Origin of the sequence: Telmatospirillum sp. J64-1 (assembly GCF_006980715.1) — a bacterium.
GTDB classification, from domain to species: Bacteria; Pseudomonadota; Alphaproteobacteria; order Rhodospirillales; family Magnetospirillaceae; genus Oleiliquidispirillum; species Oleiliquidispirillum nitrogeniifigens.
The window spans coordinates 1-112,426 of record NZ_SBHN01000001.1; the positions used below are offsets into that span (position 1 = coordinate 1).

The following is a 112,426-nucleotide window of genomic DNA, read 5'->3' on the forward strand; positions in this document are numbered from 1 at the left end:
ACCGTCGCCGGCCTGTGGAGCCTCATCGGACGGCTCGTCGATCTGGTCTTGCCCGCCGAATGCGCCAACTACTTCAGATCGTGCGGCTATGAGCCCGATTGATCGAAATCCGCTCTAGGGGCGGTCATTGGCGTTGTTGCCGTCGGTTTCGTCTTCGCCGGCAAGAACCTCGCCATCGCCAATATCACCAATATCACGATCATTCTGATTGCGACGCTGGCAGCCTGGCAAGGTTTTCGCACAGCCCGCCTTGACGATAGCGGATCATGGCTGCGCGCGGCTGCCTTCGGCATTCTTTGGCTGGGACTTTTCGCGACCATCGCCCAAAGAGCCGGACTTGGCTCCTTGCCGAACTGGGTGGCGCATAGCTATGCGCTTAGCTGCATCATACAGACGATCCTGCTGACCGGAGCACTTGCCGTTCGTCTTCGGGCGGCGGAAGCGCTGAACCGGCGTATGCAGAGCGAAGCCCTGTCGGCGGCCCAGGCTGCCGAACAGCGGGCGACAATGCTGGTTCAGGAAAGGACCCGCGAATTGGCATTGGCGAAACAAGTCGCCGAAGACGCCCTTCGTGCCGAACTGGCGTCTAAGGAACAGCAGGTGCGCTTCATGGAAGTCATCAGTCACCAATATCGGACGCCGCTGGCCGCGATCCGCAGTCATGTCGACAATATCCGGTTGAGCCTGCCCAAGGGTGATCTCGCGAATCATCATCGGATCGACCGCATAAGGCGGGGGATCGCACGGCTGGTGGAGGTCCTCGAGGTCAATCTTTCACGCAGCCGTCTTCAAGGTCCGTCCTTCCAGCCAGAGCTTGTCAGCATATCGCCCGCCGCCGTGACGGCGTCTGCATTGGCGCGTGCGCGCGACCTGCTCAAGGACGGGATCAAGATGGAAATCTCGGCGGAGGTCGAGAAAGCCAGGATCATGGCCGATACGGACATGCTGGAGATCGCCATCATCAATCTGCTTGAGAATGCGGTGAAGTTCTCGCGGTCCGGTGTGAAGGCGCCTGTGTATTTACGTTGTCGCCTCCGTGGAGCGGAGGCCGAAATTCATGTCGAGGACAAAGGGATAGGCATCCCTTCCGGTGAAATCGAAACAATCCAGCAGAACGCCGTACGCGGCTCCAATGCCCAATCGATCGAAGGAACTGGAACCGGCCTTTCTCTCGTCCGGCGGATCGTTCTCGCCCATGGCGGATCGATCAGGGTCGAAAGCAAGGAGGGTGAGGGCACCATCATCCGAATGTATTTCCCCCTGCATCCAGATCCCCAGGCATAGCCGGTCGCTAATGAAAGAAAGTTCGTCCGTGCGCGGAGCAGGGTGCGGAAGGGCCCAGTTGCAATCGGCCCCTTCCGCATTTTGAGGCGGTCGTGAAGGTGGAGTATTCATTCCTGCGGCGCAGCTTTTTCGCATCCGGGGCGCATGCAATCCGACTGCGCCTTTCGGAATCATGCCGGTCTCTCGCCATGGAAAGCTGAAAGGACGATTTTCTGGACCGCTTCGTTCGTGACCGGAGCCGGATTCAGGCCGTTGTCCGTCTCCACCGTGACGGACACGATTCGCTCGATGTCGTTGGCTTCAATGCCCACCTCTCGCAGGCATGTCGGCAGGCCGAGATCGGCAAGGAGGTCGAAGATCGCGGCCGCTGCGTTCCGAACGCCCATGGCGGATTCAATGGCCCTGATCTCTTCTCGGGCATAGGGGGCATTGTAGGCGGTCACATGTGGCAGGACCAGGGCGTGCGAGAGGCCGTGCGAAATGCCAAAGGAGCCGCCCAAAGTGTGCGCCAGGCCGTGCTGCAAAGCAAATCCCCCGGTCAGTACCGCGCCCGCCAGATAGGCTCCGTAGAGAAGCTCGCTACGTGCCGCAAGGTCTTCAGGCGTTGCGGCGACATGGCGTATGCTGCGCATGATGGCCCCGGCGCCTTCGGCAGCGGCTAATTTATGGATCGGGCTTATGGACGAAACATAGATGCCATCGACGCAATGCGCCAAGGCGTTGAGGGCGCTCGCCATGCTTTCCTTCACGGGCAGACCGACGGTCAGGGCCGGATCATAGATCACCGTGCTCGCCAGCATCCGCAGGCTCTGATGCATGCGTTTGACACCATCGATCGTGATTCCGCAGAAGCCGGTCATTTCCGAACCGGAATAGGTCGTGGGGATGGCGATGATCGGCAAGGCGAGTTCAAGGGATATCCCCTTGCCAAGACCGATCGACGCGCCGCCGCCGACGCTGATGATGCAATCGGCACCGGCATCGCGGGCAAAGGCGCGGCCACGTCGCGCCAGCTCGATCGGAACCTGGGAAATCGCTTCGGGCAGCACTCCGGCGCAGAGGGGCCCGAGAGCATGGGCGATACGTTCCGCCATCGCGCGGCGACCGGGGGTGCATACGACCAGCGCATGTCTGGCATTGAGGCGCTCGACTTCGCCGGCGATAGCGTCCGCGGTGCCGGTACCGAAGACGACACGGCTGGGCGTCGCATTGTAGACATCGCCGGGAAGGGCGAAGGAGCGTCCGGTATGGCTCTGGTTCTCAACCTGTTCGTGCCGCATTGTCATCACCAATCCACAATGGTTCCGTCAGCAAGGACAGCGCCTTGGCTATGAAAGACTTCGGGTTTGAAGGGGTGCTTGGCCGCCTCGGTCTCGTTGATCTCGACGCCCAGGCCAATCACATCGGGGACTTCCCAGATGGAGCCTGTCCTTTTCATCGGGACCGAAACGACATCGTCGTACCAGGGAACCGCGCCGGACATCTCTTCCTGAATGACGAAATTCGGCGTCGAAACGGCAAAATGCAGGGCGGCGGCGCCGGCGATGGGGCCGTTCGGATTGTGCGGGGCGACCCCCATGAAGGCATGTTCCGCCGCCGCAGCGATCCTTTTGCCTTCCAACAATCCGCCGGTGTGGTTGAGGTCGGGCTGAATGATGTTCACGGCCTTGCTCTGGAAGACCGGTTCGAATTCCTTGTAACCGATCAGTCGTTCTCCTGTCGCGATGGGGCAGGAGGCGCGTTCGGTGATCAGCCGCAAGGCTTCGGTGTCGCCAGGCTGCACGGGTTCTTCGCAGAAGAAGGGGTGATAGGGGGCGAGGGCCTCGATATATTGGAGCGCCGCCGAAATGGAGGCCGGGCGGCCGTGGAAGTCGATCATGATCTCGACCTTCTCTCCAACCGCATCGCGGAGTACTTCCATCAGCCGCGCCACATGACGCTGTGAAGGGATGTCTATTGCGAAATGCGAATAGGGAATGAAGACGACCTTCAGCGCGTCGTAACCTTGTTCGACCACAGCCAGCGCCTTGTCGCGCAATGATCCGCTATCGAAGGTTTCATAGACGGAGCGCATGTCGCCCAGGCCCAGATGGGTATAAAGCCGGACTTCGTTGCGCACTTTTCCGCCGAGGAGACGCCAGACGGGCAAGCCGACGCTTTTTCCAAAGATGTCCCACAGAGCATGCTCGATGCCGCTGATGGCAGTCGCGCCGATAATGCCCAGGCGGTAATAGCTGTGCTTGTGGAGAGTGCGGACGATCTGTTCGATGTCGCGCGGGTCCTTTCCCAGCACCAGCGGTTCGAGGTCCTCGACCGCCCCGGTGACGGCCCGGGTCTTCCAATTCAGACTGGCTTCGCCCCAGCCATAGAGACCATCCTGGTCGGTCTCGACCTTAACGAAGATCCAATTTCGCATTTCGGCATTCACGACCAGCGTCTTGATGCCGGTGATACGGATCGCGCTCTCGAGTGACATCCTACGTGCCTCCTGTCGCGTTGAAGGAAGGAAAGGTCACCGTCCTTGGCGGACGACGTTTTCCAGAGAGGTCCCGGCAATCAGCGCATTCACATTGCGTGCGATAACCGCATAGCGGCGTTCCATCAGCTCTCTGGTCCAAGCCGAGGAGTGAGGGGTGCAGATGGCGTTCGGGAGTTGATGGAACGGGTAGTCCGAAGGGCGGACCTCATCCGTCGCGCCGGAGGGATAGCGGTACCAGACATCGAGGCTGGCTCCTCTGATCTGTTCCGTGCGCAGGGCGTGGTACAGCGCTTCTTCCACGATGATTTCGGCGCGGGAGATATTGATGATGACGCCCGTGGGCTTCATCTGGCGGAATTCCTGTTCACCGATCAGATCCCGAGTGCTTTCCGAAAGCGGACAGGCGATCACGACATAGTCGGCCGTCTCCAGAAGCTGTGACAAGTCGGCAGCCTGTTCGACGCCATCAGCCGGGCCGATTGGATTGGCATCGGTGGCGAGGAGATGCACGCCGAATCCCCGCGCAAGCTCGCCGATCGCCCGTCCTATGCGCCCGAAGCCAATGATCCCGACGGTCTTGCCGCGGAGTTCCCCATGGGGAACGCGATGCCGATAAACCTCGGACCAGTTGTCGGGCGAGAAGCTGCGCCGAAGCTCGTCGAACCGGATCTCCCAGTGGAGGATCGAGGCAAGCACGAATTCGGCAATCGGCCCCTGGTGTTCGAAGACGTTGCACACGGTGGTCGTGGGGGATAACGCCTCGAAGGTGATGCCGTCCAGACCCGCACCGGGAACATGAAGCAGGCGGCATGCCGGAGCTTCTCCCGTGTTCCGCCGAAAGTGTAGGGAGATGACGATGTCTTCCGGGCTGATCTGGGAGTCGAATTCCCCAGAATGTGCTGCTTCGCGAGGCAATGCTATGATTTCGGCCTGTTGCCTCACACGGTCACAGAGTCCTGCTTCGAGTTTCTCTCTGTGATTTGCCGCTTCTCCGACCATGAATATCTTCATCGCGATGCCGCCTTCCGTAAGCAGAGGCAGGAACTTTAGACATGCGCGATAATTAAGGTCTAATTATTCTTTGGGATTTAGTGAGAAGCATCTCTTATTAAAAAGTCTTCCGTGGGATGGAAGGGCGCTCATTCCACCTTGGCGGCGACCTCCAGCGTAATATCGAGGAATTGCCGCACCAGGGGAGACATGCGCGTTCCCGCATGGGCGGCGCCCAAGGTCAGGTAAGGCGCCGGCCCCGAGAGCTTGCGGAATACCGCCAGCGGGCGGTTGTAGTGCTGAACCTTCGAGGCGACGAAGCCTACCCCCATATTGCAGGCCGCCATGGCGACAATGGACTGTGCCGGTGAGGCTTCGAGAATCTGCCGGGGACTGAAGCCCTGCTGATGGCAGAGAGAGATGATGTGGTCATAGAGATGGGGGCCGACATCGCGGGGAAAGAGGATGAATGTCTGCTGGGTAAGGTCTTTCAGCGACAGGCGGGGCTTGCGGGACAAGGGATTTTCCCGCGACAGGACCAGATCGAACGGCAATTCGGCAAGCAGTTCGCATTCCATTGAGCTGTCGGTAAGCGGGGGATGGCAAATTCCGATATGGATCTCGTTGTTCTTCAGCGCCTCTTCCTGCTCCGCCGTCGTCATATGATGAATGTGCAGGTGGACTTGCGGCAGGACTGCGCTGAATCTTGTGATGACGTCCGGAAGGAGGATGAACAAGGCGGAAGCCGTCACCCCTACACTGAGATGCCCGACCACGCCCCGGTCGATTTCCCGGGTCAGGTCGACGGCAACCGTCATGGATTTTAAGATCTTGCGGGCTTCGTCAAGAAAGACGCTTCCGGCGCGGGTCAAGGATACCTGCCGCTTCGAGCGCAAGACGAGTTGCACCTGAAGCTGCTCTTCCAGGCGGCGGAGCTGTTGGCTTAGTCCCGGTTGGCTGATGTGGCATCGCTGGGCGGCGCGATGGAAATGCAGTTCCTCGGCCAAGGCGATGAAACATTCCAGCGCTCTTCTATCCATCTTGGGCCAACCTCAATTGGGGAAGCCTGTTCCCGGGCTTGGACGGGGATGCGGCGAAGATAGGCATGGTTTCATGCCAGTGCCTGTTCTTTGATAAGCATTACCTTTCAGCGCATCAATAAAAATAATTAGACACAATTTTATGCTCTGTCCATAGTTGAGAAATGCGCGAAGCTCCGGTGGCATCCGGATCGCCATGAAGGATGAAAGTACAGGCAGCCTCTCTAGTGAAATTCACTTGGGAATTTCATCCGCCAAATCATCCTCGAGAAACCACCAGACTATAAGGTGGCGACAGCATTTTCATTCCCCAGAAGAAGCCAAAAGGCTCTGCGATGGGAAAAGGGATGGTAACGTCATAAGGGAGAATAAAATGAAGTTGCGGTCACTCTATTCGGCTGGGGCGGCATTCGTCTTGAGTCTGGCCATCGGAATGTCGTCGGGTGTGGCACAGGAAAAACCAAAAGACTTTCCTGTACGCCCGATCAACCTGGTTGTGATGTATCCGGCGGGCGGGGCGGTGGATGTGACAGCCCGGACCTTTGCCGATATCGCCAAACCTCAGTTAGGGCATGATTTTCGGGTGGAAAACCGCGTCGGTGGTGCCGGCATGGTCGGACATACCTATCTGGCCAAGGGAGCCGCAGCCGACGGCTACACGATCGGCGTCATCGCCAACCCTTTCCTCTTCACCGACATCCTGCTGCGTGACGCCAGCTTTACCGTCGACGAATTCGAGCCGATCGCATCGATCAGTTTCGACCCGGTTATCTGGGTCGTGAACGCCAAATCGGACATCGGAAGCATGGATTTCGACGGCATCATCGAATATGCCGGACAAAACACGCTTCAGGTCGGGATGAACCCGAATAGCGTCTTCCTGTTCGTCAGCGAATTCATCGAGCGTTCCCGCAATGTGAAATTCAACTTCATTCCTTTCGACGGCGGACGTGCCGGCGTGACGGCCCTTTTGGCCGGGGATATCGATGCGACGGCGGCCTTTTATTCCGAAATCGAACAATATGTCCGCAATGGTGACTTGAAGCCGGTAGCCGTCACTGGGGAAAATCGTCACCCCATGCTTCCGGATACTCCCACCCTGAACGAAGTTGGGGTGCCGGCAGGTGGGCAGGCCTGGGGGGCCACACGTTTTTTTGCCCTTCCCAAGGGAGTCCCGGAGGACCGCAAGCGCTATCTCGAACAGGCGTTGCTCCAGGTTCTTGAATCCGATGCTGCCAAGGACGCCTTCACCAAGGCAGGTCTGACCTTGACGCCGGCAGATGCCCAGACGTCGCAAGAGAATTACAGGCAGACTTTCGAGGTACTCAAAGAATTCCTGGATACGGCCGGACGCACGAAAAACTGACACAACGGCAATCTTTCAAGGGAGAGGGCCATGCGTTTCGTGCTTTCGGCTGTTCTCGTGGCCGTTCTGGCAGTGGTTGCCGCGCAAACGTTCCGGATTACGGGAAGCGCAGCCATTTATCCTTTTACAGTCAGTATCGCTGCGCTTCTTTGCTCTGTGATCATGCTGCTCTCGCAGTTAAGGCAGGCGACGGCAAGAGGGCAAGTCTCCTGGGGAGGCCAGCGCTCGGCCATCGGGACTGCCCGTCTGGCCGGATTTGCTGCCGTGTGGATAGGATATGTCCTCCTGCTTTCGCAGTGGGGCTTCATTCTGGCAACTTGGCTCGCCTTGTTCCTGTCACTCGTCTTGCTCCGCGGACGACCAACCTTCACGTCTGCTTTCGGTACGATGGCCTTCGTTCTTCTGTTCGCCGTACTCATCAAGGTCGTCCTGTATGTTCCTGTGCCGCAGGGGTGGCTCGACGAACGGTTGGACATGCTCCTTTACGGCATCTTCTAGGAGGCGTTCGTGTTTGACGGAATCCTCGCAGCGCTGACGCCTCTAAGCCTTGCATTTGCAGTCGGCGGGGTGGTTCTTGGCATCATCATCGGCGCCATTCCGGGGCTGACGGCGACTTTCGGGATTGCCCTCCTGATCCCCGTGACTTTCCTGATGTCTCCCGAGCATGGGATGATCATGCTGGCGGGGATCTATGCCGGTGCGATCTATGGCGGAAGTATCTCTGCGATATTGCTCAACATTCCCGGGACCCCAGCGTCGATCGTCAGTGCCTGGGAGGGACATGCGCTGGCGAAACGGGGGCAGGCGCCGCTGGCACTTGGCATTTCCGCAATTGGGTCTGGGGCCGGAGGCGTCTTGGCCGCGATTGCCCTGATGTTTATGACGCCGCTTTTGGCGCGGCTGGCTCTCAGCTTCGGCGCTCCCGAATATGTCATGCTGGTGGTCTTGAGCCTGATCATCGTGATCGTGATGCTCGACACGCCTATTTTCGCGAATATCACCGGCGTTTTCATCGGCCTGATCATCGCCGCCGTGGGAATCGATCCTGTCAGCGGCACGCCGCGTCTCACATTCGGGTTCTATCAGCTCTATTCCGGCTTCAGCATCGTCGCCGTATTGGTGGGCTTCTTTTGCCTGCCGCAGGCCATCCTGCTCGCGGCAGAGGCGATTGCCGGGGTGTCCACGGGTGTTTTGGGACGGGTGGAGGCAACCAAACCGGGACAGGTTCTGCGGCGATTGCTGAAGGATCGCTGGTTGGTGCTGCGTTCCTCGGCTATCGGCACGGGGCTGGGCATCCTTCCGGCGGTAGGACCGGAATCGGCGCCGCTCGTTGCCCATGCGGTCGAACGGCGCCTTTCCGACAAGCCGCAGGACTTCGGCAAAGGCTCGGAAAGCGGTCTGCTGAGTGCGGAAACATCCGTCAGCGCCAATGTCGGTGGCTCTCTCATTCCGCTTCTGGCCCTAGGCATACCCGGCAGTGGGGCCGCGGCCATCTTCATCGGGGCCCTGACATTGCACGGTTTGCGTCCGGGTCCGCTGCTGTTCACGGAACGCCCGGAGGTCATGTATACCTTCTTCGCAGGCTTCCTGGCGGTGAACATCCTGATGATGATCATCGGGCTATTCGGAGCCCGTTACCTAGCCCTGCTTCTCCGTTTGCCCAAGGCCGCGATTGCCACCTACATCACCTTGTTCTCCATTTTCGGCGCCTATGCCGTCAATAACAGTATTTTCGATGTGTGGGTGATGATGGGGGCGGCGGGATTGGTGGTCATGCTGGGAGTGATCGGCATTCCCATCCTGCCGGTGGTCCTGGCTTTCATCCTCGGGGGCGTGCTCGAGAACAACCTGGCGATCATGCAGGCCCGGGCCAGCGACTGGACGTATTTTCTTGGGCGTCCCATTGCTCTGGGGCTGCTGGCAGTGTGCTTGCTGCTTGTCTTCGCCACGATGTGGCGCCGCCTCCGGAATAATGCCAAGGTCTTCGAGAAACAGGCCGCCGAGTGACCTCCCTGGAGGGCGTGATCGCAGCGGGTTCCGCTGTCCAGCGTCACGCCCCGCCCACGATCCTGGGAATGGTGGTGCTGGCGCCGGTCAGGAAGGTAGTGACCGATTCCTTGACCATGGTGTCGATATCGGCCTCGACAGGCATTTCGTATACCCAGCGCCGGACGGAACGGTAGAAGAAGGTGCCGTGAAAGGCCCAGACCAGTTCGATCTCGGGCGGCGTCAGGTCCTCGGCGCCGACTTCGGGAAGGCCCAGTGAGACGCGCAGTTCGACGCAAATGGGAAGGATGAGCTTGGTGCGGATCAGGCTCAGATAGCGCCGGGTCAGTTCTTCCTTCTTCATGCCCGCCAGGATCAGGATCCTGATCCATTCCCGGTTGTCGACCACGCGGGCATATTGCTGATAGAAGGCCAGCAGGCGTTCCTCCAGCGGTATGTCGCGGTCGCGCAGCAATTCTTCCCATTCGGGTTTCCAGCGCCCGACATAGACCTCCTGATAGACCCGTTCGATCAACTGCTCCTTGCTCGCGAAATAGCGGTACAGCAGGGGCTGCGTGATGCCGATCCGGTCGGCCAACTGGCGCGTCTGGCCGTCGAATCCCTGATCCGCAAAGAAGCGGATCGCTTCCGTCAGGATCTGTTTTTCTCTATCCGCCGGGCTCAGCCTTTTGCGACTCGTGCTCATCGACCCGTCTTCGTCTCCTCTGTTCGCTGCCAAAAAACACGTTGACATCGGCTTTTGCAATATGCTGGTATTTATCAAACGATAAATACAGGGTTGGCGCAGCCGCCGCAACAAGCCTGGGAGGAAAGATGAAGGCGTCGGCCTTTGACTATGCCCGTGTGGAATCCCTCGAGGAGGTGTTCGCGCTTTTCGCCGAATACGGCGACGAGGCGCGCATCATCGCCGGCGGCCAGACGCTTGTTCCCGCCATGGCCATGCGGGTGGCGGCGCCGGCGCTGCTGATCGATATCAGCCGGCTGGAGGCGTTGCAGGGCATCGCCCGGAACGGGGACCGCCTGCGCATCGGTGCCTTCACCCGCTATGTCGAGCTTCAGCATTCTCCCTTGGTCGCCGAGGCGGCGCCGTTGCTGCATCGGGCGATTCCGCTGATCGCCCATGAAGCCATCCGCTCGCGGGGGACCTTCGGCGGCAGCCTCGCCAATGCCGATCCGGCCTCGGAAATGCCGGCCTGCGCCCTGGCCTTGGAAGCGGTCATGGTGATCGCCAATGCCGAGGGGGAACGCCGGGTCGCGGCGGCGGATTTCTTCCAGGGGCTGTACCAGACGGCGCTGGAGCCGGGCGATGTGCTGGTGGCCGTCGAAATCCCGGTGGCGCAAGACGGGATGCAGGGTGTCATCGAGGAACTGGTCCGCCGTCAGGGGGATTACGCCATGGTCGGCCTGGCGGCGACGGGCAAGGCCGCGAACGGCATGCTGTCCGGGCCCCGCTTCGTCTTCTTCGGCGTCGGTGATCGTCCCGTCCTTGCCACGAAGGCTGCCGAGGCCCTGGCGGATGGTCCGATCTCGCCCGAGCACATCGCCGAGGCCCAGGCGGCCCTGGCCCAGGATTTCACGCCCCTTGGCGACATCCATTGCAGCCCGGCCACCAAGGCGCATCTGGCGCGGGTGCTGCTGGGCCGCGTCGTTTCCCGTCTGCTGGAACACCGATAGGAGAGACGGGCATGGATCCCACCTTCCCCATTACCCTGACCGTCAACGGCACCGAAATGGTCCGTGAAGTGCCGGTGCGGCAGACCCTGGCCGATTTCCTGCGTCAGACCCTTGGCCTGACCGCCACCCATGTCGGCTGTGAACATGGCGTCTGCGGCGCCTGCACCGTCAGGATCGACGGCCGCATCGCCCGCGCCTGCCTGACCTTCGCCATCCAATGCGACGGCGCTGCCATCGAGACATTGGAGGGCATGGCCGAAAGCGGAAAGATCGCGGATCTCCAGCAGGCCTTCCATCGCCGCAACGCCTTGCAATGCGGCTTCTGTACCTCGGGCATGCTGGTCACGGCGGCGCAGTTGCTGGAAGAGAATCCGCGTCCCAGCCGCGAGGAAATCCGAGAGATCATTTCCGGGAATTACTGCCGTTGCACCGGCTATCATGCCATCGTCGATGCCGTCGAGGAGACCGCCGAGGCGCGGGCGAAGTCCGAGCCGGAGGGCGCACGATGAGCGCCGAGGGAAAAGCCATCCGCCCGGCCGCGACCGGATATATCGGCCAGCCGGTGCCGCGTCCCAACGCCCGGCGTTTGCTGGAAGGCAGGGGGCGCTACACCGACGACATGGTGCTGAACCGGATGCTCCATGTCGCCTTCGTCCGCAGCCCCTATGCCCATGCCCGCATCCTCGCCATCGATACCGAGGCGGCGCGGGCCGTGCCGGGTGTGGCCGCGGTGGTGACGGGGCGAGACATCGCCGAGATTTGCCAGCCCTGGGTGGGTGTTCTCGGCCATTTCCCCGGCTTGAAATCGGCCCCGCAATATCCCCTTGCCGTGGAACGGAGCTGCTGGCAGGGGGAACCGGTCGTGGCGATCGCGGCCGAGACCCGGGCCATCGCCGAGGATGCTTGCGAGAAGGTCCTCGTCGAGTGGGAGGAATTGCCTGCCGTTGTCGATATGCAGACGGCCCTGGCCCCGGAAACGCCGGTCATTCACGAGGAATTGGGCGACAACCTGGCCTTTGGTCTGGAACTCAAGGCCGGTTCCCCCGAGGATGCCTTCGCCAAGACCGCCGTGGTGGTGGAGGAGACTTTCAGCTTCGGCCGCCATACCGGCGTGACGCTGGAGCCGCGCAGCCTGATCGCCGATTTCGAGCCCGGCGAACGCCGCCTGACCGTCCATCATGCGACGCAGACGCCTTATCAGATGCAGGATGTCTATGCGCGGCATTTCGGCCTGGACGAGGAGAAGGTGCGGGTCGTCGCGCCCGATGTCGGCGGCTCCTTCGGTCTGAAGCTCCATGTCTACGGCGAGGAGATGGCGACCTGTGCCTTGAGCATCCTGCTCGGACGCCCGGTCAAGTTCGTTGCCGACCGGCTGGAATCCTTCCTGACCGACATCCATGCCCGCGACCATCAGGTACGGGCGCGGATGGCGGTGTCGGCCGAGGGGGAAATCCTGGCCATGGATGTAGAGGACGTGACCGGCATCGGGCCGTATTCCGTCTATCCCCGCACCAGCGCCGTCGAGGGCAACCAGGCCATCCGCCTGATGGGTGGTCCCTATCGCATGCCCAATTATCACGGCGTGCTGAAGGTGGTGTTCCAGAACAAGACGCCGACCTGCCAGTACCGAGCCGTCGGCCATCCCATCGCCTGCGGGGTGACGGAAGGGCTGGTGGACATGGCGGCACGCCGTCTGAACCTGGATCCGTTGGAAATCCGCCGGCGCAATGTGGTGACGGCGGAGATGTATCCCCACACCTCGCCCACCGGCTATTTCTTCGAGCGCCTGTCCCATGAGGAATGCATCGCCAAGATCGAGGCGATGATGAACTATTCCTCGCTGCGGGAAGAACAGGCAAGGCTGCGCGAGCAGGGCATCTACCGGGGCATCGGCTTCGCCACCTTCATCGAGATCACCAATCCCGGCCCGGCCTTCTATGGCGTCGGCGGCGCCCGTGTCTCGTCGCAGGACGGATGCGTGATGAAGCTCGAACCCTCGGGCCGCGTGCGCTGCTCGGTCAGCGTGACGGAGCAGGGGCAGGGTACCGAGACGGTGATGGCGCAGATCGCCGCTACCCATCTGGGCGTGAAGCTGGACAGCGTGACGGTGCTGACGGGCGATACCCAGGCGACCCCCTATGGCGGCGCCACCTGGGCCTCGCGCGGGGCCGGGATCGGCGGCATGACCGTGCTGCGTGCCGCCCAGGCCCTGCGCGGCAAGCTGCTGGAACTGGCGGGCATCATTCTGCAGCGGGGTCCGGAAACCCTGGACCTGCGGGAAGGCGTGATCGTCGAAGCCGATACCGGCATGGCGCGGATGGATCTGGCCGAGCTGGGGCGGATCGCGTATTTCCGCCCCGACACGCTGCCGCCCGACTTCCATCCCGACCTGACCGTGGCGCGGCATTATGTTCCGCAGGGGCTGCCCTTCGCCTTTACCAACGGCATCCAGGCCTCTCATCTCGAACTCGATCCCGAGACCGGGCTGGTGCGTCTTCTCGACCATTGGGTGGTCGAGGATTGCGGCACGATCCTCAATCCCTTGCTGGTCGATGAACAGGTGCGGGGAGGCGTGGTGCAGGGCCTGGGCGCGGCGCTGTTCGAGGAATGCCTCTATAACGAGGCCGGGCAGATGATCAATGGCAGCCTGGCCGATTACCTGCTGCCGATGGCCAGCGAAATGCCCGACATTCATGTCGATCACGTCTCGACCCCCACCCAGTTCACGCCTTTGGGCGCCAAGGGGGTGGGTGAGGCCGGAACAGCGGGGGCGGCGGCGGCGGTCATGAACGCCGTCAACGATGCCCTGGCCCCGTTCCAGGTCAGCCTTGCCCAGATGCCTTTCACGCCCGAGCGCATCCTGCGGGCACTCGGCAAGATCCCCTCTTCGTAAGGTCCGGGAAAAGGAGCGGCAGCGGCAAAGGGAAAGTTCAGTTAGTGTGCGAATTCTGGTGCGGTTCTGGGAGGCCGCGCTAGACCAGCGCTATTCGGAACAAGTATTCGCGGGACGGGCTGCCACGCGGCAGCCACAAGAAACAATATGGGAGGAATGTTCATGATGCATGTCCGCAATATCGTGGCGTCCTGTGGCCTGGCCGCTCTCGTCAGCACCGGGGCCACGGCTGCCAATGCCACGGAAACCATCCGTCTGACCATCGCGTCCAGTCATCCGACGACCATTCACTGGGTCGGGGTGATGGACAATGTCTTCAAGCCCGAAGTCAACCGGATCCTCGAGGAGAATGGCGGCAATTATCAGATCCAGTGGACCGAGGCCTATGGCGGGTCGCTCTACCGCTACCGCGAGACCCTGAGCGCGGTTCGCGAGGGCATCACCGATATCGGCTGGATCGGCACCCTGTGGGAAGGCTCGGCCCTGCCGCTGCAGAACGTCACCTATTACACGCCCTTCATCACGGACGATCTGTCGCTGGTCCTCAAGGTGATGGACGACATCCAGTCGAACGTGCCGGAGATCCGCAGCACCTGGGAAAACAACGGCGTGGTCTTCCTGGGCGGGGCCGGCACGGACAGCTATCACCTGTGGACCAAGTTCCCGATCAATTCCCTTGAGGACCTACGGGGGCGGCGGATTTCCGCGCCCGGCGTCTCGGCCACCTGGCTGGAGGGAACGGGGGCCGTGCCCGTCGATGGCGGCCTGACGACCTATTACACCGACATCCAGACCGGCGTGTCCGAGGGCACCCTGTCCTTCGCGACCGGTATCCTGCCGACCAAGGTGCACGAGGTGGCGCCCTACATCACCAAGGTCAGCCTCGGCGCCATGTATCTGGGGGCCGTCGGCATCAACAAGGACCGCTGGGACAGCCTGCCGGAAGAAGTGCAGAAGGCCCTGGTCGAAGCCGGGCACAAATACCGCGAGGCCCTGGCCGAGGAAATCGAGTCGGGCAGCGAAGCCGCCTTGCAGCAGATGGAAAAGGAAGGTGCGAAGATTTCCGTCCTGCCCGAGGAAGAGCGCCTGAAATGGGTGAACGCCATGCCCAACATCGCCCAGAAATGGGTGGCGGATAACGAGGCCAAGTCGCTGCCTGCGGGCATGGTCCTGCAGCGTTATCTGGACGGTATCCGCGCCGCCAGCCAGACGCTGGTCCGCGACTGGGACAAGCAGTAACCCAAAGAGGGAGCGTCCGATGAGCTATACCCCTTCGGTCCCCGCGGGCGCCGATGAAAGCGCTCTAATCACCATGAAGATTCTGTCCAGGCCCCTTGGCTGGCTGAATGCTTTGGGGGCGGCTTGGCTTCTGTTGTTGATGGCGCTGATCTGTGCCGATGTCATTGGACGCTCCTTCTTCAATTCACCCATTACCGGCGTTGCCGAGATCGCGGCTTATTCCGTGGTCGCCATCACCTTCCTGCAGCTTCCCGCCGGGGTGCTGGCGAACCGCATCACGCGGACGGACCTGATCATCGAGCCGCTGACGACGCGCTGTCCGCGCGTCGGTTATGCCCTGGAAGCGGTCTTTGCCGTAATCGGGGCGGTGATGTTCGTGATCGTCTTCTACGGTAGCTATCCGTTCTTCATGAATGCCCTGGCCCGGAACGAATTCTACGGGGTGCAGGGCGTCTTCACCGTGCCCACCTGGCCGGTCCGGCTGATCATCCTGATCGGCGCCGCGGCGACCGCCTTGGTCTTCTGCCTGAAGGCGCTGCTGTACCTAGCCGCCGTCTTCCGCCCCCAACTGATGCCGAAAGGTAACGAGGACACGCCATGAGCGGGCTCGAAATCGGACTCATCCTCATCGCCGTGATGGTGCCGCTGATCCTGATCGGCATGCATATCGGCATCGCCCTGATCTTTCTGTCCTTCGTCGGCGTCTGGCTGATCCGCGATAATTTCGACCTGGCGACGCGCCTGGTCTCGCTGACCATGTATGGCGGCATCTCGGATTATTTGTTCGCGACCATTCCGCTTTTCGTGCTGATGGGGCTGCTGGTCAGCATCTCCAATGTCGGCAAGGACACCTTCGACGTGGCCGAATGGGCCTTGCAGAAGGTACGCGGCGGGCTGGGCGTGGCGACCGTGGCCTCGAACACGGTCTTTGCCGCCGTGACCGGCATCTCCATCGCCTCGGCGGCGGTGTTCACCCGGGTTGCCGTGCCGGAGATGATGCGCCATGGCTATCGCCCCGGCTTCGCCGTCGGGACCGTGGCGGGCAGCTCGATCCTGGGTATGCTGATCCCGCCCAGCCTGCTGCTGATCATCTTCGGCGTGCTGGCCGAGGAATCCATCGGCCGCCTGTTCCTGGCGGGCCTTCTGCCCGGCCTGCTGATGGCGGTGGGCTTCTCGGCTATGATCATCCTGACCGCCAAATTCGCGCCCCATCTGGTCAAGGTGCCGGGACACAAGGCGGATGTGGAGGCGCGCCTGCAGGAAACGCTGGGTTCGGCCACGCGCAAGACGGTGCCGATCACCGCCCTGGTGGTGCTGATCGTCGGCGGCCTGTATTCCGGCCTGTTCACGCCCACCGAAGCCGGTGCGGTGGGGGCCGCCGGGGCCCTGGTCATCGCCCTGATCCGCCGCCGCCTCGATCTGCCGAAATTCTGGCGGGCCCTGGTGGAAACCGGCTATGTCTCCGTCGGCATCCTGTTCCTGCTGATCGCGGCAGGGATGTATAGCCGCATGCTGACCATGGCGGGCGTGCCCATGGCGGTCGGCGACCTGATCTCGCATCTGGGGCTGGGGATGTATGGCTTCCTGCTGGTCTACATCCTGCTGGTTCTGCTGTTGGGCATGGTGCTGGACAGCACCTCCATCCTGCTCATCCTGGTGCCGATCGCCGCGCCCATCGCCAGCAGCTTCGGCATCGACCTGATCCACTTCGGCATCATCACGGTGATTGCCGTCGAGATCGGCCTGCTGACCCCGCCCTTCGGGATTTCCGCCTTCACCGTCAAGGCGGCACTCGATGACAAGCGGATACGTGTCGAAACGGTGTTCCTGGGCGCCGCGCCCTATGTCGGCATCATGCTGGCGGTGCTGGCCTTGATCGTCTTCTTCCCTGGGATTTCCACTTTCCTGGCGCGGTGAGTCTCCCCCACAAGCGCTCAGACTGGGCGCCCGCAGCATGACGCTGCGGGCGCCATTTTTTTATCGGAAGGTCAGGTTGATCAGCAGGGCGATGATGATTGCCAGGCCGGCCCCGCCCATCAGCGCGTAGCGGTGCAGCGCGGCATGCAGCCGGGCCAGGTCGTCCGGCCGGGGGGCGCCGGCAATGGCGGCGGCTGCGGGGACGGAGGCGGGAAGAGCTTGCGGGCCGCCGTTGAGATGGGCGACCAGGGCGGAAAAGAAATCGTCGGCATTCTTCTTGGCCACGCCCTGGATCAGGCGGCTGCCCACAGCGGCCAGCTTTCCGCCGATATCGGCAGTGGCTTCATAGCGCAGCAAGGTGCCGCCGCCGGCGATCTCCGTCAGGCTGACCTCCGCCCCGCCCTTGGCGAAGCCCGCCGCGCCGCCTTCGCCACGTCCCGAAAGGCGGAAGGAATGCGGCGGCTTGAGGTCTGACAGCTCGACCCGTCCCGTGAAGCGCGCTTTCACCGGGCCGACGCGGGCCACCACATGGGCCTTGAAGCTCTCCGGCCCCTGGCGCTCGACGCTTTCGCAGCCGGGAATGCATCGCCCCAGGGTCTCGGGATCGATCAGGGCCGCCCAGACGGTTTCCGGCGTGGCCGGGATTTGATATTCGCCGACGAAGTGCATGCATTCCTCCCATTGCTGTTGAGATGGACAAGGGCACGCTGCTCCTTGCCATCGCGCTTCAGACAAGATAATTTATCAAACGATAAATTGCCAAGGAGGTTGTGTCATGTCTGCTCTCGGCCATTTCGTCAACGGTGCTGCCCTGAAGGCGAATGGCGGCCGTTTCGGCGATGTCTTCAATCCGGCTACCGGCGCGGTCTCGGCCCAGGTGGCGCTGGCGGGCGCTGCCGAGGTCGATCAGGCCATCGCCGCCGCCGCTGCGGCGCTGCCCCGCTGGGCGGCCACGCCGTCCGTGCAGCGGGCGCGGGTGTTGTTCAAGTTCAAGGAACTGGTGGAAGCGCGGGCGGACGAGATTGCCGCCGCCATCACGTCCGAGCACGGCAAGGTGCTGTCCGATGCGCGCGGGGAATTGATGCGGGGGCTCGAAGTGGTGGAATTCGCCTGCGGCATTCCGCATCTGCTGAAGGGCGAGTTCTCCGAGAATGTCGGCACCAACGTGGACAGCCATTCGGTGCGCCAGCCGGTCGGCGTCTGCGCCGGCATCACGCCGTTCAACTTCCCGGCCATGGTGCCGATGTGGATGTTCCCCATTGCCATCGCCTGCGGCAATACCTTCGTGCTGAAGCCGTCCGAGCGCGTGCCGACCGTGCCGCTGATCCTGGCGGAATTGCTGACCCAGGCCGGTCTGCCCCCGGGCGTCTTCAACGTGGTCAACGGCGACAAGGAAGCGGTGGACATCCTGCTGACCGATCCGCGCGTGGCGGCCGTCAGCTTCGTCGGCTCGACGCCGATCGCCGAATATGTCTACCAGACCGGCACAGCCCACGGAAAGCGCGTGCAGGCCTTGGGCGGGGCCAAGAATCACATGGTGATCATGCCTGATGCCGACCTCGCCAAGGCCACGGATGCGCTGATGGGGGCCGGTTACGGTTCGGCGGGCGAGCGCTGCATGGCGATCTCGGTGGCGGTGGCCGTGGGCGGCATCGGCGATGCCCTGATCGAGGAACTGGCGCCCAAGGTGCGCGCCCTGAAGGTCGGTCCGGGCACCGATCCGGATTCGGAGATGGGCGCCCTGGTGACCCGCCAGCATCTGGAAAAGGTGCGCAGCTATGTCGATAGCGGCGTCGAGGAAGGGGCGGAACTGGTGGTCGACGGGCGCGGCCTGTCGCTGCAGGGCTATGAGAACGGCTATTTCCTCGGCGGTTGCCTGTTCGACCGCGTGACGCCGGAGATGAAGATCTACCGCGAGGAAATCTTCGGGCCGGTGCTGGCGGTGATGCGCGTGGACAGTTTCGACGAGGCGGTCAAGCTGATCAACGCCCATGAATTCGGCAACGGCACGGCCATCTTCACCCGCGACGGCGACGCCGCCCGCACCTTCGCCAGCACGATCCAGGTGGGCATGGTGGGGGTCAATGTGCCGATCCCGGTGCCCATGGCCTTCCACAGCTTCGGCGGCTGGAAGCGGTCGCTGTTTGGCGATCATGCCGTCCATGGGCCGGAAGGCGTGCATTTCTATACGCGCCTGAAGACCGTGACCTCGCGCTGGCCCACGGGCATCCGCGCCGGCGCGGACTTCTCCATGCCTGTCATGCGCTAGGATCGCGCCGCGTTTCCGAAGGGCAGAACCCGGTCTCTCAGCCCCCTTCATGGGCGGCTGAGAGACCATGGTCTTCCACGGCTCGGGCGCTGGCGGCAAGCCGCCGGGCGATGTCGCGCGTCCGCATTTCAGCCTGGTCTACCGACGCTCTGTGCCGCTCGTCCTTGAACTCTTGGTATTCGATGGCGACGGTTTCGATGTCATCGGCCTTGACGCCGAAATAATGGGCGCAGGCGGCAATGGCCGGGTCCAGCGCATTGAGATGGGCGCGCACGCCCCCGGGCTCGAAGCCGAATTCCCCACGCGATGACAGCACCACGAGTCGCTTGCCGGACAGGATTGGCGCAATCGGCGTATCGCCCCGCGCCAGATCGAAGGAGAAGGTGCGGCCGATCCGGGCGATATGGTCGATCCAGGACTTCAGCGCAGAAGGCATCCCGTAATTGTACATCGGGGCGCCCATGACCAGAATGTCGGCCGCGATCACTTCGTCGATGAGCAGGTCGGACAGGGCCAGCCTCTCCATCATCCAGGGCTCCCGCGCCTCGGGCTGGGTGAAGGCGGCATGGATGAAGCGGTGGTCGAGTGCCGGAATCGGCGATCGGCCCACATCGCGTTCGATGATCCGGACGGCAGGGGCGAGCCGCTGGAATTCCTCGGTGAAGATCCTGGTCAGGCGGCGGGTGAGCGAGCGGTCTTCGAGTTGGGCACTGGAATCGATGCGCAGCAAGGTCGTCATGGCGGATTTCCTGCAATCAGTTCTGCAAGCCGGGTTCTTCGGCCCGGTCAGAGCTACCAGCCCTTGTCGGCCTTGGCGAAAGCGAATACTTCAGACATAAGATGAACGAGATTCATCCTGCCTGACGGCTGCGCTACAGTGAGTTGACGATGCGCCGGTTACCGCCCCTGCACGCCCTGCGCGCCTTTGAAGCCGCCGCCCGGCACCTGAATTTCGCGCGAGCTGCCGAGGAATTGCACCTGACCCCGACGGCGATCAGCCATCAGGTCCGCCAGCTCGAAGCGATTCTGAAGGTTCAGCTTTTCCGCCGTTTCCCAAGGCCGCTCCGCCTCTCGCCGGAAGGCGAGGCGCTCTATCCGGTATTACGCGACGCCCTTGACCGTATCGCGGCGGCGGTCGGGGACATCGCGGCGGCGCAAGGAACCCGGCCTCTTTCGATATCGGTGACGATGGCCTTCGCCAGCCGCTGGCTGACTCCGCGTTTGCCGAGGATTCGCGCGGAAACCGGCCTTGAACTCATCATCGAGGCTGGGGACATGCCGGTGGATCTGCGGGGGGCCGATATCGATATGGCGATCCGCTATGCCGCCGCACCGGAACCCTCCGCCAAATGGTGCCGCCTGTTCGAGGACCGGATCGTGCCGGTTTGTGCCCCCGGCCTTGTGGACCGGCACGAAGCGGAGACAGGGCCGGGCCGGATGATCAGGCTGCCGCTCATCCACTACCGCTGGAAATCGAAATCGGAGGCCGCGCCGAGCTGGGAACGCTGGTTCTCCCGGGCGGCGGAAGACGTGCGGCAAGTTCCCATCGCGCAGACCTTCTCGGAAGAGGTTCATGCCATCGACGCCGCGATCGCAGGACAAGGCGTGGTTCTTGCCTCCGAATTCCTCGTATCCGATTTCCTTGCTCGCGGCGATCTCGTGCGGATGTCGGAGGTCGCCTTGCCCGGTCTGACATTCTGGGCCGTCTTCCTGACCTCCAATCCCCGGTCCGACGACCTTTTGCGTTTCGTCGCCTGGCTGCGCGAGCAGGGCAGGTAGAGTGTAAGCGACGGCGGGTTCACTGTTCTTCGTGCGCATGCTCTGGCCTGCCCACATGCCGGAGCGCCCTTGCGGCGAGGATGGCAAGAAACGCAACGCCGACAGCGCAGAAGAAGGCAGCATTGTTGAAGCCTGCGGTGAAGGCGGATTGTGCCTCTTCGATCACGCCGGGGGGCAAGTCCGACGCTGCCGCCGAGGCTGCCCAAAGGCTATCGCTAAGAGCTTCATGCATGTCCATGGGAAGGTCTTCCGGTACCCGATCCTGTATCATGCGGCGATAGACAGTGGTCGTCAGGCTGCCGAGCACGGCGATGCCAAGCGATGCGCCCAGATCCTGCACGGTTTCGGACATGGCCGAAGCCGATCCTGCCTTCTCGGGCGGTGCCGATCCGACCACGAGGTCCGTGCCAAGCGCGGCGATGGTGCCGAGGCCGAGATAGATCAGGGCGAAGCCGGTGACGATCATGGCGAGGCTGGCGGCATCGCGCCCCACTTGCGTAAGCACCAGATAGCCCACGACTGACAGGACAAGCGCGCCGGCAACCACGAAGCCGGGCCGGATCTGCCGGGCAAGAAGGGGCGATGCGATCCCTGCTGCGACCATGGCCAGGGCAGGGGGGCCCATCCACAGGCCCGCGATGAGCGGGCTGAAACCGGCCACCAGTTGAAGATATTGCGTGACAAGAAGCATAGTGCCGCCCACGGCGACCAAGCTGAAAAGAAGAACGACGAGTGCGACGCGGAAGGCTTTGTTGGCGAAAAGACTCATATCGAGCAGGGGGTCGGCAAGACGCCGCTGCCTTCGCACGAAGATAAGGGAAAATACGATGCCGAGCGCGATTGCGCTCACTGCATCGAGAACGAAGCCGTTCTTTGCGATCTGCTTGATGCCGTAGATCACGGGCAACATGGCGGCCAGCGATAGTGTGACGCTGAGAAGGTCGAGCCTTCTGCTGTGCGGGGCGCGGTATTCCGGTAACAGGACGGGCGCGAGTACAAGCAGCAGGCCGACGATCGGCACGGCGATGAGGAAAGCGGCACCCCACCAGAAATGTTCCAGCAGCAAGCCGCCCACGACGGGCCCCATAGCCATGCCGAGCGCGAACATCGTCGCCCAGATGCCGAATCCCAGGGCGCGTTGGCGCGGATCGGTAAAGAGGTTGCTGATGAGTGCCAGCGTCGAGGGCATCAATGTCGCACCAGCCACCCCCAGCGCGGTTCGTGCCGCAATCAGCATGATGGCGCTTTGCGAGAAGGCGGCAATCACCGAGGCGACGGCAAAGGCGGTTGCGCCGATCATGAGAAGCCTGCGCCGGCCAATGCGGTCGCCGAGCGTTCCCATGGTGATGAGGAAACCGGCGATCATGAAGCCATAGGCATCCATGATCCAAAGCGCCTGGGTGCTCGTCGGCTGCAGATCGGCTGCCAGCGCCGGCAAGGCAAGATGCAGAAGCGTAAGATCGAGCCCGAGCAGGATCGTCGGTAGGGCCAGCAGTGCCAGTCCCAGCCATTCGCGCAACCCTGCTGCCCCGGCAGAGGGCGGTTCGGAGAGTGTATGGGAAAGGGAGGGGATATCGCTGTCGCACTGAGAATTCATGTCGCCTCCTTGTTGGAAGCGGATTTTCAGGGCGCGGTAAAACCATTACAATGTAAGAAATTATCCTATTACTAAGAGTAACGCTGTGCCAGGACGAACTCTCGAACGTACGCGGAGTGAGCTTTCGGACTTCCTGAGGCATCACAGGAAGAAGCTCACGCCCGCCGATGTCGGCCTTCCCACGACGGGCCGTCGTCGTACGTCGGGATTACGGCGCGAGGAGGTGGCCGCACTCGCAGGCGTTGGGCTCACCTGGTACACCTGGTTCGAGCAGGGCCGGGATATCCAGGTTTCCGAATCCTTCCTGCTGAATGTCGCGAAGGCTCTAAGGCTCGACGATGCCGAATGCTGTCATCTTTTCCTGCTGGCGCACAGGCGGCCGCCTCCTGTGGAGGCTTATCATTGGCCCTCCGTCAGTCCCTTGATTCAGCAATTGCTGGACGATCTTGTCGCCCGTCCTGCCTATGTCATCAATCTGCGCTGGGATGTCGTGGCATGGAATGCCGCCGCTGATCGTCTTCTGGACTTGTCAGGATATGCCCAGGCCGATCGCAATCTCATGCGCATGATTTTTACCGATCCCAGGTTTCGGCGCCGCCTGCCTGCCTGGCGTGAAGAGGCGCCCAGGTTGCTGGCACAGTTCCGCTGCGATTTGGCGGCGGCACCGGAAAATCCGGCTCTGCTGTCGCTGATCGACGACCTGAAAAGCCTGTCTCCCGACTTCCGGGTCTGGTTCGACCGGCCGAATGCGGAAAGCTACAGCAGGGGCATCGATGCCATGTTCGATGCGGAGGGGATGAGGCTGGATTTCATCCATGAGACGCTGATCGTCGACGACCATCGTCATCTTACGATGGTCGTTTACTTCAAGAAGCAAGAAGCCGCCCTCTGAGCTTGGGCCGTCGGCAGCGGGGCACAGTTCCCGTTTCATGAGAAACGGGTGTTTTCCCATGTATGCCGCCGTTCAGGGTGGAGAACAGCGGCATGCATGAACGCTGGCCGAAAGGCTCCGTCAGTCAGAGCCTATTCCGGCCGTGCAGGGGCAAGGTCGATCGCCTGGCGCAGGGCTTCAAGCAGGCTGCGTTCGTCGGCGATGGCTTTGCCGGCAATGTCGAAAGCGGTGCCGTGATCGACCGAAGTGCGGATCACGGGAAGCCCGACGGTGATGTTGACGCCTGCTTCCAGCCCTAGAACCTTCACGGGGCCGTGGCCCTGGTCGTGATACATGGCGACGACCAGGTCAAAGTCCCCGCGACCGGCACGGAAGAACAGGGTGTCGGCGGGCAGGGGGCCCTCGACATTCCATCCTTTCGCCCGGCAGGCCGCGATGGCCGGTTCGATTTTCTCGGCTTCTTCCCCCTGTCCGAACAGGCCGTTTTCCCCGGCATGAGGATTAATGCCGCAGACGGCGATGCGCGGATCGGTGATGCCGGCTTTCGCAAGGGTGGCATGGCCGCGAGCAATGGTTCTCTCGACGAGGCCGGGCTCGATTCGCTTGATGGCATCGATCAGGCCGATATGCGTCGTCACATGGATGACCCGCATCTTCGGCGTGGTCAGCATCATCGAGACTTCCGGCGTTCCCGTCAAATGGGCGAGCAGTTCCGTATGGCCGGGATATTTATGGCCGCCGGCATGGAGCGCTTCTTTGTTGAGCGGGGCGGTACATAGAGCATCGACGCGTTGGGCAACGGCCAATTCGGTTGCGCAGCGGATGTACTGGAAGGCGGCGTCTCCGGCCACGGCGGACAATTGTCCCCATTTCAAGTCATCGGGTATCAGATTCAGGTCGATGCAATCGACTATCCCGGCCCGATAGTGCCCATCCTCGGGACAGTCGAGGCGATTGATCGGCAGGTTGACGCCGACAATCTCTCCCGCCTTCTGCAGCCGGCGGGCATCGCCAATCACGAGCGGACGGCACTGCTCATAGAGGGGAGCGTGGGCCAGGCTCTTCATGATGATTTCAGGACCAATGCCAGCGGCATCACCCATGGTGATTGCGATGATGGGTCGAGCCATGTTGCCTACTTCTCCTCGCTCAACATTCGCTGTCTCCGTCATTGCGGGCAGCTTCACTTGGAAGAGTCCCTGTGTGAAAGTTTGCGGTAAATTTGTCAACTATTTTTGCGGAAGAGGATGGGCGCAAGGCGTTGAGGATGATGAGAAACCCATAAAAATCACGGAATTCTTGGTGCGTCCTTAGCTGTCCCTCATGGCGAGGTCGGTTTAAACAAGTTTACTTTTGTGGCGTGGATTGATCATGTATGCTTCCGCTCAAGGGAAGGGATGCGGGCCCTACGCGAGAACGCACGAGAACGAGGAAAGAATGGTGAAGTTGCTGATCGTTGCCGACGATCTGACCGGGGCGCTTGATTCCTCGGTGCCTTTCGCGGAAAGGGGGCTGCGGGTGCTTGTCGCGTTGCGGCCCGACGGGATTGCCGAGGCGATGCGGCAGGAGCCGGATATCCTTGCAGTCAGCACAGGCTCGAGGGAAGCGTCACCCGAAGCGGCAAGAGGAAGTGTCGAGGCGGTCTTGTCCCAACTGCCGGGCATTCAGCCCGGGCTGCTCTTCAAGAAGATCGATTCCCGTCTGAAAGGGCGGCTTCGGGAAGAAATGGAGCCGTTCGTGGCTCTCGGTTTCGAGCAGGCGGTCATTTCTCCCGCTATTCCAGGCCTGGGCCGTTACGTGCAAGACGGCCATCTGGTCGGGGCAGGGGTCGACAGGCCGATTTCCGTGCAGGCCGCCTTCGGGGCGCTTGGATGCCGGATGATCGTGGAGGATGTCGGTTCCGACGAGGATCTGGACGCCCTGGCGGCGCGCGAGGGAAGGAATATATTGTTCGTGGGCGCGCGTGGATTGGCTTCGGCGATGGCCAGGAGAATGCTCCCTTCCGGCGTTGCCCGGCGTCCTGATATTCAAGCGCCGCTTCTGTTTGCTATCGGTTCCCGCGATCCTATTACTCTCAGGCAGGTCGAGAGGTTACGAAGCATAACTGGCCCAGGAATGAAGTTTCATGAAGCGCCGAACGGTAATATCATGGGAATCAATGGGTTGGGGAGAGACAGCCGGGTGATCCAGATCGCCCCGGCAGAGCTTCAGGAAGCGGGCGATATAGTCGGAGCACGGTTCGGAAAGGAAGTGGCGCGTCTTGTCGCGGCCGAGCCGGGGCGGGCGCTTTTCGCTTGCGGGGGGGAAACCGCCCATACGGTTCTTTCCGAACTTGGGGTGGGGATTCTCGAGGTGCAGGGGGAGGTTTTCCCCGGTGTTCCCGTATCCAGCTTCCGCCTGCAGGGGCAGGCCGGACAGGTGATAACAAAATCGGGTGGTTTTGGGAGTGAAATGATATTAGTCGATTTGGTTCAGCTTGCGGGGATGCGGCAGCTGTCATTGCAAGGCGCGATTAAGCAAGGAATGGAATGAGGTGAGCATGTCTCCGGAGGGCGCATCGCCGCAGACAGAGAAAGCCAAGGGGCGCAGTTCTCTGTCGGATAGGATTTATCATCTTCTGTTCAGCCGGATCTCGAGTGGCAGCTATCCCCCCAACCAGAAGCTGCCTACCGAGAATGCCTTGGCGCAGGAATTCGGGGTGTCGCGTCCAGTCTTGCGCCTGGCGATGGACCGCTTGCGGTCGGAGGGGCTCATCTATTCCCGCCAGGGCGCGGGCAGCTTCGTGCGGGCCCAGCCGAATTCCACCCTGGGCTTCGCCAAGGTGGAAACGATTGCCGATATTCAGCGCTGCTATGAATTCCGTCTGACGATCGAGCCGGAAGCCGCTTATTACGCGGCCTTGCGCAGAAGCCCGGCAATATTGAACGAGATGCAGGAGGTCCTCGAACTGCTGAGCGCGGCGACAGGGAACCTTACCCACCGGGAAGACGCGGATTACGCCTTTCACATCGCGATCACCCGGGCCGGCAACAATCACTATTATGAAGCCGCCATGCGCGCCTTGCGGGACCATATCCATGTCGGCATGAAAATGCATGGCCAGTCCCTGATGAGCGAAGCCCAGGTGGGGCTGGAGCGGGTTTTCCGCGAGCATGTGGCGATTTTCGAAGCAATCCGCGACAAGGATGCCGAACGGGCGCGGGAACTAATGCGCAATCATATCATCAGTTCGCGGGATCGCCTTTTCGAGGGGCGGCTGTTGGACTTGTCCCTGTAATCCCCCTCAGGCCGCCGGCTTTATCGACTTACCGGCGGCCCGGAGATGCCGTTTTGCTGACACGGCTATCGCCTGGAACGGCCGAAGGAAAATCCCCTCAGAACGCCGTCTCGTAGATCTCCAGAATGTCATTCCGCGAGATTTCACGCGGATTGTTATCAAGCAAGCGGCGGATGGCGAAAGCTTCATCGGCCATCATGCTCAGATCCTCTTTTGCCACATTGTAGCCGGACAGAGTCATCTGCAAGCCGATGCTTTTGCAGAAGTCATATGCTTGGCGGAAGACCTGTTCTTGATCCTCGGTTTCCTCGAGGCCAAGCGCGGTGCAGACCTGCCTGGTCTTGAGCCCGCATGCAGGGGCGTTGAAGGCGAGGGTATGGGGAAAAATCAAGGCATTCGCGGCGCCATGGGCGATCTTGTAACGGGTGCCCAGAGGATAGGCCACGGCATGTCCCGCCGTTGTGTTCACGGGACCCAGGCAAATGCCGCCGTAGAAAGATCCCAATGCCAGCCCTGACCGGGCCTCGATATCCTCACCATCGGCGATTGCCCGCTTGAGATACCGGCCGATCAGTTTGATCCCTTCCAGGGCGTAGGCGTCGATGATGGGGTGGGCTTTCTTGCTGGTCAGGGCCTCGACGCAATGCGCCAAGGCATCGACCCCGGTTGCCGCGGTGACAATACCGGGAACCGACACCGTAAGCAGCGGATCGATGATGGCGATGTCCGCCAGCATATGGCGGCTTTCGACCGCGATTTTATTGAGGGTGTCGGGATCGGTCACAAGGGCGCGCGTGCCTGCTTCGCTGCCGGTACCCGCAGTTGTCGGAACCTGGATGAGGAGGCAGCGGCGCTTGGGGGCGTTCTCCTTGCCGGCGATATCCCGGATGGCAAGCTGGTTGTCGGCCAGTACCGCTGCAAGTTTGGCGCAGTCCATCGCGCTGCCGCCGCCGAAACCGACAATGGCATCCGGGCGGAAGCGCCGTGCCTCGGAAACGAGTTGCTCCAGATTGGTGACATCGGGTTCCGGCTGAATGGTGCCGAAAACCGCAGGCGCTTCGGCAAGACCCAGCACATCTATCCTGGTCGCGTTGAAGGCGTCACTGACCACCAGGACGCGGCGGCATCCGGCTTCGGTCAGGCAGGCTTGCAGTGTCTCGATTTGACGAAACCCAAAGAGGACCTTGGCCGGGCGCAGCATCTCGATGGCGGCGGAAAGTTGATTCATAAGCATGGCAACCTTTCGTGAGTGCCACCCCTGCCGTAACCGTCACTGCGGGAGCCTCTGTGGGCTCGATCGGCGCAAGAGGTGGAATTTACATATTGTCTTATCCGGATTCCCGCCGAGAAACGGGCCTCCCCTCTCCGTGACAAATTATATTATTGATTTTAAATGATAAATTATCGGTGGGGGAGGGTTGTGCATTTGCTTTCCCTTCAGATTGATAGGCATAACCGAAAATATGTCAACTGAATTGCGGGAGGGTCTCATTTCCTGCTGGAAGGGAGATGTGGAGGGTTGGGGAGGAAGGGGGCATGGGGAAGAAAGGGAGGTAGCCTTTTTTGATTCTCTCTAAACAATTGATATATAAGGGAATAACAGAGGTCTGCGCCTCTGCGTGACAGCTGTTTGGAAGGGGGGAAGTCCGGAGGTCCTTCCATCAGGAGAATGAAAGTGGCCGGAACAACTTTCCAGATGGTAAGTGATAATTTTATTCTTTAATATCAATTGGTTATCTGTGAAGTTGGCTTAAGAAGGCATAAAAATTGTGTCACATAGTTGACAAATGTCAAAGCTGGCGGCAATGTCCTAACCAAGCAAGAACGTTGCGGTCGAAAATCGTGCGCTGTCACGGCTGCCGCAGCTCGATATGAGTGCGCATCCGCATTCGCCGTCCTTGGGAGGGGCATGTATGCGTTTTGAGGCTGTTCAGGCCGTGGCGCAGGGCTGCAAGTCTACGAGACTCGCAGAATCCTTCGGTGCCGAGCTTGCTGATACGCTTTGGCGTATAGGCGAAGGGGAGTGTTCCCTGGATGTGGTCGAGCCTGGTTCATCCCATGAAGCAGCGGCGAAAAATCCACCTTTTCTCCAGCCCATGAAAGAGGCCAGCAATGGTTAAGAAAGGCGCCGATTTCTGGATCTCCATCGGCTTGTTGGCCTTTTGCGCTTTCGCGGCATGGCGGACATCCTTGCTGCCGTCGATGGGTACGGGAACGCAAGCCGGGCCGACATTCTTTCCCTGGCTGATGATCGGCGGCATGGCCCTTCTTTCCGCGGCCATGCTGGTCCGTTCCCTGGTTGCCGGTTCCACCAAGGGCGAGGGGAGCGAGATTGGCGCAAGGACATTACTGCGGATCGGTGCCTTCCTGCTGCTGATGCTCGCTTATGCCTTCAGCTTTGTTTATCTGGGATACATTGTCAGTACTGTCGCGGTTTTTATTCTTGGAATGCTCTTCCTGGGTGAGCGAAGAGTTATTTTCTTCGCTGGTATTCCTGTGGTCATTGTTCTTGTGATCTATTTTCTGTTCACAAAATTCCTGGGCGTATACCTGCCCTGAATGAAGCAATCTTGATCGACTTCCAAGAAGGTCGCTAAAGGGAGGATTGGAAGATGAGCTTTTTGAAGAAGGCCGCCGTTGCTGGCTTCGGTGCTTGCCTGATCGCCACATTCACCGGGGCGGCGAGTGCCCAGCAATTCCCGGTGCGTCCTGTGCAGGTGGTGGTTCCCTACGCCGCGGGGGGTGGCACCGATCTTTCCGCCCGTATCATGGCTGATACCATTGAAAAATATCTGGGCCAGACGATGGTGGTCCGGAATCAGCCGGGCGGTGGCGGTTCGATCGGGACCAGCGTGGTGCTGCATTCGCGGGCGGATGGCTACACGCTGGGGATGGGGGCGCAGGGGCCGCTGGCCATGCTGCCTCATTACGGCGGCATTGATTATTCCCTCGACGAAGTGGAATTCCTCGCCTTGATGGGGCGCAACCTGATGGTCATCGCCTCCTGCCGTGGCGCGCCCTTCGGCAATGCCGAAGAGTTCCTGACCCATGCCAAGGCCAATCCCGGCGCAATTCGCGTCGGCAATTCCGGTGCCGGTGGGGCGAATCACATTGCCATGGAAGGGTTTGCGTCGGCGGCGGACATCAAGGTGCGGAGCATGCCTTTCCAGGGCTCTTCGGCGGCCGTGACGGCTTGTGTCGGCGGGCATATCGATGCCGTGGTGGCCTCGCCTGCCGAAGTGCTGCCCCAGGTACAGGCAGGCAATATCAAGCCCGTGCTGGTGATGGAAGAAAGCCGCATCGAACAATTCCCCGACATGCCGACGGCGATCGAAGCCGGGGTCGATTTCACCTGGTCGTCCTGGAAGGGCATCATCGCGCCCAAGGGCCTGCCCGAAGACGTGCGCCTGAAGCTGGCGGATGCCCTGGAAAAGACTTTCCAGGACGAAACCTTCATCCAGCGCATGAACGAACTCGGTGAATTCATCGATTATCGTCCTGGTCCGGCTTATGAAGAACTCGCCCGCCGCGATTCGGGAATTGCCGAAACCGTCATCCGCGATCTCGGCATGTACGGGATGAACAAGTAAGGCCGTCGCACAAGAGGGGACAGCCGCTTCCGGCTTGTCCTGGACGTCTCGGCCTGGGCTGTCCCCTCGTTATCCTGTCGTCCCGCCTGAACGGATGCTTCCTCGGGCCCGGCCCGTTCCGGGCAGTTCCCACCATCCTGACGATAATCTCGCCAAGGACTTAAGCAGAGAACGCTGATGGATGTCCTTCAATACATAATCCCGGTATTTGCTCCTGAAGTGCTGTGGGTGATTGCCCTCGGCACCCTGGGTGGGATCGTCATCGGCGCTCTGCCAGGCTTGACCGCCACAATGGGGGTTGCCCTTCTTATTCCGCTTACTTTCGGAATGGCGCCGATCCTGGGCCTGAACATGCTCATCGGGATTTATATCGGCGGCATTTACGGCGGATGTATTTCTTCGATTCTTGTGCGGACACCAGGAACCCCATCCTCCGCCGCCACCGTCCTGGATGGTTATCCGCTGGCGCAGAAAGGGATGGCCGGCAAGGCGCTGGGCATGGCGACGATTGCCTCCTTCGTCGGTGGGCTGATCGCCGCGATCGTTCTTGCGACCTTGGCTCCGCAATTGGCGTCTCTCGCCCTTGCTTTCGGGCCTGCCGAATATTTTGCCCTCGCCTTGTTCGGTCTTGCCATCATCGCCAGTCTGTCCGGCGATCTTTTGAAAGGTGCCATTGCCGGCATGCTCGGCGTGCTGCTTTCCTGTGTGGGGGCGGACCCGATCAGTGGAGCCGCGCGTTATACTTTCGGCATTACCGGCTTTGCGTCCGGATTTTCCTTTACACCGGCGTTGATCGGTCTTTTCGCTTTGTCCGAAGTCTTCGTCCAGATCGAGAAGATGCTGAACGAACGGGTGGAGAAGCTGAAGATCTCCGGCATCTGGCCGAGCCGAAAGGACTTGCGCGAATCGACTGGTGCCATGCTGCGCGGCTCGTTTATCGGAACCATCATCGGGATCGTTCCCGGAACGGGGTCCGGCACGGCGTCCTGGATCAGCTACAACGAAGCGCGCCGTGCCTCGAAGACACCGGAAAAGTTCGGCACGGGGCACATGCCCGGCGTCGCCGCCACGGAAAGCGCCAATAACGCCGTTTGTGCCTCGGCTCTCATTCCCCTTCTGGCCTTGGGCATTCCGGGCGATGTGGTGACGGCCGTGCTGATGGGCGGCCTGATGATCCAGGGCTTGGCGCCAGGCCCCATGTTGTTCCAGGAACGTCCGGATATCATCGTCGGCATCTTCGCGGGGACCTTCATCGCGACTGTCTTCATGTTCATCTTCGGGATGCTGGGAATCCGCCTGTTCACGAAGATCCTGTCTGTTCCGAAGAACATCCTGACGATTTCGATCGTCGTCTTCTGCTTCATCGGTTCCTACGCGATCAATCTCAATGTCGCCGACCTTTACACGATGATCGGCTTCGGCGTGCTTGGTTACTTCATGCAGAAGTTCGGCTTTTCCCAGGCGGCGCTGTGCATCGCCCTCATCCTCGGCCCGATGGCGGAATCGAATCTGCGCCTGGGCCTGATGAGCGCCAATGACAATCTGGCCCTGTTCTTCTCGGGTCCGATCACCATTACCTTCATGGTCCTGACGGTTCTGTCGCTGCTGTGGCCGCTCTATCAGAACTGGAAGGCGAGAACTCGGGAACGCTCCGCCTGATACCTGAAACACAAGCGCTGCTGACTGCGGATCAGGGTGCTGATGCTGTCCTTCGCTGCGCTCTGACGCAGATAGAATATGGAGATCAATGTGAGTGACCGTCTTTCCTTCGTCGCGCTCGTAACTTGTTTCAACGACGATGAAACGATCAATTACGGCGCTGTGCGCAAGCAAGTGCGCCGTCAGGTCGAAGCCGGCAACAACATCATGTGCTGCGGCACGAATGGCGACTTCACCAGCCTGACCTTCGACGAAAAGGTTCGTCTTTGCGCCGAGGTCGTCGAGGAAGTCGATGGCGCCGCCCAGGTTCTCGTCAACGCCGGCATGCCTTCGACCTATGAAACCGTTCTGCTGGCGAAAGAATTCGAGAAGCTGGGGGTGGATGCCATTTCGGTCATCACGCCTTTCTTCATCGCCTGCACGCAGCAAGGTCTGATCAGCCATTTCGCGACGGTGGCGGACAAGGTCACGAAGCCGGTCTACATGTATGACATTCCGTCGCGGACGCAGAACCATATCGAGCCCGAAACCGCTGCGCGGCTGGCCGAACATGGCAATATCGCCGGAATCAAGGATAGCGGCGGCGGACAGGACTCGCTGGATGCCTATCTTGAAATTGCCAACAGCCGCGATGACTTCGACGTCTTCTCCGGACCGGATTCCCTGATCTATTACGCCTTGTCCAAGGGGGCGAAAGGCTGCATTTCCGGCCTCGGCAACGTCATGCCCGGCGTGCTGAGCGGTATTTGCCGCGAATACAATGCCGGGAATTTCGAGGAAGCCAAGAAGCGGCAGGACTTGTTCACGGCGCTGCGCATCGATCTTTATGCCCTGGGCTATCCGCCGGCCCTGGTCAAGCGCGCTCTTTATCTGCTGGACAATTCCGTGGGCGCCAGCCGCCAGCCGGCCCTGCTCCCGACACAGGAATTGGACGGCAAGATCATGGCTATCCTCGAAAAGCATGGATTGGTGGCGGCCTGAGCTTCCGGGGGCGCCAGTCGCCCCCGTCATGCTCGCCGCATTCAAGATTACGGAAAGACACGCGCATGGGCATCGTCGTCGTCACGACATCTCCCGGTTTTGGGACCGTTGGCCGGGTACCGGGAAAAATCAGCGAGCGCGGATGGGAATTCATCCGTTGCATCGATACCAGCCGTCCTGATGGCGGTGTCGCGGAATACCGTGAGAGGATGGACTTCCTGGTTGTCGGCCTGATTCCGGCAACCGCGGAGATGATTGCTTCGGCTCCCCGTCTGAAGGGCATCCTCAAGCACGGCGTCGGCGTGGACAATATCGACATCGCCGCAGCGACGGCGCGCAGGATTCCCGTGCTGAACGCGCCGGGAACCAATGCCAATGCCGTCGCCGAACTGGCGATCGGCAGCATGTTCTCCCTTGCCCGTCGCATCCCCATGCTGCACCGGGTGGTGACCGATGGCGGATGGCAGCGCCATGTAGGTTCGGAAATCGAAGGAAAGGTCCTGGGCGTCGTCGGCCTGGGCAATATCGGCAAGACGCTGGCCCGCAAGGGGCGCGCCCTGGGGATGCGGGTTCTGGCTTCCGACCCCTATCCGGATGTGGATTTTGCCAAGGAGCACGGTGTCGAGATCGTGGAATTGCGCGATGTCTTGGCGCAATCGGATTTCGTCTCGCTGCATGTGTTCGGCGGCAAGGACAACGCCCATCTCATCGGTGCCGAGGAAATCGCACTCATGAAGAAGACGGCTTACCTCATGAATTTTGCCCGGGGGGAAGTCGTCGATACCGAGGCCCTTTATGATGCCCTGGCGAATGACCGGCTGATGGGGGCCGCGATCGACGCCTATGTGCAGGAGCCGCCGGATCGGGCGCATCCCATCTTCTCTCATCCCCGCGTCGTTTTCACGCCGCATTCCGGTGCCGACACCACCGAGGCCGTCGAGCGCATGGGTCTGATGAATATCGCCGATATCGAGGCGATTCTCGACGGTCAGAGGCCTGCCCGGGTTCTAAATCCGGAAATTTACCGGTAACCTTTCCAAAATTCCGGAGGGAGCGCGCATGAAGCCGGGTTATGTCAAACTGGTGGAGAACGTGAATTTGCCGCGCATGGCCCTGGTGCGGCAGATGTTCGACGCCGAGGATGCGGGTGACCCGGCTCGGGCGGTGCATGAGGCGATGGCGGGGGCTGCCTGTGTCGATGCCAGCATCAAGCCGGGCATGTCGGTTGCCCTGACCGTTGGCAGTCGGGGCCTAGCCAATCTGCCGGAACTTGTTCGCGCCGTCGTGAGCGAATTGCGTGCGCGCGGCGCCGAACCCTTCATCGTTCCGTCCATGGGCAGCCATGGCGGAGCGACGGCCGAGGGGCAGCGGCAGGTGCTGCATCAATTAGGCGTGACCGAAGATTCTGCCGGCTGCCCGATCCGTTCAAGCATGGAAACGGTCGAGGTCGGCCGGCTCGAGAACGGCATGTCGGTACGCATCGACAAATTGGCCTATGAAGCCGATGGCATCGTCCTGTTCAACCGCATCAAGCCCCATAGTGCGTTTCGCGCTCGGAATGAAAGCGGTCTGGTCAAGATGCTTTCGATCGGTTTGGGCAAACAGTCCGGCGCGGACAATTGTCATGCCTGGGGCTTCAACTATGTCGGTCAGTTCATCGTCGAAATGGCTCGGGTCAAGCTGCAGACCTGCCGGGTTCTGTTCGGTGTCGGCACGCTGGAGAATGCGTATGACAGACTGTCGAAGGTGGTCGTGCTTCCGCCGGAAGGCATGATCGAGCGCGAGCGTGAATATCTTGCCGAGGCGATGCGCAACATGCCGCGTCTGCCGCTGGGGCCGCTTGATCAGCCCTTGGCTTCCGGCCCTCTGGACGTTCTGCTGGTCGATTATGTCGGCAAGGAGTTTTCCGGAAGCGGAATGGATCCGAACATTACCGGCCGCCCGTCCACCACGGCGATCAGCGGCGGCCCGTCGGTTTCCCGGATCGTCGTTCTCGATGTCACGGATAAGAGCCAGGGCAATGCCAATGGTGTGGCCCGGGCGGATGTGATTACCGACCGGTTGTTCAATCGCTTCGACCGTGAAGCCGTTTATACCAATTCCCTGACCTCCGGCGTGCTGATTGCGGCGTCTTTGCCCATGGCGATGCCCGACGACAAGACCGCCATCCAGGCTGCGGTCAAGACCTGTGAATCCCACACGCCCGATGCGATCACGATGATTCGCATCCCGAACACCCTGCATCTCGAATATCTTTATGCGTCGGAGGCATTGCTGCCGCAGCTGGCTTCCAGGCCCGGGATTAAAATCCTGTCCGAGCCTGCCCCGATGCAATTCGGCCCGGACGGGCGGCTTCTGGATCCCTGGCCTTCCGGCCATTGAGATGAAGACCTCCGCGAGAGCCATGCCGGAGCGCTATCACATTCACTTGGATGCCGTGGGCGGTGTTGCCGGGGATATGTTCGTGGCGTCGATGCTGCATGCGATGCCCGGCCTGACCCAGCGAGTCATGGCGGATATCATGGCCGTCCTGCCCCCGGGAAGCGGGCTGCCGGTGCTCAGTGAAACCCTGTCGGGCGGTATTGCCGCTCGTCACTTCCGCCTGATACAGGACAGCCATTCCCCTTCTTCAGGGGACGCGGATCATCACCATTCCCTTTCCCATCATGACGGCCTGGGCACCTATCGCGGCATGTGCGCGCGGATCCGGGACGCCAGATTGAACGAGGGGACTGCGGCCGCAGCTCTTGCCATTTTCGCCATTCTCGCCGAGGCGGAAGCCGCGATCCACCAGGTTCCCGTCGAGGATGTCCATTTCCACGAGATCGGAGACTGGGATTCCTTGATGGATGTGGTTGCCGCCGGGAGTATCGCGGCAGCCCTCCCGAGGGCTGAATGGAGCGTCTCTCCGCTGCCCTTGGGGGGCGGAATGGTGCAGACGGCCCATGGCAAATTGCCTGTTCCGGCACCGGCTACGGCTGCGATCCTGCAAGATTACCTCTGGCGCGATGATCATGTCGGTGGCGAGCGGGTGACGCCGACCGGGGCTGCGATCCTCCGCTTCCTGACCGGAGGCAAGGCGGGCGCGAAACCTACGGAAGCTGTCCTGGCCGCTACAGGATATGGGGCCGGCACTCGCCAGCTTTCCGGCATGCCGAATGTCTTGCGGAGCATGGTCTTCACCATGGCCCAGCCGGAAGATTGCTGCGAGCGGCTGGAAATGATGTCGTTCGACATCGATGACATGACCGCAGAGGAAATGGCCCAGGCCGCGGACCGGCTTCGGGGGCATCCAGGGGTGCTCGAACTGACCATGACCAGCGGTCTGGGAAAGAAAGGGCGCTTGCTGACGACCTTCCAGCTTCTTGTCCGTCCGGAAACCCTGAAAGAGGTCTCGGACGAGGTCTTTCTTCAGACATCCACCCTTGGGCTGCGCTGGCATGCGGTACAGCGCCGCAGCCTGAAAAGGGAAGCTGCAACGCGGGACGGATATCGCCTCAAGCGCGCTTTCCGGCCTGACGGAACGGTCACCGCCAAGATCGAAAGCGACGACCTTGCCAGGCTCGAAACCTTGGCCCGCAGGCGGCAACGCAGGAAAGTCCTGGAAGAATGAAATGGGCTGAGCCGTATCTCAGCAGGCTGCTGGCCTTTCTCGATGCGCAAGGTCCTCTTGCCATCGCGGTCAGCGGCGGAGTCGACAGCATGACGCTTGCATCCGTGGCGCATCGCTATGCCGCTGAAAAGCCGTTGATGATCCATGCGGTCTCTCCCGCCGTGCCGTCCTCGGCCCGTGATCTCTTGCTCGATCATGCGCAGGCGGAGGGATGGGACCTGAGTTTCCTGGATGCGGGCGAACAGGATGATTCCCGGTATAGGGCCAATCCCTATGACAGATGCTATTTCTGCAAATCCAATCTCTATGCCTCGATCCGCAAGGTCACGGCGCGGACCATCGCCTCGGGCACCAATCTCGACGATCTGGGGGATTATCGCCCCGGCTTGCAGGCGGCAAAAGAACATGGAGTCGTCCATCCCTTCGTGATGGCCGGGATCGACAAGGCCGCCATTCGTGAGATCGCGCGCCGGTTTGGCTTCAGCACCTTCTCGGAACTGCCTGCCCAGCCTTGCCTGGCCAGTCGCGTGGAAACAGGAATAAGAATCGATCCCCTGGATCTCCGCTTTGTCGACGAGGCCGAGAAAGCGGTGCGGGATCATCTCGGGGAACGGCATGTGATACGGGTGCGTTTGCGCCGGCAAGGCGTGTTCCTGGAGATTTCCTGCGCGCTTTCCGACCGGAGGAAGGAAGAGGTTGCGCAAACCATGCGGCGTCTGTGTCTTGAATATGGTCGGGTCTTCATGGCGATAGAGGACTATCGCCAAGGTGCGGCTTTCGTGGACAGGAAGGCCTGATGACGCCGGCCAAAATGGATTGGGAGCGCGTGAAGCGCACAGGGCTTCCGGAAGCCGTCTATGGAGAAGGGAAAAGCCTTTCCCAACTCGCGGCCATTCTTGCCGACGCGGCCGAGACGGGAAGACGGCTTCTGGTCACGAGGCTGACGCCCGAGCGCTTCCAGGCTTTGCCGGAGGAATTGAAGGTCCGGCTCGATTACGACGAGGAGTCGAGAACAGCCATTCTCGGAGAGGCCGTGATCGCATCTCACGGTATCGTGACGATCGTGACCGCGGGCCTTGCGGATATGCCGGTCGCCGGAGAGGTGGCCCGTACCCTGGCCTTTTCCGGGGTCGAGGCAAGATGCGTCGCGGATGTCGGCGTTGCCGGCCTGTGGCGTCTTATGGACAGCCTGTCCGAGATACGGGAGGCGGAGGTGGTGATCGCAGTGGCGGGGATGGAGGGGGCCCTCTTCAGCGTGCTCGCAGGGCTTGTCGCGGCGCCGATCATCGCCGTGCCCACCTCCGTCGGACGCGGTGTCACTGAAGGCGGGCATGTGGCCTTGCATTCCGCCTTGGGAAGCTGCGCGCCGGGATTGCTCACGGTGAACATCGACAACGGTTTCGGCGCAGCGCAGGCCGCGCTGCGCATCCTCCAAAGGGGGCGGATGTAGTCTCTCTCCTACCGTTCGACCGCTTCGGCATTCTGCCATTCCGGCAGAGGGAACAGGCGGTCATAGCTCCAGTTGAACACGAAGGCGTAGCACAGGTAGAAGAGGGCGAAGGATGCATCCATCACGAATGCCTCCCACAGGCCGATGTTCAGATACCATGCGAAGAAAGGCAGCAGGACGCCCAACAGGCCGGCTTCGAACAGGATCGCGTGGATGACGCGGATCGGCGTGGTTTTCAGCGTGCTGCCCCGGGCCCGCTGCATCGCGTGGTCGAAAAGCCAATTGTAGATGTAGTTCCAGACCGTCGCGAGCATGGCGCTTACGAGGCCCACGACACCGATATCGTGCATCGGCTTGTCGAAAGCCCATGTCGCGAGCGGGATGATGAGTGCCAGACCAATGATTTCGAAGCTGATCGCGTGACGGATGCGATCCCGTACCGTGCGCATTGCCTACTCCTGGGAAGAGTCCGGGTCGTCCCGGACAATCATCGCCCCGGCAACGGGGGGAGGTCGTCCTCGCTTGTGCCCCTCATGGACCGGCGACAGGGCATCGGGGGACGGCATTGTCCCGGTTTCACCCTGGAGGTCAAGGGTAACAATACCGTCATTGTCCACTTCTCGAGCCTCTGACGCCGGAACGCAGGGCGGCCATGGCCGGGATTGCTTCGCTCAGCGTTCCACGATCATCTTGTTCACCAGTTCGGCGGAGTTGCGGACGCCCAGCTTGCGCATGATCGAGGCGCGATGGACCTCGATGGTGCGGGGCGACAGTCCCATCATCTGGCCGATTTCCTTGCTGGTGTAGCCGTTCACGATATAGCGCGCCACTTCGCGTTCCTTGGGGGTCAGCGCGACCGTGCTGGGCGCGCGGTCCTCGATCTTCTCGAAGGTCCAGACCATCAACTGGAAGGGATCGTTGGGCGTCAGCGTGCGGCCGCGCGCGCGGGTCCAGATGATCTCGCCCGTCTTGCGCTGCATGAAGCGCTCGTCCTGATAGCGCGGGCGGCTTTCCAGCCAGCGATGCCAGCGGGCGCCGGTCTTTTCGTAATCGGCGTTGGAAGGATAGAGCACCCGGATGGACTGGCCCTCGAGGTCGAGACGGTTCCAGCCGAAAAGCAGCTCGATCTCGGTATTCGCCTTCAGGATGCGCCGGTGGGAGAGGATCATGATGCCGATCGGCGCATCCATGAAGCCGGTTAAATTCAGCACCTCGTCCGAAAGCTGCAGGTCCTCCATGGCGCTTTGCCTCCCTCTATGGCCATGCTGCATGTGCGTCTACGTATTTTATACGTAGTATTTTACGTAGAACACCGAATTGTTCGCCTTCCTATAATCAGGAAAACTATGGGGTCCCTGCAATCAGGAAGACCAACGCGAGGAAGGGCGCCCCATGCACAGCACGGCTTTCATCATCGGCAGCGGCCATACTAAGTTCGGCCGCTTGCAGGAGAATCTCGAGGAACTCATCGTCGCCGCCGCGCGCGAGGCGATTGCCGATGCCGGCATCGCGCCGGGCGACATCGACGCCGTCTTCCTGGGCAATTTCAATTCGGGCCTCGTGCCCGACGGCTTCGCCTCCTCGCTGATCCACCAAGCTCATCCCGAGTTGCGTTTCAAGCCGGCGGCGCGCTGCGAGAATGCCTGCGCCTCGGGTTCGGCGGCGGTCCATGCCGCGCTGAACCTGATGGCGGCGGGCAAGGCGCGTCATGTCCTGGTGGTCGGGGCCGAGAAGATGACCCACCGCACCACCGCCGATGTCACCACGGCCCTGGCCGGGGCGGGCTATCAGAACGATCCGGCCGAGGCGGGACTGAGCTTCCCGCAGGTCTTCGGCATCGCCGCCGAGACCTATGGCGCGCGCTATGCCTCGCCGCTGGATGCCATGGCGCGCATCGCCGCCAAGAATCATGCCAATGCGATGAAGAATCCGCTGGCGCAGATGCACAAGGAATTGCCCTACGAATTCTGCCGCGAGGCCAGCGAGAGGAATCCGCTGATCGCGCCGCCGCTGCGGCTGAGCGATTGCTCGCTGGTGACCGACGGTGCCGCCGCCATCCTGCTCAGCACCGAGGACGGCCTGGCCGCCTCGGCCGCAAAGCGTGTCCGGGTCGCCGCGGCCGAGCATGTCTCGGATTTCCTGCCCATGAGCCGACGGGATTTCATCGCCTTCGAAGGCCCCGACCGCGCCATCGCCGCCGCCTATGCCAAGGCGGGCATCACGGTGGCGGACCTCGATTTCGCCGAGGTGCATGACTGCTTCACCATCGCCGAATTGCTGATCTACGAATCCATGGGGCTGGCCGCCAAGGGCCAGGGCGCACGGGCGATTGAGGAAGGCATTGTCCTGCCCGGGGGCAAGCTGCCGGTCAACCTGTCGGGCGGGCTGAAGGCCAAGGGCCATCCGGTCGGCGCCAGCGGCGTCTCCATGCATGCGCTGGGCTTCCGCCAACTGACCGGTCAGGCGGGGGAGATGCAGCGCGCCGGGGCGGAATGGGGCCTGTGCTTCAACATGGGCGGCGCGGCCGTCGCCAATTACGCCACCCTGCTGAACGCGGATCGCGCCTGACCTGCCATGAATATCGCGATCTGGCTTCACCAAACTGCGCTCAGTTGGCCGGACAGCCCCGCCGTCTATGACGGGGACCGGCTTTACCAGACCTATGGCGCGCTGCATCAGGCCGTGTGCAACCGTGCGCGCCATCTGGCCGAGCATCACGGCATCCGGCGCGGCGACCGCGTGGCCTTCTTCTCGCAGAACCTGCCCGCCTATATCGAGGCGATGCATGCCTGCTGGTGGATCGGCGCCATCGTGGTGCCGGTGAACTACAAGCTCCATCCGCGCGAGGCGCAGTGGATCATTGAGAATGCCGAGGCGAAGCTGGTGCTGACGCAGACGGGGGATGTCTTCGCCGATATCCCCGCGATCCGCGAGGCGCGGCTCGATGATGTGCCGTTCCAGGACACACCGCTTTCGGCCCCGCTCGGGGTGGATGACCAGGACCTGGCCTGGCTGTTTTACACCTCGGGCACGACGGGACGGCCCAAGGGCGTGATGCTCAGCCACGACAACCTGCGTCACATGACGCTTTGTTATGCGCTGGATGTCGATGCCTCTTATCGCGAGGACCACGTGCTTTACGCCGCGCCGATGTCGCATGGTGCGGGGCTCTACATGTTCGCGCCGATCCGGGCGGGAGCGGCGCATGTGGTGCCCGCGTCGCGCGGCTTTAACTGCGAGGAGATCATCTCGCTGGCTGGGACCCGCGGCAATCTGGTCTTCTTTGCCGCCCCCACCATGGTGAAGCGCCTCATCGCGGCGGCGCGGGAGAGAGGCTATCGCGGCGAGGGCATCCGCACGGTGATCTATGGCGGCGGGCCGATGTATGCCTCCGACATCGACGAGGCCTTGGAAACCTTCGGGCCGCGTTTCGTGCAGATCTACGGCCAGGGCGAATCGCCGATGACCATTTCGGCCTTGTCACGCGATCTGGTCGCCGACGAGACCCATCCGCGCTGGCGGCTGCGGCGGGCTTCGGTCGGCGTGGCGCAAAGCTGCGTCACGCTGTGCATCCTGGGCCCCGAGGGAGAGGAATTGCCCCCGGGCCAGACCGGCGAGATCTGCCTGCGGGGGCCGACCGTCATGCAGGGCTATTGGCGGAACGCCGAGGCCAGCGCCGAGACCTTGCGCGGCGGCTGGTTGCATACCGGCGATCTGGGCCATCTCGACGAGGACGGTTTCCTCTACCTGACCGACCGCTCGAAGGACGTGATCATCTCGGGCGGCACGAACATCTATCCGCGCGAGGTGGAAGAGGTGCTGCTGCGCCATCCGGCGGTCTTCGAGGTGGCGGTGATCGGCGAGCCGGAACCCGAATGGGGCGAGCAGGTCGTGGCCTATGTCGTCCGCGCGGAGGGAGCCCAGGTGAAGGAGGCCGAACTCGACAGTTTCTGCCGCCAGAATATCGCCTCGTTCAAGAAGCCGAAGCGCTATGTCTTCGTCTCCAGCCTGCCGAAGAACAGTTACGGAAAGATCCTGAAGACGGAATTGCGGAACACTGTCCTGACCTGATCAATGAAATGCGCCGAGTGAACAAACTCGGGCTCAATAAATGGGAGGAATTCACATGAATAGACGGGATTTCCTGAAAACGACGGGCATGCTGGCCGGTGCTGGCCTGATCTCCGGCTTCCCGGGCTTGGCCCGCGCCGCCACCTCCTTGAAATTCGACAGCTACGTGACCGAAAGCGCCGGTCCGTCCTGGATCGACCGCTGGTTCCTGGAAGAGCTGCAGAAGCGCACCAATGGCGAGATCGCGATCCGCTATTTCTGGGCAGGCAGCCTGAACAAGGTGGGCGAGCATTTGGGGGCGGTGCGCGACGGCACCTCCGAGATCACGTTGATCTCGCCCGGCTATTACCAGGCCGAGGTCCCGGTGACGCGCGGGCTGGAATGGTATTATCGCGTCGACCGGGCGGATACGCTGCAACTGGTCTGCCGTGATGTCTACGAGCAGTTCGAGCCGCTGCGCCAGGAATGGGAACAGCGTCACCGTTCCAAGATCCTGTATTGGACCAACTGGAACTATGCCCCGCTGGTGATGCGCAATCCGATCAACTCGATCGAGGACATCAGGGGCAAGAAGATCCGCGGCTATGGCGTCGCGACCGATGTGATCGAACGGCTGGGCGGCGTGGCCGTGCCGATGGCGGCCGGCGAGGTCTATCAGGCACTCGAACGCGGCGTGCTCGACGGGGTCTACGGCTTCGACTTCGTGACGGCGGTCGCCTACAAGCTGCACGAGATCGCGCCGAACTTCTACGACATCGGCGATGGTGCCCATGCGCCGGCGGTGACCGTGATGAACATGCGGGTCTGGGACCGGCTGTCCGACGATCACAAGCAGATCTGCCAGGATCTGGCCGAGGAGCTCTATAACGGCAAGTTCACCGAGATCTATGACCAGGTGCTTGCCGATTACGTCAAGAAGGTCCTGGACGAGGGCGGCAAGCTGAGTTCGCTGCCCGAGGAAGAGAAGGCCAAGGCCCGCGCCCTGGTCCAGCCCGCCCAGGTCGAGGCCTGGGTCGAACGGGTCGCCAAGCCTGCGGGCGTCGACGGCGCGGAGATGCAGCGCCTCATCGAGGAGGCCATCGCCAAGCATGCGCCTTCCGGCAAGATGAAGCGCCCGGACGAGATCGCCGTGGCGATGTGAGGGTAGCATGGAAACCCTGAACCGCATCCTCGATGGCATCGCGCGGGTGACAGGTTGGATCGCCCTGGGCTTCCTGGCCTTCATGATGTTCGCGATCACGGTCGATGTGGTGGCGCGCGCCCTTATGGGCCGCGCCGTCCCCGGCCTCTTCGAAATGTCGGAGATGTCCATGGTGATGGTGGTCTTCATGGGCCTTGGCTTCGCCTTGGTCGATGATGCCCATATCCGCGTGACGATGCTGACCGACATGCTGTCCGAGCGCGGCGCGCGCCTTTGCACGGCGCTGTCCTGGGTCTTCGCAGCCCTGATCTTCGTGATGCTCGCCTGGCCCGCCACCAACGAGGCGGCCTATTCCTTCGAGATCCGCGAGTTCCGCTGGGGCTATTTCCAGATTCCGATCTGGTGGGCGAAGATCGCCGTTGCCGTCGGGTTGTGGTTCGCGGCCCTTCAGGCCCTTGTGCATGCCGCAAGGATCGCCACGGGCCGCCAAGCCCATCAATCCGCCGTCAAGGCAGCCGTGCATTAAGCGCGTGCCGGGATCCGGGGGCGGCGTGGGCGTTTTTCCGCGTCAAAGCTGCCGCCGGGGCCCGAGCCACCGTCTTGGCCCGCTCGCAGTCAGGAATTCCGATGGATATCACCCTCATCACCATCGTCGCCGTGGGACTGATCTTCGTCTTCATGGCATTGGGCACGCCGGTCTTCGCCGCGCTGGCCCTTTCCGGCGCCTTCGGCATCATCATGGTGGAAGATTTCTCCTTCCTCATGAACCGGCTGAAGACCTTCTCTTTCTCCAACACGGCCAATTATTCCCTGACCGTGATCCCGCTATTCGTCTTGATGGGGGCCTTCGCGCATCATGCGAATGTCGGCAAGCGCCTGTTCCATGTCGCCAATAAATGGGTGGGGCATTGGCCGGGCGGCCTCGCCATGGCGGGGATCCTGACCTCGGCGGGTTTTGCCGCGACCTCGGGCTCGTCGGTCGCCACCGCCGCGACGGTGGGCTCGGTCGCCATTCCCGAAATGAAGAAGGCCGGTTACGACCCCCGGCTCGCTGCCGGGTCGGTCGCGGCGGGCGGCGTGCTGGGCGTGCTGATTCCTCCTTCGGTCCTGCTGATCTTCTATGCGGCGATCACCGAGGTTTCGGCCGGGAAGATGCTGATCGCGGGCATCGTGCCGGGGATCCTGTCCACCCTCGTCTTCATGGCGGGCGTGGCGATCATCGGCCGCTCCGAACGCAATTCCGCCTCCCGCAGGGTAAAGGCGCCGATCGGCGAACGGCTGCGTTCGGCCGGTCAGGCCTGGCAGGTCGTGGTCCTTTTCGTCATCGTGCTGGGCGGGATCTATCTGGGGCTCGTCACGCCGACCGAGGCAGGGGCCATCGGGGCGGTGGCCGCGCTTTTGATGCTGCTTCTGGGGCGGGAAGGGCGCGCCAAGCTCAAGGAGAACCTGCTCGATAGCTTCCGCTCGACCACCACCACCACGGTGATGATCCTCTTCACCATGATCGGGGCGGGTATCTTCAGCTACTTCCTGACGCTGGTGCAGGTTCCACATATCGTCGCGGCTGCGATCACCGAAAGCGGCATCTCGCCCTATTTGATCGTGGGCGTCCTGCTGCTGCTCTACATCCCCCTCGGCATGTTCCTCGATGCCTTCTCGATGATGGTCATCACCTTGCCGATCATGTTCCCGACCGTGGTGGGGCTGGGTTTCGATCCGATCTGGTTCGGCATCCTTTGCGTCAAGATGTGCGAGATCGGCCTGATCACGCCGCCGGTCGGCCTGAACTGCTTCGTGATCGCCGGGATCGACAGGGACACCCCGCTGTCGGATGTGTTCCAGGGATCGTTCTGGTTCGTGCTGATGGAGCTTGTCACCGCCGTGCTGATCTTCGCCTTCCCGGCGATCGTGACCTGGCTTCCCGACAACATGATGGGACGATGACCATGGACAGAAGCGGATATGGCGCCGCTCTCGTCACGGGCGGCGGTTCCGGGATCGGTCGGCAATGCGCCCTGACGCTTGCCCACCGTGGCGCGAAGATACTGGTGACGGACCTGAACGCCGAGGCGGCGGATCGGGTTGCCGAGGAAATCCGTGGCCTGGGCGGGGCAGCCGAAGCCATGGCGATGGATGTGACCGATCCGTCCCAGGTCGAGGCCGCTTTTTCCCGGGCCGAGGCGCTGTGGGATGGCGTCGATATCCTGGTGAACAGTGCTGGCCTGATCATCGTCGAGCCGCTGCTGGATTTCCGCCTGGAGACCTTCGAGAAGGTCATGTCGGTGAACGTCGCCGGCAGCTTCCTGACGGGACAGCGCGCGGCGCGGACCATGGCGCGGCGCGGCTATGGCCGTATCGTCAACCTGTCCTCGGTCTCGGGCCAGCGCGCGGGGGTAGGGCGTGCCGCCTATGGCACCTCGAAGGCCGCGATCATCGGCCTGACGCGGCAATTCGCGCTGGAACTCGGCCCTTTGGGCATCACCGCCAATGCCGTCGCCCCCGGCGTCATCGAAACCCCCATGACGCTGAATGCCTATTCGCAAGAGACATGGGAAAAGGTGCTGGGCATGGTTCCAACCGGTCGCCGGGGACGGCCTGAGGACATCGCCGAGGCCGTGGCCTATCTCGCCAGCCCGCACGCCTCCTATGTCAACGGCGAGGTGCTGACCGTGGATGGCGGTTACATGGCTACCGGCATGACGCAGACGGGCTCGATCGCGCTGCGGCGCTGATCCTGCCGTCCAGCCGATAGGGGGAGAGAAGAAAGAGGAAAATTTTCGAAGAGGATGTCACACTCGCCGGAGCTATCTCGTCTTGAAGGGGTCAACTCTCTTCAAGAAGGACCTCCGAGCGATGCAGACACGCCTCGACTATTTCAAAGCCGCCCCGCAGATGATGCAGGCCATGCTCTCCTTCGAACAGGCGGTGCGCAACAGCGGGCTGGAAATGAGCCTGATCGAACTGGTCAAGACCAGGGCCTCGCAGATCAATGGCTGCGCCTATTGCCTGCATATGCATACGCGGGAGGCGCGCGCCGCTGGCGAAACCGAGGAACGGCTGTATCTTTTGTCGGCCTGGCGGGAATCCTCGCTCTATTCCGCACGCGAACGGGCCGCGCTGGAATGGACCGAGGCGCTGACGCTGATCGCCACCACGCCGGTGTCCGACGAGATGTATGCGCGTTTGCGGGCGCAATTCGCCGAAGATGAGATCGTGAAACTGACCCTGCTGATCGGCGCGATCAATGTCTGGAACCGGCTGGCCATCGGTTTCGGCAGCCAGCACCCGGTGGCGGCGGATGCGGCCTGAGGCCCAGGCGGATGAGCGCATGATGCGGTTCGAGGCCGAGCGCGGACGGCTGCTCGGCCTCGCCTATCGCATGCTCGGTTCCTACGGCGATGCCGAGGACGCGGTACAGGATGCCTGGCTGCGCTGGCAGGGCGTTGCCGAGATGCCGCGCAACATATCGGCCTATCTGTCCATGATCGTGACGCGGCTGTGCCTCGACCGGCTCAAGCAGGCCCAGCGGCATCGCGAGGTTTATGTCGGTCCCTGGCTGCCCGAACCGATCCTGGAAGATCCCGTCTTCACCGAACCCGGTGCGGCGGTCGCGCGTGACGTGTCCTTCGCCCTGATGCTGGCGCTCGAGCGGCTTTCGCCGCTCGAGCGGGCGGCCTTCGTCCTGCACGATGTCTTCGATGTCCCCTTCGCCGAGGTCGCCGTAGCGCTGGGCCGTTCCGAAGCATCCTGCCGCCAACTCGCCAGCCGTGCCCGCGAGCATGTGCGTGCCGGACGCCCGCGCTTCACGGTCCAGCCGGACGAAGCCGACGCGATTGCCGATGCGTTCTTTGCCGCCTCCAAATCGGGGGACACGGAAATGCTGGCGAGCCTGCTCGTCGAGACGGCCAGCCTGCATACCGACGGCGGCGGCAAGAAGCGGGCGGCGCGGAACGTGATCCAGGGGGCGGACCGGATCGCCAGATTCTATACCGGCCTCGCCGGAAAGCCGCATTTCGCACCGCCGGTCTGGAGGCGCAGGCTTGTCCTCGACGGCCTGCCCGCCTGCCTGACGGTGGAGGCGGACGGCACGCGGGAAGCCACGCTGCTTGATCTTCGCGCGGGCCGCGTCGCGGCAGTCTATGTCGTCCGCAATCCAGACAAGCTCGAGCGGCTGTGGCAGGCGATGGGCTCCTGTTCTTGACGGGCTCTCACTCACCAAGCGTCGGGTTCACGCACCATATGGACGATATTGGCGGGGTTCATGAACCATCCGCCCCGGAAGCCTTCGGGCAATTCCTCGACCCTATCGCAGCGGACCACGCCCGAGGCAGACAGAAGCCCGGCCGTATCGTCAAAATCGGGTGTGAAGAGTTCCAGCCAAACCTCTGCCTGGCTCATCTGCGGTGCCCTGTCGATCCATAATCGGTTCGGCCCGAGTTCGAACCCGATTGCGGGCCCCTTGCCGGACAATTCCTTCAGGCCGATCGTGTCCCGATAGAAGGCCACTGTCTGTTCATACTGATGCTCCGGGACCTTCATGGCGATGTTGATGCCGCCGGTGATCTTCTCAGCCATTCCGGGTCTCCTTCCCTGTCCATGCGATCTCGCGGGCCGGCTGTCCCTTCATTTCGCTGGGATAATAGCCTTCCCTCAGATTGATCCCGTATTCGAGCCAGCCCTTCATCGAGCACAGCATCTGCGTCCAGCCTTCGCAGTTGGTGAAGGCAGAGCGCTGTCCCGCAGCCGTTTCTTCCCATCCGCTTTCGGCGATGGTGACGAGCGTTCCCCCATCTTCAAGGCTCGTGAAGGTGATCTCCACGCGCGTCGAATATGGCTGGCCCTGTTCCGAAGTGCCGCCATTCCAGGACAGGACGATCCTCTCGTTGACGACGACGTCCTGGACGGAGACGACGGTTTCGCCCCACCAGAGCACATCGGTGCCTTTGACCAGGGGGGCGCTCGCACCGCCGACAGTGGTGAAATAGCTGCTCAGCTTCTTGGGCTCGGCAATGGCCGCGAATACCTCGTCCACCGGTCGTCCGATACGCCCCGACACCCTGAAATCCAAAGCCATTGGATGCTCCTGCCCTTGCATTGGGCTTCAGTATGTTATAAAAATATAACATGTCAACCAATGATGATTTCGACCCGATTTTCAAGGCGCTGGCGCATGCGCGCCGCCGCGCGATCCTTGATTGTCTGAAGAAGGAGCCGATGACCACGGGCGGGCTGTGCCAGCATTTCCACGATATGGACAGGTGCACCGTCATGCAGCACCTGAAGGTGCTGCATGACGCCGGGCTGGTCGTGGTGACCCGCGAAGGGCGCGAACGCTGGAACCACCTGAATGCCCTGCCGATCAAGGAAATAGCGGACAGGTGGATCGGCGATTATGCCCAGCATGCCGTCAGGATGCTGAGCAGCCTTGAGCGTGACCTGGGGCTACGAAACAAGAAGGAAACTACGTGACCTTGCCGCTCATACGGGCTCAGTCCTCCGGCACGTAGATCATGCGTCCGTCATCGAGGCGGTAGGTGACGCCTGCGCGTGAGCCCTGGCCCTGGCCGACTTCCCCGCTGGATTCATAGCGCGTCAATTCCTGTCCATCCTTGATGGTGATGCGCATGTCGGCCTCGCCCGGCTTCTCGATCACCACGACCTTGTCCTGCGAGAACGGATTCAGCGGGTTCTGGGCGATGACCACCATCAGCATGCCGATGATGACCAGGAACAGGTCGATCAGGTTGACGACCGAGAGCATGGGATCGTTGTCCTCGTCATCGAGGAAGCGCATCACGCTTGTCCCTCCCTCTCGCGCTGCCGTTCCAGCTCGCGCAGGTCCTGCAGCAGCCAGCGGCGGCGAATGGTCAGGATGAAAAAGCAGATGCTGGCGGCCAGCAGCGCCAGGATCACCGCCGAGAAGGCGGCAACCATGTTCCGGCCGACCGCCGCGCCGTCATTGTTGCCCAGTGCCAGCAATGCCGGTCCCATCGGGATCATGGTGGCGATCAGGCCGAGCATGGGCGTGGTGCGCGAGACGATGCGCAGCCATTCCAGCCGCTTCATGATCCACAATTCCAGATCGTCGCTGGCCATGAAGGGCTGGCCGCCCGCCGCGCCTTGCCGCGCATAGGCGAACAGCGCGCGGGGGTGCGAACCTTTCCGGCGCTGCCATGTCTCGACGGCGAAGATGCCCAGCATCACCAGGGAATAAGCCAAGGCGGCGGCGATCAGCAGCATCACCGGCGCCAGGAAAATGCGCGAGATGGCGTAGAGCAGGGTTTCGATTTCAGTGAAGACGGTCATGGGAAACTCGGACTAGAGAGGTCATTCGGTCATCCTCGGCATGCGGCGGCTGCTCATGGCCTGCCACAGGGCACCGCCGCCGATCAAAAGCAGCATCAGCGCCAGCACCCATTTCTGATGGATGTCTTCAGGTGAAGGCGGGGGCTCGACCGGCTCCAGCACCTGCCCCTGTACGGATTCCAGGGGGGTATCGGCGGTCTGCGGGGCTTCCGGCATGTCGGCAGAGGCGGGTGCGGCCTCCGTAGCGGGGGCGGGGGCCACGTCGAGTCCGAAACCCTGCGCCATCTCGGCGATGAAGCGGCGGGTCATCTCGGCGCCGGTCTTCACGCCGAATTGCTGCTCCAACTCCTGCCATCTTTGTGCCAGTTCCCGCCGGGTCTGTTCGGAGGCGTCCCAATAGCCCTTGCGGATAGCTTCGGCCATGCGTTCCAGCATTTGCGCCTGGGCCGTGGGGTTATGCTGCTCGAACCACTCGCGCGTGCCCAATTCGCGGCTATCCGTCACATAGGTGTCGAACAGCGATTGCCATTGATCGTCACGGACGGTAGAGGCATCCACCACCTGCCAGCCGAACAGGTTGTTGGTGGCGTTGAGGATCTGCAACGTGCCGGCATAGCCCTCCTGCTGCATTGCTTCGATCCATTGCGGATTGAGGTAACGCACGCGCAGTTCGTCGGCGAGGAAGCGGGCCAGCCCGGTGGTCTTGACGTCGCTGCGGCGCAGGTCGGAGATCAGCAATTGCGGCGCCTGGCCGTCCAGATGCCGGATGGCCGCCGACAAGCCGCCCAGGAATTCGAACGGATGGTCGGTGGACAGCACCCCATGCAGGTTCGACGAACGCGACATGACGGCCGCCTGCGTACCGCGCAATTGCTCGGCCAGCAGGTTGACCTGCTCGGGGCTTTCGCCCCAGTTCTGGCCGCCATAGGCGTGGCGGCTGCTGGCGAGGAATTGCTGCGCCAGTGCCGCATCGTCTTCCCATTCGGTCGAACGCAGCGCCAGCTCGGGCACGCCCGTACCGTATTCGCCCGGGGCATTGCTGAAGATGCGGTAGCGGGAAGCCGCAATGGCATCCTCGGCCGATAATCCCTTCTCTTGCAGCAAGGCGGCGATTCGCTGGTTGTTGGCGGCGATCGGGTTGCCGGGTTCGTCCAGTTCGGCCAGACGCGCCAGGGCATCGTCGAGCAGCCGCATGAAGCTGTCGAACTGGTCGCGGTACACACCCGTCACCTGCACCACCACGTCGTTGCGCGGACGGCCCAGTTCGGCGGAGGGAATGATCTCCAACGCGGTGACACGCCCGCCGGCGTCCCAGACCGGACGCAGGCCCAGGGCGTGCAGGATCTGCGCCTCGGTCACGCCCAGATGCCGGATCGCCTCCGACGCCCATAGGCTGAAAGCCAGTTTCTGCGGCCAGGCGCCGTCATGTTCAGCGCGGAAGGCCTCGACCAGCTGCGCATAGGCGGTGGCGGCCGAATCATAGGCGGCCCGTGCCGGGATCTTGTCGGCCTCGAAGGCATAGAGATTGCGGCCGCTCTCTACCTCGGGATTGCGGATCGGATCGCCGCCGGAACCGGGCCGCACGAACCGGCCCGCCAGCCCGGCCAGCAAGGCTTCGTTCTCCTGCGTGTCGCGCAGGCGCTGATCCAGCTCGCGGGCCCGTTCGGTGAAGGCCGCCAAAGCGGGGGGCAATGTCTGCGCGGCATCGGGGGCGAGCATCTGGCGCACCGCCCGAAAGGCTGGGTTGTCCTGCAAGGCGGCATAATCGGCCACGAACAGTTCTTCCGGATCGACGCCCAGCGCGGCATAGAAGGGCTCGCCCAGCTGCTGCATGATGGTGCTGACACGGTGTTCGGCACTGGCCGGCTGGCCGAAGGTATGCAGGCCCAGCGGCATGGCGCTGCGCGCCAGTTCGTGCAATTGGTCATGCAATGCTTGCAGGAAGCCGGGGAAATCCTCTTCGGCCTGCTCTGCCATCCAGCCCAGATCCTCGTGCAGATGGGCGGCGATGGCCGCCTCGCGGATCCGCGCGCTGACCCGCTCGCGCACCATGCCCTCGTCCAGTTGCTCGTACTCGTGAATCAATTCGTGCAGGTCGCGCAACTGATCGTACAGCCCGGCCGGGGCGAAGGGCGGGGTCTGGTGGCTGACGGTCACGGCCCGGCCGCGCCGCTTGGCCTGGATGGCTTCGCCGACATTGTCCTGGATATAAGGGTAGAAGACCGGAAGGTTGCCCACGGCCAGCCACGGATAATCGGTGGCGGCCAGTCCGCGGTCCTTGCCGGGCAGCCATTCCTGCGTGCCATGGGTGCCCAGGTGGATCAGGGCTTGGGCGGCGTAATGGTGTTGCAGGTACAGATAGGCCGCCATGTAGAGGTGGTCGGGGGCGCTGACGGTGTCGTGGTAATGGCCGTGCGGCTCGGCATGACGCGGCATCTGCGGCATCACTAGCAATTGCCCGAGCTTCCAGCGCGGAATGACGAAATAACGCTGGCCGTCGATCTCGCGCACCGCCCGATGCCATGCCGGTGGACCGTCGTGGCGCAGTTCGGCCCGGCGGTAACGCGGCAGGCTGAGCAGCCAGCGTTCATACTCGGCCAGCGGATAGAGTGCGGCCATGTCCTCTTCCAGCAGCGTCTCCAACGGTACGCTGCCATACAGGGCACCCAGCATGCGCTGGCCCGCCGCGATGACCTGCGCCTCGCTGACCGGCTCGCCGACCGCATAGCCTTGGGCCGCCAGCGCCGCCTGGATCGAGACGAGGCTGCGCGGGATGTTCAGGTTCGAGGCGCCGAGATTCTTCTCGCCGGCCGGATAGTTCCAGAACATCAGCGCCAGCTTCTTGTCGGCCGGAGGGGTATGGCGCAGCGCCACCAGGCTTTGCAGCTTGGCGATCAAGGCGTCGGCCTGCGCGGGCAGCAGGTCGTCCACGCCCGCCGTCGCCGCCGACAGCACCAGCGGGTCGCTGATGCCCCAGCCTTCCGGTCCGGCCAGGAAGACGGCGGCGGTGCGCGCCGACACGCCGCTGGGCGCGCGGGGCCAGTCGGCGGCCTCGCCCTCTCGGAAGCGCAGGGTCTGGATGACGGGAATGTCGAGCGCCAGGAAGTCCCGGCTGCGTGCCGCGCCGTCCTGCATGTGGGAGAGGTTGACCAGCACATCCACCTGCCCGGGGGCAAGGATGCCGGCCAGTCCCCCCGGCTCGGCCGCATCGGCCCAGAAGACGATGGGGTGCAGGCCCGCCGCCTCACTGCGCGCGATCAGTTCGTCCACCTCGCGGGTGAGCATGTTGGCCACCACGCCTTGATGGATCAGGAAGGCCACCCGCCCGCCGGGAGGCTGATCGGGCGTCGGATACCAGTCCAGATAGGCCGTCAGGCTCTCGAAGACCCGAGGCGCCTGCGGATGGTAGAAGCCGGTGGCGGGCAGGCGTTCAGGCGCGGCGAGCAGATGGGGCGGGGGCGCTTCCCCCTCATGCACCGCCCTGGCCAGCGCGAAGAAGCGGCGGAAATTGTCCTCGCCCCCGGCGGCGTAGAGCGCGGTCAGTGCCCCGCCATATTGCGGCGGCAGGTTCTCCCAGGCGGGGCGGCCTCCGCCGACCGTCAGGTGGGGGTGTTCGGCATGGCCGGGCACCTGTTCCAGATACCGGGTCACCATCGCGCGGTCATTCGGCCTCGGCACATCCAGCAGGATGAGCGTGGCGGAGGAGACGGCGTTTCTCAGCGCCTCCGCCGATTCCTTCTCGACGTTCAGATGCCGCAGCTCCACCCCTTCCTGCGTGGCGAAGTTCCGCAGGTGCTGGAACTTCTCGGCCGAGACGAAATCATTGTGCAGCACCTGCACCACCGGCATCTCTGCCGGATTCGCCCAGGCCGGTGCCAAGCCGATCAGCAGGCAGCAGAGCGCCAATCCCACGAGACGGAAGCCCGGCATCAGAACCTCCCTGTCAGCCCGGCGAAGTAGCGCCGCCCTTCATCCGCGCGGCCATAGACGCTGGCGTCGTCATTGGCGAGGCGTTCGTCGGTCAGGTTCTCGATCCCGAAATGCAGGCTGAAGCTGCGGTTCAGCGCGTAGTCCCCATACCAGTGCAACAAGGTGTAGTCGGGCCGTTCACGTTCGGTGGCCGAACGATATTGCGAGCCGCTGTATTCGACCCGCATGCGGGTGGTCAGTTGTTCGAGGGGAGCCCAGGCCAGCGTGGCATTGGCGCTGTGGCGGGAACGGTCGGGCAGACGCTCGTCCGTTGTCTGGTTGCGGGCTTCCAGATAGGTGTAGTTGGCATCCAGGCGCCACTGTTCGGTCAGGTCCAGTCCGGCGGTCAGTTCCAGCCCCTGCAGGCGGGCCTTGGCGACGTTTTCGTATTCCAGGCAGACACGGCCGGGCTCGAAACAGGTCGGCTGCCGCACGGTCTCGATCAGGTTCCGCACATCATTGTGGAAGAAGGTGGCGCCGCCCGACCAGGGGCCTCGGGCATAGGCCACCCCCAGCTCGAAGGACTGGTTCGTCTCGGGTTGCAGGTCGGGATTGCCGCGGATGATGCCCCGTCCCCCCATGGCCGCCCGGGATTCGAATTCCGGAGACAATTGCTTCAGCGTGGGGGCCTTGAAGCCTCGGCCCATGCCCGCCTTGAAGGTCAGTTCATCGGTGGGGTGGAACAGCAGATAGGCGCGGGGGCTGGTTTCCCAGCCGAAATCCTCGTGATGGTCGAAGCGGCTGCCCAGAACCAGCTCCCACTTTTCCCCCAGCACTATCTCATCCTGGGCGAAGAGGGCGTAGTGGGTCTGTTCCTTCTTGCCGGAGCGGTTGACGTTCGGGTCTTCCAGGCTTTCCCGCCGGGTCTCCGCGCCCAGAGTCAGCTTATGGGAATTCCCTGCGGCAAATCCCACCCGGCCGTCGAGCACGGTATCGGTGAAGCGGTTCGGTCCGCTCAGATCGGCGCCATCGCTGCGGCTGACTTTCCGCTCCAGCGTGGTCTGGTACAGCCTGACCTGGGTGTCGCCCCAGCCCCATTCGCCGGCATGGGAAACCGAATAACGGCGGCGCTGGACATCATTCTCGGCCTTGTAGATGGGGCCCGATGTACCGCCCCGGAAACCTTCCTGGTCTTCCTCGCCCGCAGTCACGGACAGGTCGATGCGCTGATAATCATCCGGCGTCCAGGTCAGCCCGAGATGCCCCGTCTTGACACGCTGCTCGTCAATGGCGGTCAGGGCGGTGTTGCCTGCGTCGCGCAAGGCGTCGCGGTGCCGGTATTCGCCCCAGACATTCAGGCCCAGCCGGCCCGGCACCAGCGGCCCGCCCAGATAGAAGCCGCCTTTGTACTGGTTGCCATCGAGGTCGTGTTCGTTGAGCAGCGCATAGCTGCTGACGGAGCCGTGCCAGCGATCGGTAGACGAGCGGGTGATGATGTTGACCACGCCGCCCAGGGCTTCCGAGCCATAGAGCGAGGACATCGGTCCCCGCACCACTTCCACCCGTTCGATGGCTTCGGTCGGCACCCAGCCCTGCTCGAAATCCGAATGGGCGATGGAAGACGCGGACGAGGTGATGCGCTGCCCATCGACCAGGATCAGCGTATGTTCGGAACTCATGCCGCGGATCGAAATTCCGCGCCGCCCCAGGCCGGTATTCTCCAGGCTGATGCCGACCGATCCCCTGACGGCGTCGGCCAAGTCGTTCACCGGCTGGCGCCGCAGGCTTTCCCCGTCGATGACGGAAATGCTGGCAGGCGCGGCGGCGGCATCTCGCTCGGAGGCCGTGGCCGTTACGACGATGCTCGGCAGCGTGATCGGGGAAGTGGGCGACGCATGGCGCTCCGGCACCGGTTCTTCAGCCCAGGCAGTGCCGCCCAATGCCGTCAATGCGACCAGACAGGTTGCGGCGACATCGCGTCTCGCATTCATCTTTCAGATCCTTGGTTCCGTTCCGACTTGTCGATTGCCCCGTCTTCAGACAGGTGGGGGAGGGGAAGGGACGAGCCTTCCTCCTCGCCTCCGGACCGCGTGAGGACCGGGCTCGACCGGGGAGATGCAAAGGGAAAAGGGAGTACACCGCTCCCTCGCCTCGATGAGGGTTATGCTATAACATAACGCTAATTGGGTACAAAAGACTTTCTCACGGCTGAGCGGCGGCCGGATATCGGCCATGAAAAAAGCCCGGCCTCTCGGGGAGGCCGGGCTTTGCTTGCCCTGCTTGGCAGAAGGGCCGGGTTCTACTGGATCTTGCGCTTGTTGAGCTTGACGGCCAGCCAGTCGCCGGTGGTTTGGACCGCCTGCACCAGGATGATCAGGATGACGATCACCGCCGCCATCACCTCGGGCTGGAAGCGCTGATAGCCGTAGCGGATGCCCAGGTCGCCCAGGCCGCCGCCGCCCACGGCACCGGCCATGGCGGAATAGTTGATCAGGCTGACCACGGTGATGGTCAGGCCGGCGATGATGCTGGGCATCGCCTCGGGCAGCAGGACCTTGACCACGATCTGGAAGGGCGTGGCGCCCATCGCCTGGGCCGCCTCGATCAGCCCGGCATCAACCTCGCGGATCGAGGATTCGACCAGGCGGCCGACGAAGGGAATGGCGATCAGCGACAGCGGCACGATGGCCGCCGGGGTGCCGATCGAGGTGCCAACCACGAAGCGGGTGAAGGGGATGATCGCCACCAGCAGAATGATGAACGGGGTCGAGCGGATGATGTTGGCCACCGTCCCGACGATCTTGTTCACCGCCTTGTTCGGCAGGATATGCTTCGGGCCGGTCGCTACCAGAAGAACGCCCAGCGGGATACCCAGCCCAGCCCCGATGACACCCGAGACGCCGACCATGATCAACGTCTCGATGAAGGCGTCAAGCAGCAGCTCGATCATCATCGGCGACATGGCCGAGAACCTCCACTTTCAGAAGTTTTGCACGGATATGGGCCAGGGCCTGTTCGATGGCGTCGGCGGGCCCGTCCAGTTCGGCGGCCAGGGTGCCGTAGGGCTGGCCCTGGATGTAGTCGATATGGCCGTGCAGGATGTTCACGCCCACGCCGACATCGCGGATCAACTCGGCGATGACCGGCGTGTTGGCCGAGGGGCCGGTGAAGGTGATGCGGATCACGGGATTGCCGGGCGCCGTGGGACGCAGGCGGCGCATCACTTCGCTGGGCAGGTCGTGATTGAGCACGTCGCGCACGAAGCTCTGGCTGACCTCCGCCTTGGGATCGGAGAAGACGTCGAAGACGCTGCCCAGTTCGACGAGATTGCCGTGATCGAGCACCGCGACGCGGTCGCAAATCTCCTTGATGACGTTCATCTCGTGCGTGATCAGCACGATGGTCAGGCCCAGCTTGGCATTGATGTCCTTGAGCAGGGCGAGGATCGACGTCGTGGTCTCGGGGTCGAGGGCGCTGGTGGCTTCGTCGCACAGCAGGACATTGGGCTTCAGCGACAGCGCGCGGGCGATGCCGACACGCTGCTTCTGGCCGCCGGAAAGCTGCGAGGGATATTGGTCACGCTTGCCCGACAGCCCGACCAGGTCGAGCAGGGGAAGGACGGTCTGCTCGATCTCGGCCTTGGGCTTGCCCGCCAGTTCGAGCGGCAGCGCCACATTATCGAAGACGGTGCGCGAGGACAGCAGGTTGAAGTGCTGGAAGATCATGCCGATGTCGCGGCGCGCGGCGCGCAGATCGGCGCCGGTCAGCTCGGACACGGTGACGCCATTGACCACCACGCGGCCGGAGGTCGGACGTTCAAGCGCATTGATGCAGCGGACCAGCGTGCTCTTCCCCGCCCCCGAACGACCGATGATGCCGAAGATCTCGCCGCGGCCGATGGAGAGGGAGATGCCCTTGAGAACGGTTGCTGGCCCTTTCGGGCCATCAAAGACTTTCGTGATGGACTGGATTTCGATCATACCCGTATCGCCAAGAGGGTTGCGGCGGCTCTGTGTGGGGAGCCGCCGCGCATGCTATTACCACGAAGTGACGATGGTACCCTCGAATTTCTCCATAATGAACTCTTTGACTTCCGGCGAGCGGTAGATCTCGATGTAGCGGCGGATCGCCGGGTCGTCCTTGTTGTCGCCGCGCGTGACGAACCACAGGCCCCATTCGCTGTCAGCGCCTTCGGACAGCAGCGAGGTATTGGGGTTCAGGCCGGACGACATGGCGTAGTTCAGCGTGCAGACGGCGATATCCACGTCGTCGAGCGAACGCGGCAGCTGGGCGGCGTCGACTTCCCTGATCCGCAGCTTCTTCGGGTTCTCGACGATATCCATGACGGTCGCGTTGGTGCCCGCCTTCGGATCCAGCTTGATCAGGCCAGCCTTTTCCAGTAGCTGCAAGCCGCGCGCACCGTTCGACGGATCGTTGGGGATGGTGACCTGCGCACCGTCCCGCAATTCGTCGAAGGAGGAAATCTTCTTGGAGTAGATGGCCATCGGCACGATGATCGACGGCGCCACCGGCACCAGATCCCAGCCGCGCTGCGCCACCTGGTTCTCGAGATAGGGCTTGTGCTGGAAATTGTTGAAGTCGATGTCTTTCTGCGCCAGGGCGGTGTTCGGCAGCGTGTAGTCCGAGAACTCGATCACCTGAACGTTGATGCCTTCCTTCGCGGCAAGGTCGCCAGCGAATTTCATGATATCACCGTAGGGACCGGCCGAGACACCGACCTTCAGGTCGGCGGCATGGGCGAACGGCGCCGAGACTAGCGCGGCGAAGCCGACCAGAGTAATGGCAGCCAGCTTGTTGCGAATCATTTCTTCCCCTCCAAATCCGTCAGCGCCTGGTTTCTTACCATCGCCATGGTCCTACATCTACTAATACACTAAACTTAACGTCAATAGGAAAATTAACACACTATCAAAGCGTGAAATATGCGGCTTGCGCTTGACATCTGTTTCGTGAACCGGGAAACCTCACCCGGAGTCCAGTAAAAGGGGATATCATGGTTCGTGCAATTTCGTCCGTCGCCGTCATCGGCGGCGGTACCATGGGTAACGGCATCGCCGCGGCTTCCGCTGCCGCCGGCTGCGAGGTTCTGCTGCTCGACATCGATCAGGCGCGCGTGGAGAAGGCTTTGGAAAAGGCCCTTTCGACCGCCCAGGACGACGCCGAGCGCGCCGCGCTGGCCGGAAAGATCCAGATCGGCACGATCGACGCCGACCTTTCCAAGATCGCCGATTATGACTGGGTCTGCGAAGCGATCATCGAGGACCTCGCGGCCAAGCGCGATCTCTTCGCCAAGATCGAGAAGCTGCGCCGCGACGGTTCGGTGGTGTCGACCAACACTTCGGGCATCCCGCTGCGCGCCATCACCGAAGGCTTCCCCGAGCGCCTGAAGCGCGACATGGTGGTGACGCACTTCTTCAACCCGGTGCGCGTCATGCGCCTGCTGGAAATCGTCCCGGGTGTCGAGACGACGCCGGACGTGCTCGAAGCCATGGCCGCCTTCGGCCGTGATAAGCTGGGCAAGGGCGTCGTTTATGCCAAGGACACGGTCAACTTCATCGGCAACCGTATCGGCTGCTTCTGGATGCTGTCGGGCCTGCACAAGGCCAAGCCCTATCTGAAGGACGGCCTGTCGATGGAAAGCATCGACGCGCTGATGGGCAAGCCGGTCGGGCTGCCCTCTACCGGCCTCTATGGCCTGATCGACCTGATCGGCCTGGACGTGATGGATTTCGTCGGCAAGAACCTGTCGGTCAATCTGCCCGAGGGAGATGTCGGCCATGCCTTCACCAGCTTCCCCGCCGACGAACAGGCGATGCTCGAGCGTAAGCAGCTGGGCCGCAAGACGGGCGGCGGCTTCTATCGCGTCACCAAGACGGAAGATGGCGGCAAGCTGAAGGAGACCTTCGACCTGACCACCGGCACCTGGCGTGAAGCCCAGGCCGTGACGCTGGCCGAGGGCCATACCGATGCCGCCTCGCTGTTCTTCGGCTCGGACGCCGAAAGCCGCTTCACCTGGGATCTGATGGGCGGCACGCTGCTTTATGCCGCCGATCTCGTGCCCGAGATCTCGGACGATGTGGTGAATGTCGACCGCGCCATGCGCTGGGGCTTCGCCTGGAAGAAGGGGCCGTTCGAACTGCTGGACGCCGTCGGCCCGGCCAAGGTGATCGCCAAGCTCAAGGCCGAGGGCAAGGCCCTGCCGAAGATGCTGGCGGTGCTGGAGAAGGCCGGAGCGGGCAGCTTCTACCGGAACGGCGGTGCCGAATATCTGGGAACCGACGGCCAGTGGCACGCCACGCCGGCCGAATGAGGTGAAGGGTTTCGCAGGGCTCTGCCCTGCACCCGGCAGGAGGCTCGGCCTCCTGCATCTCATTTCTTTCAATCGTCCTGCCCGCTCGTGCGAAAAGGGCGAATAAAATTAATGGGATCAAAGGGGCCGAGCCCCTTTGCGGGTCTGGGCAGAGCCCAGGAAATCCAGTGATATGAAAAGGGCTCGCGCCGTTTCCGGCGCGAGCCCTTCTTCATTGAGAAAGTGCTTAAGCGGTCTCGACCAGATCCGCTAAGCCGCTCAGGGCGTCGAGCACGGCATCGGGCTCTTCGGCCATCAGCATGTGCCCTGCGCCGTTCAGCACGGTGACCTTGGCCTTGGGCAGCGTCTCGGCCAGCGCACGGCCGGCTTTCAAGGGGGTCATCTTGTCGCGTTCGCCCAGGACCAGCACGGCGGGACATTCGACCTTGGCGGCGGAGGCAAGGCCGATCTTGTAAGTGTCGCAGGCCTTGAGATCGACCGCCAGGACGCCCGGGCGGTTGCGCTCCAGCACCCTCTGGGCGGTCCCGACCATCCACACGCCGGGGGCGCGGCTGCCGCCCAGTTCGGCATGGGCGCCATGGCCCCACAGATTGATCATGGCGAAGGCCGCCGGATCGTTGCGCTCGGCCGAGGCGATCAGATCGGGATGCACCGGAATGGCGGCCGCCGCGCCGACGAGGCCGAGGCCGCGCACCGGGGCGGGATGGCGGGCGGCGGTTTCGAGCGCCACCAGCGCGCCCATCGAATGGCCGACGATCACGACTTCCTTGGCCCCGGCCGCAGAGATGGCCGCGGCCACCCAATCGGCCATGGCCTCGATGGAGGGCAGGGGCTCGCCCGCCGACTTGCCGTGGCCCGGGAGGTCGAGGGCCAGGACGGAAAAGCCGTGGCTGACGAACCAGCGGGTGTGCAGGCCCCAGACCGAGGAATCGAGGCCCGAGCCATGCACGAAGACGATGGCGGGCTTGGCGGGGTCGAAGGGCTTGCCGCCGGTGGCGGCGAAGGCGGGAATGCCGTTGACGATCAGTTCCATGTTGCGGCTTCCCTCACTTCTGGCTGGCGCGCAGCGCCTGGTTGAGGTCGGCGATGATGTCGTCTGCGCTTTCCAGCCCGACCGACAGGCGGATCATGTCTTCGCCGATTCCGGCCTTGGCGAGCTGTTCGGCATCCATCTGCTGATGGGTGGTGCTGGCCGGATGGATGACCAGGGTCTTGGCGTCGCCGACATTCGCCAGATGCGAGGCAAGCTTGACGGCCTCGATGAACTTGCGGCCCGCGGGGCGGCCGCCCTTGATGCCGAAGCTGACGATCGACCCGGCGCCCTTGGGCAGCAGTTTCTGCGCCAAAGCGTGGTCGGGATGGTCGGGCAGGGTCGGATGGCTGACCCAGGCAACCGCCGGATTTTCCTGCAGGAAGGCCAGCACGCGGGCGGTGTTGGCGACATGGCGTTCCATGCGCAGGGGCAGCGTCTCGATGCCTTGCAGCAGGTAGAAGGCGTTCTGCGGCGACAGGCAGGCGCCGAAATCGCGCAGGCCTTCGGCGCGGGCGCGCTGGCTGAAGGCGCCGGGGCCGAATTGCTCGGTAAAGACGATGCCGTGATAACCGGCATAGGGCTCGGTCAGGGTGGGGAACTTGCCCGAGGCTTCCCAATCGAAGCCGCCGCCGTCGATCAGCGCGCCGCCGATGGCGATGCCGTGGCCACCCAGCCATTTGGTGACCGAATGCATGACGATGTCGGCGCCCTGCTTGATCGGGTTGGACAGATAGGGCGTGCCGAAGGTGTTGTCGATCATCAGCGGCAGGCCGGCATCATGGGCGATCTTCGCCAGGGCCGGGATGTCCAGCACCTCGAGACCCGGATTGCCCAACGTCTCGCCCAGGATCAGCCGCGTCTCGGGGCGGATGGCCGCCTTGAAGCCGTCGAGGTCGCGCGGCTTGACGAAGGTCGTGGTGATGCCGAAGCGCGGCAGCGTATGGGCCAGCATGTTGACCGTGCCGCCATAGATCGAGGCCGAGGCGACGATATGGCTGCCGGCGCCCATCAGCGTGGCGATGGCGAGATGCAGGGCGGCTTGGCCGCTGGCCGTGGCGATGGCGCCGACGCCGCCTTCCAGCGCGGCCAGGCGCTCTTCCAGCACCGCCACGGTGGGGTTCGAGATGCGGCTGTAGATGTGGCCGGCGCGTTCGAGATTGAACAGCGCCGCCGCATGGTCGGCATCGTCGAAGACATAGGAAGTCGTCTGGTAGATCGGCACCGCCCGCGAGCCATAGACCGGATCGGGATGCTGGCCCGCATGCAGGGCCATGGTGTCGAAGGCGAAGGTTTTCGGACCGGACATCAGTATCTCTCGTTGGGGCCGTTTATACTTCATCGTTTCCGCAGGGCTCTGCCCTGCACCCGCCAGGAGGCTCGGCCTCCTGGACCTCATGAATTCAATGGGAACAAAGGGCCCGAGGCCCTTTGCGGGTTTGGGCGGAGCCCAAGAAAACAGTTCTCCTCATAGCCTCTATGACCACACGCCCTGGCGGCGGTCTTCGACGCGCTTGGCCTTGTGGGTCGCGCGCGGCAGGGTATCGGCGGGATGGACGACGACCTTGGCCGAGACGCCGGTGACCGATTTCAGATGCTTGCCGAAACGGGCGGCCACTTCCTCGGTCGGGCCGTTATGGCCGTGCGCCACTTCGACCTCGACGGTCAGCTGGTCGAGATGGTTGATGCGCTCGACCACCAGCTTGTATTCCCCGGTCAGTGCGGGGTCCTGGCGGGCGATGGCTTCGACATCGGAGGGAAAGATGTTCACGCCCTTGATGATCAGCATGTCGTCGACGCGGCCGTTGACGCCCATCAGGCGCTGGCTGGTGCGGCCGCAGCTGCAGGGCTCGGAGGTGAAGGTGACGATGTCGCCGGTGCGGAAGCGGATCATCGGGCGGGCCGACTTCTTCAGCGTCGTCAGCACCATCTCGCCGCGCTCGCCCTCCTTGACCGGCTCGCCGGTTTCGAGATCGAGCACCTCGACCAGGATATGGTCCTCGGCCCAGTGCAGGCCGTTCTTGTGCTCGCACATCCCGGCGCAGGCGCCGAAGATGTCCGACAGGCCGTAATAATCATAGACCGAGGCCCCCCACAGCTTTTCGATGCGGTTGCGCGTCTCGGGGATCGAGCCGCCCGGCTCGCCGGCGACGAAGATGCGCTTGATCGCAAGGTCGCTCTTGAGGTCCAGCCCCTCCTTGATCGCCGTCTCGCCGAGATACCAGGCGTAAGAGGGCGTGGTCCACATGGCGGTGGCCTGGAACTGCTTGAGGATCGTCAACAGACGCTCGGAGGGCAGGGTACCGGCATGGATGGTCAGCGCGCCGAGCTTCTGCGCGCCCAGCACGCAGGGGCCGCCGACGAAGAGGGAGAAATTGAGGCTGTGGGCGTAGCGGTCCTCGGGGCGCATCCCCGACGCCCAGAACAGCCGAGCCTCGAAATCCATCCATTCGTCGAAATCGCGCTGGGTGAAGGGCGAGGCCGTCGGCACGCCGGTCGACCCCGAACTGGCCGAGATGTAGACGATGTCCCGCTCGGGCACGGCGACCAGATCGCCAAAGGGCGGCACCGCCATCTGACGGTCGCGCAGCACCTTCTTGTCGATGAAGGGGAAGCGGCGGATGTCGTCGAGGCTCTTGATCTGATCGGGATGGACCCCGGCCTCGTCGAAGCTCTTGCGGTAATAGGGCGAGCCCTCATAGGCGTGGCGCACATGCTCCTTGAGCAGCGCCAGCTTCATGGCATCCCACTCCGCGCGGGACTGAGTTTCCAGGTCAGCGTCCCAATAGGGGGCGTTGCTATCGATCTGCTTGGCCGCGGCCGTCATTGTGACTCACCTCTTTGACAAATGACCACCCTTCATAATGTCGATTCGAACGGATATCCATCGCTAATGGGTTATTAGCAGGGCTGAAGCCGATAGGGAGGCCTGATTTCGGCGGGACAGGTGCCATGTGCAAAGAGCGGCAGGAAGGAAGGGCCCGGTTACTTCCCCCTTTCGGCCTGCAACGTGCGCGGAATGTGGCTATTCCTCTCTCGCGAGTACATTGTCCTTGATTCGGGGGCGGGCACGGTCCAGATCGTCTTGTTGTCGACCAAGCGAGACGGACGTGCCTGAATAACACCCGCTGTCGAGACGTTTCCGGCGTCGAGACCATGAAGGACAAAGGGGAAGGCGCTGCCATGCACGGTATCCACCATGTCACGGCGATAGCTGGCAACCCGAATGCCAATCTCAGGTTCTATGTCCGTGGGCTTGGCCTTCGTTTGGTCAAGAATACCGTCAATTTCGACGACCCGGAAACCTACCATTTCTATTTCGGTGACCAGCGGGGCAGTCCCGGCACGATCCTGACCTTTTTTCCCTGGGAACATGCCGCGCCCGGCCGTAATGGCATCGGGCTGGCCGAGACCACGGCTTTCCGCATTCCGCTTCGCTCGATCGGATACTGGATCCAGCGATTGGTGGAATTGGGCGTCACGCATGAGGCGCTTGGCGAACGTTTCGGCGAGAAGGTCCTGGCCTTCCGCGATCCCGACGGCACCAGCCTGGCGCTTGTCGGTGTCGCGGAGGCCGAGGAAGAGGAGGGCTGGAGCGGCGGCGGCGTTCCGGCGGAACATGCCATCCGTGGGCTTCATGGCGTCACCCTGATGCTCGACGATGCCGGGCCCACGGGCGCCATCCTTGCCGATATCCTTGGTTTCCGCGAGATCGGGCGCGATGCGCGGCATGTCCGCTTCAAGGCGGAAAGTCCGGTCGGCGGCATCGTCGACATCCGCGTGGCGAAGGGCTTCCTGCCGGGCCGCCTGGGCCGGGGTTCGGTCCATCATGTGGCGTTCCGTGCGGCGGACGAGGACGAGCAGGCGCGGATGGTGCGGAAGCTGGTGGAAAACGACCACCTCCTGACGACCGAGCAGAAGGACCGCAAATACTTCCGCTCGGTCTATTTCCACGAGCCGGGCGGCGTCCTCTTCGAGATCGCCACCGAGGCGCCGGGCTTCACGGTGGACGAGCCGCTGGACCGGCTGGGGTCCTCCCTGAAGCTCCCGGATTTCCTCGACTCACGCCGCCAGGAACTGGAGTCCGTCCTGCCGCCACTGGAGATGCCGGGATGAGCTCCGCCGCCCGGATGCCGATGGCCGGCGCGCCGCTGACCCGCGCCAAGGCCGCGATGATCCTTCTTCACGGCCGGGGGGCGTCGGCCGAAAGCATGTTCCCCCTGGCCGAGGTCTTCGCGCAGCCCGACATCGCCTATGTCGCCCCGCAGGCACCGGGCGGCACCTGGTATCCCCATTCTTTCCTGGCACCGCTCGAACAGAACGAACCCTTCCTGTCGCGTTCGCTCACTTTGGTCGGGGAACTGGTCGAGGACCTGGTAGGCCAGGGCTTCGGGCCGGAGCGCGTGGCTCTTCTCGGCTTCTCGCAAGGCGGATGCCTGGGGCTGGAATTCGCGGCGCGCAATGCGAAACGCTACGGCGCGGTGATTGGATTGAGCGCCGCCCTCATCGGCCCGGAAGGCAGGCCGCGCGAGGATGAAGACGGATTGGCCGGCACACCCGTCTTTCTGGGCTGCAGCGACATCGACCCTCATATCCCGCTCGCCCGCGTCCAGGACTCCGCGCGGGTGCTGGAGGAGCTTGGGGGCAAGGTGACGATGCGCCTCTATCCCGGCATGGGTCACAGCATCAACGAAGATGAAATCCGCCATGTGCGTATCGCACTGGCCGGCTTGCTTCATGAACAATGAGGAGACGAGCATGCCCAACTATCTCGAGGTGCTGACGCCGGATAATTGTCAGCTCATCTTCATCGACCACCAGCCGCAGATGGCTTTCGGCGTCCAGTCGGTCGACCGCCAGACGCTGAAGAACAACGTCGTCGGGCTCGCCAAGGCGGCCAAGGTGTTCAACATCCCCACGACGATCACCACGGTCGAGACCGAAAGCTTTTCCGGCCATACCTATCCCGAGCTGCTGGCGGTGTTCCCCGAGCACAAGATCCTCGAACGCACCTCGATGAATTCCTGGGACGACCAGAATGTCCGCGATGCGCTGGCCGCCGCCAATCGCAAGAAGGTCGTCGTCTCCGGCCTGTGGACCGAGGTCTGCAACACCACCTTCGCCCTCTGCGCGATGCTCGAAGGCGGGTACGAGATCTACATGGTCGCCGACGCCTCGGGCGCGACCTCGGCCGATGCGCAGAAATACGCCATGGATCGGATGGTGCAGGCCGGATGCGTGCCGATGACGTGGCAGCAGGTGATGCTCGAATGGCAGCGCGACTGGGCGCGCAAGGATACCTATGACGCGGTGATCAAGATCGTGCAGGAGCATTCCGGCGCCTACGGCATGGGCGTTGATTATGCCTATACCCTCGTCCACAAGGCGCCGGAACGCGTGCAGCACGGCGAACGCATCGGTCCCAATCCGGCCGGATGAGGACAGGCGACGATCGGAGGCGACGCATGAAGATCTATCTCCTGTCACTCGGCGCCGGCATCCTGGTTGGCATCATCTACAGCCTGCTCAACGTCCGCTCGCCGGCCCCTCCGATCGTCGCGCTGGTGGGCCTGTTCGGTATCCTTGTCGGGGAACAGGTGATCCCGGTGGGGCGGCAATTGCTGTCGGGGACGGCCTTCTCCTCCGCCTGCAGCAAGGCGCATGCGATCAGCCATATCTTCGGCCAGCTGCCCGGGCGGCAGGTGGCGGCGCAGGATGAGTCCGAGAAGGAGAAGCGCTCATGACCGAAGCCGCCGATACCGTCCTGCATCACGGGCTCGTCACCACGCTCGACCCGGCGAATCCGGCGGCGACGGCCATCGCCATCAAGGACGGCAGGTTTCTGGCGGTCGGCCAGGACCGCGAGGTCATGGCGCTGGCCGATGCCGCGACGAAGGTCGTCGATCTGAAGGGACGGCGGGTGCTGCCCGGGCTGATCGACAATCACACCCACGTCGTGCGGGGCGGACTCAACTTCAACATGGAACTGCGCTGGGACGGCCTGCGGTCGCTGGCCGACGCCATGGACATGCTGAAGCGGCAGGTCGCTATCACGCCGCCGCCGCAATGGGTGCGCGTCGTCGGCGGCTTCACCGAGCATCAATTCGAGGAAAAGCGCCTGCCGACCCTGGAGGAGATCAACCGCATCGCCCCCGATACGCCGGTCTTCCTGCTCCATCTCTATGACCGGGCGCTGCTGAACGGGGCGGCCCTGCGCGCCGTCGGCTATACCCGGGACACGCCCGAGCCGCCGGGCGGCGAGATCACGCGTGACGCGAACGGCGATCCGACGGGGCTGCTGCTGGCCAAGCCCAATGCGGCCATTCTCTATTCCACCCTTGCCCAGGGACCGAAGCTGCCTTTCGAATATCAGGTCAATTCCACCCGCCATTTCATGCGCGAGCTGAACCGGCTGGGCATCACCGGCGTCATCGATGCCGGTGGCGGCTTCCAGAATTATCCCGAGGATTACGCCGTCATCCAGAAACTGGCCGACGAGGGGCTGATGACCGTGCGGCTGGCCTATAACCTGTTCACGCAGAAGCCCAAGCAGGAGAAGGAGGACTTTCTCGCCTGGACCGCCTCGGTCAAGTACAAGCAGGGCAACGATTATTTCCGCCATAACGGCGCGGGCGAGATGCTCGTCTTCTCGGCGGCCGATTTCGAGGATTTCCGCCAGCCGCGGTCCGACATGGCGCCGGAAATGGAAGGCGAGCTGGAAGAGGTGGTGCGCATCCTGGCGCAGAACCGCTGGCCCTGGCGGCTGCACGCCACCTATGACGAGACGATCAGCCGGGCGCTCGATGTCTTCGAGAAGGTCGACCAGGACATCCCGCTCGCCGGGCTGAACTGGTTCTTCGATCATGCCGAGACGATCTCGGAGCAGTCCATCGACCGGATCGCCGCGTTGGGGGGCGGGGTGGCGGTGCAGCATCGCATGGCCTATCAGGGAGAATATTTCGTCGAACGCTACGGGCCGGGCGCCGCCGAGGCCACGCCGCCGATCGCGCGGATGCTCGAAAAAGGGATCAATCTTTCCGCCGGCACGGATGCCACGCGCGTCGCCTCCTATAATCCCTGGGTGTCCCTGTCCTGGATGATCACCGGCAAGACGGTCGGCGGCCTGCGGCTCTATCCGCAGCGCAACTGCCTGGACCGGGAAACGGCGCTGCGGATGTGGACCGAGAAGGTCGCCTGGTTTTCCAACGAAGAGGGAAAGCGCGGCCGCATCGAGAAAGGCCATTTCGCCGATCTGTTCATTCCGGACAAGGATTTCTTCTCCTGCGCCGAGGACGAGATTTCCTTCCTGACCTCGGACCTGACGATGGTCGGCGGGAAAGTCGTCTACGGCGCGGGCGACTTCTCGGATCTGGACGAGACGGAGCTGCCGCCCGCCATGCCCGATTGGTCGCCGGTCCGCCGCTACAAGGGCTATGCCGCCTGGGGCGAGCCGAAGGGGGCGGGGCGGAATTCGCTGCGCCGCGTGGCGGCGTCGGCCTGCGGCTGCGGCCATGCCTGCGGCGTCCATGGCCATGACCATGCGGGCGCCTGGTCGTCGAACCTGCCGGTTTCGGACCTGAAGGGCTTCTGGGGGGCGCTCGGCTGCTCCTGCTGGGCGGTCTGACGGCAATGCCGGTCATGGAGACGAAGCCGGAGATGAGCACGACGGAGACAGCGAAAGGGCCCCTGGCCTATCCGATATTCCGGGCGCTGTGGATCGCCACCATCGTCTCGAATATCGGCACCTGGATGCATGACGTCGGGGCGGGCTGGCTGATGACCTCGCTTTCGCCCAGCCCGTTCATGGTGGCCCTGGTGCAGACCGCCACCACGCTGCCGATGTTCCTGCTGGCTCTTCCGGCCGGGGCGATGGCCGATATCATCGACCGCCGCAAGATGCTGCTGACCGCCCAGATGCTGGGAATCGTCGCGGCGGTCCTGCTTGCCGTGCTGACTGCGCTCGGCCTGACGACGCCCATGGTGCTGCTGGGCCTGACTTTCGTGCTCGGCGTCTCCGCCGCCCTCAGCGCGCCGGTCTTCCAGGCCATCGTGCCGGAACTCGTCGCCAAGCCGGCGCTGCCCGATGCCGTGGCGCTCAACGGCATGGGCATCAACATCGCCCGCGCCATCGGTCCGGCCCTGGGCGGCGCGATCATCGCCCTTGCCGGCACGCCCGCCGTCTTCGCCCTCAACGCCCTGTCGGTCCTGGGCGTCCTGGTGGTGCTGTTCCGCTGGAAGCGCGACAAGGCCGAACAGACCCTGCCGCCCGAGCATTTCATCGGCGCGCTCAAGGCCGGTTATCGTTATGCCCGCCATTCCCCGGCGCTGCGCGTGGTGCTGATCCGCGCCGTCGGCTTCTTCATCTTCGGCAGCGTGCTTTGGGCCATGCTGCCGCTGGTCGCGCGGCAGGGGCTGGGCCTCGATGCCTCGGGCTATGGCATCCTGCTCGGCTGCATGGGGGCCGGGGCGATCAGCGGTGCCTTTATCCTGAAGCGGCTGCGCAAGCAGGTCGCCGCCAACACCATCTCGGTCGGCGCGACCTTGCTCTTTGCCTTCAGCAGCCTCTGCCTGGCCCTGGTCTCGAATGCCTGGATCGCTGGTATGGTGATGGTCGCCGCCGGGCTGGCCTGGATCGGCATGCTGACCTCGCTCAATGTCGCCGCCCAGATGGCCTCGCCCGGCTGGGTGAAGGCGCGGGCGCTGGCCGTCTATCTGCTGGTCTTCCAGGGGGCGATGACCGGCGGCAGCATCCTGTGGGGCGCCCTGGCCGCGCGGACCGATGTCGCCACCGCGCTGCTGGTGGCGGGGGGCGCGCAGGTCGTGGCGGTGCTGCTGGCGGTGAGATGGCGGCTGCCGCAGGACGAGGGCATCGACCTGACGCCGTCGCATCACTGGGCCGAGCCGGTGGTCTTCGTCCAGCCATCGGATGATCGCGGCCCCGTCCTGGTGCAGATCGAATACCGGGTCGCGCCCGCCGATCAGGCCAGATTCCTCGAAACCCTGCGCCGCTTCAAGACGGTCCGCCAGCGGGACGGGGCGATAATCTGGGACGTCTGGGAAGACATGGCCGAGCCGGGCAGGGTGATCGAAAGCTTCGTGGTGGAAAGCTGGCTCGAACATCAGCGCCAGCATGCCCGGGTGACGGAAGCGGACCGCGCGGACCAGGCCCTGCTGAACGCCTTCCATATCGGCGACAAGCCGCCCCTGGTGCGGCACCTGCTGCGGCCGCTGTGACATGATGCCTGCCGTTCAGGCGTAGCGTTTGGCACCGGCGACGCAGAGGACGACAAGGCCGGTGGCCGCGACCATCGTCCAGGCGATTGGTTCGCGCAGCAGCAGGCCGGCCAGCGTCAGCCCGAAGAAGGGCTGCAACAGTTGCAACTGCCCGACGCCCGCGATGCCGCCGAGGGCGAGGCCGCGATACCAGAAGACGAAGCCGATCAACATGCTGAAGATCGAGACATAGGCGAGGCCGAGCCAGGCCGGGACGCCGATCCGGCCCCAGGATTCCGGCAGCGTGGCCAGCGCGACCACGGCCATTATCGGCAGCGCCAGAAGCAGCGCCCATGAGATGACCTGCCATCCGCCCAGCCGGCGCGACAGCGTGGCGCCTTCGGCATAGCCGAGGCCGCAAAGCAGGATCGCGGCCACCATCAGCAGGTCGCCCGTCGGTGCGGCGGGAGCGCCGCCGGACAGGGCGTAGCCTGCGACCGCCATGGCGCCGAGGAGCGCGAACGGCCAGAAGGCCGGTTTCGGCCGCTCGCCCCCGCGCAGGACGGCGAAAAGGGCCGTCGCCAGCGGCAGGAGGCCGATGAAGACGAGGGCACGGGCCGAGGTGATGTGCTGCAGCGCCAGCGCCGTCAGCAACGGGAAGCCGATCACGACACCGAGGGCGACCATGACCAGCGCGCCGAGATCCTTGCGGGCGGGTTTCGCCTGCCGGAGAAGGGCGAGGAAGGCGGCGCCGAGGAGCGCGGCGATCGCTGCCCGGGCCGAAGTCAGGAAGAGGGGCGAGAAGTCGCCGACGGCGACCCGCGTGGCGGGCAGCGAACCGCTGAAGATGATGACGCCTAAAAGGCCGCTGCCCCATCCATCCAGTTTCCGATCCATGTAACCTCTCTTTCGGAGAGGCATCCTAGGACTCCGCCCCTGTACCGCACAGAGACAGTCCGATACAATTCCGCAAAACTGTATGGAAACATTTTCCCATACACCGGCGGGACAAGGCCGTTCATGTTCTGGTACGGCTATTTGAAGAGGCGGGCGTCCCAGTAGATGGGCGTTTCCAGGTCGGGCTTGATCCGGGGGAATTCCGGATGATTGGCGTTGAAGAGGAAGTTCCGTTCCATGCGCGCCACGACGGATGGCACGATCAGGATGGCGCTGCGCTGCTCGGTGTACCACTGGTGCCCGAACTGACGCGCCTCGTCGCCCGCAAGGCTGTGCCAGCCGGGCAGGAGATCAGGGTTGACGACCTCGTAGGAGATTCCGGCGGGTATGGCGATCTGGAGAAAGTGCTGGTTCGGCGGCATGAGGCCGTTGTAATGGACCAGCTTTTCCAGCATCGCCGTCGAATAGCGCTCGGATGCATAAATGACGGCGGCGCCGGTCTTGTGCCAGCGTCCCTGCATGCGCTTGGCGCCCTCGGGCGACCAGATCGGATAGGCGCCTTCCGGGTCGCCGATGCGGTAGGCCGTCAGGGGCTCGTTCAGCACCCGTATCGTCACACGGCCACTCCGGCTTCCGCGCGGGCCAGCAGGTTCAGGACGGCGTCCGCACCGGCCGCGCCGGTCACGGCCAAGTCGAGGGGCTTTTCCCCTTCGAGCAGTGGATGCGGGCGCAGCAGGAAGGCTTTGACACGGTCTTGATCGTCTCCATACACCCGCCCCACCGCGTCGATGACTTTCGTCAAATCATAGAGGCGTTCGGAATATTGGGGGGACAGGCGTTTCTGGTTTTTCCTGGCGCGGCGAAGCGTCGCTTCGGGCACGATCCGCTCGACAACCTGACGGCTTCCAAAGAATTCCACCAGCATGTCCGTCGCCTGGACAGGCAATCCACTCGCCACGCTGCGGGCGAGAGAGACCTCGGTGAAAGGCGGGTCCGGGGTCAGTGAGAGCCATTTGGCGATGCGCGCCGGCTCACTGATTTGTCGGTTGGTTTCCACGGCAGCCATCGGTCAATCCTTTCAGCATGGGCAGAAAACCGTCAACTGACGGAAATATAGGCGTCAAGTGACGGATCTGCAAGGCTTGGTCGTGTGCTTGCAATGGAAAGGGTGGCTTTGCCGCTGGCCCGGACGGAGACGGACCGATACAATCCTGCAGAATTGTATGGATGTATTTGGCATCTATTCGGGGAAGAGCGGATGACGGACGGCAAGGGAACACGCACGGGCGCGGTGATGGCGGCGATCCGCGCGAAGATGGCGGGGCGGGCGCTTGTCGCGGGCGACCGGCTGCCCTCGATCCGGCGTTTCGCCGCGACCATGGGTGTGTCGCCTTCCACGGTCGTCGAGGCCTATGACCGTCTCGCCGCCGAGGGGCTGATCCGCGCCCGACGCGGGTCCGGCTTCTATGTCGCGGGCAATGCCCTGCCGCCGCTGGCCCTGGCGGAGGCCGAGCCGCGACGCGACCGGGCGGTCGATCCCTTCTGGGTGTCGCGGCAATCGCTCGATGCCGATTCCTCGGTGATGAAGCCCGGCTGCGGTTGGCTGCCGGCGGAGTGGATGCCCAACGACGCGGTGCGCCGCGCCCTGCGCAATCTCGCCCGGGCCGAGGAGAGCGTGCTGTCCGATTATGGCGGCACGCGGGGATCGCCGCGCCTGCGGCGGCTGTTGCTGGGCCGCTTCGCCGAGGAGGGCCTTTCGGTCTCGCCCGATCAGGTCATGCTCACCGGTTCGGGAACCCAGGCCATCGACCTGATTTGCCGCTTCCTGCTGCGGCCCGGCGATGCGGTGCTGGTGGACGATCCCTGCTATTTCAATTTCCAGGCGCTGCTGCGCGCGCATCAGGTCCGTATCCAGGGCGTGCCCTACACGCCGTCAGGGCCAGATCTCGCGGCCTTCGAGTCGCTGCTGGCCTCGGAGCGGCCCCGGCTCTACATCACCAATTCCGCGCTCCACAACCCGACCGGGGCCAGCCTGTCGCCGCAGACCGCCCATAGGCTGCTGAAGGCGGCCTCGGCGCAGGACCTGACGATCGTCGAGGACGACATCTTTGCCGATTTCGAGCCGGAGCCGTCGCCGCGTCTTGCCGTGTTCGACGGGCTCGACCGTGTCATCCGGATCGGCAGTTTCTCGAAGACCCTGTCCGCCTCGATCCGCTGCGGCTATATCGCCGCCCGGGCGGATTGGATCGAGGCCCTGATCGACCTTCAGGTCGCCACCTGCTTCGGCGGCCCCAGCCCGATGGCGACCGAACTGATTGCCGCCGTCCTCGCCGGAGGTGGTTATCGCAAGCATATGGAGGAATTGCGCCAGCGCCTTTCGCGGGCCAGGCGCGATCTGGCGGCCCGGCTGGCACCCTTGGGCATCCGGCCCTGGCTGATGCCGCGCGGCGGCTTCTATCTCTGGTGCCAGTTGCCCGAAGGCCAGGATTCCGCCGTGCTGGCGCGTATGGCCTTGGCGGAAGACATCGTCCTGGCCCCCGGCAATGTGTTCAGCGTCTCGCAGACGGCCACGCGCTTTCTACGTTTCAACGTCGCCCAATCGGGCGACCCGCGTCTCGTGGCGGTCCTTGAGCGGGCGATGAATCTTCATCCTGCCGGATGAGGATTGCGTCGCCTCAGCGCGTGGAGGCCAGCGCCTTTTCGATCTTCTTGTCCGTCTTGTACTGGGACAGCGCATAGACCGACCAGATCGCCGCGGGCAGCCAGCCGATCAGCGTGATCTGCAGGAGCAGGCAGATGATGCCGGCGAAGGGGCGGCCGATCGTGAAGAACTGGAGCCACGGAAGCAGCAGGGCGAGGATCAGGCGCATGATAGTCTCCTGGTGATGCGAAGGCGAAAGCTCGTATCACGACCCGGCTTTACGGGCAATGACGAGGGGCGTCATCCGGGGCAGCCGTCCTTCGCTTCCTCCTTCAAGGGGATCGAGCGGCACATAGAGATCGGCTTGCTCCAGATCGTCGGCCGCCGAGAAAAGCATCATGACGCCCAAGAGAAACAGGCACAGAAGGGAAGCCAACCCGATGGTGCATGTGATCGACCCCATGATTTTTCCCTACCCCGCTACCCATCTCTCTTTACATACATTCACGAATGTATAGTGGCAACAGAAAGCGTGAAGCCGAGGCGAACGAAGAAAAAGCCCTTTCTTTTCCACCCGATGCCTAGTCCGCCCTGACCAGAGGCAGGAAGATCGAATCGACCCAGGCGACCCGCAATTCCGGCGGTGGTGGCGCGAAAGTCATGATGGCGTGGTGGCGGAAAAGGTCGCTGAGAAGCGTACTGACAGGGGGAACGAGTTTTTCTGGAGCGATCTCGCCGCGTTTCACGCCTCTTTCCAGGATGGCGGCAAGCGGCTGGGGGTTACCCGCCAACAAGGCGGTGCGCAAACTCTGCGGCGTTGACGACGTCTCGTGAAAGTATTCACTGAAGAACAGGGTGAAGACGGCGGCGATTCCTCTTACACGGTTGGAGGCGTGTTCCAGAAGTTCCAGCAATTCGGTGCGCAGGTCCCCGCGATCCGGCACCTCGAGGGGATGCTTCGCTATCTGCCGCCGGATTGCCGCGATCGCAAGATCGGCCTTCCCATCCCATCGGCGGGCAAGAACCGGTCGGCTGGTGCCGGCCCGTGTGGCGACGGCCTCCATCGTCAACCCCGCATAGCCACGCTCCGTCAGCTCCAGCCAGGCAGCGTCTAGGAGGGCCTCCTCGAGATCCGCGCCGCGTCGACGCCCCTTCATGTGATGACCTCCTCAATAAGATGCAAGAATGTATCTTGACGAGCGCGAATTTTGGCCGCACAAGATACGTCAATGCATCTTGTTAAGGGGGCGAAAGAATGACAAGGATTTTTGCGCGGCCGCAGACCATCGGCATGGGGGCTATTCTGGCGACGATGGTGCTCGGGACAGCGACCGCCGCCCAGGCGGAGCCGAACCGCTGGACGCTGGGCGCGGGTGTCGGCGTGGTTCCCCGTTTCCAGGGGGCGGACAAGTACAAGGCGCAGCCGCTGCCGCTGGTCGATATACAGGTCGGGCGCTTCTTCGCACGGGGTGTCGATGAAATTGGGGTCAATGTCGTCGATACCCCGCGATTCAAGGCCGGGGCCAGCGTCAGCTGGATGCATGGCTACGACAGTGACGATGTGCCCGAAGGTATCGACGGCGTCGATGATGCCTTGGGTGCACGTCTCTTTGTCTCGACCCAGTTCCGGGGGGCGGTGGCGAGGCTTACGGCGACCCAGGCCGTCACCGAAACCGATCGGGGGCTGCTCGTCAATGCCAGCTTGGCTTACCCGATCCGCACGAACGAGCGGCTGACGATCACGCCCAGCCTCGGGACCACCTGGGCGAATGCGAAATACATGGACAGCTATTTCGGCGTTGATGCGCCCGAAGCCGCAGCCTCGGGCTTGCGCCGCCACAACCCTTCATCGGGGTTCAAGGACATTTTCTTCCGTATCAGTGCCAGCTATCGCATCACGGACAGCATAAGCGCCCTCGGTTCCATCGGCGTGACCCATTTGCTTGGTGACGCAGCGGACAGTCCCTTCGTCGAGCAGAAGACACAGCCTTTGGCGCTGATGGGGCTGACCTATACGTTCTAGCCCTCAGAGAATGGGCGGTGCCGCCGGAGCCAGAGTTCGAGTTCGGCCGGCGGCAGCGGCTTGGTGTAGAGGTAGCCCTGTGCCACCTGGCATCCGAGGTCGATCAGGAACTGGCGCTGATCCTCGGTTTCCACCCCTTCGGCGATGACGGTCATGTCCAGGCTCTGGCCGATGCGGATCACGGCCATGGCGATTGCCCGCGCATTGGGATTGCGGTCGATGTCGCGCATGAAGCTGCGGTCGATCTTCAATTCCGTCACCGGCAGTTTGGCCAGGCGCGACAGGCTGGAAAATCCCGTGCCGAAATCGTCCATCGACAGGCCGACGCCGAGGGCACGGATGCGGTGCAGAGTCTCCAGGGTTTCGGCCTCGCCGTCCATCATGGCGTTCTCGGTGATTTCCACCTTCAGGCAATGTCCCGGCAAGCGGTATTCGCACAGCAACTCGGTGAGGAACAGGGGAAGCTGCTTGTTGCGGAAATGCAGGGGCGAAAGGTTGACGGCGACGGTGGGCAGGTCGATGCCCCTGGCGCGCCACTCCGCCATCTGGCGGCAGACCTCGCGCAGGGCCCAGTTGCCCAGGGCCTCGATCTGTCCCGTTTCCTCGGCCAGGGGGATGAAGCGGTCGGGCGGAATGATGCCCAGTTCGGGGTGGGTCCAGCGGGCCAGGGCTTCGACGCCGTGGATCTCGCCGGTGAGGGGACGGACCAGGGGATGGTATTCGAATCTGAGCTGTTCCTGTCGGATCGCCTCGCGCAGCGCCGCGCTGAGCCTCATCCGGTCCTGGGCGAAACGGGCCATGGCCGGGCTGTAGAAGCAGGGCCGCCCCCGCCCTTCGGTCCTTGCCCGCTGCATGGCGACATTGGCGTGGCAGAGAAGGTCTTCCCCATTGCCGCCATTCGCGGGGGAGAAGGCGATGCCGATGCTGGCCGAGCAGGTCACCGGCTGTCCGCCGATATCCAGCGGCGCAGCCAGTTCCGCGAGAATGCGTTCGGCAAGGCTGGAGGTTCTGGCGAGGCTGGTATTGTTCAATATCATCAGGAAGGCATCGCCGCCGAACCGTCCCAGGTAATTCTTCGGCTCCAACCGGGCGTGCATAAGATTACTGACCGCGATCAGCAGCGTGTCGCCTGCGGCATGGCCGAGCGTCTCGTTGATGTCCTGGAGATTGTCGACCCCGATGGACAGGAAGGCGATGTCCCCTGCGCCTTCGGGGCGAGTGGTGAGGGCGCGTGCCTTTTCCAGGAGCGCGGCGCGGTTGGGCAGGCCGGTCAGGCTATCGAAACGGGCCAATGCCATCAGGCGTTCCCGGCTCTCATGCCGCTCGATCGCCAGCAGGCAGAGATGGCGGCTGACCAACGCGATCTCTTCGTGCCAACGGCAGGAAGGCCGGCAGGCGGGGAAATAGAAGGTCAGGCTGCCCATGACTCTGCCATCGGCGCGCTTGATCGGCGAAGCCCAACAGGCCTGGATCCCGAAATGCCGGAGGCTTTCGCCGAGCTTCTGCCAGCGGGGATCGGACGGGACATCCTCGGACAGAAGCGGTCTGCCGAGGAAGGCCGCCAGGCCCGAGGTGGTGGCTTCCGGTCCGATGGGAACCCGGCGGATCGCCGCGCGATAATCTTCCGGCAGGCTGGGCCCCGCCGCCAGGGCCAGGGATTCTTCTGCGTCGCGCAGGAAGACGGCGGCGACGAGGCCCGGCGCGATGACTTCGATCCGCCGGCACAGGAAATCCAGCAGGCCGTCCAGCGACAGGTCGCTGGTCAGGGCGGCGAGCATCTCTTGCTGCAAGCTGCGTAACTGGCGGCTTTCCGTGATGTCGGAAAGGACAGCGACGACGTTGCGCATCTCGCCCTCGGGCCCGGCGATGGGATTGATCGAGGCCGACACCCACAGCTCGCGTCCGTCCTTGGCGGCGGCAAGGATTTCTTCCTGAAAGCCGGTATTGCCCCAGGCTCCTTGCTGGAGACGCTGCAGGTCGGCCGGGTCTGTGGCAGGGGAAGCCAGGAAGGAGCTCGGACGCCGCCCCATCACCTCCGTCGCCGTATAGCCGAACAGGTCGGTGAAGGCCTGGTTCACGTAAACGATGTCGCGGTTGTGGTCGAGGATCAGCACGGCCTTGCCGGTCTCGTCCACCGCCAGCGACAGCAGGCGCCGTTCCTCGCGCAGCAAGACCTCGCGGGTGATGTCCCGCAGGAAGCCGAGATAGTAGATCCCGTCATCCGTGGCCACCTTGGAAAGCGAGAACGAGACCCAGATCCGGCTCCCGTCCTTGCGTTCCACTTCCAGTTCGCGGCTGGTGCCGACGATCTTGTTCTGGCCGGTGCGCCGGTTGTCCTCGATGGATTGCCGGTGCGCCTGCCGCAATGGGGCGGGAACGAGCACGTCCACGCTGCGGCCGAGGACTTCCTGCCTGTCATAGCCCCACAGCCGTTCCGCGGCGGCGTTGAAGAAGATGACGGTGTTCCGGCTGTCGATCAGCACCGCGGCATGGATGGCCTGCTCCAGGGCCGGCCAGAGGAGATCGTGGCGACGCACCAGGTCAAGGCCGTTCGAAGTGTGATGGATGGTCATTGCCTGCCCCCATGCTGCCCGTTGAGGAAACGTGTCACCTGATCGCCGATCCCTTCGGCCCGGGCGGCAAGGGCGCCCGCGGCCTTCTGCACGACCTCGGCGGCCTGGCCGGTTTGGCGCGAGGCCTCGAGAACGCTGTCGATATGCCGGCTGATTTCGGAGGTCGCCGCGCTTTGCTGCTGGATGGCGGCGGCCACGTCGTTCTCGATCTCGTGCAGGGAGGTCATGGACTCGCCGATGCGGCGGATCGCCTCGACGGTGGCCGATGTCTGTTCCTGGATGCGTTCGATCAGCGTCTTGATCTCGCCGGTGGATTCTCCCGTCCGGCGGGCCAGCGCCTTGACCTCCGCCGCCACGACCGCGAATCCCGCTCCGGCCTGACCGGCGCGCGAGGCCTCGATGGTGGCGTTCAGCGCCAGCAGGTTGGTCTGGCTGGCGATAGCCTGGATGACCTCGGTGATGCGTCCGATATTCCGGGCGGTCTCCGCCAGTTCGGCGACCAAGGCGTTGGCCTGCCGGGTTTCCTGCGCGGTCTCCGCCGATGTCCGGGAGGTGACGTCGACCCGGGCGGCGATGTCGCGGATGGAGGCGGTCAGTTCCTCGGTGGCCGCCGCGACCGAAGAGGAGCGGTCGATGGCATCGCTCGACAGGTCGAGAAGAGAGCGTGCCGATTGCTCCATTTCCTCGGCGCTATGGCTGATGACTTCGGTGATCTCCGACACGATGCCGACGGTCTCGGTGGTTACCGACCAGGTCAGCATCGGCCCGAGATATTCGCCGTCGTCGCCGATGACGGCGGAAACGTGCAGGTTCAGGGTCTCCGGTCCCACCTTGATCGTCGCGCTGTGGGGCAGATTGGCCGGGTTGCTGAGGATGCGGTGCTGATGCGTCGGGGCCTTGTGGAAGACGTCGATGCTCGACCCCAGCAGTTCATCGGCCTTGATCGGCAGATATTTCTCGATGGATTTCAGGGTCTGGATGCTGGTCTGGTTGATGTAGTCGACCTTCCAGTTCTGCGGGTCGCAGGTCATGACGTTGATCGGCATCTTGTCGATCATCTGCAGCAGGCGCTTCGTCTCGCGTTCGGCCCGCACAACCGCGGTGACCACGTTCCAGGTCAGCGAGGCCCATTGTCCGCCATCCGGGCTGTCCAAGGCCGCGACATGCAGGTCCAGGACCTCGTCGCCGAACTGGATGCGGGCGCGGTGGGGCAGGTTCGCGGGGTCCGCCAGCAGACGGCGCTGGTGAAGCGGGTGCTTGTGGAAGACGTCGATGGACGTGCCGACGATGTCGTCCGGGTCCACCGGCAGCAGGGAGCGCAGGGAAGCCAGGAGTTCCCGCGACTTCCGATTGACGTATTCGATCCTGAAGGTCGTCAGGTCGCACAGCATCACCGCTTCGGGCAGGCTTTCCAGCGCCGCCAGGAACAGGTCGTTCCGTATCGCCTTCCGGCGCGGCCCGGGGGTCTGGGAGCGGGAATTGTCGACGGCAACGGAAAGAAATCTGTTGAACATTTGATCCTCTGACATCTGCTTGCCGCGCCGGGGCTCCCGCAGGAAATGGGAGCCGGTCTGCCGTCGCGGCAAAACCTGACTGGAATAGTGTGGATAACGGGCATGCTTGGCCCTCACCCGGACCGGGCGGCGAAGACGCCCGGTTCAGGAAGAAAGGGCGGAAAGGGAATGGACGATGTCGGCGGCGGCGACCGCGCAGCGTTCCATCTCGGTTACCGCCGGGCATTCATCGGCGGCGGCAGGCGGGAAGGCCGGGTCGAGCCCCCGTGGTTCCGGCGATGAATCCTGGGTGAAGAGCAGCAGGGCGACCCCAGGGCTGTCCCCGCGCAACGGCAGGGCGAGGCGGTCGAGGATGACACAGGGGCCGTCCGGCAGCATGACCCGGCGGCGGCTGAAGATGATCCGTTCGTGAAAGGTACTTTCCATGAAGGCGGCGCGGTCCAGCGGGCCGAAGGGCGAGGGATCGTCCTCGCTGCCGACCAGCCTTCCGGCCAGATCCTGGGGCGGCAGGCCCGGCATCTCCGCTCCGATGCGGTGGTAGCGGAACTCCCCGGTCTCGCGCAGGACGCTGACCCATCCGAGGCGTGCCTGGACCCGCGTGCCTTCCAGCACCGCAAGGTCGGTGCTGTGGGGAATGCGCGCCCATGTCGTCTTGGCCGCCCAATGCCGGTAGACCGTGCACAAGGTTCCGCCAGGTGTCATGCGCTGGCACAGAAGCGATGGATCGATCCGCAGAGAAGAGATGGGCTGGGACATGGGCTTGCAAGGGAAAGAAATGGAAGAACCGATGAGGGGAGATTAGCGGCCTCATGTCCCAGAGGTGTTCCAGCCTTGTCCTAGCCGTGAGATATTTTCCCTTTACTTGGACTGGGATAAACAGATGATGTGGGCTGACCCTGGCGGAGACCGGGGACGAGAGGGAACGGACGAGGACGCTAGGGGGCGAAGGACCAGGGGAGCAGACGGGCGGTGACAGGGGAAACGCGTTCAAAAGGCCGCATCCTGCTGGTGGAGGATGAAGAGACGGTGCGCGACCTGCACGGCGCCGTGCTGCTGAGTGCCGGGTTCGAGACGGAAAGCGCCGCAACCCTGGCCGAATTGCGGCGGCGGATCGGCAGCCGCCGCTTCGACCTCGTCCTGCTCGACCTGCGGCTGCCCGACGGGAATGCGCTCGATGCCGTCGCCGAAATCCGGCAGACCACCTCGGCGGGCATCATCATCGCGACCTCCAGCCAGGACCAGAAAGACCGGCTCGAGGGGTTGGAAAGCGGGGCCGACGAATATCTGGAAAAGCCGGTTCATCCTCGCGAATTGCTGGCCCGCGTGAACAATTTGCTGGGACGGCTGCGCGATGCCGGTGCCGTGCAGGGGCAGAGCATGGTCTACCGCTTCGAAGGCTGGACGGTGGACCTGCTGGCCCGCAAGGTCCAGTTCCATGCCGGTGGCGACGTCTCGTTAACCGAAAACGAGTTCCGTCTGCTCGAAGCGCTGATCCGAAATAACGGAAAGCCGGTTCACCGCGACCGCCTGCTCTCCTTGTGGGACGATAACGAAGACATCACGGCACGCGCGATCGACAAGGCCGTGTACCGGATGCGCCTCAAGCTTCATGCCGGTCTCGGTCAGGCGGCGCCCTTGATCGAGACGGTGCACGGCTATGGCTATTCATTCATCGCCCGTCCGCTTTGACGGGAGCCCCCGACGGCGCGGGTAAGGCTTCGCCGCCTGGACGAAGGAAGACATCGCGTGTTGGAATCGTCGTCACATCACGAACCCTTCGGCGTCCTGGGAGCGGATGGGTGCTTGCTCTATTGCAGCCCCGGCTTCGCGCGCCTGATCGGGGAGGGGGCCGCCCCGGCGGCGGGAACGGCGATCGGGACCTCGCTGGTCCTCGATCCGGACGGAAAAGGTGAGGACATCTCATTCCTCCATGGCGGCCCGCATGAAGGAAGCGCCTGGACCAGGGACGGGACCAGGCGGCTCCGCTACCGCCTCGAACCGATGGCGGAGCGGGAGAGTGCTTCCTCCGGTGCGGTCCTTTTTCTCTGGGAAGACGACCCCGCATCCGCTCTGGATCAGATCTATCACCGTGCCTTTCACCTGAATCCCGGCCTGTCCGCGATCTCGGTCATCGAGACCGGCCAGCATCTGGATGTGAATGACGCCTGGCTCAACGCCCTGGAATACCGGCGCGAAGAAGTCATCGGCCGGACGGCGGCGGAGCTGAACATCTGGGACAAGGGGGAAAGCGGCCGCGCCGAGATCGTCCGGCGCCTGCGCGAGTGCGGCCGGGTCGAGAACATGCTGGCCCGGATGCGGACCAAGAACGGCCATGCCCGCGATATCATCGTCAGCGCCGAAGTGGTCGAGCATCGCGGGCGCAAGCTGGCCTTCTTCGCCTCCCACGACATCACCGAACTTCGCCGCTTCCAGTCCGAACTCACCCGGCTCAACCGGGACCTGGAAGAACGGGTGGCGGCCCGGACCGCCGACATCGTGGCGAAGAACGCGGAACTCGCCGGCGCCATCTCGCGGGCGGAGGCGGCGAATGAGGCGAAGAGCCGCTTCCTGTCGATGATGAGCCATGAAATCCGCACGCCGCTGAACGCGGTGATCAACATGGTCGACCTGCTGCTGGAGACCGAGCGGAGCCAGTCCGACCGCAGCTATCTCGGCGCGATCGCGACGGCGTCGAAGGCGCTGCTGGCGATCGTCAACGACATTCTGGACGTGTCCCGCATCGAGGCCGGCCGGGTGGAATTGGCGCCGGTCCCGACCGATATCGAGGAAATCATGGAGGAGGTGGTGCAAAGCGTGGCGCCGCTTGCCCATCGCAAGGGCCTCGATATCGCCGCGACGCTCGGCCGCAATCTTCCCGCTACCGCGGTGGTCGATCCGGCGCGTCTGCGTCAGATTCTGCTCAATCTCGCCGGAAACGCGGTGAAGTTTACTCCTTCCGGCTGGGTCCATATCGAAGCCGACCGCATCCGCCGGAATGGCGGTGACGTGCTGGTCTTCGAGGTAGTGGATACCGGCATCGGCATCGATGCCGCCGATCACGACCAGATCTTCGAGCGCTTCACCCAGCTCGGGACCGTGGATGTCCAGAGCGGTACCGGGCTGGGCTTGAGCATTTCCCATGGCCTCGCCCAGGCAATGGGCGGAACGATCACCGTCAACAGCCAGCCCGGCCAGGGCAGTTCCTTCCGTCTTATCCTGCCGGTTTCCGGCTGCGGCGGGCCGAAGGATTCGCCTCCTCTTCCCCGGGTCGCCCTGCTGGGGCCGCCGACCAGGACCCAGCGCGCCGTCGCCGCGACGCTGGTCAGTCTCGGGGCCGAACTGCGCGTCATCGACCGGCTGGAAGCGCCGCCACCCCTGTCCCGGACCGGAGAGGAAGTCGCGCTCATTGTCCTGCCGGTCGGGCCGGAAGGCGCGGCGGAGGCCGGGGAATGGTGCCGTCTGGGCTGCAGGCTCGGTCTCCGCATGGTGCTGCTCGCCCCCGTCGGCCAAGCCTTGCCGGATGTGGAAGCCTATGCGGCGCAGGGAATCACGGTCGCCACCTATCCGCTCGGCCGGGCCTCCCTCATCGCCTGCCTTCAGGCGCGGCCTTCCGGAGTGGAGCGGGAAGAGGGGGAGGCTTCCCTCGCCGGTATCCGCATCCTGGTGGTCGACGATACCGAGGTGAACCGCCTCGTCGCCGAGAGGGGGCTGGCGGCCGTCGGCGCGGTGGTGACCGCCGTCGATTCCGGCGAGGCCGCCCTGGACCTGCTGGCCAAGGATAGCTTCGATCTGGTGCTCATGGACCTTCTCATGCCGGGGCTGGACGGCTATGCCACGGCGGCCCGCATCCGCACCTTGGGCGGGGCCTCCGCGACGGTACCGATCCTCGCCGTTTCCGCGACCGTCACGCCGGAGGTCATGGAGAAGATCCGCCAGGCCGGAATGAACGGACATCTCGCCAAGCCCTTCCGGCCGCGCGACTTGCGCGCAGCGGTCCAACGCATCCTCGCCGAAACCGGCCCCGTCGTCTGCGACGAGGATATCCTTGGCGAATACCGGGACCTCATCGGCCCGGATGCCCTGATCGACACCGCCACCCGTTTCCTGCAAAGGCTCGGCGACTATCGCGATGCCATCCGCGAGGCCGGGGACGCCGAAACCCGCGCCAATGCCTGCCATCGCTTCGCCGGTGCGGCAGGGGCGCTCGGCTTGGCCGAACTGGTCGATTTCTGCCGAACCGAGGAAGCCCGAGCACGCGCGCCGGGGGGCTTCCGCCGTGACGACGACCTGCTTCCCCTAGCCGCGGCGGTACAGCGGGCCGAACGCGCCCTCAGGGATGCGCTTTCCCGCTTGCCGTCATGAGGCCGACACCGGCCCATGTGAGGGATTGGAGGCGCTCACTTCTTCCCGCACCCAGCGGACGAAATTGCGGACCCGCGCATTGGCATAGCGGTTCCACATGATGAAATGCGCGAGATTGCGTTGTACCGGCGTGAAGATGGGGACGAGTGTGCCGGAGGCGATTTCGTCCTCCATGAGGAAGGGCTGGCCGATGGCGGCTCCCAATCCTTCGGCAGCAGCCTTGTAGGTGAGAAGAGAGCTTGGGAACTCGTTGCTTTCGAGCCTGCGGTCGCCTAATCCCACGCCGGCCATCCAGTCCTGCCAGTCAGAACGACGATAGTATGAGGCGAGCAATGGAACGGAGAAAAGATCGTCCGGTCTCTCCAGACGATGGCGATCGAGAAAAGCAGGACTGCAATAGGGCTGGATGACATCCCAAAACAGCAGGGCGGAAAATTCGGGGTCCATTTCCTCCACCGGACGGAGTTGGATGGCGACATCGAAGGGACTGATGTCGAAATTGACCGGCAGGATTGACGTCTTGAGCTTGACCTGAATGTTCTGGTGCGTCGCGTTGAAGCGCGCGAGGCGCGGAATAAGCCATTTTGCGGAAAAGGTGGGATAGGCGGCGACACGAATCGCATTGGTTTTGCGACGTGCGATCAGTGAGTCCGTGGCGCTGGCGATGCGGGCAAAAGCTGGGCTGATCTCTCTGAAATAGGCTTGGCCGTCTACGGTAAGAGCAATGCCTTTGTGCTCTCGCTTGAACAGCTTCATCCCCAGACTTTCTTCAAGCGTTGCGATCTGGCGGCTCACGGCGGATTGGGTCACGCCGAGTTCTTCGGCGGCCTTGGTGAAATTGCCGAGCCGCGCTGAGGTTTCGAAGACATGCAGCGGGTTTAGCGGCGGTATCGTTCGCATGACGAGGCTTCCTCAATAGACCGCAGATGCCCTTCCGAGTGAGAAAGAAGGCAATCTCCATCTAAGCCGAGAGCGGGTTCGATTGGCATGAGGAAAAGTCATGCCGGTCTGAGGACAGTGAAGTTGCCCGCATTCGCCTGCATGCCAAGACTAGGCCAACTCAAAGCCTAACGGATTGTCCATGCAAACTGTCCTTACCCAAGATCAAGTCGAACTTGCCCATGCCGTGCGCCGCTTTGCCAAGGACAAGCTGGCCGACGGTGCGCTCAAGCGCGCGCATTCGCGCGAATATCCCTTCGAGGTAGCCCAACTGCTCGCGGAAATGGGCATGCTCGGAATCACCATCAAGAAGGAAGACGGGGGTGTCGGCGGATCGCTGATGGATGCGGTGATCACGATCCAGGAACTGGCGATGGTCTGCCCCAAAAGCGCCGATGTGGTGCAGGCGGGTAATTTCGGCCCGATCCGCACCTTTGCCGAATATGCGACGCCGGAACAGAAGGAACGCTTCCTGCCCGACCTTCTTGCCGGTCGTGCCGTGATTTCGCTGGGCATGAGTGAACCCGATGCCGGTTCGGCGGTGACCGAGCTCAAGACCAGCGCGCGCGAGGATGGGGATCATTACATCATCAATGGCTCGAAAGTCTTTTCGACCCATAGCCCGGACGCCAACCTGTTCCTGATCTATGTCCGTTTCGGACCCGGCACGGGCGGAATCGGCTCGGTGCTCGTCGAGCGTGGAACGCCGGGCTTTACCATCGGCAACCGGTCGAGCTTCATGAGCGGCGAAGAATGGTGCCCGCTCTATTTCGAGGATTGCCGCATCCCGAAAGCCAATGTCCTGCTTGGGCCGGGCGGCTTCAAGAAGCAGATTTCGGGCTTCAATGTCGAACGGATCGGCAATGCGTCGCGTGCGCTGGCGCTTGGGCGCCATGCATTCGAGGTCGCGCGGCAGCATGCGGTCGACCGCAAGCAGTTCGGCAAGGCGCTGTGCGAATTCCAGGGCCTGCAATGGAAGTTTGCCGAGATGGCGGTCAAGCTCGAAGCCGCGCAGATGCTCCTCTACCGCGCCGCCAGTGGAGCCGATGACACATTGCCGTCCCCCTTCGATACCGCCATTGCCAAGCTTGCCTGCAACCAGGCCGGCTTCGAGGTCGCCAATGAAGCGCTGCAGGTGATGGGCGGCTATGGCTATAGCACTGAAAGCCTCGTCGAATACTGCGTCAAGCGCACGCGCGGCTGGATGATCGCCGGGGGCTCGATCGAGATGCTCAAGAACCGCATCGCGGAGCATGTTTTCGAGCGGCGTTTCGACCAGCGCGCGACGTGAGGGAGGCCTGGCCGCATGACATCCATGGATTGGGCGCGGGCGCTTCTCAAACCCGAACGTATCGCATTGATCGGCGTCTCGGATGATCCGAGGAAGACCTCGGGCCGGCCGCTGCAATTTCTGCGGCGGGCCGGTTATGAAGGAGAAATCCTCATCGTCAATCCTGCGCGCGAAACCGTGCAGGGCGAGAAGGCCTATCCTTCGCTGGAGGCCTTGCCGCGACGCCCCGAGCAGGCATTCATCCTGACGGGTCCCGACAAGGCGCTTGACAGCCTCGAAGAATGCGATCGCCTCGGCATTCCCGTTGTGACGATCCTTTCCGCCGGCTTTTCCGAGGCCGGCGAGAAGGGCATGGCCAATCAGGCGCGGTTGCTGGAGATCGTCTCGCGGGGGCGGGTGCGGGTACTGGGGCCGTCGAGCATCGGCGTCGTCAACCTCCATCACGGTCTAACGCTCACGGCAAACGCGGCCTTCGCCGAACCGGACCTGCCGCGTGGCGGTATCTTCGTTGGCTCCCATAGCGGCAGCCTCATCGGCGCGCTGGTCTCACGTGGAAAGCGCAAGGGGATCGGTTTCGCCGGGCTGGTCTCGGTGGGCGGCGAAAGCGATCTGTCGATCGGCCAGATCTGTGCCGCGACGCTCGATGACCCCCAGGTCACCAGCTACATGCTGTTCCTCGAAACCATGCGGCATGCTGATGACCTGCGCGCCTTTGCGCTGGAGGCGGCAAGGCGTGGGAAACCTGTCGCCGCTTACAAGCTGGGCCGTTCCGATGAGGCTGCCGAGCTTGCCGTATCTCATACCGGCTCGCTGGCCGGGGCGGACGAGGTCGCCGAGATTTTCCTGCGCGAATGCGGGATCGCGCGCGTGGAATCCTTCGAGGGCTTGCTGGAGGTGATGCCGCTGCTGCCCCGTATCGCGCCGTCCAGGACGGCAAGGCGCGGCAGGGTTGGTGTGGTCACGACGACAGGCGGCGGTGCCGCCATGGCTGTCGACCAGATGGCGCTGCGCGATGTCGACATCGTGCCGCCATCCGATGAGACCCGGGCAAGGTTGGAAGCCGCCGGCATCAATGCCGGTCATGGCCGGATCATCGATCTGACGCTGGCCGGCGTGAACTACAATGTGATGAAGACGGCGCTCGATATCCTGCGCACAGCGCCGGAATTCGATCTTGTCCTTGCCACGGTGGGATCGTCGTCCCGGTTCAATCCGGAACTGGCGGTAAAGCCTGCCATCGATGCACAGGGGGAACAGGGCAGTCCGCTTGCGGTCTTCCTGGTGCCCGATGCTCCTGACGCGACGCGGCTTCTGGCCGCGGCGGGTGTTCCGGCCTTTCAGGATCCCGAGACATGCGCCGATGCCATCGCCGCAGCCCTGCATCGCCGTGCGCCGGTGGAGCCTGCGGTTTCGCTGCCCATCGCCCGCGAAGGCGGGCAGGATAGGATGCTGGATGAGGCGCAGGCCTACGATCTTCTGGCAAAATCAGGGATCTCTTCGGCATCCGTCGTCATCCTCGATCCCGAGCGCCCCGTACCGGAGCTGCCCTTCGATTATCCGGTGGTCGCCAAGGTGCTCGATGCGGAAATCGCGCATAAAAGCGATGCGGGGGGTGTCGTCGTTGGTATCGGGAATGCCGAGGAACTGGCGCAGGCCATGCGGGAGATTTGCGCCTCGGTTGCCGCAAAACGTCCCGGCACGATGGTGTCACGCATTCTCGTCCAGAAAATGGTCAAGGGCGTCGGCGAGGTTCTGGTGGGGTTCCGCCGCGACCCGCAGATAGGGCCGATCGTGGTTTTGGCGGCGGGTGGCATTTTCACCGAGCTTTATCGCGACAGTGCCATGCGCATGGCGCCGACGGATATCTCCACGGCGCATGAAATGATCTCCGAAATCAAGGCGAGCCGCATCCTGTCCGGTTATCGCGGGCGCACCAAGGGTGATCTGGATACCCTGGCCAGGACGATCGTCGCGGTTTCCCGGCTGGCGCTCTCCGAAACGCCGTTCGTCCAGGAGGCCGAAATCAATCCGCTGCTGGTGCTGCCCGCAGGCGACGGCGTCGTAGCGATCGATGGACTTATCAGGGTGAGGGAACAATGAGCGGGACGGTCCACCTCGAACGCGACGGGGACGTCGCTTTCCTCGTCATCGACAATCCCCCGGTCAATGCCGGGTCGCGCCATATCCGCAAGGCCTTGCTGGAGGCCATCGAAGCGGTGGAGGCCGATGCCTCCATCCGTGCCGCCGTGCTGATCGGTGCAGGCCGGTCCTTCATCGCGGGATCGGACATCAAGGAGTTCGATCTTCCTCTCGATCCGCCGCAACTGCCAGCGGTCATCGCCGCCATCGAGACCTCCGCCAAGCCGTTTGTCGCGGCTTTGCATGGGGCTGCATTGGGAGGCGGGTATGAGCTTGCGCTCGGTTGCGATGCGCGCATCGCCGTGCCGGGCACAGTGGTGGGCCTGCCGGAAACCACGCTCGGGATCATTCCCGGCGCAGGCGGCACGCAGAAGCTTCCCCGGCTCGTCGGAACCGCGAAGGCCATCGCGCTGATCTGCCCCGGCCAGCGTGTGGCGGCCGAGCAGGCGCTTGAACTGGGCATGATCGATGCCCTTGCCGAAGGGGACTTGCGCGAAGACAGCAAGGCGCTTGCCGTGAGTCTCGTCGGCGGCAAGAAACGCATCATCGACCTGCCCGTGCCGCAGGATAGCCAGGAGGCCATCGCATCCGCCGAAAAGAAGGCGCTGACTTCCGGCCGCAATCGCCCGCATATCGCAGCGGCGATCAGTCATGTGAAGGCGGCAGGGCAGAAAGACGCCGCCGAGGGCTTGGCCGCAGAACGTGCGACATTCGAGAAACTGCGCGTCGGCGCGGAAGCGAAGGCTTTGCGCCATATCTTCTTCGCCGAACGCGAGGCGGCGCGCGGACGTCCCGAGCGCAGCGCCAAGCCGCTGCCCTTCAGAATCTTCGGGGTGGTCGGTGCTGGAACGATGGGGGCGGGCATCGCGACGGCCGTGCTTCAGGCCGGCTATCCGACGGTGCTGGTCGATTCCGACGAGGCGGCATTGTCGCGCGCCAAGGGACGCATCGATGCCGCGCTCGAGAAAGGCGTCTCGAGCGGCAAGCTGTCTGCGGCGGCAATGAAGGCGGCCCAGCATAATCTCACCCTTGGCTTCGATCTCTCGGCGCTTGCCGATTGCGATGTGATCGTTGAAGCGATCATCGAGGAGTTGGGGGCGAAGCAGAAAGTATTTGCCGAACTCGACAGGCTGGCCAAGCCGGGGGCAGTGCTTGCCACCAATACCTCTTATCTCGATATCGACCGGATTGCTGAGGCCACCGGCCGTCCGGAAAGCGTTATCGGACTGCATTTCTTCAGCCCGGCCCATATCATGAAGCTGCTGGAAGTGGTTGGAGGACGAAAGAGTTCGGAGGCCGCGATGGCGACCGGGCTTGCGGTCGCCAAGACGCTTGGCAAGCAGCCCGTCGAAGCCGGAAACGGCTTTGGCTTTATCGGCAACCGCATCTATGCCGCCTATCGGGCGAGTTGCGAATTCATGCTCGAAGACGGTGCGCTGCCTCATGAAGTCGATGCCGCGCTCGAAGCCTTCGGCTTCGCTATGGGGCCTTTTGCCGTGGCCGACATGTCCGGTCTCGATATCGCCTGGCGCATGCGGCAGCAGCAGGCGGCGACCCGCGATCCGGCCAGCCGTTATGTTCATATTCCCGACCTGCTCTGCCAAGCGGGCCGCTATGGTCGCAAGACCGGCGCCGGATATTACCGCTATGACGAAAAAGGGCGCGCCGAGCGCTCCGTCGAGGTCGAGGATCTCATCATTGCCGAATCCCGCGCCAAGGGGATCGAACGCAAGACGCTCTCGCGAGAAGAGATCCAGAGCAGGGCCCTGGCCACCATCGTCAATGAGGCGGGGCTGGTTCTGGAAGATGGAATCGCCCTGCGCCCGGGTGACATCGATGTCGTGCTGGTCAACGGCTACGGTTTTCCGCGCTGGACAGGTGGGCCGCTGCATTGGGCGGGGCAGCAGGATCCCGATCGATTGATGGCGGCTTGCGCAGCTTTTGCCGAGACTGCGGGCCTGGGCAAGCGGCGGGCGGACCTCCGGGCCTTGGGGATTCTGGGTCCAGCCGGCCAGCCGGCCTGACAAAGGGACGCTGGGGAAGAGGGGGGATCCGCGTCCTTGCCCAACCTGATATCGGGCAAGGGCGCGGCAAATGTCAGTTGTCGCCCAGGGAATGGGCCATCACAGTGCCGCGCAAAAGGAGGAACCGTCGCCAGTCGGCACTGGCGACCCGGATTTCTTCGAGAAATGTCGGCCAATAAGAGGAGAGCGTCATGACCATTCACGTCGTCGATCAGACTGCGGCGCTTAAGGCCCTGTTCGATCCGCAGAGCGTGGCAATCGTGGGGGCGTCGGCCGATCCCACCAAGACGGGTGGGCGGCCGGTCAACTATCTGGTCAAGCACGGCTATGCCGGACGGATCTATCCGATCAATCCCAAGGCCAAGGAAATTGCGGGGCTCGCCTGCTATGCCGGTATCGGCGACCTGCCCGACGCGCCCGATGCCGCCATCGTTCTGCTCGGTGCCGAACGTGCCCATCTCGCGGTGCGTGAGCTTGCGGAACGTGGCACCAAGCTCGCCATCGTGCTGGCCAGCGGATATGGCGAAACCGGCGCGGCCGGACAGGAGCGGCAGAGGCAATTGATCGAGGCCGCCGGGCAAATGCGCATCCTCGGCCCAAATACCATCGGTGCGATGGATCTCGACAAGGGCATCGTATTGTCGGCAAGCGGGGCGCTGGAAGCCGAGGATTTGCCGGTTGGCGGAATTTCCCTCGCCTCCCAGAGCGGTGGGATCCTCGGTGCGCTTCTGTCGCGCGGTGCCGCGCGCGGGATCGGTTTTTCCAAGCTCGCCTCGACGGGCAACGAGATCGATATCGATATCGCGGATCTCATCGAGCACTATGCCGGCGACAGCCAGACGCGCGTCATTGCGGCCTATATCGAGGGCATCCGCTCGGTGGAGAAATTCCGCCGTGCCGCAGAATGTGCGCGCGAGGCAGGCAAGCCGCTGGTGATCTACAAGGTCGGACGTTCGGAATCCGGTGCACGGGCGGCAGTGTCCCATACCGGGGCGATGGCGGGCGAGGACCGGGTATACGACGCCCTGTTCCGCCAGACCGGCGCCATCCGGGCCGAAACCTTCAGTGACCTGCTCGACTTGCCGGCGATGTTGGTGACGGGGCGTAAAATGCAGGGGCGGCGCGTGGCCGTCCTGACTTCCACGGGCGGTGCGGGGAGCCTCGTGGCCGATAGCTGCGGCGTGGAAGGCCTCGACGTGCCGGTGCTGGACGATAGGACGGCCAATGCGCTGGCGACCATTCTCAAGGCGGAAGAGGCGATGAGCGCCAACCCGGTCGACGTTACGCTGGCAGGTGTCAAACCGGAGATCATGACGGCTTCGACCGAAGCGTTGCTGGATTCGGAGAGCGTTGACGGTGTGGTTGTCATTGTCGGCTCGTCGGCCCTGGCCCAGCCCGAAATCGCTGTCGGCGCGATCAAGAACGGTGCCGCCAAAAGCGACAAGCCGTTGATCGCCTATGTCAGTCCCAACGCACCCGACATCGTGCGCGACCTCAATCTCAAGGGCATTCCCGCCTATACCGCGCCGGAAACCTGCGCCATTGCCTTCAAGGCGGCGATGCCGTCGGTGAAGGGCAGGGAAGCCGTTCAGGCCGTGCCCGACGAAGCGAAAGTCGATCTGGGGGATCTGCCGGCCGGCACGCTGAACGAGGCGGAATCGCGGGCCCTGTTCGAAAACTTCGGCCTTGCGGGCGCGGATCAGCATGTCGTTACCGATGCCGCGGGGGCAAGCGCGGCCGCCGCGCGGTTGGGCGGCCCTGTCGTGCTCAAGGTGCTTTCGCGCGAGATCGCGCACAAATCCGATGTCGGGGGCGTCCGGGTCTCGCTCGATGAAACCACTATCGGCCCCGCGCTTGACGAGATGGCTGCCAGGCTTGCCGCCCAGGGATTGCCTGCGCCTGAGGGTTATCTTGTCCAAAAGATGCTCAAAGGCGGGATCGAGGTCATTCTCGGCCTGCGGCATGATCCCCAACTCGGGCCCTTGATCCTGCTCGGGGCGGGCGGAACGCTTGCGGAATTGTCCGACGACTCGGCGATCCGCCTGCTGCCCATTACCCGACAGGACGCGGAAGAGATGGTCTCCGAACTGCGCATCTCGCGTTTGCTCAAGGGATATCGGGGCGATAAGCCCTATGACGTCGCGCAACTGGTGGAAGCGATCCTGGCGATGGCCGGTATGGGGGCAACCCTGGCCGATCGCCTCGAGGAGGCCGAGATCAATCCGCTTTTCGTGCTGCCGGAAGGGCAGGGCGTCGCCGCGGCGGACGGTCTCGTCGTCCTGCGATAGGGAAAGACATTCCAACACATGAAAGAGCCGCCAGGTCGGCGGCTCTTATTTTTCGCTTCGGCCGAAGAAGTCAGTCCGTAGTGGAACTGGCCAATCGCCAAACCCCTTGGGCGGAGGTCAGCACATCGTCCCCACAGATGACCGTTCCTTCCATGAAGGCCAGGCGTTTGGTGAGCTTGACGACCTTTGGGCGAAGCGTCGCGAAGCTGCCGATGCGCATGGGCATCATGAAACTGGTGTTCAGGTTGATGGTTGCGGCGCGCGGGGCTCCGCTGGCCAAGCGGGCCGTCTGGCCGAAGGCCCTGTCGATGAACGTCATCAGCATGCCGCCATGCACGACACCATTGCGGTTGGCATGCATCTCCTCGGCAAGAAAGCCGAATTCCGCCTGTCCATCGACGTTTCGTTCCCAGAGCCCGCCGACATGCGCCAGAAAGCCCTCCGAGGGTGTGTGGGTCCAGCCCTGTGTCATTAATTCCGTCTTCATGAGGACGTTATTGGAGGTTTGGCCCGCCTTGGCAAGCAAGGCGGAAGGGAGTGTGACCCTGACTTTTCGTTATGCTCGTTTACGGTATCGCAAGTTGAACCTCGCCGCGCTTGGCTGGAGAATCCTGCGGCACCGTAGACCATTCGTCGGTGCAAATCGGGAGGAAACCAAGATGATGAACCGCGACTACCGTGACATGGTAGCAGGCGGGCTGCTTATGGCACTCGGTGCCGGTGCGGCACTTTATGCATCAGCCAGCTATAACCTTGGCACGATCACCCGCATGGGCGCCGGCATGATGCCGACGGCGCTTGGTTGGATCCTGGCGGCGTTTGGCGCAGCCATCATGATCGGCGCGTATTTCCGGCCCGGGCCGAGGCCCGAGGTCCGGGTGGTGACGCCCATCTTCATCCTGGGCGGCGTGGCGGCCTTTGCGCTCGTCATCAAGCCGTTCGGTCTTCTGCCGGCCGTCGTTGCCTGCGTCGTGGTGTCATCGATGGCTGAACGGGCCTTCAAGCCTGTGCGCTGGATCCTGTTGAGTTCAGCATTGTGCGTGCTGGCCTATCTGATCTTCAGCGTTTCGCTCAGGCTTCCCATCCCTGTCGTGGCGTGGCCTTTCTGATGGATATGTTCGCAAACCTGGCGCTGGGATTGGAAACAGCGCTGTCGCCGACCAATCTTTTATATTGCTTCGTCGGCGTGACGCTGGGAACCATCATCGGTGTGATCCCCGGGATCGGAACGCTGGCTGCCATTTCGATGCTGTTTCCGATCACGTTCCACCTCGATCCGATCGCCGCGATCATCATGCTGGCGGGGATTTGGTATGGAACGACCTATGGCGGCAGCACGGCGGCCATCCTGCTCAATATTCCAGGGGCGCCGGCCAATGCCGTCACCGCGCTTGACGGCTATCCCATGGCACGGCAGGGCAGGGGCGGTTTGGCGCTTCTGATGACGACCGTTGCCTCCTTCATCGGCGGTTCTTTCGGCATCATCATCCTGACCCTCTTTTCGCCGGTCATCGCGGGCTATGCGTTGCAAGTCTCATCGGCGGAATATTTCGCCCTCATGCTACTCGGGCTGGTTGCCGCGTCTACGATCTCGGACAGTTCGGCCCTTAAAGGCCTTGCCATGGTGGTTCTCGGCTTGCTGCTTTCTACCGTGGGAATGGATGCCCAAAGCGGCGCGGCGCGTTTTACTTTCGGTAATCTTGCGCTCCTCGACGGCTTGAGCATCGTTGCCCTGGCCATGGGCATCTTCGGTGTCGCCGAAATCATTGCTTCGGTCCGCAAGATCAATGTCGGCGATATCGATCGCAAGACGATTTCCTGGAGTGCCATGTTGCCCTCGCGCGACGACGTGCGGCGGTCCTGGATGCCACTCGTGCGCGGATCGTCCGTCGGCTCCTTTTTCGGTGCATTGCCTGGGACCGGGCCGTCGGTTGCCGCATTCATGGCTTACGCTTTGGAGAAACGTTCTGCCAAGGAGCCCGAGCGCTTTGGCAACGGTGCCATCGAAGGCATCATGGCTCCAGAGTCCGCGAACAACGCAGCAGACCAGACTGCTTTCATCCCGACGCTTTCGCTTGGTATCCCGGGCAGTGCCACCATGGCCCTGATGCTGGGAGCGTTGATGATCCACGGGATCAATCCAGGTCCGAACCTCATCATTGAACAGCCTGCCTTGTTCTGGGGGCTGATCATGAGCTTCTGGATCGGCAACGTGCTGCTGGTCATCATGAACCTGCCGCTGATCGGCCTTTGGGTACGGCTGCTGACGGTGCCTTACCACCTCATGTACCCCTCCATCCTGATGTTCATCTGCATCGGCGCGTACAGCGTGCGTTACAACGCTTTCGACGTGTTCGTCGTGCTGGGATTCGGGTTGCTGGGATATCTCATGCGCGTTTTTGCGCTGCCCGCTGCGCCATTGCTGCTTGGTTTCGTGCTCGGTCCGCTGCTCGAACAGCATTTCCGCCGGGCAATGGTGCTGGCACGCGGCGACTTCACCGCAATGCTCGAGCGGCCGGTGACGGCAACCGTATTGTCGCTGACGGGCCTGCTGCTCGTTTGGAGTGTCTGGTCCGGTTGGAGGAAGTACCGCGCGAGAGTGCGGGCTCAGCAGGCCATAGAAGCCTGATATTTCACCAAAAATGGGGCTCACGGGAGGAAATCCATGAAGACTTTCGCATTCGCCGCTTTGGCCTTGGGGATGCTTGCCGGCGTGGCGCATGGGCAGGAGAATTTCCCTAATCGTCCGGTGACGCTGGTTATTCCCTATGGACCGGGCGGCTCCACCGACCTTCTCGGTCGCCAATTGGCTGCGGAGTTGCAAAAGATCTGGGGGCAGCCGGTTGTGGTGGAGAACCGCACCGGAGCGGGTTCGATGATCGGGACGGCATATTTGGCGCAGTCTCAGCCCGATGGATACACGCTTCTGTTCAATACCGCAGCGCATGTAACGGCGCCGGCGATCTATACCGATCTGCCTTTCGATCCCGAGACGGATATCACGCCCGTCGCGATGCTGTCCTACAGCCCGTTCCTGATGGTCGCCGGCAGCGGTGTCAAATCCGAAAGGCTGGAGGACCTACTCGTCGAGGCCGAAGACCGGCCGATGTTCGTGGCGACCGCCGGCCTGGGCAGCTCCAGCCATTTCGCAGCAGAACTTTTCGTCGGTCAGAGCGGGCTCGACATGGATATCGTCCACTATAGCGGCGGTGGGGAAGCGCTGACCGATCTGATGGGCGGTCATTCCGATCTTTATATCAGCTCGACCGCAAGCTCCATGGCTGCCGTCGCCGGCCAGCAGGTCAAACCGATCGGGATTCTTGGTATCGGGCGCTATGACAGCCTGCCCGAGACACAATCGACGGCGGAAGTGGGAATCGAAACGCCCGATATCCGCATCTGGCAGGGCATTTTCGGGCCGGGCGGGATGCCGCGGGAACTCGTCGAGAAGATCAATGCGGACATCACCAAGGTCCTCGAAAACGAGGAGTTTCTCGGGATGTTGAGCGCAAATTACACGATGGCTGCGACAGCCACACTGGATGAGTTTCAGGCGATGGTCGCAGAAGAGATGGACTTCTGGCGGAAACTCGCGAAAGAGCGCGAGATCACTAAGGACTGAGGGAAGCACCGCTCGTAATCCGGCAGTAAACCGGCAATCAAAATCCTAATGACATTCCAAGGAGGAAGCATATGAAAATCCTGGCAGCTACCGCACTGGCGGTCCTTGCGATGACCGGCACGGTGTCGGCACAGGACTTTCCCAGCAGGGGGGTGACCCTGATCATTCCCTACAGCCCCGGTGGATCGACCGATCTGCTCGGCCGACAGCTGGCCAATGAATTGCAGGCCAAATGGGGCCAGCCGGTTGTGGTGGAGAACCGCCCTGGCGCGGGTTCGATGATCGGGACGGCGCATCTCGCTCAGTCTGCCCCGGATGGTCATACATTGCTGCTCAATACTGCCGCACATTCGACCGCACCGGCCGTGCAGCTTAATCTGCCCTTCGATGCCGAAGCCGACCTCACGCCGATCACGATGGTGGCCACCAGCCCCTATGTGATGGTGGCCGGAGCAGGCGTCGAGGCTGAGAAGTTTTCCGACTTCCTTGCCGAAGCCAAAAATCGGCCGATGTTCTTCGCAACGGCAGGTGTCGGCAGTTCGAGCCACTTCGCTGCGGAACTTCTGATGCAACAGGGCGATCTGCCGGCAGATGTGGTGCATTATGCCGGTGGCGGCGAAGCCAATGTCGCCCTGATGGGTGGACATGCAGACATCTATATCAGCACCACGGCCAGCGTGATGCCCTATGTGAACAACGGTCAGGTGAAGGCCGTCGGAATCCTTGGGGGCGAGCGCTATGATCTATTGCCCGATGTCGAATCCAGCGCAGAAAACGGCATCGAAGGAATCGAGATCGACGGCTGGGTTGGCTTGATCGGACCGGGCGGGATGGATCCCGAACTCGTTGCGCGGATCAATGCGGATGTCAACGAAGCGATCCAGAGCGAGTCTTTCCAGGCTGTTCTCGAAGCCAACTTCGTACGTGCCGGCGACACGACGCCGGAGCAATTCCAGGAACTGGTCACAAGGGAAATGGCGCTGTGGCGCCAACTTGCCCAGGAACGCAATATCGTCGCCCAGTGATTTCCAGGAACGCTCTAGGGAACTGACGTCATGCAATCCGGAGCGGTCACGAGGCCGCTCCGGTTTTTTTGTCTTTCATCAGGGAAGGAATAAAGCCGTCACCGATGATCCGGCGACGGCAGTCGGCATGTTATGCTGAGGAATCAGGCGAGCTCGGCCTGTTCCCCATCCGGCAATTCCACGCCGAAGGCATTGATGGTCATGGAAATCAGGGTGTAGTAGCCGGCCAGCCCCACCAGGTCGACAAGGCGGTCCTTTCCCAGGATCCTCAATGCTTCGTCATAAAGCGTCGCGCCGAGTGTCCGGTCGTTGTTCAGTGTCGTGATGACGCGGTAGACGATTTCGGCTTCGGAATCGTCGAAGGACGGGACAGCGCCAATCCTCAGGGCCTCCACGATGGAAGGATCAAGCCCGGCTCTGAGGGCAATCGGCTTATGCGCCCACCATTCAAATTCCGACGACCACAGCCTCGCCATTGTCAGGATCGCCAGTTCAGACAGGCGCGGTTCGAGCGAGGAACCGTATCGGCAATAGGCCCCCAGCGCCTGGGCCGTCTCGGCCAGTTCGGGACGGTTCAGCCAGACGGCCAACGGCCCGCGCACGCGCCCGCGCGGTCCGGAGGCAATGATATCGTAGACGCGCTTCTGTTCGTCATTCATGTGGTCACGATCGAGCGGGGGAAGGCGCATTGCGGTCATCCCTCCCCGGTGGTCAGCAGGCGGCGCGGCTCGCCATTGAGCCAGCCATCGAGATTTTCGACGATTTCCGTATAGAAGCGCTCGAAGGTCTCGCGCACCGAATATCCCAGATGCGGCGTGATCAGCGCATTGGGCAGGCTTCGAATCGGATGGTCTTTTGCCAGCGGCTCGTGATCATAGACATCGATGCCGGCGGCCCGGATGGTCCGGTTCGCCAGCGCATCGAGAAGAGCCTTCTCGTCGACCAGCGGGCCCCGTGCGGTATTGATCAGAATGGCATCGGGTTGCATCAGGGCAAGATCGTCTTTTCCGATGATGCCGCGCGTCGTTTCTCCGAGAACGAGATGGAGGGAAACTACATCCGCAGTGCGGAGCAGAGTCGTTTTATCCACGAATACCGCCCCTTCCGCTTCGGCGCGTTCGCGCGTGAGATTGGGGCTCCAGGCGATGACGTTCATGCCGAAGGCCTTGGCGACGAAAGCCATGCGCGCTCCAAGGCGGCCGAGTCCGACAAGACCCAGCGTTTTGCCATAAAGGGCCGAGCCAAGGCGGCTTTGCCAGGCGCCTTCTCGCATTGCCGCACTCTCTTCCGGAATGTAACGGAGCAGGGAAATGATCAGCCCCCACGCCAATTCGACGGTTGCATAGACACCGTTGCCGCTGCCCGTGGTGGTCATGACGGCGATGCCCAGCTCAGACGCGGTCCGATGATCGAGCGTCCTGTTTTGCCGTCCGGTTGCGGCGATGGCCTTGAGATTGGGCAATTGCCGGAGAAAGTCTCCGGGCATGGCGGTGCGCTCGCGGAGAAGGCAGATCGCATCGAAGTCCTGGAGTTCGGCAGCCCCCGCTTGTCCGACCGCGATCGCCTTCTGGAGGAAGGTCACATCGGCCCGATCAGACAGAAGCGACCAATCGGCGAGCGATTCCGCGACGCCCATATAATCGTCGAGAACGGCAATCCTTGCTCGTCTGTCCGCAGGCAGAGGGCGAAAAGGGGTCATGATTTTCCTCCTTGCATCCGGGACCGCTTCTCATGGCGGCTGATGAGGGCGACGATCCAGGGAATGTTAGGCATGAAGATGAATATGCGGGTCAGGTGAAAGGCCGTGATCAACGCCACGTTCTGGCCGAGAAACTTGGCCGTGAGCGCCATTTCGACCACGCCGCCCGGTGCCGAGCCGAGAATGAGGATTCGCCAGTCGAGACCGGCCACGAAGGCGATCAGGATTGCTCCGGCGGAACAGGAAACGAGAACCAGCATGATCGAGATCGTGCAGGTCAGCGTCAGGCGGCCGGCCGAGGTGAGGATTTCGCGGCGGAAGGTCGAGCCGAGCCATGTGCCGAGTATGATCTGCGCCAGAGCCAGGATCATGGGCGGGAATGGTTCGAGGCCATATCCCGTCGCGGCCAGCGCGGCGGTGATGGTCAGGGGGCCGAGAAAGTTCGGATTGGGAATCCGTGCCAGCCGAAAAGCAAAGATGCTCAAGAAGCCGATCGCGGCAAGGAGCAGAAAGCCGGGAATGTCGATCGGCGTGAATGTGACGGGAACGCGGCCCGCTTCCGGCCAGCCGTCGATCGCATACATGGCAAAGGGCACGAGGATGACGACAGCCGACAGGCGCAATGTGTGCGAAAAGACGACGGGCATGGGATCGACACCCGCCTTGACTGCCATGCTGGCCGCTTCGACAGGGCTGGTCGGCACGCTGGCCAGGAAGGCCTGTGCCAAACTCATGGCACTGAAGCGGGAAAGGAGTGTCGCGATGCCGAAGATGCAAAGGCCGCTCATGAGCGCGCTGCCAACGATCACCGGCGCCAGTTCCAGCAATAGCGCAAGGGCGGCGGGTGAGAAGGTGAGCCCGACCTGACAAGCCACGACCATCTGCCCGAAAGGACGTATCCTGATTGGAACCGTGACCGGGAATCCGCCCCAGATGAAGATGAGCGCGGTGACGACCAGCGGGCCGATCATCCAGGGCAGAGGAGAGCCCAGACGCTCGAAAATCCACCCGGCTATGCCCGATATCGTGAAGAGCAGGAGCAGTCGCAGGAAATCCTGTAGGTTCGATGTCCGGCGTGTATGACGGTCCTGCCCCGCTGTGCCGGTTTCTTTAGTCACAACGAACCGACATGCCGCCATCGACGATCAGTTCGGTGCCGGTCACGAACCGTGCCTCGTCGGAGGCGAGAAACAATGCGGCGTTGGCGGTATCACGACCATCTCCCATGAAAGGCATGGGTATCCGGCTTTGGCGTTTTTCGAGAAGGGCGCGGACGTCGCCGCCTTCGCGCTGGTGGGCCAGCCTTGCTTCGACCATCGGCGTATGCATCTGGCCCGGTACAATAGTGTTTACCCTGACATTGAAAGAGGCATATTCCACTGCTGTGACACGGGAAAATTGGATCACGCCAGCCTTGGCGGCTGCATAGGCCACCTGTGCGGCTCCGGTCCAGCGGATGCCCGAGGTGGAGGCGGTATTGACGATCGATCCGGTACGCTGGGCCTTCATGATCGGCAGAACATGCTTGCAGGTCAGGAAGACGCTGGTGAGATTGTAATTGATCTGCTTGAGCCAGTCCTCCTCGCTCAATTCGACGGCTCCCCCCTTGGCGGAGCCTCCAACATTGTTGACGAGGATATCGATGCGACCGAAGCGTTCGAACGTTGAATTGACCATGGCCTTGATGGACGCGCTATCGGTCACGTCGCAGCGTTCCAGTGCGTAAGTCCCTCCAGACTCTGCCAAATGTTTCTCTGTTTCTTCCATGGCAGCGGGATTGATGTCGGTGGCGATGACAGTCGCACCTTCACGCGCGAACAGTACGGCGGCAGCGCGTCCGTTCCCCCATCCAGGTCCTACGCTTCCCGCACCCGTAACGATTGCGACCTTGCCTGCCAGACGGCCTCGCATATGCCTTATCCTCCCGGTAGGGCCGCACCAATTCCATTCGCGTTTCCCTGCCGGACGGGGCAATGAAAAGCGGGCGGCCAGTTTCAATTTTGTTGGCTTCTGGCAGAAGCTTAGCCTAACCTATGAGGAGTTTGACTGGTTTTTTGTTGTCCAAGGGAAACCTAAGGTTATGCAAGAGCGGCGTCTGAACCTTCCGCTGAATCCTTTGCGCGCCTTTGCCGTTGCGTCACGCCACAAAACATTCACGGCGGCTGCGAAGGAATTGGGAGTGAGCCAAGTTGCCATCAGCCGCCAGATCACGATTCTGGAAAACTATCTCGATGTCAGTCTCTTCGAGCGAGGAACCCGTTCGGCCAAATTGACGGATGTCGGACGGGCCTTCGGGCTCGAGATCGCAGGTCTGTTCGATGAACTTGAACGGGCGACGCATCGTATGATCAGCAGAGAAACCGAAAGCACCGTCAATCTGCGTGTGCATCCCACCATGGCGCATCATTGGCTGATGCCGAAACTCTCGGATTTCTCGCGGCGTTATCCCGATATCCGGGTTCGGTTCGATACGAGGGTCGAGCCCTTGGACTTTCGCGGCACTCATCTTGATGTTGCGGTGCAACTGGGATCGGGAAGCTGGCGTGACACGCGTAGCCGCAAGCTGTTCGATGAAGAAGTCGATGTCGTGTGCAGCGCGGGCTATTTGAGCAGCCTGAAGAAGCTGACCCAGCCTGAGGATGTCGCATCTGGGGAGCTTTTGCATGCCCGCTACCGTCGGCGCGCATGGGAGTTCTGGGCGAATGCGGTCGGAGTGCCGGTGGACTACAACAAAGGCATGGAGTTCGACACGTCGTTGCTGACCTTTTCGGCTGCGGAGCAGGGCTTCGGTCTGGCTATCGGGCAGCTTGGCATTCTCGACGACGTGATCGCCGCGGGCAGGCTCGTGCGTCCGCTCGACATGCGAATTCCCACCGGGGCCGCCTTCTATGTCGTCTGGCCGACGACGGTTTCGGTCAACGTCAAGACCAAACGCTTCATTGATTGGTTGCTTGAGCAGGTCAATGAGCCGCCGGAGTTCTTCACCAGTGCGGCCGCTACCAAAGGCTAATTACTGATCGTTTAGACTGCAGCTTGGTCAAACCTGATTTTCGCTCAGGCCAAAGCCGGGACCGACGATGGTAACGTTTCCTCCCATAAGAAACTGGAGGAGGAACGGCCATGCCAGGAAGACTGCAGGGCAAGATCGCGATCATCACGGGCGCCGGACAGCAGCCAGGCATGACGGCGGGGAACGGCCGGGCGACGGCGATACGGTTTGCCCAGGAAGGCGCGACATGTCTGCTTGTCGATAGGAATGTTTCCTGGGCCCAGGAGACCCTGGACATAATCGGAGACGATAGCGGCGCATCGGTTTTCGAAGCCGATGTGACGAGGGAGGCGGATTGCCGGGCTATCGTGGATGCGGCGCTGACCCGCTATGGCCGGATCGACATCCTTCACAACAATGTCGGCATGTCCAAGGGAGACAAGCCGACACCGGAGCTTGATGCCGAGGTCTGGGACGGCATCATGGCGCTCAATCTCAAAAGCATGTTCCTGCTTTGCAAGCACAGCTTGCCGCCGATGCGCGAAAAACGTTCGGGCTGCATCATCAACATCTCCTCGACCTCCTCGCTCTCCAAACGTCCGACCGTCGCCTACAAGACCTCGAAAGGTGCGATCAATACGCTGACGCAGCATGTGGCGGCTGAAAACGCGGCTTTCGGCATTCGTGCCAATGCGATCGTGCCCGGTCTGATTGATACGCCGATGGCGATCGAACGTCGCGCGCAGGAGACGGGGCGGTCCCGCGCGGAGATCCGTGCAGAGCGCGATGCGCTCGTTCCCATGGGCTATATGGGCGAAGCCTGGGATGTGGCCAATGCCGCCGTTTTCCTCGCATCAGACGAGGCCAAATACATCACCGGCGTTCTCTTGCCTGTCGATGGCGGCTTGCTGCTCAAGCGCGGCTGATGGGGATTTATCCTGAGCGCAGGTTCGGTATGGCTGCTTTGGCTTACTGTTCGGCAGCCTCACCACAACTAAACCTCAGTTGAAAGATAACGCCCAGGACCAACGATTGAAGGACAGGGCGCGGCTATGCGTGCCGTGCCTGCCCGATTGGGAAACGAGAGAAAAAATATGGATAACCCACTGATTGTATTGTCGGAGGCGGCGGCGGGCTGGCGCAGTTGCGCGTTATCCCCTGATGTGGAATGGGATGCGCGGCGTGCGGTGCTGGACTGGTTTGCTGCCATGTTGCCCGGCTGCGTGGACGGGCCAGCCCTCCCGCTCGCCAGGGCATTGACCGCCGCACGAGGCAGTGGGGCGGCGGTCAGCTATGTCGATGGCGCTTCCTGTGCCGCACGCCACGCGGCTCTTCTCAACGGGACGGCCAGCCACACGGCGGAATTCGACGATATCTTCCGCGATGGCGGCTACCATCCCGGAAGCCCGACCATTTCGGCGGCGCTTGCCGTCGCGCAGGATCAGGGGGCTTCTTTCGAGGACTTTCTCCGCGCTGTCATCGGGGGATATGAAGTAGGCTGCCGGATCGCCATGGCGCTTCAGCCCAGCCATTACCGGAACTGGCACATTACGGCGACCGTGGGCACCTTCGGTGCAGCGGTGTCGACGGCCATACTGATGCGTTGCGATGCCGAACAGATCGCATATGCCGTGGCGATCGCCACCAGTTTTGCAGGCGGCCATCAGGAGAATCTGCAGGGCAAGGGACTGACCAAAGCCCTTCATTGCGGCCATGCGGCCGATGCGGGGGTGCTGGCCGGAATGGCGGCGGCAGCCGGCGTCACCGGCTCGTTGGACAGTCTTCATGCACCGCATGGCTATGCCGCTGCGACCAGCGATTCCACGGGCAATTGGGCGGCCGGTCTCGACGGGCTGGGGGAATGGACCCCCATTTCGCGCATGACCTTCAAGAACCATGGCTGTTGCGGGCATATCTTCCCCACCCTCGACGGCCTCCGGGCCGTAAGGACCCAAACGCCCTTTGAGAAGGAAGACGTCCAGTTCATCGCAATCGCCGGTTATGGGCCGACCGTTGCCATCTGCGACCGCATGAATGTCGAGAGCGCCCGCGATGCGCGCTTCAGCGTGCAATATTGCGTTTCGGCGCTCATGCATCTTGGCAATGTGCGCATGGCGGCCTTCACGCCCGAGGCGCTGGAACGCGAGGACATCCGGGCCTTTATGCCAAAGATTACCGTTCGCGAGGATGCGGAACTGGTTGCCGCTTATCCGCGCAAGCGCATGGCGCGCCTGACCATCACCCTCAAGGATGGCCGCGTCATCGAGCATTTCCAGCGTACGCGGAAAGGCGATCCCGACGATCCGCTGACGGACGCCGAATTGTTCGAGAAGTTCCATGAACTGGCCTCCTCCGCCCTTGAGGCGGATATGTGCAACGCGCTCAAGGACCAGGTCATGCATGGAAACACTCTTCCAGGGGCAGTGCCGCTCGCGCTGCGCGGAAAGGACGCTGCCTGACGACCAGGCACATTTAAGAAAAAAGGAAATGCTGACAATGATCTATGCCTCGCCCGGCAGCGCAGTGCCGAATGCTGAGTTCATCCGGGTCTCGCTCACCAATGGCATCGCCACGATTGCGCTCAACAGGCCCGAACTGCGCAACGCAATCAACGACCAGATGCGTACGGAACTCATCGCCGCCTTCGAATGGGCCGATTCGGCGCAGGAGGTGCGGGCCGTCATCCTGACAGGGGAAGGGAAGGGCTTCTGCTCAGGCGGTGACATCGGCGGTATGAAGGAACGTCTCAAGGCGCCGTCCGGGGAAGTGGCGTTCAACGGCTGGCGCCGCCAGAAGCGCACCCATCGCGGGGTTGCTGCGATTCACGGCTTGTCGAAGCCGGTGATCGCAGCGGTCAATGGCGCCGCCTTCGGCCTGGGCCTCGACATGGCCCTGGCATGTGACTTCATCATCGCTGTTAAAGGCGCGAAGCTGTCGATGAGTTTCGTCAAGCGCGGGCTGGTCTCCGATGGCGGAGGCATGTATTTCCTGCCGCGCCGTGTCGGCCTTGCCAAGGCGAAGGAGTTGATCTTGTCCGGCCGGGTCGTCCTTGCGGAGGAGGGCGTGACCTTTGGCCTCGTCGATCGCGTGACGACGGCGGAAAATCTTCTCTCCGAGGCCCAGGCATGGGCGGAGGAACTGACCCAAGGATCGGCCGTGGCGATCGCGCTGACCAAAGCCATCATGGATCAGACTTTCGAATCCTCTGCCGATCAGGTTTTTGCCCTGGGCCGCGAAGCGCAAGCGATCTGCTATACGACTGAAGAACACCGCGCTTCGATCGAGGCTTTCCTGAACAAGACGGCCTCGTAGACGCAGGACGCGCGGACTCGGAGGGACATGCCGCATCACGGCATGTCCCTTTCCTATTGCGAAGGTTCTGCCGCTTTATCTGCGGGTGGTTCGCAGCGGAGAGGGAGGGTATGCTCCTGCCCCGAGTTGCTCCGGCGCAACTTTTCGCCGGTTGCCGATAAAGCCATAGGGAGAATCCGATGCATCCGCCATATCTTGCCGACGCGACACGTTACGAGCGCATGACCTACCGCCGTTGCGGCCGGAGCGGCCTCGACCTGCCGGCCATCTCTCTGGGGTTGTGGCAGAATTTCGGCGGTGTCGATGCGTTCGAGGCCGGGCGGGCGGTCCTGCGCCGCGCTTTCGACCGGGGTGTCACGCATTTCGACCTGGCCAACAATTACGGCCCGCCGACCGGTTCGGCCGAGGAGAATTTCGGCCGCATCCTGGCGACCGATTTCCGCCCCTATCGCGACCAGATCGTCGTCTCGACCAAGGCCGGCTACGAGATGTGGCCCGGCCCCTATGGCAATTGGGGATCGCGCAAATACTTGATCGCCAGCCTCGACCAGAGTCTCCGCCGCATGGGGCTGGACTATGTCGATATCTTCTATTCCCATCGCGTCGATCCGCGTACGCCTCTGGAAGAGACGATGGGGGCGCTTGACCAGGTCGTACGCCAGGGCAAGGCGCTTTATGTCGGTATCTCCTCCTACTCGCCCGAGATGACGCGCCGTGCCGCCGCCATCCTGAAGGATCTCGGCACGCCCTGCCTCATCCACCAGCCGTCCTATTCCATGCTGAACCGCTGGGTGGAGGGCGGATTGCTCGACACGTTGGAGGAATTGGGACTGGGCTGCATCGCCTTCTCGCCCCTGGCCCAGGGCATGCTGACTTCGAAATACCTGAACGGGAAGCCGGCCGATGCGCGCGCCGCCAAGGGCGGTTCCTTCAAGGCGGATTTCCTGACGCCCGAGACGCTGGAGCGTGTCCGCGCCCTCGATGCCATCGCCCAGCGGCGCGGGCAGACCCTGGCGCAGATGGCCATCGCCTGGGTACTCCGCGATCCCCGTGTGACCTCGGCCCTGATCGGCGCGCGGACGGTCGAACAGCTCGATAATTCCCTCGACGCCCTGGACAACCTTTCCTTCACGGCGGACGAACTAGCCGAGATCGACCGCCATGCCGTCGACAGCGGCATCAATCTGTGGCGGCTCTCCTCCACTTCGGAAGCCCCGTAAAAGCACCTCGGGCGGCGCTTCGGCGCCGCCCTTCGTTCTCTCGGTCAGGGCGTTTTCTGAAGCTTCTTCTGGCGCGCGAAATAGGGAGCCTGGCTCGCAATGGCATGGACCCTCTCGACATGCTCGCTCAGCAGGGCGCAGGCCTTGTCCGCATCCCGTTCCAAGGTCGCTTCCATGAGCCGCGTATGGTCGTCATGGACGCTGTCGGGCACGAAGGTGTCCTGCAGATAGAGATGACGATAGCGGTCGGCTTGGTCATAGAGCATCCGCTGCAGGCGCATCAGGACCGGTGAATTGGCGCCTTCGATCAGGGTCTGGTGGAACAGGCGGTGCAGCCTTTCCCATTCCTGCAAGGCGGCATGGTCGTCGGCCGAGCATTTGGCGGTGGCGCGGGAAAGCCGGAAATGCGCGGCGACCACTTCGGCGTCATAGGCATCCGTCGCATTGGCGATGGCCGCGCGCATGGCGGCGCATTCCACCATTTTCCGCTGGTCGGTGATATCGCGCAATTCGGCCAGGGACACGTCGGGAATGCTGAAGCCGCGATGCTCCTCGCAGGAAACGATGCCGTCTGACAGAAGACGGAACAGCGCCTCGCGCAGCGGCGTCGGGCCGATGCCGTAGCGCTTCTTCAACACTTCGATCCTAAGCCGGCTGCCGGGCGCCAGGGCACCGCTCAGGATGTCGTGGCGCAGCAGATCATAGGCGCGGTGGGCCAGCGTCAGCGTGCCCGAATCCGCATTCCTTGCTTCGGCGGCAGCGAGAGCGGTCATGCAAAAATCCTGAGTTCGACAAGGGTTTTCGGGCAGATCCCGGTTCCGTCTCAATCTTGTTTTTTTTGGGAGAAAATGCAACCCCTCAAAAATCTTTCATTTTATCGATAAAAACTCTTTCCCTCGAAATGGGGCGGCGCTACCGTTATGCGCGAAAAGGGAGAGCCGGTCGAACGGCCGGTCTGCATAACGCTGTCCGAGAGGAAGGGTGCAGAGGAAATGAACAAGACAGTGGGAATAGAGAAAGGGCGCCTGGACTCGGCCCGCCGTGATGCGCTGCATTTCATCGACGGCGCGTTCACGACGGGGAGCACGGGGCGGAGCTGGCAGAACCGCAGCCCGATCGACAACAGCGTGATCGGGCTGGTGCACGAGGCGGGCGAGGCCGAGGTCGATGCCGCCGTGACGGCGGCGCGGCGGGCGCTGACGGGCGAGTGGGGGCGGATGAGCGTGGAGGCGCGCTGCACCCTGCTGGGCGCGGTGGCCGATGAGATCAACCGCCGCTTCGACGAGTTCCTCGCCGCCGAATGCCTCGATACCGGCAAGCCGGTCAGCCTGGCCAGCCATATCGACATCCCGCGCGGCGCGGCGAACTTCAAGATGTTCACCGACGTCATCAAGACCGTCTCGACCGAATTCTTCCCCACCCCCACCCCCGACGGCACCGGCGCGATCAACTACGCCTTGCGCAAGCCCAAGGGCGTGATCGGCGTGATCAGCCCGTGGAACCTGCCGCTTCTGCTGATGACCTGGAAGGTCGGCCCGGCCCTGGCCTGCGGCAATACCGTGGTGGTCAAGCCGTCGGAGGAGACGCCGCTGACCACTACCCTGCTGGGCGAGGTGATGAACGCGGTGGGGATGCCCAAGGGCGTGTTCAACGTCGTCCACGGCTTCGGCCCCAATTCGGCCGGCGAGTTCCTGACCCGCCACAAGGGCGTGGACGCCATCACCTTCACCGGCGAGACCCGCACCGGCGAGGCGATCATGAAGGCCGCTGCCGACGGCGTGCGCCCGGTCTCCTTCGAGCTGGGCGGCAAGAACGCCGCCATCGTCTTTGCCGATGCCGATCTCGACAAGGCCATCGAGGGCACCATGCGCTCGGCCTTCGCCAATTGCGGCCAGGTCTGCTTAGGGACTGAGCGGGTCTATGTCCAGCGCCCGGTCTTCGAGGACTTCGTCGCCCGCCTCAAGGCCGGGGCGGAGGGCTTGAAGCTCGGCCATCCCGAGGACAAGGGCGTCACTCTCGGCCCGCTGGTCAGCCAGGAGCATCGCGACAAGGTGCTGTCCTATTACCGCAAGGCGGTCGAGGAAGGCGCCATTGTGGTGACCGGCGGCGGCATCCCCGAGATGCCCGCCCATTTGGCCGAGGGCGCCTGGGTGCAGCCGACCATCTGGACCGGCCTGCCCGAAACGGCTGCGGTGGTGCGCGAGGAGATCTTCGGCCCCTGCTGCCATATCCAGCCCTTCGACACCGAGGAAGAGGCGATTCATCTCGCCAACGACACCCCTTACGGCCTGGCCTGCGCGGTCTGGACCGAGAATTTGTCGCGCGCCCATCGCGTCGCTGCGCGCATGGAGGTGGGGCTGTGCTGGGTCAATTCCTGGTTCCTGCGCGACCTGCGCACGCCCTTCGGCGGCTCGAAGGCTTCCGGTATCGGCCGCGAGGGCGGGCTCCACTCGCTGGAGTTCTACACCGAGCTGTCCAACGTCTGCATCAAGCTGTGAGGCCGTCCCATGTCTGAAGCGAATATCCAAGAAGCCGCCGACCGGCTGTGGCAGGCCGCGCAAAGCGGCCAGCCTTGCGCCCCGGTGCGCGACCTGATCGAGGGCGGCGACATCCAGGCCGCCTATGCGATCCAGGAGATCAACACCAGGCGAGGCCTGGAGGCCGGGCGGCGGCTGGTCGGGCGCAAGATCGGCCTGACCAGCAAGGCGGTGCAGGCCCAGCTCGGCGTCGACCAGCCCGATTACGGCATGCTGTTCGCCGACATGGCGGTGGCCGAGGGCGAGGACATTGCCTTGTCCTCGGTCAGCCAGCCCAAGGTCGAGGCGGAAATCGCCTTCATCCTGGGGAGCGATCTGGATGACGAGCGCGTCACGCCCACCGATGTGATGAATGCCGTGGATTATGCCGTCGCCGCCATCGAGGTGGTGGGCTCGCGCGTGGCCAATTGGGACATCCGCATCTTTGACACCATCGCCGACAACGCCTCCTCGGGTCTTTACGTGCTGGGCAGCGAGCCGAAGCGCCTGGGCGAATTCGACCCGCGCCTGTGCGGCATGGTGATGGAGCGCAAGGGCGAGCCGGTCTCGGTCGGTGCCGGGGCGGCCTGCCTGGGCAATCCCCTGACGGCGGCGTGGTGGCTGGCCCGGGTGATGGCCAAGGCCGGACGCCCGCTCAGGAAGGGCGACACCATCTTGAGCGGCGCCTTGGGGCCGATGGTCGCGGCGCAGCCGGGGGATGTCTTCGAGGCCCGCATCAACGGCCTGGGCGCGGTGCGCGCCTCGTTCGCAAAGGAGTGATGCATGAGCAGCAAGATCAAATGCGCGATCATCGGTTCGGGCAATATCGGCACCGATCTGATGATCAAGATCATGCGCACCTCGAAGAACCTGGAGATGGGCGCGATGGTCGGCATCGACCCCGCCTCCGACGGACTGGCGCGCGCCGCCCGGCTGGGCGTGGCGACCACCCATGAGGGCATCGAGGGCCTGACCCGCCTGCCGGATTACAAGGACATCCAGGTCGTCTTCGACGCCACCTCGGCCAAGGCCCACCTGACCAACGACGCCATCCTGCGCCGCGACGGCAAGAAGGTGATCGACCTGACGCCTGCGGCCGTCGGACCCTTCATCATCCCGGTGGTGAACCTCAAGGACAACCTGGACCAGCCCAACGTCAACATGGTCACCTGCGGCGGCCAGGCGACGATCCCCATCGTCCATGCCGTCCGGCGCGTCGCCAAAAGGCTGGTCTATGGCGAGATCGTCGCTTCGATCAGCTCGAAATCGGCCGGTCCCGGCACGCGCGCCAATATCGACGAATTCACCGAGACCACGTCCAAGGCCATCGAGACTGTCGGCGGGGCGGAAAAGGGCAAGGCGATCATCATCCTCAACCCCGCCGAGCCGCCGCTGATCATGCGCGACACCGTCTTCACCCTCTCGCAAGGTGCAAGCCCCGAAGAGATCGAGGCCTCGATCACCGAGATGGTTGCCGAGGTGCAGAAATACGTGCCCGGCTACCGCCTCAAGCAGAAGGTGCAGTTCGAGCATATCGGCGACAACGCCCCGGTCAACATCCCCGGCATCGGCGAGGTCTCGGGCTTAAAGACCTCGGTCTTCCTCGAGGTCGAGGGCGCGGCCCATTACCTGCCGGCCTATGCCGGCAATCTCGACATCATGACCTCGGCCGCCCTGGTCACCGCCGACCGCTGGGCCGAAAGCAAGCTCAAGATGGAGGCCGCATAACATGGCCCGCAAGACCAAGGACAAGCTCTACATCCAGGACGTCACGCTGCGTGACGGGATGCATGCCATCCGCCATCAATACACCATCCCCCAGGTGCGCGAGATCGCCCGCGCCCTGCAAAAGGCCCGCGTGGATTCCATCGAGGTCGCCCATGGCGACGGGCTGCAGGGCTCGTCCTTCAATTACGGCTTCGGCAAGACCACCGATCTCGCCTGGATCGAGGCCGTGGCCGGCGAGCTGACCGAGGCGGAAGTGGCGGTGCTGCTGCTGCCGGGCATCGGCACCGTCCATGATCTCAAGGAAGCCTATTCCGCCGGGGCGCGTTCCGTGCGCGTGGCCACCCATTGCACCGAGGCCGATGTCTCGCGCCAGCATATCGAGGCGGCGCGCGAGATGGGCATGGACACCATCGGCTTTTTGATGATGAGCCACATGATCCCGGCCAAGGAACTGGTCGCCCAGGCCAAGCTGATGGAAAGCTATGGTGCCGAATGCGTCTATGTCGTCGATTCCGCCGGCGCCCTGCTGCCCGACCAGGTGGCCGAGCGGGTGCGGGCCTTCCGCCAGGAGCTGAAGCCCGAAACCGAGATCGGCATCCATGCCCATCACAACCTTTCCATGGGGGGCGCCAATTCGGTGGCCGCCGTCCAGGAAGGGGCGGTGCGGGTCGATGCCTCGCTGGCGGGCATGGGGGCGGGGGCGGGCAATGCGCCGCTGGAAGTCTGCATCGCTGTCTTCGAGCGCATGGGGATCGAGACCGGCTGTGATCTGCACACGCTGATGGATGCCGCCGACGATCTGGTGCGCCCGCTTCAGGACCGCCCGGTGCGCGTCGACCGCGAAAGCCTGTCGCTGGGCTTCGCCGGGGTCTATTCCAGCTTCCTGCGCCATGCCGAGAATGCGTCGAAGACCTACGGCATCGATACCCGCCAGATCCTGGTGGAACTGGGCCGGCGCCGCATGGTCGGCGGCCAGGAGGACATGATCGTCGACGTGGCCCTGGATCTGGTGGCCCGGCAGAAGGAAGGAGCGGCACAATGAGCACGATGGAGATCAAGCGCGACATGGCGAGCCTGGCCGCCGTCGTCGACGAGGCGGCGCGCACCGCCACCGCGATCCCGCAATTGACCGAGCGGGTGCCCGACCTCACCGTCGAGGACGGCTATGCCATCCAGGCGCTGTCCCTGGCCCGGCGCCTGGGCCGGGGCGAGCGGCGGATCGGCGTCAAGATGGGCCTGACCAGCCGCGCCAAGATGGCCCAGGTGGGTGTGGACGAGGTGATCTGGGGCCGCCTGACCGATGCCATGCGCCTGGAAGAGGGCGGGGCGATGAGCCGGGCCAACTATGTCCATCCGCGCATCGAGCCCGAGATCGTCTTCCTGATGAAGAAGCCCCTCTCGGGCGAGGTCAGCCCGCTGGAGGCGCTGGCCGCCGTCGAGGCGATCGCGCCGGCGATGGAGGTGATCGACTCGCGCTACCAGAACTTCAAGTTCGCGCTGCCCGACGTGGTCGCCGACAATTCCTCCTCCTCGGGCTTCGTGCTGGGCAACTGGCACAAGCCCGACACCGCCATCGACAATCTCGGCATCATCCTCGAAGCCGACGGGCGGGCGGTGCAGGTGGGCT

Annotated in this window: 103 protein-coding genes (1 of these 103 cut by a window edge); 63 read left to right on the forward strand and 40 right to left on the reverse strand. The window is 63.0% G+C overall.

Going from position 1 to position 112,426, the window contains the following annotated elements; all coding sequences use genetic code 11:
• The first annotated feature begins 345 nt into the window (after positions 1-345).
• Complete coding sequence (locus tag EPD66_RS00010; RefSeq protein WP_142846035.1) at positions 346-1,284, forward strand: ATP-binding protein; 939 nt, start codon at positions 346-348, stop codon at positions 1,282-1,284.
• Positions 1,285-1,454: 170 nt separating this feature from the next.
• On the opposite strand, the gene EPD66_RS00015 is transcribed toward EPD66_RS00010, so the two are convergent.
• The 4 genes from EPD66_RS00015 to EPD66_RS00030 all read right to left on the reverse strand — a co-directional run bounded on the left by EPD66_RS00015 (position 1,455) and on the right by EPD66_RS00030 (position 5,793).
• On the reverse strand, positions 1,455-2,570 hold the full coding sequence (locus EPD66_RS00015) for a maleylacetate reductase (protein ID WP_142846037.1): 1,116 nt from the start codon (positions 2,568-2,570) through the stop codon (positions 1,455-1,457).
• Entirely contained in the window at positions 2,570-3,760 is a 1,191-nt protein-coding gene (locus EPD66_RS00020) for an enolase C-terminal domain-like protein (protein WP_221930808.1), read from the reverse strand. The genes EPD66_RS00015 and EPD66_RS00020 overlap by 1 nt, the downstream gene beginning before the upstream one ends.
• A 36-nt stretch (positions 3,761-3,796) precedes the next feature.
• Positions 3,797-4,774, reverse strand: a complete 978-nt coding sequence (locus tag EPD66_RS00025) for a 2-hydroxyacid dehydrogenase (RefSeq protein WP_142846039.1) — start codon at positions 4,772-4,774, stop codon at positions 3,797-3,799.
• A gap of 128 nt (positions 4,775-4,902) precedes the next feature.
• Positions 4,903-5,793 carry a LysR family transcriptional regulator gene (locus EPD66_RS00030; RefSeq protein ID WP_142846041.1) on the reverse strand — a complete coding sequence of 297 codons (891 nt, stop codon included), beginning with the start codon at positions 5,791-5,793 and terminating at the stop codon, positions 4,903-4,905.
• Positions 5,794-6,166: 373 nt separating this feature from the next.
• Between EPD66_RS00030 and EPD66_RS00035 the strand changes: the two genes are divergently transcribed.
• Genes EPD66_RS00035 through EPD66_RS00045 form a run of 3 tightly spaced genes read left to right on the forward strand, consistent with a single transcriptional unit; the run spans position 6,167 to position 9,166 of the window.
• Positions 6,167-7,159, forward strand: coding sequence for a tripartite tricarboxylate transporter substrate binding protein (locus EPD66_RS00035; RefSeq protein WP_185961176.1), 993 nt, complete (start codon positions 6,167-6,169; stop codon positions 7,157-7,159).
• Between the two features lie 30 nt (positions 7,160-7,189).
• On the forward strand, positions 7,190-7,657 hold the full coding sequence (locus EPD66_RS00040) for a tripartite tricarboxylate transporter TctB family protein (protein ID WP_142846044.1): 468 nt from the start codon (positions 7,190-7,192) through the stop codon (positions 7,655-7,657).
• Positions 7,658-7,666: 9 nt separating this feature from the next.
• Positions 7,667-9,166 carry a tripartite tricarboxylate transporter permease gene (locus EPD66_RS00045; RefSeq protein ID WP_142846046.1) on the forward strand — a complete coding sequence of 500 codons (1,500 nt, stop codon included), beginning with the start codon at positions 7,667-7,669 and terminating at the stop codon, positions 9,164-9,166.
• 43 nt (positions 9,167-9,209) lie between these two features.
• Here EPD66_RS00045 and EPD66_RS00050 read toward each other — a convergent pair whose 3' ends face one another.
• On the reverse strand, positions 9,210-9,851 hold the full coding sequence (locus tag EPD66_RS00050; protein WP_142846048.1) for a TetR/AcrR family transcriptional regulator: 642 nt from the start codon (positions 9,849-9,851) through the stop codon (positions 9,210-9,212).
• 128 nt (positions 9,852-9,979) lie between these two features.
• On the opposite strand from EPD66_RS00050, the gene EPD66_RS00055 reads away from it, so the two are divergent.
• The 6 genes from EPD66_RS00055 (at position 9,980) to EPD66_RS00080 (ending at position 16,889) form a co-directional block, all read left to right on the forward strand.
• Positions 9,980-10,840: a xanthine dehydrogenase family protein subunit M gene (locus tag EPD66_RS00055; protein ID WP_142846050.1), complete on the forward strand. Its 861-nt coding sequence runs from the start codon at positions 9,980-9,982 to the stop codon at positions 10,838-10,840.
• Positions 10,841-10,851: 11 nt separating this feature from the next.
• Positions 10,852-11,349, forward strand: a complete 498-nt coding sequence (locus EPD66_RS00060; protein WP_142846052.1) for a (2Fe-2S)-binding protein — start codon at positions 10,852-10,854, stop codon at positions 11,347-11,349.
• Positions 11,346-13,733, forward strand: a complete 2,388-nt coding sequence (locus tag EPD66_RS00065) for a xanthine dehydrogenase family protein molybdopterin-binding subunit (RefSeq protein ID WP_142846054.1) — start codon at positions 11,346-11,348, stop codon at positions 13,731-13,733. The genes EPD66_RS00060 and EPD66_RS00065 overlap by 4 nt, the downstream gene beginning before the upstream one ends.
• Positions 13,734-13,895: 162 nt before the next feature.
• A complete protein-coding gene (locus EPD66_RS00070; protein ID WP_221930809.1) occupies positions 13,896-14,972 on the forward strand; it encodes a C4-dicarboxylate TRAP transporter substrate-binding protein in 1,077 nt (358 codons plus the stop codon).
• Between the two features lie 19 nt (positions 14,973-14,991).
• On the forward strand, positions 14,992-15,573 hold the full coding sequence (locus EPD66_RS00075) for a TRAP transporter small permease subunit (protein WP_142846056.1): 582 nt from the start codon (positions 14,992-14,994) through the stop codon (positions 15,571-15,573).
• A complete protein-coding gene (locus tag EPD66_RS00080; protein WP_142846058.1) occupies positions 15,570-16,889 on the forward strand; it encodes a TRAP transporter large permease in 1,320 nt (439 codons plus the stop codon). The genes EPD66_RS00075 and EPD66_RS00080 overlap by 4 nt, the downstream gene beginning before the upstream one ends.
• A 60-nt stretch (positions 16,890-16,949) precedes the next feature.
• On the opposite strand, the gene EPD66_RS00085 is transcribed toward EPD66_RS00080, so the two are convergent.
• Entirely contained in the window at positions 16,950-17,558 is a 609-nt protein-coding gene (locus EPD66_RS00085; RefSeq protein ID WP_142846060.1) for a CoxG family protein, read from the reverse strand.
• 106 nt (positions 17,559-17,664) lie between these two features.
• Here EPD66_RS00085 and EPD66_RS00090 point away from each other — a divergent pair, with 106 nt between their 5' ends.
• A complete protein-coding gene (locus EPD66_RS00090) occupies positions 17,665-19,158 on the forward strand; it encodes a CoA-acylating methylmalonate-semialdehyde dehydrogenase (RefSeq protein ID WP_142846062.1) in 1,494 nt (497 codons plus the stop codon).
• A gap of 37 nt (positions 19,159-19,195) precedes the next feature.
• Here the strand turns inward: EPD66_RS00090 and EPD66_RS00095 are convergent, their stop codons facing one another.
• Complete coding sequence (locus EPD66_RS00095) at positions 19,196-19,897, reverse strand: FMN-dependent NADH-azoreductase (protein WP_142846064.1); 702 nt, start codon at positions 19,895-19,897, stop codon at positions 19,196-19,198.
• A 149-nt stretch (positions 19,898-20,046) separates the two neighbouring features.
• Between EPD66_RS00095 and EPD66_RS00100 the strand changes: the two genes are divergently transcribed.
• On the forward strand, positions 20,047-20,937 hold the full coding sequence (locus EPD66_RS00100; protein ID WP_142846066.1) for a LysR substrate-binding domain-containing protein: 891 nt from the start codon (positions 20,047-20,049) through the stop codon (positions 20,935-20,937).
• A 19-nt stretch (positions 20,938-20,956) separates the two neighbouring features.
• On the opposite strand, the gene EPD66_RS00105 is transcribed toward EPD66_RS00100, so the two are convergent.
• Entirely contained in the window at positions 20,957-22,534 is a 1,578-nt protein-coding gene (locus EPD66_RS00105; RefSeq protein WP_142846068.1) for an MFS transporter, read from the reverse strand.
• Positions 22,535-22,619: 85 nt separating this feature from the next.
• Between EPD66_RS00105 and EPD66_RS00110 the strand changes: the two genes are divergently transcribed.
• A complete protein-coding gene (locus tag EPD66_RS00110; protein ID WP_142846071.1) occupies positions 22,620-23,426 on the forward strand; it encodes a helix-turn-helix transcriptional regulator in 807 nt (268 codons plus the stop codon).
• Positions 23,427-23,557: 131 nt separating this feature from the next.
• On the opposite strand, the gene pdxA is transcribed toward EPD66_RS00110, so the two are convergent.
• Positions 23,558-24,556, reverse strand: coding sequence for a 4-hydroxythreonine-4-phosphate dehydrogenase PdxA (gene pdxA, locus EPD66_RS00115; RefSeq protein WP_142846073.1), 999 nt, complete (start codon positions 24,554-24,556; stop codon positions 23,558-23,560).
• Between the two features lie 307 nt (positions 24,557-24,863).
• Here pdxA and EPD66_RS00120 point away from each other — a divergent pair, with 307 nt between their 5' ends.
• The gene (locus tag EPD66_RS00120; RefSeq protein ID WP_185961177.1) at positions 24,864-25,958 is read left to right on the forward strand and encodes a four-carbon acid sugar kinase family protein; all 1,095 of its coding nucleotides are present in this window, start codon (positions 24,864-24,866) and stop codon (positions 25,956-25,958) included.
• A gap of 7 nt (positions 25,959-25,965) precedes the next feature.
• A complete protein-coding gene (locus tag EPD66_RS00125) occupies positions 25,966-26,703 on the forward strand; it encodes a FadR/GntR family transcriptional regulator (RefSeq protein ID WP_142846817.1) in 738 nt (245 codons plus the stop codon).
• A 97-nt stretch (positions 26,704-26,800) separates the two neighbouring features.
• On the opposite strand, the gene EPD66_RS00130 is transcribed toward EPD66_RS00125, so the two are convergent.
• Entirely contained in the window at positions 26,801-27,931 is a 1,131-nt protein-coding gene (locus EPD66_RS00130) for an iron-containing alcohol dehydrogenase (RefSeq protein WP_142846077.1), read from the reverse strand.
• A 685-nt stretch (positions 27,932-28,616) separates the two neighbouring features.
• On the opposite strand from EPD66_RS00130, the gene EPD66_RS00135 reads away from it, so the two are divergent.
• From EPD66_RS00135 to larB, 10 genes are all read left to right on the forward strand, one after another.
• A complete protein-coding gene (locus EPD66_RS00135) occupies positions 28,617-28,823 on the forward strand; it encodes a hypothetical protein (protein WP_142846079.1) in 207 nt (68 codons plus the stop codon).
• The gene (locus EPD66_RS00140; protein ID WP_142846081.1) at positions 28,816-29,262 is read left to right on the forward strand and encodes a tripartite tricarboxylate transporter TctB family protein; all 447 of its coding nucleotides are present in this window, start codon (positions 28,816-28,818) and stop codon (positions 29,260-29,262) included. The genes EPD66_RS00135 and EPD66_RS00140 overlap by 8 nt, the downstream gene beginning before the upstream one ends.
• Positions 29,263-29,315: 53 nt before the next feature.
• On the forward strand, positions 29,316-30,293 hold the full coding sequence (locus EPD66_RS00145) for a tripartite tricarboxylate transporter substrate binding protein (protein WP_142846083.1): 978 nt from the start codon (positions 29,316-29,318) through the stop codon (positions 30,291-30,293).
• A gap of 177 nt (positions 30,294-30,470) precedes the next feature.
• Positions 30,471-31,952, forward strand: a complete 1,482-nt coding sequence (locus tag EPD66_RS00150; RefSeq protein WP_142846085.1) for a tripartite tricarboxylate transporter permease — start codon at positions 30,471-30,473, stop codon at positions 31,950-31,952.
• Positions 31,953-32,042: 90 nt separating this feature from the next.
• On the forward strand, positions 32,043-32,933 hold the full coding sequence (locus tag EPD66_RS00155; RefSeq protein ID WP_255448308.1) for a dihydrodipicolinate synthase family protein: 891 nt from the start codon (positions 32,043-32,045) through the stop codon (positions 32,931-32,933).
• Positions 32,934-32,998: 65 nt separating this feature from the next.
• On the forward strand, positions 32,999-33,964 hold the full coding sequence (locus EPD66_RS00160; RefSeq protein ID WP_142846093.1) for a phosphoglycerate dehydrogenase: 966 nt from the start codon (positions 32,999-33,001) through the stop codon (positions 33,962-33,964).
• Positions 33,965-33,992: 28 nt separating this feature from the next.
• Positions 33,993-35,315 carry a DUF362 domain-containing protein gene (locus tag EPD66_RS00165; protein ID WP_185961178.1) on the forward strand — a complete coding sequence of 441 codons (1,323 nt, stop codon included), beginning with the start codon at positions 33,993-33,995 and terminating at the stop codon, positions 35,313-35,315.
• Positions 35,316-35,337: 22 nt separating this feature from the next.
• Complete coding sequence (locus tag EPD66_RS00170; RefSeq protein ID WP_142846097.1) at positions 35,338-36,546, forward strand: LarC family nickel insertion protein; 1,209 nt, start codon at positions 35,338-35,340, stop codon at positions 36,544-36,546.
• Positions 36,543-37,343 carry an adenine nucleotide alpha hydrolase gene (locus EPD66_RS00175; RefSeq protein WP_142846099.1) on the forward strand — a complete coding sequence of 267 codons (801 nt, stop codon included), beginning with the start codon at positions 36,543-36,545 and terminating at the stop codon, positions 37,341-37,343. The genes EPD66_RS00170 and EPD66_RS00175 overlap by 4 nt, the downstream gene beginning before the upstream one ends.
• Positions 37,343-37,996: a nickel pincer cofactor biosynthesis protein LarB gene (larB, locus tag EPD66_RS00180; protein WP_142846101.1), complete on the forward strand. Its 654-nt coding sequence runs from the start codon at positions 37,343-37,345 to the stop codon at positions 37,994-37,996. Before EPD66_RS00175 ends, larB begins: the two co-directional genes overlap by 1 nt.
• An 8-nt stretch (positions 37,997-38,004) precedes the next feature.
• Here larB and EPD66_RS00185 read toward each other — a convergent pair whose 3' ends face one another.
• Both EPD66_RS00185 and EPD66_RS00190 read right to left on the reverse strand, forming a co-directional pair.
• Positions 38,005-38,445: a PACE efflux transporter gene (locus EPD66_RS00185; RefSeq protein ID WP_142846103.1), complete on the reverse strand. Its 441-nt coding sequence runs from the start codon at positions 38,443-38,445 to the stop codon at positions 38,005-38,007.
• Between the two features lie 222 nt (positions 38,446-38,667).
• Positions 38,668-39,234 carry a LuxR C-terminal-related transcriptional regulator gene (locus tag EPD66_RS00190; protein ID WP_142846105.1) on the reverse strand — a complete coding sequence of 189 codons (567 nt, stop codon included), beginning with the start codon at positions 39,232-39,234 and terminating at the stop codon, positions 38,668-38,670.
• Positions 39,235-39,388: 154 nt separating this feature from the next.
• Here EPD66_RS00190 and EPD66_RS00195 point away from each other — a divergent pair, with 154 nt between their 5' ends.
• The 8 genes from EPD66_RS00195 to sigJ all read left to right on the forward strand — a co-directional run bounded on the left by EPD66_RS00195 (position 39,389) and on the right by sigJ (position 47,409).
• The gene (locus EPD66_RS00195) at positions 39,389-40,564 is read left to right on the forward strand and encodes a thiolase domain-containing protein (protein WP_142846107.1); all 1,176 of its coding nucleotides are present in this window, start codon (positions 39,389-39,391) and stop codon (positions 40,562-40,564) included.
• A gap of 6 nt (positions 40,565-40,570) precedes the next feature.
• The gene (locus EPD66_RS00200; RefSeq protein WP_142846109.1) at positions 40,571-42,067 is read left to right on the forward strand and encodes a class I adenylate-forming enzyme family protein; all 1,497 of its coding nucleotides are present in this window, start codon (positions 40,571-40,573) and stop codon (positions 42,065-42,067) included.
• Positions 42,068-42,107: 40 nt separating this feature from the next.
• A complete protein-coding gene (dctP, locus tag EPD66_RS00205) occupies positions 42,108-43,208 on the forward strand; it encodes a TRAP transporter substrate-binding protein DctP (RefSeq protein WP_370511845.1) in 1,101 nt (366 codons plus the stop codon).
• A gap of 7 nt (positions 43,209-43,215) precedes the next feature.
• Complete coding sequence (locus EPD66_RS00210; RefSeq protein ID WP_142846113.1) at positions 43,216-43,734, forward strand: TRAP transporter small permease subunit; 519 nt, start codon at positions 43,216-43,218, stop codon at positions 43,732-43,734.
• 101 nt (positions 43,735-43,835) lie between these two features.
• Positions 43,836-45,152 (forward strand): TRAP transporter large permease, encoded by a 1,317-nt coding sequence (locus EPD66_RS00215; protein WP_142846115.1) that lies wholly within the window; start codon positions 43,836-43,838, stop codon positions 45,150-45,152.
• Between the two features lie 2 nt (positions 45,153-45,154).
• Positions 45,155-45,940 (forward strand): SDR family NAD(P)-dependent oxidoreductase, encoded by a 786-nt coding sequence (locus tag EPD66_RS00220; protein ID WP_142846117.1) that lies wholly within the window; start codon positions 45,155-45,157, stop codon positions 45,938-45,940.
• A 121-nt stretch (positions 45,941-46,061) separates the two neighbouring features.
• Positions 46,062-46,517: a carboxymuconolactone decarboxylase family protein gene (locus tag EPD66_RS00225; RefSeq protein ID WP_142846119.1), complete on the forward strand. Its 456-nt coding sequence runs from the start codon at positions 46,062-46,064 to the stop codon at positions 46,515-46,517.
• Between the two features lie 19 nt (positions 46,518-46,536).
• Positions 46,537-47,409, forward strand: a complete 873-nt coding sequence (gene sigJ / locus EPD66_RS00230; RefSeq protein ID WP_221930812.1) for an RNA polymerase sigma factor SigJ — start codon at positions 46,537-46,539, stop codon at positions 47,407-47,409.
• A gap of 11 nt (positions 47,410-47,420) precedes the next feature.
• On the opposite strand, the gene EPD66_RS00235 is transcribed toward sigJ, so the two are convergent.
• Both EPD66_RS00235 and EPD66_RS00240 read right to left on the reverse strand, forming a co-directional pair.
• Positions 47,421-47,783, reverse strand: coding sequence for a hypothetical protein (locus EPD66_RS00235; protein WP_142846123.1), 363 nt, complete (start codon positions 47,781-47,783; stop codon positions 47,421-47,423).
• Positions 47,776-48,282, reverse strand: a complete 507-nt coding sequence (locus tag EPD66_RS00240) for an SRPBCC domain-containing protein (RefSeq protein ID WP_142846125.1) — start codon at positions 48,280-48,282, stop codon at positions 47,776-47,778. The genes EPD66_RS00235 and EPD66_RS00240 overlap by 8 nt, the downstream gene beginning before the upstream one ends.
• Before the next feature lie 50 nt (positions 48,283-48,332).
• On the opposite strand from EPD66_RS00240, the gene EPD66_RS00245 reads away from it, so the two are divergent.
• Positions 48,333-48,677 (forward strand): helix-turn-helix transcriptional regulator, encoded by a 345-nt coding sequence (locus EPD66_RS00245; protein ID WP_142846128.1) that lies wholly within the window; start codon positions 48,333-48,335, stop codon positions 48,675-48,677.
• Between the two features lie 19 nt (positions 48,678-48,696).
• On the opposite strand, the gene EPD66_RS00250 is transcribed toward EPD66_RS00245, so the two are convergent.
• The 7 genes from EPD66_RS00250 to EPD66_RS00280 all read right to left on the reverse strand — a co-directional run bounded on the left by EPD66_RS00250 (position 48,697) and on the right by EPD66_RS00280 (position 58,249).
• Complete coding sequence (locus tag EPD66_RS00250; RefSeq protein ID WP_142846818.1) at positions 48,697-49,002, reverse strand: DUF2149 domain-containing protein; 306 nt, start codon at positions 49,000-49,002, stop codon at positions 48,697-48,699.
• The gene (locus EPD66_RS00255; RefSeq protein WP_142846130.1) at positions 49,002-49,514 is read right to left on the reverse strand and encodes a MotA/TolQ/ExbB proton channel family protein; all 513 of its coding nucleotides are present in this window, start codon (positions 49,512-49,514) and stop codon (positions 49,002-49,004) included. Before EPD66_RS00255 ends, EPD66_RS00250 begins: the two co-directional genes overlap by 1 nt.
• A 21-nt stretch (positions 49,515-49,535) precedes the next feature.
• Positions 49,536-53,444 (reverse strand): cobaltochelatase subunit CobN, encoded by a 3,909-nt coding sequence (gene cobN / locus EPD66_RS00260; RefSeq protein ID WP_142846132.1) that lies wholly within the window; start codon positions 53,442-53,444, stop codon positions 49,536-49,538.
• Entirely contained in the window at positions 53,444-55,414 is a 1,971-nt protein-coding gene (locus EPD66_RS00265; protein ID WP_142846134.1) for a TonB-dependent receptor domain-containing protein, read from the reverse strand. Before EPD66_RS00265 ends, cobN begins: the two co-directional genes overlap by 1 nt.
• Positions 55,415-55,722: 308 nt before the next feature.
• Entirely contained in the window at positions 55,723-56,385 is a 663-nt protein-coding gene (locus EPD66_RS00270) for a methionine ABC transporter permease (RefSeq protein WP_142846137.1), read from the reverse strand.
• On the reverse strand, positions 56,354-57,403 hold the full coding sequence (locus EPD66_RS00275; RefSeq protein WP_142846139.1) for a methionine ABC transporter ATP-binding protein: 1,050 nt from the start codon (positions 57,401-57,403) through the stop codon (positions 56,354-56,356). Before EPD66_RS00275 ends, EPD66_RS00270 begins: the two co-directional genes overlap by 32 nt.
• A 57-nt stretch (positions 57,404-57,460) precedes the next feature.
• Positions 57,461-58,249: a MetQ/NlpA family ABC transporter substrate-binding protein gene (locus EPD66_RS00280; protein ID WP_142846141.1), complete on the reverse strand. Its 789-nt coding sequence runs from the start codon at positions 58,247-58,249 to the stop codon at positions 57,461-57,463.
• A gap of 188 nt (positions 58,250-58,437) precedes the next feature.
• Between EPD66_RS00280 and EPD66_RS00285 the strand changes: the two genes are divergently transcribed.
• Positions 58,438-59,754: a 3-hydroxyacyl-CoA dehydrogenase family protein gene (locus EPD66_RS00285; protein ID WP_142846143.1), complete on the forward strand. Its 1,317-nt coding sequence runs from the start codon at positions 58,438-58,440 to the stop codon at positions 59,752-59,754.
• Between the two features lie 226 nt (positions 59,755-59,980).
• Here EPD66_RS00285 and EPD66_RS00290 read toward each other — a convergent pair whose 3' ends face one another.
• From EPD66_RS00290 to EPD66_RS00300, 3 genes are all read right to left on the reverse strand, one after another.
• Entirely contained in the window at positions 59,981-60,787 is an 807-nt protein-coding gene (locus EPD66_RS00290) for an alpha/beta fold hydrolase (RefSeq protein ID WP_142846145.1), read from the reverse strand.
• Positions 60,788-60,800: 13 nt separating this feature from the next.
• The gene (locus EPD66_RS00295; RefSeq protein ID WP_142846147.1) at positions 60,801-62,093 is read right to left on the reverse strand and encodes an O-acetylhomoserine aminocarboxypropyltransferase; all 1,293 of its coding nucleotides are present in this window, start codon (positions 62,091-62,093) and stop codon (positions 60,801-60,803) included.
• A gap of 168 nt (positions 62,094-62,261) precedes the next feature.
• Complete coding sequence (locus EPD66_RS00300; protein ID WP_142846149.1) at positions 62,262-63,611, reverse strand: phenylacetate--CoA ligase family protein; 1,350 nt, start codon at positions 63,609-63,611, stop codon at positions 62,262-62,264.
• A 356-nt stretch (positions 63,612-63,967) separates the two neighbouring features.
• Here EPD66_RS00300 and EPD66_RS00305 point away from each other — a divergent pair, with 356 nt between their 5' ends.
• From EPD66_RS00305 to EPD66_RS00330, 6 genes are read left to right on the forward strand one after another with little or no spacing between them, the layout of a single operon-like run.
• A complete protein-coding gene (locus EPD66_RS00305; protein ID WP_142846151.1) occupies positions 63,968-64,900 on the forward strand; it encodes a ring-cleaving dioxygenase in 933 nt (310 codons plus the stop codon).
• Positions 64,897-65,532, forward strand: a complete 636-nt coding sequence (locus EPD66_RS00310) for an alpha/beta hydrolase (protein ID WP_142846153.1) — start codon at positions 64,897-64,899, stop codon at positions 65,530-65,532. Before EPD66_RS00305 ends, EPD66_RS00310 begins: the two co-directional genes overlap by 4 nt.
• 10 nt (positions 65,533-65,542) lie before the next feature.
• Entirely contained in the window at positions 65,543-66,223 is a 681-nt protein-coding gene (locus EPD66_RS00315; protein WP_142846155.1) for a hydrolase, read from the forward strand.
• Between the two features lie 26 nt (positions 66,224-66,249).
• The gene (locus tag EPD66_RS00320; protein ID WP_142846157.1) at positions 66,250-66,528 is read left to right on the forward strand and encodes a XapX domain-containing protein; all 279 of its coding nucleotides are present in this window, start codon (positions 66,250-66,252) and stop codon (positions 66,526-66,528) included.
• Entirely contained in the window at positions 66,525-68,408 is a 1,884-nt protein-coding gene (locus EPD66_RS00325) for an amidohydrolase (RefSeq protein WP_142846159.1), read from the forward strand. The genes EPD66_RS00320 and EPD66_RS00325 overlap by 4 nt, the downstream gene beginning before the upstream one ends.
• Positions 68,409-68,440: 32 nt before the next feature.
• Positions 68,441-70,018: an MFS transporter gene (locus tag EPD66_RS00330; protein ID WP_142846161.1), complete on the forward strand. Its 1,578-nt coding sequence runs from the start codon at positions 68,441-68,443 to the stop codon at positions 70,016-70,018.
• A 15-nt stretch (positions 70,019-70,033) separates the two neighbouring features.
• On the opposite strand, the gene EPD66_RS00335 is transcribed toward EPD66_RS00330, so the two are convergent.
• The 3 genes from EPD66_RS00335 to EPD66_RS00345 form a co-directional block, all read right to left on the reverse strand.
• Positions 70,034-70,894 (reverse strand): DMT family transporter, encoded by an 861-nt coding sequence (locus EPD66_RS00335; RefSeq protein ID WP_142846163.1) that lies wholly within the window; start codon positions 70,892-70,894, stop codon positions 70,034-70,036.
• Positions 70,895-71,031: 137 nt separating this feature from the next.
• On the reverse strand, positions 71,032-71,511 hold the full coding sequence (locus EPD66_RS00340; RefSeq protein ID WP_142846165.1) for an RES family NAD+ phosphorylase: 480 nt from the start codon (positions 71,509-71,511) through the stop codon (positions 71,032-71,034).
• Positions 71,508-71,960: an antitoxin Xre/MbcA/ParS toxin-binding domain-containing protein gene (locus EPD66_RS00345; RefSeq protein WP_142846167.1), complete on the reverse strand. Its 453-nt coding sequence runs from the start codon at positions 71,958-71,960 to the stop codon at positions 71,508-71,510. Before EPD66_RS00345 ends, EPD66_RS00340 begins: the two co-directional genes overlap by 4 nt.
• A 192-nt stretch (positions 71,961-72,152) precedes the next feature.
• Here EPD66_RS00345 and EPD66_RS00350 point away from each other — a divergent pair, with 192 nt between their 5' ends.
• Positions 72,153-73,556: a PLP-dependent aminotransferase family protein gene (locus tag EPD66_RS00350; RefSeq protein WP_142846169.1), complete on the forward strand. Its 1,404-nt coding sequence runs from the start codon at positions 72,153-72,155 to the stop codon at positions 73,554-73,556.
• A gap of 13 nt (positions 73,557-73,569) precedes the next feature.
• On the opposite strand, the gene EPD66_RS00355 is transcribed toward EPD66_RS00350, so the two are convergent.
• The 3 genes from EPD66_RS00355 to EPD66_RS00365 all read right to left on the reverse strand — a co-directional run bounded on the left by EPD66_RS00355 (position 73,570) and on the right by EPD66_RS00365 (position 74,692).
• The gene (locus EPD66_RS00355) at positions 73,570-73,764 is read right to left on the reverse strand and encodes a YqaE/Pmp3 family membrane protein (protein WP_142846170.1); all 195 of its coding nucleotides are present in this window, start codon (positions 73,762-73,764) and stop codon (positions 73,570-73,572) included.
• 36 nt (positions 73,765-73,800) lie between these two features.
• Positions 73,801-73,998, reverse strand: a complete 198-nt coding sequence (locus EPD66_RS00360; RefSeq protein WP_142846172.1) for a hypothetical protein — start codon at positions 73,996-73,998, stop codon at positions 73,801-73,803.
• A gap of 118 nt (positions 73,999-74,116) precedes the next feature.
• The gene (locus EPD66_RS00365) at positions 74,117-74,692 is read right to left on the reverse strand and encodes a TetR/AcrR family transcriptional regulator (RefSeq protein WP_142846174.1); all 576 of its coding nucleotides are present in this window, start codon (positions 74,690-74,692) and stop codon (positions 74,117-74,119) included.
• A gap of 98 nt (positions 74,693-74,790) precedes the next feature.
• Between EPD66_RS00365 and EPD66_RS00370 the strand changes: the two genes are divergently transcribed.
• The gene (locus EPD66_RS00370) at positions 74,791-75,558 is read left to right on the forward strand and encodes a MipA/OmpV family protein (protein ID WP_142846176.1); all 768 of its coding nucleotides are present in this window, start codon (positions 74,791-74,793) and stop codon (positions 75,556-75,558) included.
• On the opposite strand, the gene dosP is transcribed toward EPD66_RS00370, so the two are convergent.
• From dosP to EPD66_RS00385, 3 genes are all read right to left on the reverse strand, one after another.
• Positions 75,555-78,131 carry an oxygen-sensing cyclic-di-GMP phosphodiesterase DosP gene (dosP, locus tag EPD66_RS00375; RefSeq protein WP_142846177.1) on the reverse strand — a complete coding sequence of 859 codons (2,577 nt, stop codon included), beginning with the start codon at positions 78,129-78,131 and terminating at the stop codon, positions 75,555-75,557. The genes EPD66_RS00370 and dosP overlap by 4 nt on opposite strands.
• Complete coding sequence (locus tag EPD66_RS00380; RefSeq protein WP_185961179.1) at positions 78,128-79,645, reverse strand: methyl-accepting chemotaxis protein; 1,518 nt, start codon at positions 79,643-79,645, stop codon at positions 78,128-78,130. The genes dosP and EPD66_RS00380 overlap by 4 nt, the downstream gene beginning before the upstream one ends.
• Before the next feature lie 144 nt (positions 79,646-79,789).
• Positions 79,790-80,401 carry a hypothetical protein gene (locus EPD66_RS00385; protein ID WP_142846179.1) on the reverse strand — a complete coding sequence of 204 codons (612 nt, stop codon included), beginning with the start codon at positions 80,399-80,401 and terminating at the stop codon, positions 79,790-79,792.
• Positions 80,402-80,614: 213 nt separating this feature from the next.
• On the opposite strand from EPD66_RS00385, the gene EPD66_RS00390 reads away from it, so the two are divergent.
• Together EPD66_RS00390 and EPD66_RS00395 are read left to right on the forward strand one after the other, a co-directional pair.
• Entirely contained in the window at positions 80,615-81,334 is a 720-nt protein-coding gene (locus EPD66_RS00390) for a response regulator transcription factor (protein WP_142846180.1), read from the forward strand.
• 57 nt (positions 81,335-81,391) lie between these two features.
• Positions 81,392-84,007 carry an ATP-binding protein gene (locus EPD66_RS00395; protein ID WP_142846181.1) on the forward strand — a complete coding sequence of 872 codons (2,616 nt, stop codon included), beginning with the start codon at positions 81,392-81,394 and terminating at the stop codon, positions 84,005-84,007.
• On the opposite strand, the gene EPD66_RS00400 is transcribed toward EPD66_RS00395, so the two are convergent.
• Positions 84,002-84,907, reverse strand: a complete 906-nt coding sequence (locus EPD66_RS00400) for a LysR family transcriptional regulator (RefSeq protein ID WP_142846182.1) — start codon at positions 84,905-84,907, stop codon at positions 84,002-84,004. The two genes, EPD66_RS00395 and EPD66_RS00400, sit on opposite strands and share 6 nt — an antisense overlap.
• 181 nt (positions 84,908-85,088) lie before the next feature.
• Between EPD66_RS00400 and EPD66_RS00405 the strand changes: the two genes are divergently transcribed.
• The 4 genes from EPD66_RS00405 (at position 85,089) to EPD66_RS00420 (ending at position 92,688) form a co-directional block, all read left to right on the forward strand.
• Positions 85,089-86,237: an acyl-CoA dehydrogenase family protein gene (locus EPD66_RS00405; RefSeq protein WP_142846184.1), complete on the forward strand. Its 1,149-nt coding sequence runs from the start codon at positions 85,089-85,091 to the stop codon at positions 86,235-86,237.
• Positions 86,238-86,261: 24 nt separating this feature from the next.
• Positions 86,262-88,337, forward strand: coding sequence for an acetate--CoA ligase family protein (locus EPD66_RS00410; RefSeq protein WP_221930814.1), 2,076 nt, complete (start codon positions 86,262-86,264; stop codon positions 88,335-88,337).
• The gene (locus EPD66_RS00415; RefSeq protein WP_142846188.1) at positions 88,334-90,400 is read left to right on the forward strand and encodes a 3-hydroxyacyl-CoA dehydrogenase NAD-binding domain-containing protein; all 2,067 of its coding nucleotides are present in this window, start codon (positions 88,334-88,336) and stop codon (positions 90,398-90,400) included. The genes EPD66_RS00410 and EPD66_RS00415 overlap by 4 nt, the downstream gene beginning before the upstream one ends.
• 191 nt (positions 90,401-90,591) lie before the next feature.
• Entirely contained in the window at positions 90,592-92,688 is a 2,097-nt protein-coding gene (locus EPD66_RS00420) for an acetate--CoA ligase family protein (RefSeq protein WP_142846190.1), read from the forward strand.
• 70 nt (positions 92,689-92,758) lie between these two features.
• On the opposite strand, the gene EPD66_RS00425 is transcribed toward EPD66_RS00420, so the two are convergent.
• Positions 92,759-93,160 carry a PaaI family thioesterase gene (locus EPD66_RS00425; protein WP_221930816.1) on the reverse strand — a complete coding sequence of 134 codons (402 nt, stop codon included), beginning with the start codon at positions 93,158-93,160 and terminating at the stop codon, positions 92,759-92,761.
• 187 nt (positions 93,161-93,347) lie between these two features.
• Between EPD66_RS00425 and EPD66_RS00430 the strand changes: the two genes are divergently transcribed.
• The 4 genes from EPD66_RS00430 (at position 93,348) to EPD66_RS00445 (ending at position 97,335) form a co-directional block, all read left to right on the forward strand.
• Complete coding sequence (locus EPD66_RS00430) at positions 93,348-93,797, forward strand: tripartite tricarboxylate transporter TctB family protein (protein ID WP_142846194.1); 450 nt, start codon at positions 93,348-93,350, stop codon at positions 93,795-93,797.
• Positions 93,797-95,317 (forward strand): tripartite tricarboxylate transporter permease, encoded by a 1,521-nt coding sequence (locus EPD66_RS00435; RefSeq protein ID WP_142846196.1) that lies wholly within the window; start codon positions 93,797-93,799, stop codon positions 95,315-95,317. Before EPD66_RS00430 ends, EPD66_RS00435 begins: the two co-directional genes overlap by 1 nt.
• Positions 95,318-95,353: 36 nt before the next feature.
• Positions 95,354-96,310 (forward strand): tripartite tricarboxylate transporter substrate binding protein, encoded by a 957-nt coding sequence (locus EPD66_RS00440; protein ID WP_142846198.1) that lies wholly within the window; start codon positions 95,354-95,356, stop codon positions 96,308-96,310.
• 71 nt (positions 96,311-96,381) lie between these two features.
• Positions 96,382-97,335 (forward strand): tripartite tricarboxylate transporter substrate binding protein, encoded by a 954-nt coding sequence (locus tag EPD66_RS00445; protein ID WP_142846200.1) that lies wholly within the window; start codon positions 96,382-96,384, stop codon positions 97,333-97,335.
• A 143-nt stretch (positions 97,336-97,478) separates the two neighbouring features.
• Here the strand turns inward: EPD66_RS00445 and EPD66_RS00450 are convergent, their stop codons facing one another.
• The 4 genes from EPD66_RS00450 to EPD66_RS00465 are packed head-to-tail and all read right to left on the reverse strand — an operon-like array spanning position 97,479 to position 100,945.
• A complete protein-coding gene (locus EPD66_RS00450) occupies positions 97,479-98,033 on the reverse strand; it encodes a carboxymuconolactone decarboxylase family protein (protein ID WP_221930817.1) in 555 nt (184 codons plus the stop codon).
• Complete coding sequence (locus EPD66_RS00455) at positions 98,030-99,034, reverse strand: D-2-hydroxyacid dehydrogenase family protein (RefSeq protein WP_142846202.1); 1,005 nt, start codon at positions 99,032-99,034, stop codon at positions 98,030-98,032. Before EPD66_RS00455 ends, EPD66_RS00450 begins: the two co-directional genes overlap by 4 nt.
• The gene (locus tag EPD66_RS00460; protein WP_221930818.1) at positions 99,031-100,152 is read right to left on the reverse strand and encodes an AbrB family transcriptional regulator; all 1,122 of its coding nucleotides are present in this window, start codon (positions 100,150-100,152) and stop codon (positions 99,031-99,033) included. The genes EPD66_RS00455 and EPD66_RS00460 overlap by 4 nt, the downstream gene beginning before the upstream one ends.
• Positions 100,145-100,945 (reverse strand): SDR family NAD(P)-dependent oxidoreductase, encoded by an 801-nt coding sequence (locus EPD66_RS00465; RefSeq protein WP_142846206.1) that lies wholly within the window; start codon positions 100,943-100,945, stop codon positions 100,145-100,147. Before EPD66_RS00465 ends, EPD66_RS00460 begins: the two co-directional genes overlap by 8 nt.
• Positions 100,946-101,114: 169 nt before the next feature.
• On the opposite strand from EPD66_RS00465, the gene EPD66_RS00470 reads away from it, so the two are divergent.
• The 5 genes from EPD66_RS00470 (at position 101,115) to mgrA (ending at position 106,555) form a co-directional block, all read left to right on the forward strand.
• The gene (locus EPD66_RS00470; protein WP_185961180.1) at positions 101,115-102,044 is read left to right on the forward strand and encodes a LysR substrate-binding domain-containing protein; all 930 of its coding nucleotides are present in this window, start codon (positions 101,115-101,117) and stop codon (positions 102,042-102,044) included.
• Positions 102,045-102,154: 110 nt separating this feature from the next.
• Complete coding sequence (locus EPD66_RS00475) at positions 102,155-102,949, forward strand: SDR family NAD(P)-dependent oxidoreductase (RefSeq protein ID WP_142846208.1); 795 nt, start codon at positions 102,155-102,157, stop codon at positions 102,947-102,949.
• 126 nt (positions 102,950-103,075) lie between these two features.
• Positions 103,076-104,482 carry an MmgE/PrpD family protein gene (locus tag EPD66_RS00480; RefSeq protein ID WP_255448310.1) on the forward strand — a complete coding sequence of 469 codons (1,407 nt, stop codon included), beginning with the start codon at positions 103,076-103,078 and terminating at the stop codon, positions 104,480-104,482.
• Between the two features lie 37 nt (positions 104,483-104,519).
• Positions 104,520-105,335 carry an enoyl-CoA hydratase/isomerase family protein gene (locus EPD66_RS00485; protein WP_142846822.1) on the forward strand — a complete coding sequence of 272 codons (816 nt, stop codon included), beginning with the start codon at positions 104,520-104,522 and terminating at the stop codon, positions 105,333-105,335.
• A gap of 179 nt (positions 105,336-105,514) precedes the next feature.
• A complete protein-coding gene (mgrA, locus tag EPD66_RS00490; RefSeq protein ID WP_142846210.1) occupies positions 105,515-106,555 on the forward strand; it encodes an L-glyceraldehyde 3-phosphate reductase in 1,041 nt (346 codons plus the stop codon).
• Positions 106,556-106,599: 44 nt separating this feature from the next.
• On the opposite strand, the gene EPD66_RS00495 is transcribed toward mgrA, so the two are convergent.
• Positions 106,600-107,328: a GntR family transcriptional regulator gene (locus EPD66_RS00495; protein ID WP_142846212.1), complete on the reverse strand. Its 729-nt coding sequence runs from the start codon at positions 107,326-107,328 to the stop codon at positions 106,600-106,602.
• 219 nt (positions 107,329-107,547) lie between these two features.
• Here EPD66_RS00495 and EPD66_RS00500 point away from each other — a divergent pair, with 219 nt between their 5' ends.
• The 5 genes in view from EPD66_RS00500 to EPD66_RS00520 are tightly spaced (at most 9 nt apart) and all read left to right on the forward strand, a layout consistent with a single transcriptional unit that may run on beyond the window.
• The gene (locus EPD66_RS00500; protein ID WP_142846214.1) at positions 107,548-109,053 is read left to right on the forward strand and encodes a 2-hydroxymuconic semialdehyde dehydrogenase; all 1,506 of its coding nucleotides are present in this window, start codon (positions 107,548-107,550) and stop codon (positions 109,051-109,053) included.
• A 9-nt stretch (positions 109,054-109,062) separates the two neighbouring features.
• Positions 109,063-109,851 carry a 2-keto-4-pentenoate hydratase gene (locus EPD66_RS00505; RefSeq protein ID WP_142846216.1) on the forward strand — a complete coding sequence of 263 codons (789 nt, stop codon included), beginning with the start codon at positions 109,063-109,065 and terminating at the stop codon, positions 109,849-109,851.
• Positions 109,852-109,854: 3 nt separating this feature from the next.
• The gene (locus tag EPD66_RS00510) at positions 109,855-110,799 is read left to right on the forward strand and encodes an acetaldehyde dehydrogenase (acetylating) (protein WP_142846218.1); all 945 of its coding nucleotides are present in this window, start codon (positions 109,855-109,857) and stop codon (positions 110,797-110,799) included.
• 1 nt (position 110,800) lies between these two features.
• Positions 110,801-111,841, forward strand: a complete 1,041-nt coding sequence (gene dmpG / locus EPD66_RS00515) for a 4-hydroxy-2-oxovalerate aldolase (protein ID WP_142846220.1) — start codon at positions 110,801-110,803, stop codon at positions 111,839-111,841.
• Positions 111,838-112,426: the 5' portion of a 2-keto-4-pentenoate hydratase gene (locus EPD66_RS00520; RefSeq protein WP_255448311.1), read on the forward strand. 200 nt of this gene lie beyond the right edge of the window; 589 of the gene's 789 nt are visible here — the first part of the coding sequence; it begins with the start codon at positions 111,838-111,840; its stop codon lies beyond the right edge, outside the window. Before dmpG ends, EPD66_RS00520 begins: the two co-directional genes overlap by 4 nt.

What these genes read in the sequence shown, in the direction of transcription:
- EPD66_RS00030 (WP_142846041.1), bottom strand. Translation starts at nt 5,793, where the DNA reads ATGGATAGAAGAGCGCTGGAATGTTTCATCGCCTTGGCCGAGGAACTG.
- EPD66_RS00185 (WP_142846103.1), bottom strand. Translation starts at nt 38,445, where the DNA reads ATGCGCACGGTACGGGATCGCATCCGTCACGCGATCAGCTTCGAAATC.
- EPD66_RS00035 (WP_185961176.1), top strand. Translation starts at nt 6,167, where the DNA reads ATGAAGTTGCGGTCACTCTATTCGGCTGGGGCGGCATTCGTCTTGAGT.
- EPD66_RS00060 (WP_142846052.1), top strand. Translation starts at nt 10,852, where the DNA reads ATGGATCCCACCTTCCCCATTACCCTGACCGTCAACGGCACCGAAATG.
- dctP (WP_370511845.1), top strand. Translation starts at nt 42,108, where the DNA reads ATGGGAGGAATTCACATGAATAGACGGGATTTCCTGAAAACGACGGGC.
- EPD66_RS00020 (WP_221930808.1), bottom strand. Translation starts at nt 3,760, where the DNA reads ATGTCACTCGAGAGCGCGATCCGTATCACCGGCATCAAGACGCTGGTC.
- EPD66_RS00385 (WP_142846179.1), bottom strand. Translation starts at nt 80,401, where the DNA reads ATGTCCCAGCCCATCTCTTCTCTGCGGATCGATCCATCGCTTCTGTGC.
- EPD66_RS00105 (WP_142846068.1), bottom strand. Translation starts at nt 22,534, where the DNA reads ATGAATTCTCAGTGCGACAGCGATATCCCCTCCCTTTCCCATACACTC.
- EPD66_RS00040 (WP_142846044.1), top strand. Translation starts at nt 7,190, where the DNA reads ATGCGTTTCGTGCTTTCGGCTGTTCTCGTGGCCGTTCTGGCAGTGGTT.
- EPD66_RS00215 (WP_142846115.1), top strand. Translation starts at nt 43,836, where the DNA reads ATGGATATCACCCTCATCACCATCGTCGCCGTGGGACTGATCTTCGTC.
- EPD66_RS00175 (WP_142846099.1), top strand. Translation starts at nt 36,543, where the DNA reads ATGAAATGGGCTGAGCCGTATCTCAGCAGGCTGCTGGCCTTTCTCGAT.
- EPD66_RS00440 (WP_142846198.1), top strand. Translation starts at nt 95,354, where the DNA reads ATGAAGACTTTCGCATTCGCCGCTTTGGCCTTGGGGATGCTTGCCGGC.
- EPD66_RS00125 (WP_142846817.1), top strand. Translation starts at nt 25,966, where the DNA reads ATGTCTCCGGAGGGCGCATCGCCGCAGACAGAGAAAGCCAAGGGGCGC.
- EPD66_RS00240 (WP_142846125.1), bottom strand. Translation starts at nt 48,282, where the DNA reads ATGGCTTTGGATTTCAGGGTGTCGGGGCGTATCGGACGACCGGTGGAC.
- EPD66_RS00265 (WP_142846134.1), bottom strand. Translation starts at nt 55,414, where the DNA reads ATGAATGCGAGACGCGATGTCGCCGCAACCTGTCTGGTCGCATTGACG.
- EPD66_RS00435 (WP_142846196.1), top strand. Translation starts at nt 93,797, where the DNA reads ATGGATATGTTCGCAAACCTGGCGCTGGGATTGGAAACAGCGCTGTCG.
- EPD66_RS00165 (WP_185961178.1), top strand. Translation starts at nt 33,993, where the DNA reads ATGAAGCCGGGTTATGTCAAACTGGTGGAGAACGTGAATTTGCCGCGC.
- EPD66_RS00350 (WP_142846169.1), top strand. Translation starts at nt 72,153, where the DNA reads ATGACGGACGGCAAGGGAACACGCACGGGCGCGGTGATGGCGGCGATC.
- EPD66_RS00410 (WP_221930814.1), top strand. Translation starts at nt 86,262, where the DNA reads ATGGATTGGGCGCGGGCGCTTCTCAAACCCGAACGTATCGCATTGATC.
- EPD66_RS00450 (WP_221930817.1), bottom strand. Translation starts at nt 98,033, where the DNA reads ATGACCGCAATGCGCCTTCCCCCGCTCGATCGTGACCACATGAATGAC.
- EPD66_RS00510 (WP_142846218.1), top strand. Translation starts at nt 109,855, where the DNA reads ATGAGCAGCAAGATCAAATGCGCGATCATCGGTTCGGGCAATATCGGC.
- EPD66_RS00220 (WP_142846117.1), top strand. Translation starts at nt 45,155, where the DNA reads ATGGACAGAAGCGGATATGGCGCCGCTCTCGTCACGGGCGGCGGTTCC.
- EPD66_RS00455 (WP_142846202.1), bottom strand. Translation starts at nt 99,034, where the DNA reads ATGACCCCTTTTCGCCCTCTGCCTGCGGACAGACGAGCAAGGATTGCC.
- EPD66_RS00135 (WP_142846079.1), top strand. Translation starts at nt 28,617, where the DNA reads ATGCGTTTTGAGGCTGTTCAGGCCGTGGCGCAGGGCTGCAAGTCTACG.
- EPD66_RS00080 (WP_142846058.1), top strand. Translation starts at nt 15,570, where the DNA reads ATGAGCGGGCTCGAAATCGGACTCATCCTCATCGCCGTGATGGTGCCG.
- EPD66_RS00365 (WP_142846174.1), bottom strand. Translation starts at nt 74,692, where the DNA reads ATGAAGGGGCGTCGACGCGGCGCGGATCTCGAGGAGGCCCTCCTAGAC.
- cobN (WP_142846132.1), bottom strand. Translation starts at nt 53,444, where the DNA reads ATGCCGGGCTTCCGTCTCGTGGGATTGGCGCTCTGCTGCCTGCTGATC.
- EPD66_RS00405 (WP_142846184.1), top strand. Translation starts at nt 85,089, where the DNA reads ATGCAAACTGTCCTTACCCAAGATCAAGTCGAACTTGCCCATGCCGTG.
- EPD66_RS00400 (WP_142846182.1), bottom strand. Translation starts at nt 84,907, where the DNA reads ATGCGAACGATACCGCCGCTAAACCCGCTGCATGTCTTCGAAACCTCA.
- EPD66_RS00070 (WP_221930809.1), top strand. Translation starts at nt 13,896, where the DNA reads ATGATGCATGTCCGCAATATCGTGGCGTCCTGTGGCCTGGCCGCTCTC.
- EPD66_RS00475 (WP_142846208.1), top strand. Translation starts at nt 102,155, where the DNA reads ATGCCAGGAAGACTGCAGGGCAAGATCGCGATCATCACGGGCGCCGGA.
- EPD66_RS00465 (WP_142846206.1), bottom strand. Translation starts at nt 100,945, where the DNA reads ATGCGAGGCCGTCTGGCAGGCAAGGTCGCAATCGTTACGGGTGCGGGA.
- EPD66_RS00425 (WP_221930816.1), bottom strand. Translation starts at nt 93,160, where the DNA reads ATGACACAGGGCTGGACCCACACACCCTCGGAGGGCTTTCTGGCGCAT.
- EPD66_RS00280 (WP_142846141.1), bottom strand. Translation starts at nt 58,249, where the DNA reads ATGATTCGCAACAAGCTGGCTGCCATTACTCTGGTCGGCTTCGCCGCG.
- EPD66_RS00505 (WP_142846216.1), top strand. Translation starts at nt 109,063, where the DNA reads ATGTCTGAAGCGAATATCCAAGAAGCCGCCGACCGGCTGTGGCAGGCC.
- EPD66_RS00225 (WP_142846119.1), top strand. Translation starts at nt 46,062, where the DNA reads ATGCAGACACGCCTCGACTATTTCAAAGCCGCCCCGCAGATGATGCAG.
- EPD66_RS00050 (WP_142846048.1), bottom strand. Translation starts at nt 9,851, where the DNA reads ATGAGCACGAGTCGCAAAAGGCTGAGCCCGGCGGATAGAGAAAAACAG.
- EPD66_RS00345 (WP_142846167.1), bottom strand. Translation starts at nt 71,960, where the DNA reads ATGGCTGCCGTGGAAACCAACCGACAAATCAGTGAGCCGGCGCGCATC.
- EPD66_RS00120 (WP_185961177.1), top strand. Translation starts at nt 24,864, where the DNA reads ATGGTGAAGTTGCTGATCGTTGCCGACGATCTGACCGGGGCGCTTGAT.
- EPD66_RS00300 (WP_142846149.1), bottom strand. Translation starts at nt 63,611, where the DNA reads ATGACGGCCGCGGCCAAGCAGATCGATAGCAACGCCCCCTATTGGGAC.
- EPD66_RS00270 (WP_142846137.1), bottom strand. Translation starts at nt 56,385, where the DNA reads ATGTCGCCGATGATGATCGAGCTGCTGCTTGACGCCTTCATCGAGACG.
- EPD66_RS00360 (WP_142846172.1), bottom strand. Translation starts at nt 73,998, where the DNA reads ATGGGGTCGATCACATGCACCATCGGGTTGGCTTCCCTTCTGTGCCTG.
- EPD66_RS00015 (WP_142846037.1), bottom strand. Translation starts at nt 2,570, where the DNA reads ATGACAATGCGGCACGAACAGGTTGAGAACCAGAGCCATACCGGACGC.
- EPD66_RS00380 (WP_185961179.1), bottom strand. Translation starts at nt 79,645, where the DNA reads ATGTTCAACAGATTTCTTTCCGTTGCCGTCGACAATTCCCGCTCCCAG.
- EPD66_RS00145 (WP_142846083.1), top strand. Translation starts at nt 29,316, where the DNA reads ATGAGCTTTTTGAAGAAGGCCGCCGTTGCTGGCTTCGGTGCTTGCCTG.
- EPD66_RS00470 (WP_185961180.1), top strand. Translation starts at nt 101,115, where the DNA reads ATGCAAGAGCGGCGTCTGAACCTTCCGCTGAATCCTTTGCGCGCCTTT.
- EPD66_RS00170 (WP_142846097.1), top strand. Translation starts at nt 35,338, where the DNA reads ATGCCGGAGCGCTATCACATTCACTTGGATGCCGTGGGCGGTGTTGCC.
- EPD66_RS00100 (WP_142846066.1), top strand. Translation starts at nt 20,047, where the DNA reads ATGCGCCGGTTACCGCCCCTGCACGCCCTGCGCGCCTTTGAAGCCGCC.
- EPD66_RS00285 (WP_142846143.1), top strand. Translation starts at nt 58,438, where the DNA reads ATGGTTCGTGCAATTTCGTCCGTCGCCGTCATCGGCGGCGGTACCATG.
- EPD66_RS00025 (WP_142846039.1), bottom strand. Translation starts at nt 4,774, where the DNA reads ATGAAGATATTCATGGTCGGAGAAGCGGCAAATCACAGAGAGAAACTC.
- EPD66_RS00140 (WP_142846081.1), top strand. Translation starts at nt 28,816, where the DNA reads ATGGTTAAGAAAGGCGCCGATTTCTGGATCTCCATCGGCTTGTTGGCC.
- EPD66_RS00055 (WP_142846050.1), top strand. Translation starts at nt 9,980, where the DNA reads ATGAAGGCGTCGGCCTTTGACTATGCCCGTGTGGAATCCCTCGAGGAG.
- EPD66_RS00090 (WP_142846062.1), top strand. Translation starts at nt 17,665, where the DNA reads ATGTCTGCTCTCGGCCATTTCGTCAACGGTGCTGCCCTGAAGGCGAAT.
- EPD66_RS00245 (WP_142846128.1), top strand. Translation starts at nt 48,333, where the DNA reads ATGTCAACCAATGATGATTTCGACCCGATTTTCAAGGCGCTGGCGCAT.
- EPD66_RS00335 (WP_142846163.1), bottom strand. Translation starts at nt 70,894, where the DNA reads ATGGATCGGAAACTGGATGGATGGGGCAGCGGCCTTTTAGGCGTCATC.
- EPD66_RS00370 (WP_142846176.1), top strand. Translation starts at nt 74,791, where the DNA reads ATGACAAGGATTTTTGCGCGGCCGCAGACCATCGGCATGGGGGCTATT.
- EPD66_RS00065 (WP_142846054.1), top strand. Translation starts at nt 11,346, where the DNA reads ATGAGCGCCGAGGGAAAAGCCATCCGCCCGGCCGCGACCGGATATATC.
- EPD66_RS00295 (WP_142846147.1), bottom strand. Translation starts at nt 62,093, where the DNA reads ATGTCCGGTCCGAAAACCTTCGCCTTCGACACCATGGCCCTGCATGCG.
- EPD66_RS00085 (WP_142846060.1), bottom strand. Translation starts at nt 17,558, where the DNA reads ATGCACTTCGTCGGCGAATATCAAATCCCGGCCACGCCGGAAACCGTC.
- pdxA (WP_142846073.1), bottom strand. Translation starts at nt 24,556, where the DNA reads ATGGCTCGACCCATCATCGCAATCACCATGGGTGATGCCGCTGGCATT.
- sigJ (WP_221930812.1), top strand. Translation starts at nt 46,537, where the DNA reads ATGATGCGGTTCGAGGCCGAGCGCGGACGGCTGCTCGGCCTCGCCTAT.
- EPD66_RS00275 (WP_142846139.1), bottom strand. Translation starts at nt 57,403, where the DNA reads ATGATCGAAATCCAGTCCATCACGAAAGTCTTTGATGGCCCGAAAGGG.
- EPD66_RS00150 (WP_142846085.1), top strand. Translation starts at nt 30,471, where the DNA reads ATGGATGTCCTTCAATACATAATCCCGGTATTTGCTCCTGAAGTGCTG.
- EPD66_RS00305 (WP_142846151.1), top strand. Translation starts at nt 63,968, where the DNA reads ATGCACGGTATCCACCATGTCACGGCGATAGCTGGCAACCCGAATGCC.
- dmpG (WP_142846220.1), top strand. Translation starts at nt 110,801, where the DNA reads ATGGCCCGCAAGACCAAGGACAAGCTCTACATCCAGGACGTCACGCTG.
- EPD66_RS00210 (WP_142846113.1), top strand. Translation starts at nt 43,216, where the DNA reads ATGGAAACCCTGAACCGCATCCTCGATGGCATCGCGCGGGTGACAGGT.
- EPD66_RS00200 (WP_142846109.1), top strand. Translation starts at nt 40,571, where the DNA reads ATGAATATCGCGATCTGGCTTCACCAAACTGCGCTCAGTTGGCCGGAC.
- EPD66_RS00415 (WP_142846188.1), top strand. Translation starts at nt 88,334, where the DNA reads ATGAGCGGGACGGTCCACCTCGAACGCGACGGGGACGTCGCTTTCCTC.
- EPD66_RS00255 (WP_142846130.1), bottom strand. Translation starts at nt 49,514, where the DNA reads ATGACCGTCTTCACTGAAATCGAAACCCTGCTCTACGCCATCTCGCGC.
- EPD66_RS00480 (WP_255448310.1), top strand. Translation starts at nt 103,076, where the DNA reads ATGCGTGCCGTGCCTGCCCGATTGGGAAACGAGAGAAAAAATATGGAT.
- EPD66_RS00250 (WP_142846818.1), bottom strand. Translation starts at nt 49,002, where the DNA reads ATGCGCTTCCTCGATGACGAGGACAACGATCCCATGCTCTCGGTCGTC.
- EPD66_RS00485 (WP_142846822.1), top strand. Translation starts at nt 104,520, where the DNA reads ATGATCTATGCCTCGCCCGGCAGCGCAGTGCCGAATGCTGAGTTCATC.
- EPD66_RS00160 (WP_142846093.1), top strand. Translation starts at nt 32,999, where the DNA reads ATGGGCATCGTCGTCGTCACGACATCTCCCGGTTTTGGGACCGTTGGC.
- larB (WP_142846101.1), top strand. Translation starts at nt 37,343, where the DNA reads ATGACGCCGGCCAAAATGGATTGGGAGCGCGTGAAGCGCACAGGGCTT.
- EPD66_RS00195 (WP_142846107.1), top strand. Translation starts at nt 39,389, where the DNA reads ATGCACAGCACGGCTTTCATCATCGGCAGCGGCCATACTAAGTTCGGC.
- EPD66_RS00420 (WP_142846190.1), top strand. Translation starts at nt 90,592, where the DNA reads ATGACCATTCACGTCGTCGATCAGACTGCGGCGCTTAAGGCCCTGTTC.
- EPD66_RS00430 (WP_142846194.1), top strand. Translation starts at nt 93,348, where the DNA reads ATGATGAACCGCGACTACCGTGACATGGTAGCAGGCGGGCTGCTTATG.
- EPD66_RS00130 (WP_142846077.1), bottom strand. Translation starts at nt 27,931, where the DNA reads ATGAATCAACTTTCCGCCGCCATCGAGATGCTGCGCCCGGCCAAGGTC.
- EPD66_RS00325 (WP_142846159.1), top strand. Translation starts at nt 66,525, where the DNA reads ATGACCGAAGCCGCCGATACCGTCCTGCATCACGGGCTCGTCACCACG.
- EPD66_RS00235 (WP_142846123.1), bottom strand. Translation starts at nt 47,783, where the DNA reads ATGGCTGAGAAGATCACCGGCGGCATCAACATCGCCATGAAGGTCCCG.
- EPD66_RS00075 (WP_142846056.1), top strand. Translation starts at nt 14,992, where the DNA reads ATGAGCTATACCCCTTCGGTCCCCGCGGGCGCCGATGAAAGCGCTCTA.
- EPD66_RS00500 (WP_142846214.1), top strand. Translation starts at nt 107,548, where the DNA reads ATGAACAAGACAGTGGGAATAGAGAAAGGGCGCCTGGACTCGGCCCGC.
- EPD66_RS00095 (WP_142846064.1), bottom strand. Translation starts at nt 19,897, where the DNA reads ATGACGACCTTGCTGCGCATCGATTCCAGTGCCCAACTCGAAGACCGC.
- EPD66_RS00190 (WP_142846105.1), bottom strand. Translation starts at nt 39,234, where the DNA reads ATGGAGGACCTGCAGCTTTCGGACGAGGTGCTGAATTTAACCGGCTTC.
- EPD66_RS00495 (WP_142846212.1), bottom strand. Translation starts at nt 107,328, where the DNA reads ATGACCGCTCTCGCTGCCGCCGAAGCAAGGAATGCGGATTCGGGCACG.
- EPD66_RS00310 (WP_142846153.1), top strand. Translation starts at nt 64,897, where the DNA reads ATGAGCTCCGCCGCCCGGATGCCGATGGCCGGCGCGCCGCTGACCCGC.
- EPD66_RS00445 (WP_142846200.1), top strand. Translation starts at nt 96,382, where the DNA reads ATGAAAATCCTGGCAGCTACCGCACTGGCGGTCCTTGCGATGACCGGC.
- EPD66_RS00315 (WP_142846155.1), top strand. Translation starts at nt 65,543, where the DNA reads ATGCCCAACTATCTCGAGGTGCTGACGCCGGATAATTGTCAGCTCATC.
- EPD66_RS00355 (WP_142846170.1), bottom strand. Translation starts at nt 73,764, where the DNA reads ATGCGCCTGATCCTCGCCCTGCTGCTTCCGTGGCTCCAGTTCTTCACG.
- EPD66_RS00320 (WP_142846157.1), top strand. Translation starts at nt 66,250, where the DNA reads ATGAAGATCTATCTCCTGTCACTCGGCGCCGGCATCCTGGTTGGCATC.
- dosP (WP_142846177.1), bottom strand. Translation starts at nt 78,131, where the DNA reads ATGACCATCCATCACACTTCGAACGGCCTTGACCTGGTGCGTCGCCAC.
- mgrA (WP_142846210.1), top strand. Translation starts at nt 105,515, where the DNA reads ATGCATCCGCCATATCTTGCCGACGCGACACGTTACGAGCGCATGACC.
- EPD66_RS00330 (WP_142846161.1), top strand. Translation starts at nt 68,441, where the DNA reads ATGAGCACGACGGAGACAGCGAAAGGGCCCCTGGCCTATCCGATATTC.
- EPD66_RS00290 (WP_142846145.1), bottom strand. Translation starts at nt 60,787, where the DNA reads ATGGAACTGATCGTCAACGGCATTCCCGCCTTCGCCGCCACCGGCGGC.